The sequence below is a fragment of the Streptomyces sp. CA-106110 genome (assembly GCF_050936285.1).
Taxonomy (GTDB): domain Bacteria; phylum Actinomycetota; class Actinomycetes; order Streptomycetales; family Streptomycetaceae; genus Streptomyces.
The window spans coordinates 6,030,042-6,142,883 of record NZ_JBNJNB010000001.1 but is presented as its reverse complement, the minus strand read 5'-3'; the positions used below and the strand labels follow the sequence as shown (position 1 = coordinate 6,142,883).

Annotated in this window: 99 protein-coding genes and 5 pseudogenes (1 of these 104 cut by a window edge); 59 read left to right on the top strand and 45 right to left on the bottom strand. The window is 70.0% G+C overall.

All coding sequences use genetic code 11. The features are described 5' to 3' along the window. Positions 1-893, bottom strand: partial view of a hypothetical protein gene (locus ACQEXA_RS28295; protein ID WP_433131445.1) — the 5' portion only. 208 nt of this gene lie to the left of the window's left edge; only the first 893 of its 1,101 coding nucleotides appear in the window; it begins with the start codon at positions 891-893; its stop codon lies off the left edge, out of view. A gap of 233 nt (positions 894-1,126) precedes the next feature. On the opposite strand from ACQEXA_RS28295, the gene ACQEXA_RS28290 reads away from it, so the two are divergent. Then, positions 1,127-1,672, top strand: coding sequence for a helix-turn-helix transcriptional regulator (locus tag ACQEXA_RS28290; protein ID WP_433134638.1), 546 nt, complete (start codon positions 1,127-1,129; stop codon positions 1,670-1,672). Continuing rightward, positions 1,615-2,160, top strand: coding sequence for a bacterial proteasome activator family protein (locus ACQEXA_RS28285; protein WP_433131442.1), 546 nt, complete (start codon positions 1,615-1,617; stop codon positions 2,158-2,160). Before ACQEXA_RS28290 ends, ACQEXA_RS28285 begins: the two co-directional genes overlap by 58 nt. Before the next feature lie 66 nt (positions 2,161-2,226). Here the strand turns inward: ACQEXA_RS28285 and ACQEXA_RS28280 are convergent, their stop codons facing one another. Further along, positions 2,227-3,846 carry a protein kinase domain-containing protein gene (locus tag ACQEXA_RS28280; protein WP_433131440.1) on the bottom strand — a complete coding sequence of 540 codons (1,620 nt, stop codon included), beginning with the start codon at positions 3,844-3,846 and terminating at the stop codon, positions 2,227-2,229. A 375-nt stretch (positions 3,847-4,221) separates the two neighbouring features. Between ACQEXA_RS28280 and ACQEXA_RS28275 the strand changes: the two genes are divergently transcribed. Next, positions 4,222-5,790 (top strand): protein kinase domain-containing protein, encoded by a 1,569-nt coding sequence (locus tag ACQEXA_RS28275; RefSeq protein ID WP_432930251.1) that lies wholly within the window; start codon positions 4,222-4,224, stop codon positions 5,788-5,790. Positions 5,791-6,091: 301 nt separating this feature from the next. On the opposite strand, the gene ACQEXA_RS28270 is transcribed toward ACQEXA_RS28275, so the two are convergent. Beyond that, complete coding sequence (locus ACQEXA_RS28270) at positions 6,092-7,087, bottom strand: phosphotransferase (RefSeq protein WP_433131438.1); 996 nt, start codon at positions 7,085-7,087, stop codon at positions 6,092-6,094. A 513-nt stretch (positions 7,088-7,600) separates the two neighbouring features. Between ACQEXA_RS28270 and pdhA the strand changes: the two genes are divergently transcribed. The 3 genes from pdhA to ACQEXA_RS28255 are packed head-to-tail and all read left to right on the top strand — an operon-like array spanning position 7,601 to position 11,175. Continuing rightward, the gene (pdhA, locus tag ACQEXA_RS28265; protein ID WP_360991156.1) at positions 7,601-8,791 is read left to right on the top strand and encodes a pyruvate dehydrogenase (acetyl-transferring) E1 component subunit alpha; all 1,191 of its coding nucleotides are present in this window, start codon (positions 7,601-7,603) and stop codon (positions 8,789-8,791) included. Position 8,792: 1 nt separating this feature from the next. Beyond that, positions 8,793-9,770 carry an alpha-ketoacid dehydrogenase subunit beta gene (locus tag ACQEXA_RS28260; RefSeq protein WP_359390294.1) on the top strand — a complete coding sequence of 326 codons (978 nt, stop codon included), beginning with the start codon at positions 8,793-8,795 and terminating at the stop codon, positions 9,768-9,770. A 10-nt stretch (positions 9,771-9,780) separates the two neighbouring features. Then, the gene (locus ACQEXA_RS28255) at positions 9,781-11,175 is read left to right on the top strand and encodes a dihydrolipoamide acetyltransferase family protein (protein ID WP_432930254.1); all 1,395 of its coding nucleotides are present in this window, start codon (positions 9,781-9,783) and stop codon (positions 11,173-11,175) included. A 69-nt stretch (positions 11,176-11,244) separates the two neighbouring features. On the opposite strand, the gene ACQEXA_RS28250 is transcribed toward ACQEXA_RS28255, so the two are convergent. After that, positions 11,245-12,147 (bottom strand): D-alanyl-D-alanine carboxypeptidase family protein, encoded by a 903-nt coding sequence (locus ACQEXA_RS28250; protein ID WP_432930256.1) that lies wholly within the window; start codon positions 12,145-12,147, stop codon positions 11,245-11,247. Positions 12,148-12,352: 205 nt separating this feature from the next. Between ACQEXA_RS28250 and ACQEXA_RS28245 the strand changes: the two genes are divergently transcribed. Next, on the top strand, positions 12,353-13,036 hold the full coding sequence (locus tag ACQEXA_RS28245; protein ID WP_432930258.1) for a GntR family transcriptional regulator: 684 nt from the start codon (positions 12,353-12,355) through the stop codon (positions 13,034-13,036). Continuing rightward, positions 13,033-14,343 (top strand): MFS transporter, encoded by a 1,311-nt coding sequence (locus ACQEXA_RS28240; protein WP_433131435.1) that lies wholly within the window; start codon positions 13,033-13,035, stop codon positions 14,341-14,343. Before ACQEXA_RS28245 ends, ACQEXA_RS28240 begins: the two co-directional genes overlap by 4 nt. A gap of 37 nt (positions 14,344-14,380) precedes the next feature. On the opposite strand, the gene ACQEXA_RS28235 is transcribed toward ACQEXA_RS28240, so the two are convergent. After that, the gene (locus ACQEXA_RS28235) at positions 14,381-15,181 is read right to left on the bottom strand and encodes a carbon-nitrogen family hydrolase (RefSeq protein ID WP_432930262.1); all 801 of its coding nucleotides are present in this window, start codon (positions 15,179-15,181) and stop codon (positions 14,381-14,383) included. 178 nt (positions 15,182-15,359) lie between these two features. Here ACQEXA_RS28235 and ACQEXA_RS28230 point away from each other — a divergent pair, with 178 nt between their 5' ends. Continuing rightward, positions 15,360-16,184: a maleylpyruvate isomerase family mycothiol-dependent enzyme gene (locus ACQEXA_RS28230; RefSeq protein WP_432930264.1), complete on the top strand. Its 825-nt coding sequence runs from the start codon at positions 15,360-15,362 to the stop codon at positions 16,182-16,184. 301 nt (positions 16,185-16,485) lie between these two features. On the opposite strand, the gene ACQEXA_RS28225 is transcribed toward ACQEXA_RS28230, so the two are convergent. Both ACQEXA_RS28225 and ACQEXA_RS28220 read right to left on the bottom strand, forming a co-directional pair. After that, positions 16,486-16,980 carry an LURP-one-related/scramblase family protein gene (locus ACQEXA_RS28225; protein ID WP_432930265.1) on the bottom strand — a complete coding sequence of 165 codons (495 nt, stop codon included), beginning with the start codon at positions 16,978-16,980 and terminating at the stop codon, positions 16,486-16,488. Beyond that, positions 16,977-17,895: pseudogene (locus ACQEXA_RS28220) on the bottom strand (helix-turn-helix domain-containing protein). The gene ACQEXA_RS28225 and the pseudogene ACQEXA_RS28220 overlap by 4 nt, the downstream one beginning before the upstream one ends. 175 nt (positions 17,896-18,070) lie before the next feature. Here ACQEXA_RS28220 and ACQEXA_RS28215 point away from each other — a divergent pair. Together ACQEXA_RS28215 and ACQEXA_RS28210 are read left to right on the top strand one after the other, a co-directional pair. Next, a complete protein-coding gene (locus tag ACQEXA_RS28215; RefSeq protein ID WP_432939348.1) occupies positions 18,071-19,663 on the top strand; it encodes an IS200/IS605 family accessory protein TnpB-related protein in 1,593 nt (530 codons plus the stop codon). Between the two features lie 155 nt (positions 19,664-19,818). Then, entirely contained in the window at positions 19,819-20,232 is a 414-nt protein-coding gene (locus ACQEXA_RS28210) for a cupin domain-containing protein (RefSeq protein WP_432930267.1), read from the top strand. 274 nt (positions 20,233-20,506) lie between these two features. On the opposite strand, the gene ACQEXA_RS28205 is transcribed toward ACQEXA_RS28210, so the two are convergent. Further along, a complete protein-coding gene (locus tag ACQEXA_RS28205; protein WP_433131433.1) occupies positions 20,507-20,716 on the bottom strand; it encodes a hypothetical protein in 210 nt (69 codons plus the stop codon). A 150-nt stretch (positions 20,717-20,866) separates the two neighbouring features. Here ACQEXA_RS28205 and ACQEXA_RS28200 point away from each other — a divergent pair. Then, positions 20,867-21,004, top strand: a pseudogene (locus ACQEXA_RS28200) (thioredoxin-like domain-containing protein); the annotation flags it as partial. Positions 21,005-21,036: 32 nt separating this feature from the next. After that, positions 21,037-22,563 carry a recombinase family protein gene (locus ACQEXA_RS28195; protein WP_432930271.1) on the top strand — a complete coding sequence of 509 codons (1,527 nt, stop codon included), beginning with the start codon at positions 21,037-21,039 and terminating at the stop codon, positions 22,561-22,563. Between the two features lie 564 nt (positions 22,564-23,127). On the opposite strand, the gene ACQEXA_RS28190 is transcribed toward ACQEXA_RS28195, so the two are convergent. Beyond that, entirely contained in the window at positions 23,128-23,655 is a 528-nt protein-coding gene (locus tag ACQEXA_RS28190) for a hypothetical protein (RefSeq protein WP_433131431.1), read from the bottom strand. 537 nt (positions 23,656-24,192) lie between these two features. Between ACQEXA_RS28190 and ACQEXA_RS28185 the strand changes: the two genes are divergently transcribed. The 6 genes from ACQEXA_RS28185 (at position 24,193) to ACQEXA_RS28160 (ending at position 28,399) form a co-directional block, all read left to right on the top strand. Then, on the top strand, positions 24,193-25,191 hold the full coding sequence (locus tag ACQEXA_RS28185; RefSeq protein ID WP_433131429.1) for a hypothetical protein: 999 nt from the start codon (positions 24,193-24,195) through the stop codon (positions 25,189-25,191). 146 nt (positions 25,192-25,337) lie between these two features. Continuing rightward, a complete protein-coding gene (locus ACQEXA_RS28180; RefSeq protein ID WP_432930277.1) occupies positions 25,338-25,643 on the top strand; it encodes a hypothetical protein in 306 nt (101 codons plus the stop codon). A gap of 202 nt (positions 25,644-25,845) precedes the next feature. Continuing rightward, complete coding sequence (locus tag ACQEXA_RS28175) at positions 25,846-26,127, top strand: hypothetical protein (protein ID WP_432930279.1); 282 nt, start codon at positions 25,846-25,848, stop codon at positions 26,125-26,127. 36 nt (positions 26,128-26,163) lie between these two features. Beyond that, on the top strand, positions 26,164-26,919 hold the full coding sequence (locus ACQEXA_RS28170; protein ID WP_432930281.1) for a hypothetical protein: 756 nt from the start codon (positions 26,164-26,166) through the stop codon (positions 26,917-26,919). 157 nt (positions 26,920-27,076) lie between these two features. After that, entirely contained in the window at positions 27,077-27,814 is a 738-nt protein-coding gene (locus ACQEXA_RS28165; RefSeq protein WP_432930283.1) for a hypothetical protein, read from the top strand. A gap of 120 nt (positions 27,815-27,934) precedes the next feature. After that, positions 27,935-28,399, top strand: a complete 465-nt coding sequence (locus tag ACQEXA_RS28160; RefSeq protein WP_432930285.1) for a hypothetical protein — start codon at positions 27,935-27,937, stop codon at positions 28,397-28,399. Between the two features lie 71 nt (positions 28,400-28,470). On the opposite strand, the gene ACQEXA_RS28155 is transcribed toward ACQEXA_RS28160, so the two are convergent. Beyond that, on the bottom strand, positions 28,471-29,025 hold the full coding sequence (locus ACQEXA_RS28155) for a hypothetical protein (RefSeq protein WP_432930286.1): 555 nt from the start codon (positions 29,023-29,025) through the stop codon (positions 28,471-28,473). A 268-nt stretch (positions 29,026-29,293) separates the two neighbouring features. Beyond that, a complete protein-coding gene (locus tag ACQEXA_RS28150; protein WP_432930288.1) occupies positions 29,294-29,572 on the bottom strand; it encodes a hypothetical protein in 279 nt (92 codons plus the stop codon). A gap of 154 nt (positions 29,573-29,726) precedes the next feature. Here ACQEXA_RS28150 and ACQEXA_RS28145 point away from each other — a divergent pair, with 154 nt between their 5' ends. Beyond that, entirely contained in the window at positions 29,727-30,260 is a 534-nt protein-coding gene (locus ACQEXA_RS28145) for a hypothetical protein (protein ID WP_432930289.1), read from the top strand. 84 nt (positions 30,261-30,344) lie between these two features. Continuing rightward, positions 30,345-32,159: an NHL domain-containing thioredoxin family protein gene (locus ACQEXA_RS28140; protein ID WP_432930291.1), complete on the top strand. Its 1,815-nt coding sequence runs from the start codon at positions 30,345-30,347 to the stop codon at positions 32,157-32,159. Between the two features lie 653 nt (positions 32,160-32,812). Here ACQEXA_RS28140 and ACQEXA_RS28135 read toward each other — a convergent pair. The 3 genes from ACQEXA_RS28135 to ACQEXA_RS28125 all read right to left on the bottom strand — a co-directional run bounded on the left by ACQEXA_RS28135 (position 32,813) and on the right by ACQEXA_RS28125 (position 36,530). After that, positions 32,813-33,052: a DUF6458 family protein gene (locus ACQEXA_RS28135; protein WP_432930293.1), complete on the bottom strand. Its 240-nt coding sequence runs from the start codon at positions 33,050-33,052 to the stop codon at positions 32,813-32,815. 143 nt (positions 33,053-33,195) lie between these two features. Then, positions 33,196-34,545 carry a M18 family aminopeptidase gene (locus ACQEXA_RS28130; protein ID WP_432930295.1) on the bottom strand — a complete coding sequence of 450 codons (1,350 nt, stop codon included), beginning with the start codon at positions 34,543-34,545 and terminating at the stop codon, positions 33,196-33,198. Between the two features lie 158 nt (positions 34,546-34,703). Then, complete coding sequence (locus ACQEXA_RS28125) at positions 34,704-36,530, bottom strand: acyl-CoA dehydrogenase (protein ID WP_432930297.1); 1,827 nt, start codon at positions 36,528-36,530, stop codon at positions 34,704-34,706. Positions 36,531-36,672: 142 nt separating this feature from the next. On the opposite strand from ACQEXA_RS28125, the gene ACQEXA_RS28120 reads away from it, so the two are divergent. The 4 genes from ACQEXA_RS28120 (at position 36,673) to ACQEXA_RS28105 (ending at position 41,626) form a co-directional block, all read left to right on the top strand. Further along, positions 36,673-37,161, top strand: coding sequence for an SseB family protein (locus tag ACQEXA_RS28120; protein ID WP_359402944.1), 489 nt, complete (start codon positions 36,673-36,675; stop codon positions 37,159-37,161). Positions 37,162-37,402: 241 nt separating this feature from the next. Further along, positions 37,403-39,343 carry a YncE family protein gene (locus ACQEXA_RS28115; protein WP_433131427.1) on the top strand — a complete coding sequence of 647 codons (1,941 nt, stop codon included), beginning with the start codon at positions 37,403-37,405 and terminating at the stop codon, positions 39,341-39,343. Positions 39,344-39,465: 122 nt separating this feature from the next. Then, a complete protein-coding gene (locus tag ACQEXA_RS28110; protein ID WP_432930300.1) occupies positions 39,466-40,446 on the top strand; it encodes a pirin family protein in 981 nt (326 codons plus the stop codon). A 91-nt stretch (positions 40,447-40,537) separates the two neighbouring features. Further along, positions 40,538-41,626 carry an AI-2E family transporter gene (locus ACQEXA_RS28105; protein WP_432930302.1) on the top strand — a complete coding sequence of 363 codons (1,089 nt, stop codon included), beginning with the start codon at positions 40,538-40,540 and terminating at the stop codon, positions 41,624-41,626. Positions 41,627-41,919: 293 nt separating this feature from the next. Here ACQEXA_RS28105 and ACQEXA_RS28100 read toward each other — a convergent pair whose 3' ends face one another. Continuing rightward, complete coding sequence (locus ACQEXA_RS28100) at positions 41,920-44,088, bottom strand: SpoIIE family protein phosphatase (RefSeq protein ID WP_432930303.1); 2,169 nt, start codon at positions 44,086-44,088, stop codon at positions 41,920-41,922. A 284-nt stretch (positions 44,089-44,372) separates the two neighbouring features. Between ACQEXA_RS28100 and aspS the strand changes: the two genes are divergently transcribed. Beyond that, complete coding sequence (gene aspS, locus ACQEXA_RS28095; protein ID WP_432930305.1) at positions 44,373-46,136, top strand: aspartate--tRNA ligase; 1,764 nt, start codon at positions 44,373-44,375, stop codon at positions 46,134-46,136. 233 nt (positions 46,137-46,369) lie between these two features. Here the strand turns inward: aspS and metG are convergent, their stop codons facing one another. Together metG and ACQEXA_RS28085 are read right to left on the bottom strand one after the other, a co-directional pair. Continuing rightward, positions 46,370-48,085: a methionine--tRNA ligase gene (gene metG / locus ACQEXA_RS28090; RefSeq protein WP_432930307.1), complete on the bottom strand. Its 1,716-nt coding sequence runs from the start codon at positions 48,083-48,085 to the stop codon at positions 46,370-46,372. Between the two features lie 167 nt (positions 48,086-48,252). Beyond that, complete coding sequence (locus ACQEXA_RS28085) at positions 48,253-50,142, bottom strand: VWA domain-containing protein (protein ID WP_432930309.1); 1,890 nt, start codon at positions 50,140-50,142, stop codon at positions 48,253-48,255. 324 nt (positions 50,143-50,466) lie between these two features. Between ACQEXA_RS28085 and ACQEXA_RS28080 the strand changes: the two genes are divergently transcribed. Continuing rightward, positions 50,467-52,536 (top strand): PhoX family protein, encoded by a 2,070-nt coding sequence (locus ACQEXA_RS28080; RefSeq protein WP_432930311.1) that lies wholly within the window; start codon positions 50,467-50,469, stop codon positions 52,534-52,536. Between the two features lie 243 nt (positions 52,537-52,779). Here ACQEXA_RS28080 and ACQEXA_RS28075 read toward each other — a convergent pair whose 3' ends face one another. Beyond that, positions 52,780-52,953 (bottom strand): hypothetical protein, encoded by a 174-nt coding sequence (locus ACQEXA_RS28075; RefSeq protein ID WP_433131425.1) that lies wholly within the window; start codon positions 52,951-52,953, stop codon positions 52,780-52,782. A 627-nt stretch (positions 52,954-53,580) separates the two neighbouring features. Here ACQEXA_RS28075 and ACQEXA_RS28070 point away from each other — a divergent pair. Further along, on the top strand, positions 53,581-53,826 hold the full coding sequence (locus ACQEXA_RS28070) for a GntR family transcriptional regulator (RefSeq protein WP_359402916.1): 246 nt from the start codon (positions 53,581-53,583) through the stop codon (positions 53,824-53,826). 258 nt (positions 53,827-54,084) lie between these two features. On the opposite strand, the gene ACQEXA_RS28065 is transcribed toward ACQEXA_RS28070, so the two are convergent. The 4 genes from ACQEXA_RS28065 to ACQEXA_RS28050 all read right to left on the bottom strand — a co-directional run bounded on the left by ACQEXA_RS28065 (position 54,085) and on the right by ACQEXA_RS28050 (position 58,193). Beyond that, complete coding sequence (locus ACQEXA_RS28065) at positions 54,085-54,966, bottom strand: replication-relaxation family protein (protein ID WP_432930314.1); 882 nt, start codon at positions 54,964-54,966, stop codon at positions 54,085-54,087. A 789-nt stretch (positions 54,967-55,755) separates the two neighbouring features. Beyond that, on the bottom strand, positions 55,756-56,766 hold the full coding sequence (locus ACQEXA_RS28060; RefSeq protein WP_432930316.1) for an endonuclease/exonuclease/phosphatase family protein: 1,011 nt from the start codon (positions 56,764-56,766) through the stop codon (positions 55,756-55,758). 118 nt (positions 56,767-56,884) lie between these two features. Then, on the bottom strand, positions 56,885-57,307 hold the full coding sequence (locus tag ACQEXA_RS28055) for a DUF7144 family membrane protein (RefSeq protein ID WP_361828469.1): 423 nt from the start codon (positions 57,305-57,307) through the stop codon (positions 56,885-56,887). A gap of 106 nt (positions 57,308-57,413) precedes the next feature. Beyond that, the gene (locus tag ACQEXA_RS28050; protein ID WP_432930318.1) at positions 57,414-58,193 is read right to left on the bottom strand and encodes an alpha/beta fold hydrolase; all 780 of its coding nucleotides are present in this window, start codon (positions 58,191-58,193) and stop codon (positions 57,414-57,416) included. A 79-nt stretch (positions 58,194-58,272) separates the two neighbouring features. Here ACQEXA_RS28050 and ACQEXA_RS28045 point away from each other — a divergent pair, with 79 nt between their 5' ends. Beyond that, a complete protein-coding gene (locus tag ACQEXA_RS28045) occupies positions 58,273-59,613 on the top strand; it encodes a PLP-dependent aminotransferase family protein (protein ID WP_432930320.1) in 1,341 nt (446 codons plus the stop codon). On the opposite strand, the gene ACQEXA_RS28040 is transcribed toward ACQEXA_RS28045, so the two are convergent. Together ACQEXA_RS28040 and ACQEXA_RS28035 are read right to left on the bottom strand one after the other, a co-directional pair. Then, on the bottom strand, positions 59,528-60,427 hold the full coding sequence (locus ACQEXA_RS28040; RefSeq protein WP_432930322.1) for a hypothetical protein: 900 nt from the start codon (positions 60,425-60,427) through the stop codon (positions 59,528-59,530). The genes ACQEXA_RS28045 and ACQEXA_RS28040 overlap by 86 nt on opposite strands. Positions 60,428-60,741: 314 nt before the next feature. Beyond that, positions 60,742-61,215, bottom strand: a complete 474-nt coding sequence (locus tag ACQEXA_RS28035) for a hypothetical protein (RefSeq protein ID WP_432930324.1) — start codon at positions 61,213-61,215, stop codon at positions 60,742-60,744. A 103-nt stretch (positions 61,216-61,318) separates the two neighbouring features. Between ACQEXA_RS28035 and ACQEXA_RS28030 the strand changes: the two genes are divergently transcribed. The 3 genes from ACQEXA_RS28030 (at position 61,319) to ACQEXA_RS28020 (ending at position 64,549) form a co-directional block, all read left to right on the top strand. Then, complete coding sequence (locus ACQEXA_RS28030; protein ID WP_432930325.1) at positions 61,319-61,753, top strand: hypothetical protein; 435 nt, start codon at positions 61,319-61,321, stop codon at positions 61,751-61,753. A 455-nt stretch (positions 61,754-62,208) separates the two neighbouring features. After that, positions 62,209-63,312, top strand: coding sequence for a PP2C family protein-serine/threonine phosphatase (locus ACQEXA_RS28025; RefSeq protein ID WP_432939351.1), 1,104 nt, complete (start codon positions 62,209-62,211; stop codon positions 63,310-63,312). A 94-nt stretch (positions 63,313-63,406) separates the two neighbouring features. Continuing rightward, complete coding sequence (locus ACQEXA_RS28020; RefSeq protein WP_432930327.1) at positions 63,407-64,549, top strand: hypothetical protein; 1,143 nt, start codon at positions 63,407-63,409, stop codon at positions 64,547-64,549. Positions 64,550-64,612: 63 nt separating this feature from the next. On the opposite strand, the gene ACQEXA_RS28015 is transcribed toward ACQEXA_RS28020, so the two are convergent. Beyond that, positions 64,613-65,854 (bottom strand): amidohydrolase, encoded by a 1,242-nt coding sequence (locus ACQEXA_RS28015; RefSeq protein ID WP_432930329.1) that lies wholly within the window; start codon positions 65,852-65,854, stop codon positions 64,613-64,615. A 49-nt stretch (positions 65,855-65,903) separates the two neighbouring features. After that, the gene (locus ACQEXA_RS28010) at positions 65,904-66,071 is read right to left on the bottom strand and encodes a hypothetical protein (RefSeq protein WP_359402884.1); all 168 of its coding nucleotides are present in this window, start codon (positions 66,069-66,071) and stop codon (positions 65,904-65,906) included. Between the two features lie 175 nt (positions 66,072-66,246). Here ACQEXA_RS28010 and ACQEXA_RS28005 point away from each other — a divergent pair, with 175 nt between their 5' ends. Then, positions 66,247-67,590, top strand: a complete 1,344-nt coding sequence (locus ACQEXA_RS28005; protein WP_432930331.1) for a helix-turn-helix domain-containing protein — start codon at positions 66,247-66,249, stop codon at positions 67,588-67,590. 46 nt (positions 67,591-67,636) lie between these two features. Here ACQEXA_RS28005 and ACQEXA_RS28000 read toward each other — a convergent pair whose 3' ends face one another. Both ACQEXA_RS28000 and ACQEXA_RS27995 read right to left on the bottom strand, forming a co-directional pair. Next, positions 67,637-69,481 carry an alkyl/aryl-sulfatase gene (locus ACQEXA_RS28000; RefSeq protein WP_433131423.1) on the bottom strand — a complete coding sequence of 615 codons (1,845 nt, stop codon included), beginning with the start codon at positions 69,479-69,481 and terminating at the stop codon, positions 67,637-67,639. Positions 69,482-69,556: 75 nt separating this feature from the next. Beyond that, positions 69,557-70,501 (bottom strand): L,D-transpeptidase, encoded by a 945-nt coding sequence (locus tag ACQEXA_RS27995; RefSeq protein ID WP_432930335.1) that lies wholly within the window; start codon positions 70,499-70,501, stop codon positions 69,557-69,559. Between the two features lie 136 nt (positions 70,502-70,637). Here ACQEXA_RS27995 and ACQEXA_RS27990 point away from each other — a divergent pair, with 136 nt between their 5' ends. Together ACQEXA_RS27990 and ACQEXA_RS27985 are read left to right on the top strand one after the other, a co-directional pair. Next, positions 70,638-71,141, top strand: coding sequence for a SigE family RNA polymerase sigma factor (locus ACQEXA_RS27990; RefSeq protein WP_360991241.1), 504 nt, complete (start codon positions 70,638-70,640; stop codon positions 71,139-71,141). Further along, the gene (locus ACQEXA_RS27985; protein ID WP_433131421.1) at positions 71,131-71,871 is read left to right on the top strand and encodes a L,D-transpeptidase; all 741 of its coding nucleotides are present in this window, start codon (positions 71,131-71,133) and stop codon (positions 71,869-71,871) included. Before ACQEXA_RS27990 ends, ACQEXA_RS27985 begins: the two co-directional genes overlap by 11 nt. 131 nt (positions 71,872-72,002) lie before the next feature. Here ACQEXA_RS27985 and ACQEXA_RS27980 read toward each other — a convergent pair whose 3' ends face one another. Next, positions 72,003-72,425: a MarR family winged helix-turn-helix transcriptional regulator gene (locus ACQEXA_RS27980; RefSeq protein ID WP_432930339.1), complete on the bottom strand. Its 423-nt coding sequence runs from the start codon at positions 72,423-72,425 to the stop codon at positions 72,003-72,005. 62 nt (positions 72,426-72,487) lie between these two features. Between ACQEXA_RS27980 and ACQEXA_RS27975 the strand changes: the two genes are divergently transcribed. Both ACQEXA_RS27975 and ACQEXA_RS27970 read left to right on the top strand, forming a co-directional pair. Further along, on the top strand, positions 72,488-73,258 hold the full coding sequence (locus tag ACQEXA_RS27975; RefSeq protein ID WP_432930341.1) for an alpha/beta fold hydrolase: 771 nt from the start codon (positions 72,488-72,490) through the stop codon (positions 73,256-73,258). Between the two features lie 93 nt (positions 73,259-73,351). After that, positions 73,352-73,636, top strand: coding sequence for a ribosomal protein L7/L12 (locus tag ACQEXA_RS27970; RefSeq protein WP_432930343.1), 285 nt, complete (start codon positions 73,352-73,354; stop codon positions 73,634-73,636). Here the strand turns inward: ACQEXA_RS27970 and ACQEXA_RS27965 are convergent. Both ACQEXA_RS27965 and ACQEXA_RS27960 read right to left on the bottom strand, forming a co-directional pair. Further along, complete coding sequence (locus tag ACQEXA_RS27965; protein ID WP_433131419.1) at positions 73,633-74,649, bottom strand: sporulation protein; 1,017 nt, start codon at positions 74,647-74,649, stop codon at positions 73,633-73,635. The two genes, ACQEXA_RS27970 and ACQEXA_RS27965, sit on opposite strands and share 4 nt — an antisense overlap. Positions 74,650-74,862: 213 nt before the next feature. Then, positions 74,863-75,606 (bottom strand): DUF4142 domain-containing protein, encoded by a 744-nt coding sequence (locus ACQEXA_RS27960; protein WP_360991253.1) that lies wholly within the window; start codon positions 75,604-75,606, stop codon positions 74,863-74,865. A gap of 259 nt (positions 75,607-75,865) precedes the next feature. Here ACQEXA_RS27960 and ACQEXA_RS27955 point away from each other — a divergent pair, with 259 nt between their 5' ends. Together ACQEXA_RS27955 and ACQEXA_RS27950 are read left to right on the top strand one after the other, a co-directional pair. Continuing rightward, positions 75,866-76,900, top strand: a complete 1,035-nt coding sequence (locus ACQEXA_RS27955) for a permease (protein WP_433131417.1) — start codon at positions 75,866-75,868, stop codon at positions 76,898-76,900. Beyond that, positions 76,897-77,694 (top strand): TIGR03943 family putative permease subunit, encoded by a 798-nt coding sequence (locus tag ACQEXA_RS27950; RefSeq protein ID WP_432930348.1) that lies wholly within the window; start codon positions 76,897-76,899, stop codon positions 77,692-77,694. The genes ACQEXA_RS27955 and ACQEXA_RS27950 overlap by 4 nt, the downstream gene beginning before the upstream one ends. Positions 77,695-77,758: 64 nt before the next feature. Here ACQEXA_RS27950 and ACQEXA_RS27945 read toward each other — a convergent pair whose 3' ends face one another. From ACQEXA_RS27945 to tnpA, 4 genes are all read right to left on the bottom strand, one after another. Beyond that, complete coding sequence (locus tag ACQEXA_RS27945; protein ID WP_432930350.1) at positions 77,759-78,436, bottom strand: DUF6445 family protein; 678 nt, start codon at positions 78,434-78,436, stop codon at positions 77,759-77,761. A gap of 131 nt (positions 78,437-78,567) precedes the next feature. Next, positions 78,568-79,899, bottom strand: a complete 1,332-nt coding sequence (locus ACQEXA_RS27940; RefSeq protein ID WP_433134636.1) for a protein kinase domain-containing protein — start codon at positions 79,897-79,899, stop codon at positions 78,568-78,570. Between the two features lie 765 nt (positions 79,900-80,664). Further along, a complete protein-coding gene (locus ACQEXA_RS27935; protein ID WP_432930354.1) occupies positions 80,665-81,510 on the bottom strand; it encodes an SCO2400 family protein in 846 nt (281 codons plus the stop codon). Between the two features lie 563 nt (positions 81,511-82,073). After that, positions 82,074-82,505 carry an IS200/IS605 family transposase gene (gene tnpA / locus ACQEXA_RS27930; protein ID WP_432930356.1) on the bottom strand — a complete coding sequence of 144 codons (432 nt, stop codon included), beginning with the start codon at positions 82,503-82,505 and terminating at the stop codon, positions 82,074-82,076. A 26-nt stretch (positions 82,506-82,531) separates the two neighbouring features. Here tnpA and ACQEXA_RS27925 point away from each other — a divergent pair. Together ACQEXA_RS27925 and ACQEXA_RS27920 are read left to right on the top strand one after the other, a co-directional pair. Next, positions 82,532-83,851, top strand: a pseudogene (locus ACQEXA_RS27925) (RNA-guided endonuclease InsQ/TnpB family protein). A 493-nt stretch (positions 83,852-84,344) separates the two neighbouring features. Next, positions 84,345-84,914 (top strand): TetR/AcrR family transcriptional regulator, encoded by a 570-nt coding sequence (locus ACQEXA_RS27920; RefSeq protein WP_433131414.1) that lies wholly within the window; start codon positions 84,345-84,347, stop codon positions 84,912-84,914. A 186-nt stretch (positions 84,915-85,100) separates the two neighbouring features. On the opposite strand, the gene ACQEXA_RS27915 is transcribed toward ACQEXA_RS27920, so the two are convergent. The 4 genes from ACQEXA_RS27915 to ACQEXA_RS27900 form a co-directional block, all read right to left on the bottom strand. Then, a complete protein-coding gene (locus ACQEXA_RS27915) occupies positions 85,101-85,961 on the bottom strand; it encodes an alpha/beta fold hydrolase (RefSeq protein WP_432930364.1) in 861 nt (286 codons plus the stop codon). Positions 85,962-86,043: 82 nt separating this feature from the next. Further along, entirely contained in the window at positions 86,044-86,847 is an 804-nt protein-coding gene (locus ACQEXA_RS27910) for an alpha/beta hydrolase (RefSeq protein ID WP_433131411.1), read from the bottom strand. A 504-nt stretch (positions 86,848-87,351) separates the two neighbouring features. Further along, complete coding sequence (locus ACQEXA_RS27905) at positions 87,352-88,293, bottom strand: M56 family metallopeptidase (protein WP_359409033.1); 942 nt, start codon at positions 88,291-88,293, stop codon at positions 87,352-87,354. 14 nt (positions 88,294-88,307) lie between these two features. After that, positions 88,308-88,685 (bottom strand): BlaI/MecI/CopY family transcriptional regulator, encoded by a 378-nt coding sequence (locus ACQEXA_RS27900; RefSeq protein ID WP_432930368.1) that lies wholly within the window; start codon positions 88,683-88,685, stop codon positions 88,308-88,310. A gap of 133 nt (positions 88,686-88,818) precedes the next feature. Between ACQEXA_RS27900 and ACQEXA_RS27895 the strand changes: the two genes are divergently transcribed. The 3 genes from ACQEXA_RS27895 to ACQEXA_RS27885 all read left to right on the top strand — a co-directional run bounded on the left by ACQEXA_RS27895 (position 88,819) and on the right by ACQEXA_RS27885 (position 91,596). After that, positions 88,819-89,466: a DedA family protein gene (locus tag ACQEXA_RS27895; protein WP_432930370.1), complete on the top strand. Its 648-nt coding sequence runs from the start codon at positions 88,819-88,821 to the stop codon at positions 89,464-89,466. After that, positions 89,463-90,680: a glycosyltransferase family 4 protein gene (locus ACQEXA_RS27890; RefSeq protein WP_432930372.1), complete on the top strand. Its 1,218-nt coding sequence runs from the start codon at positions 89,463-89,465 to the stop codon at positions 90,678-90,680. Before ACQEXA_RS27895 ends, ACQEXA_RS27890 begins: the two co-directional genes overlap by 4 nt. Positions 90,681-90,759: 79 nt before the next feature. After that, positions 90,760-91,596, top strand: coding sequence for an undecaprenyl-diphosphate phosphatase (locus ACQEXA_RS27885; RefSeq protein ID WP_433131409.1), 837 nt, complete (start codon positions 90,760-90,762; stop codon positions 91,594-91,596). A 188-nt stretch (positions 91,597-91,784) separates the two neighbouring features. Here ACQEXA_RS27885 and ACQEXA_RS27880 read toward each other — a convergent pair whose 3' ends face one another. Further along, positions 91,785-92,111, bottom strand: coding sequence for a plasmid stabilization protein (locus ACQEXA_RS27880; RefSeq protein WP_432930374.1), 327 nt, complete (start codon positions 92,109-92,111; stop codon positions 91,785-91,787). Positions 92,112-92,183: 72 nt separating this feature from the next. Beyond that, complete coding sequence (locus ACQEXA_RS27875; RefSeq protein WP_432930376.1) at positions 92,184-92,372, bottom strand: hypothetical protein; 189 nt, start codon at positions 92,370-92,372, stop codon at positions 92,184-92,186. Positions 92,373-92,883: 511 nt separating this feature from the next. Here ACQEXA_RS27875 and ACQEXA_RS27870 point away from each other — a divergent pair. From ACQEXA_RS27870 to ACQEXA_RS27860, 3 genes and pseudogenes are all read left to right on the top strand, one after another. Next, complete coding sequence (locus ACQEXA_RS27870) at positions 92,884-93,360, top strand: SRPBCC family protein (RefSeq protein WP_360999828.1); 477 nt, start codon at positions 92,884-92,886, stop codon at positions 93,358-93,360. Between the two features lie 237 nt (positions 93,361-93,597). Continuing rightward, a pseudogene (locus tag ACQEXA_RS27865) lies at positions 93,598-95,715 on the top strand (catalase). Between the two features lie 247 nt (positions 95,716-95,962). Beyond that, positions 95,963-96,970, top strand: a complete 1,008-nt coding sequence (locus tag ACQEXA_RS27860; RefSeq protein ID WP_433131014.1) for an IS110 family transposase — start codon at positions 95,963-95,965, stop codon at positions 96,968-96,970. 506 nt (positions 96,971-97,476) lie between these two features. Here ACQEXA_RS27860 and ACQEXA_RS27855 read toward each other — a convergent pair. After that, positions 97,477-97,665, bottom strand: a complete 189-nt coding sequence (locus ACQEXA_RS27855) for a hypothetical protein (protein WP_432930382.1) — start codon at positions 97,663-97,665, stop codon at positions 97,477-97,479. Positions 97,666-98,495: 830 nt separating this feature from the next. On the opposite strand from ACQEXA_RS27855, the gene ACQEXA_RS27850 reads away from it, so the two are divergent. The 6 genes from ACQEXA_RS27850 (at position 98,496) to ACQEXA_RS27825 (ending at position 102,656) form a co-directional block, all read left to right on the top strand. Then, the gene (locus ACQEXA_RS27850; RefSeq protein WP_432929152.1) at positions 98,496-99,017 is read left to right on the top strand and encodes an RNA polymerase sigma factor; all 522 of its coding nucleotides are present in this window, start codon (positions 98,496-98,498) and stop codon (positions 99,015-99,017) included. A 10-nt stretch (positions 99,018-99,027) separates the two neighbouring features. Further along, the gene (locus ACQEXA_RS27845; RefSeq protein ID WP_433131407.1) at positions 99,028-99,819 is read left to right on the top strand and encodes a hypothetical protein; all 792 of its coding nucleotides are present in this window, start codon (positions 99,028-99,030) and stop codon (positions 99,817-99,819) included. A gap of 210 nt (positions 99,820-100,029) precedes the next feature. After that, positions 100,030-100,410, top strand: coding sequence for a GntR family transcriptional regulator (locus tag ACQEXA_RS27840; protein ID WP_432930386.1), 381 nt, complete (start codon positions 100,030-100,032; stop codon positions 100,408-100,410). Between the two features lie 14 nt (positions 100,411-100,424). Continuing rightward, entirely contained in the window at positions 100,425-101,348 is a 924-nt protein-coding gene (locus ACQEXA_RS27835) for an ABC transporter ATP-binding protein (protein ID WP_433134634.1), read from the top strand. Then, complete coding sequence (locus tag ACQEXA_RS27830) at positions 101,345-102,385, top strand: ABC transporter permease (protein WP_433131405.1); 1,041 nt, start codon at positions 101,345-101,347, stop codon at positions 102,383-102,385. The genes ACQEXA_RS27835 and ACQEXA_RS27830 overlap by 4 nt, the downstream gene beginning before the upstream one ends. 127 nt (positions 102,386-102,512) lie before the next feature. Beyond that, positions 102,513-102,656: a hypothetical protein gene (locus ACQEXA_RS27825; RefSeq protein ID WP_433131403.1), complete on the top strand. Its 144-nt coding sequence runs from the start codon at positions 102,513-102,515 to the stop codon at positions 102,654-102,656. A gap of 342 nt (positions 102,657-102,998) precedes the next feature. On the opposite strand, the pseudogene ACQEXA_RS27820 reads toward ACQEXA_RS27825, so the two are convergent. Together ACQEXA_RS27820 and ACQEXA_RS27815 are read right to left on the bottom strand one after the other, a co-directional pair. After that, positions 102,999-103,668, bottom strand: a pseudogene (locus tag ACQEXA_RS27820) (nucleotidyltransferase family protein). A 678-nt stretch (positions 103,669-104,346) separates the two neighbouring features. After that, positions 104,347-104,844, bottom strand: coding sequence for a hypothetical protein (locus ACQEXA_RS27815; protein WP_432930394.1), 498 nt, complete (start codon positions 104,842-104,844; stop codon positions 104,347-104,349). Between the two features lie 169 nt (positions 104,845-105,013). Here ACQEXA_RS27815 and ACQEXA_RS27810 point away from each other — a divergent pair, with 169 nt between their 5' ends. The 4 genes from ACQEXA_RS27810 to ACQEXA_RS27795 all read left to right on the top strand — a co-directional run bounded on the left by ACQEXA_RS27810 (position 105,014) and on the right by ACQEXA_RS27795 (position 109,636). Then, the gene (locus tag ACQEXA_RS27810) at positions 105,014-106,264 is read left to right on the top strand and encodes a histidine kinase (protein ID WP_433131401.1); all 1,251 of its coding nucleotides are present in this window, start codon (positions 105,014-105,016) and stop codon (positions 106,262-106,264) included. After that, positions 106,252-106,896: a response regulator gene (locus tag ACQEXA_RS27805; RefSeq protein WP_432930398.1), complete on the top strand. Its 645-nt coding sequence runs from the start codon at positions 106,252-106,254 to the stop codon at positions 106,894-106,896. The genes ACQEXA_RS27810 and ACQEXA_RS27805 overlap by 13 nt, the downstream gene beginning before the upstream one ends. Before the next feature lie 371 nt (positions 106,897-107,267). Further along, on the top strand, positions 107,268-108,230 hold the full coding sequence (locus ACQEXA_RS27800; RefSeq protein ID WP_432930400.1) for a DUF2332 domain-containing protein: 963 nt from the start codon (positions 107,268-107,270) through the stop codon (positions 108,228-108,230). A gap of 542 nt (positions 108,231-108,772) precedes the next feature. After that, positions 108,773-109,636 (top strand): hypothetical protein, encoded by an 864-nt coding sequence (locus ACQEXA_RS27795; protein WP_432930402.1) that lies wholly within the window; start codon positions 108,773-108,775, stop codon positions 109,634-109,636. A gap of 69 nt (positions 109,637-109,705) precedes the next feature. Here ACQEXA_RS27795 and ACQEXA_RS27790 read toward each other — a convergent pair whose 3' ends face one another. After that, positions 109,706-110,533 (bottom strand): alpha/beta fold hydrolase, encoded by an 828-nt coding sequence (locus ACQEXA_RS27790; RefSeq protein ID WP_432930404.1) that lies wholly within the window; start codon positions 110,531-110,533, stop codon positions 109,706-109,708. 78 nt (positions 110,534-110,611) lie between these two features. Between ACQEXA_RS27790 and ACQEXA_RS27785 the strand changes: the two genes are divergently transcribed. Both ACQEXA_RS27785 and ACQEXA_RS27780 read left to right on the top strand, forming a co-directional pair. Then, positions 110,612-111,211 (top strand): helix-turn-helix domain-containing protein, encoded by a 600-nt coding sequence (locus ACQEXA_RS27785; RefSeq protein WP_432930406.1) that lies wholly within the window; start codon positions 110,612-110,614, stop codon positions 111,209-111,211. Positions 111,212-111,645: 434 nt separating this feature from the next. Next, positions 111,646-112,113 carry a hypothetical protein gene (locus ACQEXA_RS27780; RefSeq protein WP_432930408.1) on the top strand — a complete coding sequence of 156 codons (468 nt, stop codon included), beginning with the start codon at positions 111,646-111,648 and terminating at the stop codon, positions 112,111-112,113. The last annotated feature ends 729 nt before the right edge of the window (positions 112,114-112,842 follow it).

The following is a 112,842-nucleotide window of genomic DNA, read 5'->3' as shown; positions in this document are numbered from 1 at the left end:
TGGGTGTCGTTCTCCGTCGGCTCCTGCAGTGCCGAGGGGTCCTCATCCGTGTACGTCGGCTCGTCCCCCTGGTCCTCCGGTGAGGAGTCCGTCCGCCCGGGCCGCAACCGTCCCACTCCGGGCAGGCTTCCGGCACGGGAGGGATCGGGCGAGGACACGGCGGAGGCCGCCAGTGCCGGCGCCGTCGAACGCCTGGCGGCGGGTGCGCCCGCGGGGGCGCGGGACGCCTTGAAGTCGAAGACCGCCATGCGGATGGATGCCGCCGGGGCCTTGGCCGCGAGGGACCTGCCGGTGGCTGACGTGGAAGTCCTGTGCGCGAGGGAAGTCGCGGCACGTGGAGCGGGGGCCGCCGCTTTGTGCTCCGTGGGGGCTGAGTGTGCGGTGGCGGATATCGCCTTGTGCTCCGCGTGGGCTGCATGAGCAGTGGCGCGTACCGCCTTGCCCCTTTCGGGAGCTGCGTGAGCGTTGGCCAGTGCCGCCTTGTGTCCCACGACGGTTGCGTGAGCGGTGGCGGCTGACGTCTCGTGTCCCGCGACCGCTGAGTGCGCGGCGAGGGCTGACGCCTTCTGTCCCCCGCGGTGTGGGGAGCCGGTCGTGGCCGTCGGCCTGTGCGCAACGGCGCTGGGGAAGCACGAGGCGTATGCCCCGTGCCCGGCGGCGTGCACGTGGGTCGCGGGCGGCGCCGTGGCGGGCCGCACGGAGTGTGCGGACCGGGTGGCGTAAGTCGACGAGGCGGCGACAGCGGAATACCGGGTGTTGTACGTGGGCTGAGCGGCGGACGACGCGGGCCGGGGGCCGGAGCGGGACCCGATCCCGTACTCGGGCGACATGCCGTACGCGGGGGATATGCCCAAGAGGGCCGTCGTCGTGAGGACGGACGGCAGAACGGACACGCGAAGCGTGCGGAACGTGGTCGGCGTACAGAGCCTTGGAGTCACGCGTGTGACCCCCTCCCGTGCTCGGGGCGGCAAGATCAACGGCTTCAGCCTCACACGGGCCCCCATATCCGGCATCTCGGCTCTGGGTCCGATGCGAGGCCCGCTTTCCGGCCGTCATTTCCCCACCCGACCCACCGCAAAGAGCGGCATGTCAATGCGCCACGCCGTGCCTACGCTGCTGAAACGCGATTTCTCGCGACGGTGCCCGGCTATGCACGGAGCCGGAGGCGCGGGCCCGGGCGGTGTGGGCGCCGGACGCCGGGAAGACGAGCGCGGTCCTGGCGCGGCTGGAGGAGGAAGGGCTGGTCAAGCAGGAGGAGCGGGGCGCGAGAAGGCACGCGTACGCACTCACCGAAGCAGGCCGTGACGAACTGCACGACGGGTACCTCCGTCCGCAGGACCGCTGCATCCGTCCGGTGGAACGCCCCGGTCCGCCGCGCAATGAACAGGCGGCCAAGCCGGCCGTGGCCGTCGACACACCCGAGGCCGCGCTCCATCGGCTCGACCCACTGCGAGGCCAAGCTGTCTTGACCCGCTGCGAGGCCATGCTGCGGTGCCTCGCAGCGCCGCCAGACGGAAGCGCCTGCCGAGCCCGGACAGGGCGTGTCGCAGGGTGGATCACCTCTCACCGAGGGCACATGACTGGTGTGATGCACCCGTGCGAGAGAATGGCGGCATGGAGATGCCGAGGAACGAAAGGTCGTCCGAGAACGCCCCGAGGATCCTGGTCGTAGGCCAGGACGGAATGGCACTCGGCGGCACTGGAGACGATGACTTCCGCGAGGTCCCGGTGACCGAACAGGTGGAGCAGCCCGCGAAGGTCATGCGTATCGGAAGCATGATCAAGCAGCTGCTGGAGGAGGTGCGTGCGGCTCCTCTGGACGAGGCGAGCCGACAGCGCCTGAAGGAGATCCACGCCAGTTCGGTGAAGGAGCTGGAGGACGGTCTCGCCCCCGAACTCGTCGAGGAACTGGAGCGGCTCTCCCTGCCCTTCACGGACCACGTCATTCCGAGCGACGCGGAACTGCGTATCGCGCAGGCACAGCTGGTGGGCTGGCTGGAAGGGCTGTTCCACGGCATCCAGACCACCCTGTTCGCCCAGCAGATGGCGGCGCGGGCTCAGCTGGAGCAGATGCGCCGGGCCCTGCCGCCGGGCGTCGGCTCCCCCGACGGCGAGGAGGACGGTCGCACGGGCGGCCGGGCCGGCGGACCGTACCTGTAGAACCCGGGAACGTTCGAGGGCCCGGCACCATTCGGTGCCGGGCCCTCGCGTTGCGTCAGGAGCCGCTTACGACGGGTTGCCCGTGGAGACGCTCAGTTCGATCTCCGGCATCTTCTTGGGATCGACGTCCGTGCCGGCGGACGGGAACTGATCCATCACCGTGCCCTCGCCGTAGGTGTTCTCGTCGACATGCTTGATCGACATCTGCCAACCCGCGGCCTGGAAGCACGATTTGACCGACATGATGTACTTGTAGGAGAAGTCCGGGATCCGGATCTTCTTCGGGTCGTTGTACGACTCCTCCGGCTCCGTGCACTTGGTCGTGTCGATCGTCTTCGTCGTGTCGGGGCCCTTGTGGCCCGCGACCCCACTCGAGGACGCGCTGGTGCTGCTGCCGCCACCGCCCGGGTTGTCGTCGCCGCCGGCATTCAGCGACAGGGCCGTGACGAGAGCGCCTATCGCGACCAGGGCGACCACGATCGAGCCGATGACCACGCCCCGGTTGCTCTTCCGCCCGCCCGAGCCGCCGTTGGCGGGCGTCGGGTACTGCGGGTTGATGGTGTACGGCGGCGGGGTGGAGGACTGCTGCGGCGCGTACGCGGCGGTCTGCGGCGTCTGGTAACCGCCCTGCTGGGGGTAGCCGTACGCGGGCGACTGCGCGGGCGCGCCGTAGGGGCCGGGGTAGGGCGTCTGGACGGCGCCCGGCGGGACGGGCCTCGCCTGGTCGATGGGCGGGAACACCGCGGAACTGACTCCGGCGCCGTCCGAGGTCCGCGCACCCGGCACGATGCTCGGCGGGGCCGTCGTGAGGGACGCGGCCACGCGCAGGCACTCGTCGCGCATCGCCTCGGCGCTGGGGAAGCGCTCGTTGGGATTCTTCTTCAGCGCGCGGGCGACCAGCGCGTCCACCGCGGGCGGCAGCGAGCGGTTGATCGAGGAAGGAGCCACCGGCTCCTCCTGTACATGCGCGTACGCGATCGCCAGCGGTGAGTCCGCCTCGAACGGCAGCCGTCCGGTGACCAGTTGGAACAGCATGATGCCGACCGAGTACAGATCGCTGCGCGCGTCCACGCCCCGGCCGAGGGCCTGCTCCGGCGACAGGTACTGCGGTGTGCCGACCACCATGCCGGTCTGCGTCATGGAGGTGACGCCGGACTGCATGGCGCGCGCGATGCCGAAGTCCATCACCTTGACGACGTTGCGCTTCGTCATCATCACGTTGCCCGGCTTGATGTCCCGGTGGACCAGGCCCATCTCGTGGCTGATCTCCAGCGCCGCCAGCACATCCGCGGTGATCTTCAGCGCCTTGTCGGCCGGCATCGCGCCGTACTGCCGAACGTCCGCGTCGAGGACGGAGCCGAGGGGCTTGCCCTCGATGTACTCCATGACGATGTACGGGGTGGTCATCCCGTCGAGCTGGTCCTCGCCGGTGTCGAAGACCGAGACGATGTTCGTGTGCGTGAGCTTCGCCACGGACTGCGCCTCACGCCGGAAGCGCTCGCGGAAGGCCTGTTCGCGGCCGAGCTCGGTGTGAAGTGTCTTGATCGCGACCTGGCGGTCGAGCACCGTGTCGTACGCGAGGTGCACCGAAGCCATTCCGCCTTCGCCGAGCAAGTCGCGCAGCTGGTAGCGGCCCCCGGCGACCGATCGCCCCGCATAACGGCCCTGTGCGCCGTCCTGGCTCATCTTCTGCGTCCCCCATCGGCGCGGCGGCGATCGCTCGTCGCGCCCCCGACCGTGATCGATATTCGAGTGTTCGGCGATCGACGCGATCGATCCGTGATCGACTGATCTATTCCCGGCCAAGTCTGCCCGAGGGCAGTGACACGTCAAGCTCGGTGCCCGTTCCGTGACCGTACGCGAAAGTAGCGTCGCGCAAGCGTTACAGGGGTCGTACGGGCGGTACACGGGATTTGCACACGGGACCCCCCGCAGGGTTTGATGGCCGGTCCTTCCCGGTTCCATCTCGGACCGGTGACTTGCACGGAGCCTGTAGCGTGGCCCGTCGGAGACCGTGACAACCACCGCGCAGACCGCGGGCAGAAACGACGGCGAGGACTGATGGCACAGACGCAGCGCGCCCAGGGCCCGTCCGACCCCGAGGCGACTGGCGGCGGGATGTCGGACGCGCCGGAGACGTGGGGCAACGGCGGGCTTGTCGGGGACGGCCGGTACCGGCTGACCCGCAGACTCGGCCGGGGCGGCATGGCCGAGGTGTTCGCGGCCGAGGACGTGCGCCTCGGCAGGACCGTCGCGGTCAAGCTGCTCCGCTCGGACCTCGCGGAGGACCCGGTCTCCAAGGCCCGCTTCACGCGCGAGGCCCAGTCGGTGGCCGGGCTCAACCACCATGCGATCGTCGCCGTGTACGACTCGGGCGAGGACTCGGTGGGCGGCCAGTCGGTGCCGTACATCGTGATGGAGATCGTCGAGGGCCGCACGATCCGCGACCTGCTGCTCAACGCGGAGGCCCCCGGCCCCGAACAGGCCCTGATCATCGTGTCGGGCGTCCTCGAGGCCCTCGCCTATTCGCACCAGCACGGCATCGTGCACCGCGACATCAAGCCGGCGAACGTCATCATCACCAACAACGGCGCGGTCAAGGTGATGGACTTCGGCATCGCGCGGGCCCTGCACGGGGCGTCCACGACGATGACGCAGACCGGCATGGTCATGGGCACCCCGCAGTACCTCTCCCCCGAGCAGGCGCTGGGCAAGGCCGTCGACCACCGGTCCGACCTGTATGCGACGGGCTGCCTGCTGTACGAACTGCTCGCGCTGCGACCCCCGTTCGTCGGCGAGACGCCGCTGTCCGTGGTCTACCAGCACGTCCAGGACATGCCGGTGCCGCCGTCCCAGATCTCCGAGGGCGCGGCGGCTCCGCCGGAGCTGGACGGGCTCGTCATGCGCTCCCTCGCGAAGGAGCCGGACGACCGGTTCCAGACCGCCGAGGAGATGCGCGGACTCGTCCAGTACGCGCTGCAGATGCTGTACGACCAGGGCGGCCACACCGGCACCTGGAACACCGGCCCGGTGGGCGCCCACGACGGCCGGCACACCCCGGCGGCGGGTTTCGCGGGCACGACCGTGATGCCTTATCCCGGCCAGTCCGGCACCACGCAGATCCCGCAGCCGATCCTGCCCGCGGGCTACGGCGGAGGGGACGACGGCGGCTTCGAGGGCCACGGCAACCAGGGCAGCGGCCGCGGCAAGCTGTGGATCCTCGCGGTGCTCGCGGTCGTCGCCATCGCGGCGGGTGTCGCGCTCGCGCTGAACAACGCGGCCGGAAGCGGCGGCGGGACCGACACGACGCAGTCGCCCGCCCCGACGAAGGCCCACCAGGACGACAAGTCCACGCCGACGCCGTCGGACGAGACGACCGACACGTCCACGAGCGACAGCTCGAACACGGGCAGCGGCTCGGACTTCACGCCCTCGTACACGCCGTCGCCGACGTACAGCCAGCAGCCGCCGGCCCAGCCGTCGACGACTCCGGACCAGCCCACCGACGAGCCCACCGATACGACGCCCACGGACGCGCCGACCGACACGCCCACCGATGGCGGCGGCGCCTCGGACCCGACGTCGACGGACGGCGGCGGAAACAGCGCGGGCGGTACGCAGGGGCCCTGACCTGCGAACGCCGACCCGGCCGGGTCGATCGGCCACCCGGGCCCGTGGCGGGAGCGCGGTGACCACCGAGTGACGGCGGCGTGGGCGGCGCCCGGCTCCACGCGCGCGTGGGCCCCGAGCACGACTGGACCTGGGAACAGGGGACGTGCGACGGCCTCCACGCGCGCGTGACGTCGTTCACGGATCCGCCCCGCCGCGTGGAGATTCCTCGGCGCCGCCGGTGTCCGGGCCCGTATCCGCACCCGACCGGACTCGCACCGCGCCTGCTCGCCCCGCAGGGATCACGGCCCGGTGCTCGCCCTCAGCGCGTGAACGCGTCGCACACCGTGTCGTACGTGTGCGTCCACCACACCGCCAGGGCCGAGGCCGCCGGGAACTGCGCGTCCGCGCGGCGGTCGCCGCGCTCGTAGTGCCAGCGCAGCATCCAGAAGTCGTTGAGCCGCTCCCACCACACGCGGTGCACGGCGGTGGCGAGTTCGCCGGGTCGCGCCCCCGCGGTACGGCGGTACGCGCGCGCATAGGCTCGCACTTTCGCCAGGTCGAGCGTGCCGACGGGCCGCAGGAAGAAGATCGCCGCGGCCCGTACCGCCTCCTCGGCGGGCGGCTCCACGCCGAGCCTGTCCCAGTCGACGATCGCGGCGGGCACATCTCCCCGGTAGAGCAGGTTGAACGGGTGGAAGTCGCCGTGCACCCACCCCACCGAGCCGCCGCTCGGCGGCCGCCGGTCCAGGTGCTGCTCCAGCAGTGCCCGCCGCTCCGTCAGGCGGTGCAGGGCGAGTTCGTCGAACGCGTCCCGGGGCCGGTGCCGGCGCACCCGGCGCAACAGGTCGTCGATGAGTTCGAAGGTGTCGGCGGGGTCGGCGCTCGTGGGGCGGGCGGCGGGCGCGGAGGTCATCACCCGCTCCAGGCTCGCGTGCACCGTCCCGAGGAGCGCGCCGAGCCGCCCGCACTGCTCCGTGGTGAGCTGTCCGCCGTGCCGGTGCCGCCCGTCGACCCACGGGTGCAGGGCGTAGGCGTGGCCGCCGACGACAGCGACCGTACGGCCGTCGCGTCCGGCCGGCGGCGGTGCCACGGGGACGCCTAGGTCCGCCAGACGCTGGGTGGCACGGTGCTGCCGCGCGATCGCAGCGGGATCGGCGGTCTCGGGGTCGAAGTGGTGCTTGAGGAAGTAGCGGCCGCGCGTCGTGCGGAGCCGGTAGCCGCGGTTGAGCAGTCCCTGGTCGACGGGGTCGCAGGTGAGCGCGGATCCGGCGGCGTACTGGCAGAGGAGGGCGCCCAGAGGGGGCGCATGCGACACCGGGGGCGATACAGATGAGCGCGGTACGCGCCAGATGTTAGGGCACCAACCGGACGCATGAGCTGGGCCTTGTCACAGACAGTCGCATTCGGTCACAAGGGGGTCGGCGCGTGATCGTCGGGGCGGAATGCGGATCGGTGTCCGCCGACAGGGAGGCGCGCGAGGGGCGCCGCTGAATTCACGTCTTCCCGTGCTCCAGGTGAGCGGGATAACGTGCCGTTGTTCCGGCCCCCTGCAAGGCTGTGACCAGCGCCTGTTCCCGACTTACTCGATTTACTTGGATATCCAAGCAAAATCCCAGGTCAGGAGGGGTTTCACAGAAATGTGGAGCACTGGGTAACGTGCCCTTTGCAGGGCGCTCGCCGGGGCACCTGTCACGTCTGTTTCGAACGAGCCGCACCCACCCCGTGCGTCCGTGCGCTGCAGGCGAGCCGCTCTCAGCGGCCCCACGCGGGCCGAGGGGACCCCCAGGCACCCGGCGAACCCGGGGGCCGGACCGACGGAGGAGCACACGTGACCGTGGAGAGCACTGCCGCGCGCAAGCCGCGACGCAGCGCTGGAAGCAAGGCCGGCACCACCGGCACCAAGCGCACCAGCCGCACCACGCCCAAGCAGGGCACTGACCCGGACCTCGTCCAGTTGCTGACGCCCGAGGGCACGCGGGTCGAGAACGCGGAGTACGACCAGTACGTCGAGGGCATCACGCCCGAACAGCTGCGCGGCCTGTACCGGGACATGGTGCTGACCCGCCGCTTCGACGCCGAGGCCACCTCCCTGCAGCGGCAGGGCGAGCTGGGTCTGTGGGCGTCGCTGCTCGGCCAGGAGGCCGCCCAGATCGGCTCCGGCCGGGCGCTGAACGACGACGACTACGTCTTCCCGACCTACCGCGAGCACGGCGTCGCCTGGTGCCGCGGGGTCGACCCCGCCAACCTGCTCGGCATGTTCCGCGGTGTGAACAACGGCGGCTGGGACCCGAACAGCAACAACTTCCATCTCTACACGATCGTCATCGGCTCGCAGACGCTGCACGCCACCGGCTACGCCATGGGCGTCGCCAAGGACGGCGCCGACTCGGCGGTGATCGCGTACTTCGGTGACGGCGCCTCCAGCCAGGGCGACGTGGCCGAGTCCTTCACCTTCTCCGCGGTCTACAACGCCCCGGTCGTGTTCTTCTGCCAGAACAACCAGTGGGCGATCTCCGAGCCCACCGAGAAGCAGACCCGTGTGCCGCTGTACCAGCGCGCGCAGGGCTACGGCTTCCCGGGCGTGCGGGTCGACGGCAACGACGTACTGGCCTGCCTGGCCGTCACCAAGTGGGCGCTGGAGCGGGCGCGCAACGGCGAGGGCCCGACCCTGGTCGAGGCGTTCACGTACCGCATGGGTGCGCACACGACCTCCGACGACCCGACCCGCTACCGCCACGACGACGAGCGGGCCGCCTGGGAGGCGAAGGACCCGATCGCGCGGCTGCGCACGTATCTCCTGGCCTCAAACCACGCGGACGAGGGATTCTTCGCGGAACTCGAGGCGGAGAGCGAGGCGTTGGGAAGGCGAGTACGCGAAGCGGTCCGTGCCATGCCGGACCCGGACCACTTCGCCATCTTCGAGAACGTGTACGCGGACGGGCACGCGCTCGTCGACGAGGAGCGAGCCCAGTTCGCCGCCTACCAGGCGTCGTTCGCGGACGCAGAAGGGGGACGGTGACATGGCCGAGAAGATGGCGCTCGCCAAGGCGATCAACGAGTCGCTGCGCAAGGCTCTGGAGTCGGACCCCAAGGTCCTGGTGATGGGCGAGGACGTCGGCAAGCTCGGCGGTGTCTTCCGGGTCACCGACGGACTGCAGAAGGACTTCGGCGAGGAGCGGGTCATCGACACCCCGCTCGCCGAGTCAGGCATCGTCGGCACCGCGATCGGCCTGGCGCTGCGCGGGTACCGGCCGGTGGTGGAGATCCAGTTCGACGGCTTCGTCTTCCCGGCGTACGACCAGATCGTCACCCAGCTGGCCAAGATGCACGCCCGCTCGCTGGGCAAGGTCAAGATGCCGGTCGTCGTCCGCATTCCGTACGGCGGCGGCATCGGCGCGGTCGAGCACCACAGCGAGTCCCCCGAGGCGCTGTTCGCGCACGTGGCCGGTCTGAAGATCGTCTCTCCGTCCAACGCGTCGGACGCGTACTGGATGATGCAGCAGGCCATCCAGAGCGACGACCCGGTGATCTTCTTCGAGCCGAAGCGGCGCTACTGGGACAAGGGCGAGGTCAACGCCGAGGCGATCCCCGGCCCCCTGCACAAGGCCCGCGTGGTGCGTGAGGGCACGGATCTGACGCTGGCCGCCTACGGCCCGATGGTGAAGGTCTGCCAGGAGGTGGCGGCCGCCGCCGAGGAGGAGGGCAAGTCCCTCGAGGTCCTGGACCTGCGTTCGGTCTCCCCGCTCGACTTCGACTCCATCCAGGCTTCGGTGGAGAAGACCCGCCGCCTGGTCGTGGTGCACGAGGCACCGGTGTTCTTCGGCTCGGGCGGGGAGATCGCCGCCCGGATCACGGAGCGGTGCTTCTACCACCTCGAGGCGCCCGTCCTGCGGGTCGGCGGCTACCACGCCCCGTACCCGCCGGCGCGGCTGGAGGAGGAGTACCTGCCAGGCCTCGACCGGGTGCTCGACGCCGTCGACCGCGCCCTGGCGTACTGAGGAGAAGGTCATGACGACGATGACTGACGCGTCCGTGCGAGAGTTCAAGATGCCCGACGTGGGCGAGGGACTCACCGAGGCCGAGATCCTCAAGTGGTACGTGCAGCCCGGTGACACGGTCACCGACGGACAGGTCGTCTGCGAGGTGGAGACGGCGAAGGCGGCCGTCGAACTGCCGATCCCGTACGACGGGGTCGTCCGGGAACTCCGCTTCCCCGAAGGCACCACGGTCGATGTCGGCACCGCCATCATCGCGGTCGACACCACCGGAGGGGCCCCGGCCGAGGAGGCCCCGGCGTCCGCCGAGGCCCCGGCCGCGCAGCCCGCGGCCGACGAGCCCAAGCAGGAGGGCCGCCAGCCGGTGCTCGTCGGGTACGGCGTCGCCGAGTCCTCGACCCGGCGCCGGCCCCGCAAGACGACCGCGACGGCCACCGAGGAGACCCTCCAAGCGGCCACGGCGCTCCAGGGCGAGCTGAACGGACACGGCGCGCAAGCCCCCCGTCCGCTCGCGAAGCCGCCGGTGCGCAAGCTCGCCAAGGACCTGGGTGTCGACCTGGCGAGGGTGCGGCCCTCGGGTCCGGACGGGATCATCACCCGCGAGGACGTGCACGCCGCGGTGGTGCCCGCACCGGCCCCCGCTCCCGCGGCTCCCGTCGCCCAGGCGCCTGCCGCCGTCCAGGCGCAAGCGGTGACGTACGACACCGCGCGGGAGACCCGTGTCCCCGTCAAGGGCGTCCGCAAGGTCACGGCGCAGGCGATGGTTGGCTCGGCGTTCACCGCGCCGCACGTCACGGAGTTCGTGACCGTCGACGTGACCCGCACGATGAAGCTGGTCGAGGAGCTCAAGCAGGACAGGGAGCTGCAGGGCCTGCGCGTGAACCCGCTGCTCCTCATCGCCAAGGCCCTGCTGGTGGCGATCAAGCGGAACCCGGACATCAACGCGTCCTGGGACGAGGCGAACCAGGAGATCGTGCGCAAGCACTATGTGAACCTGGGCATCGCGGCGGCCACTCCGCGCGGTCTGATCGTGCCGAACATCAAGGACGCGCACGACAAGACGCTTCCGCAGCTGGCGGAGGCGCTCGGCGAGCTGGTGGCCACGGCGCGCGACGGCAAGACGTCTCCGGCGGCAATGCAGGGCGGCACGGTCACCATCACGAACGTGGGCGTCTTCGGCGTCGACACGGGCACGCCGATCCTCAACCCGGGCGAGTCGGCGATCCTCGCGGTCGGCGCGATCAAGCTCCAGCCGTGGGTCCACAAGGGCAAGGTCAAGCCCCGCCAGGTCACCACCCTGGCGCTCAGCTTCGACCACCGTCTGGTCGACGGCGAGCTGGGCTCGAAGGTCCTTGCGGATGTGGCGGCCATCCTGGAGCAGCCGAAGCGGCTGATCACCTGGGGCTAGGGCCGAAAGCTGCTGCAGAAGGGGGCCTGCCGCACCAGCGGCAGGCCCCCTTCTGCGTGAGCGTGGGCGTCAGCCCAGCTTCGCGAAGCCGTAGTTCAGGAGCTTCGTCGCGTCCGTGGCGCGCTGCGCGTACGTGGACGAGGCCAGAACCGTGCCGATGACGGTCTTCCCGTTGCGGGTGGCCGCGAAGACGAGGCAGGCGCCGGCCTCGGGGCCGGAGCCGGTCTTCACACCGATCGCGCCGCTGTAGCTGCTGAGCAGCGTGTTGGTGTTGGTCCACGGCGCCATGGTCCGGGTGGTGCCCGACTTGGTGATGGTCTTCGCCGTGTACGACTTCGTTTTCACGATCGTGCGGAACGTGGAGTTCTTCATCGCGCTGCTCGCGATCTTCGTCAGGTCGCGCGGCGTCGAGTAGTTGCTTCCGTTACCGATGCCGTCGAACGAGTCGAAGTGCGTGTTCGTCAGGCCGAGGCTCTTGGCGGCGCTGTTCATCTTGCCGATGAACGACTTCACGCGGGCGGCACGCGTCGTGCCGGAACCGAACTTGTCCGCGAGCGCGTAGGCCGCGTCGCAGCCGGAGGGCAGCATCAGCCCGTACATCAACTGGCGGACGGTGACCTTGTCGCCGACGATCAGGTGGGCGGACGAGGCGTTGTTGGCAACGATGTAGTCGCTGTACGCCTTCTGGATCGTCACCTTGGCGTCAAGGTTGAGGTTCGACTGGGCGAGCACGACCTTCGCAGTCATGATCTTCGTGGTGGAGCCGGTGGAACGCCTGGTGTCCGCGGTCTTCGTGTACAGCGTCGAGCCGTTGGCGTTGTTCATCACGTAGCCGCCCTTGGCCACGATCGAGGGCGCTGTGACGGCCTGCGCGGGCGCCGCGGTGAGGGCTCCGGTGGTGAGCACGGCTCCGGTGGTGACCACTGCCGCGACTGCCCTGCGAACTCGCGTGCCCTTAATGCCGGTAATCAAGTTAAACGCTCCGATGCGTCTCTGATGCGCCTGAAAGCATCCAAATGCCCCTGGAGTGCGGCCAGATGGCAAGGCCGCCTTTCCCCTGAGACTCGTAAGTGGCAGAAATGGATGTGCGGTTGTCGGGGGAAATTTTGAGGCGGCCGTGCGGTCCGCATCGTGGACGTTCATCGGCATGCGTACGCGTTGTATCTATGATGTGCGCATGCCTTCACCGCCCTCGCCCGCCCCCGCTCCCGAGAAGCCGTCGGTCAAGCAGCCGCCTGCCGCCGACCGTGTGTACGCCCACGTCAAGCAGGGTGTCCTCGGACGCCGTTACGAAGGTGGGACGCTGCTCACCGAGGGTGAGCTGGCCGACGAGGTCGGCGTCTCCCGGACGCCGGTGCGCGAGGCGCTGCTGCGGCTGGAGGCCGAAGGGCTGATCCGGCTCTACCCGAAGAAGGGAGCGCTCGTCCTGCCCGTCTCCGCCCAGGAGATCGCGGACGTGGTCGAGACGCGTCAGCTCGTGGAGGAGTATGCGGCCCGCAAGGCGGTGCCCGCCCCGCAGGCCTTGATCTCCCGTCTCGAGGAGCTTCTCGCCCGGCAGAAGGAGCAGGCCGCGGCCGGGGACCTGGCCGGGGCGGCGGTCACCGACCGCACCTTCCACGCCGAGATCGTGCGCAGTGGCGGCAACGAGATCCTCTCCCGCCTCTACGACCAGCTCAGGGACCGGCAACTGCGGATGGGCGTCGCGGTCATGCACTCGCATCCCGACCGGATCGCCAAGACGCTCACCGAACACGCGGAGATCCTGCAGGCCCTGCGGTCCGGCGACGCCGAGGCGGCGGTCGAGATCGTCCACCGGCACGTCAGCTGGTTCTCGCACCTGGCGCGGGGTGAGGTGCGATGAGTGCCGAGGCCCGTTCCGTGTCCCTGCCCGGTGATCCGCCCGGCGGCCGTCGCGCCGTCGCCGTGTGGGCCGTCGGCGTCTCGGTCTACTTCGTCGCCGTCATCTTCCGGACGTCCCTGGGTGTCGCCGGACTCGACGCCGCGGACCGCTTCCACGTCGGCGCGTCGGCGCTGTCCACCTTCGCCATCCTCCAGCTCCTCGTGTACGCGGGCATGCAGATACCCGTCGGTCTGCTGGTGGACCGCCTCGGCACCAAGAAGGTGCTGGCCATCGGAGTGGTCCTTTTCACAGCGGGTCAGCTGGGGTTCGCCTTCGCCTCCTCGTACGGCACGGCGCTCGCCTCGCGTGCGCTGCTCGGCTGCGGTGACGCGATGACGTTCATCAGCGTGCTGCGGCTCGGCACCCGCTGGTTCCCGGCCCGGCGCAGCCCGCTGGTCGCCCAGCTCGCCGGTCTGGTGGGCATGGCCGGCAACCTGATCTCGACGCTCGTGCTGGCCCGGCTGCTGCACGGGGTCGGCTGGACCGCGGCGTTCGGCGGCAGCTCGCTCGCCGGTGTCGTCGTGTTGCTCCTGCTCCTGTTCTTCCTGAAGGACCACCCCGAGGGGCACGAGCCCGAGCCGTTCCCGCACCACGGAGCGGCCTATGTGCGGCGGCAGATCGTGGCGTCCTGGAAGGAGCCCGGGACGCGGCTCGGCATGTGGGTGCACTTCACCACACAGTTCCCGGCGATGGTGTTCCTGCTGCTGTGGGGGCTTCCGTTCCTGGTGCAGGGGCAGGGCCTGTCGCGGGCGACGGCCGGTGAGCTCCTCACGCTCGTGGTGCTGTCGAACATGGTCGTCGGCCTGGTGTACGGGCAGATCGTCGCCCGCCACCACGCGGCGCGGCTGCCGCTGGCGCTCGGCACGGTCACGGCCACGGCGGTGGTGTGGGCGGCCACGCTCGTCTACCCGGGCGTGCACGCGCCGATGTGGCTGCTGATCGTGCTGTGCACGGTGCTCGGCGCCTGCGGTCCGGCCTCGATGATCGGCTTCGACTTCGCGCGTCCGGCGAACCCGCCCGAGCGTCAGGGCACCGCCTCGGGCATCACCAACATGGGCGGTTTCGTCGCTTCCATGACGACACTGCTGGCGACCGGCGTGCTCCTGGACGCGACGGGAGACGACTACACCGTGGCGTTCTGCGCGGTGTTCGTACTCCAGGCGCTGGGGCTGAGCCAGATCCTGCGCCTGCGCGAGCAGGCGGCGCGCAGGGAGCGGGAGCGGCTGGTCGCGAGCCGGGTGGAGACGGTGCACGTGCCGGCGGCGTAGGTGCCGGCGCCGTGTCCCGTGGCTTCGCCGTCGCCGGTTACGGACGGCGGCGCGGCCGCTCCAGGCCCAGTACACGGTCCTTCAGCGCCGGGAACTGCTCCCGGGTGGCCGCGACCCTCGCCGGATCGAACTCCACCGTGAGGACCTCCTCGTCGGCGCCCGCCTCGGCGAGGACGTCGCCCCAGGGATCTACCACGATCGAGTGACCCGCCTGCGGAACCCCGGCGTGCGTCCCGGCCGTTCCACAGGCAAGGACGTACGCCTGGTTCTCGACCGCCCGCGCCTGGGCCAGCAGCGTCCAGTGCGACCGGCGGCGCTCCGGCCAGCCCGCCGGGATCACGATCGTCTCGGCCCCCGCGTCCACGAGCGAGCGGAAGAGCTCGGGGAAGCGGAGGTCGTAGCAGGTGGCCACGCCGACGGTCGTCTCCGGCAGAGGCACCGTCACCGGCTCGGTCCCCGCGCCCATCAGGACGGCCTCGCCCTTGTCGAAGCCGAAGCGGTGGATCTTGCGGTAGAAGGCGGCCAGTTCACCGGAGGGGGAGAAGATGAGAGACGTGTTGTAGATCGGGCCTTCGGGGTCACGCTCGGGGATCGACCCGGCGTGCAGCCACACGCCCGCGTCGCTCGCCGCCTTGGCCATGACCTCGTAGGTCGGCCCGTCGAGCGGCTCCGCCTCGGACCCGAACTGCTCGTAGGCGAACGCCCCGGTCGTCCAGAGCTCGGGCAGCACCACCAGATCGACTTCGGCTTGATCCCGTACCAGTGAGGCCGCCCGTCGGCGGCGTGAATCAACCGATTCGTTGTCTTCTACCCGGAATTGGATGAGGGAGGCGCGCACACTACCACCGTCCTGGCATTCGAGCCGTCTTTTCAGGCCTACGATCGTCACACGAAAGCCCTGCCGGGGTGCCTCAGAGCAGCGTAACTTAACGTTCCAAGACACCCGCGACAGTCGCCGCCCATCGCCACTGCCGTCACAACCGCCCGTGCACCGACCGCCCGAGGGGCCCCGTTCCGTGAGCCTGCATCCCACTCTTCAGCCCTACGCCGACGCCTGGACCCACTCCATCGAAGCGATATCCGAGCTGGTGCAGCCGCTCGCGGACAGCGAGTGGAACCGGCGCACGCCCTGCCCCGGCTGGTCGCTGCGCGACGTGGTGTCCCACGTCATCGGCATGGACTGCGAAATGCTCGGGGATCCCCGGCCGATCCACACGCTCCCGCGCGACCTGTTCCACGTCACGACCGAGCATCAGCGCTACATGGAGATGCAGGTCGACGTCCGCCGCCACCACACGGCGCCCGAGATGACGTCCGAGCTGGAGTACACGATCATCCGCCGCAACCGCCAGCTGCGGAACGAGTCGCGGGACCCGGGCACCAAGATCCGCGGCCCGCTCGGTACCGAGCAGACCCTCGAAGAGGCCATGCGGTACCGCGCGTTCGACGTGTGGGTGCACGAGCAGGACCTCCGCACGACGCTGCGTCGGCCGGGGAACCTGGACTCGCCCGGCGCGTACATCGCGCGGGACGAGCTGGTGGCCGCGCTGCCGAAGGTCGTCGCCGAGGACGCGAAGGCGCCCGCCGGTTCGGCGATCGTCTTCGACGTGCACGGCCCCGTCGAGTTCATGCGCACGGTGCGGGTCGACGCGGAGGGCCGCGGTTCGGTCGACGGCACGCCCTCGCTGGGCCCGAGGGTGACGCTCACACTCGACTGGGAGACCTATGTGGGTCTCGCCTGCGGCCGGATCACAGCGGACCTGGTCGCGGACCGCATCAAGGCGGAGGGCGACCCGGAGCTGACGGCGGCGATCCTGATGGCGTTCGCCGTGACGAAGTAGACCCGGGCCCACGGGAGCGGGCCGCCCGGCGTCGGCCGGGCACGGGGAGAGCTGGGAACAGCCAGGGCCGGGCACGGAAAGGGACGTGCCGGGCCCTGACAACGCACGGGCCGGTACACCGTGGTGGCCCGCACATCAGGCGGGGCCGGACTTTGTGTCGCCCGATCGCTGTGTGAGGGCCTGATCGCTGTGTGGGCCCGGATACAGCGTGGGCCCGATATAGCGTGGGCCCGGACGCCGTGTGGGCGCGGCTCCGGGCCATGGGAGATCACGTGAGCTCAGGCGCCCACGGCCGAGCGGCTCAGTCCTCCTCCCGCTCCTTCTCCGCCAGGTGGATCACGCACACCGCCACCGCGACCATCAGGGCCGGGTCGGCGTCGTCGCGCACGATGTCGAGGCCGTACGTCTCGCGGACGTGCAGCCAGCGACGGGAGATCTGCGCGAGCAGTTCCCCGTCGTAGTCGATGGCGAACTCGCGGTCGAGGATCTTGCCGCTGACGTCGAGCTCCGTCCCGTCCACCAGCGAGACGCGGTAATGGTTCCGCAGCAGGGACAGGCGCTTGCGCTTGATCGTGGCCAGCGGGTCGCCGTTGCGTTCGATGATCATCGTGTCGCGCAGGGCGAACATCTTCTGATGGATGTCGATCAGGACCCGCCCCTGCGTGTCCTTGAGCTCGAAGGTGTCCCGCAGCCGCATCGCCTTGCCGTCGACCAGGAACACCTTGTTGCCGTGCTGATCCTCGATCCAGTAGTCGTCACCGAAGCCGAGGAGCCGGTCGCGTACCAGGAGTCTCATACGAGGAAAGGTTCCCCCGTGGCGGGCCCGAAACGCCGTCGGTAGGCCGATGGGCTGAGCCCGGTCTCGCGCCGCAGCCGTGCCCGCAGGTTGGCGGCCGTGCCGAGGCCACTGCGCGCGGCGACCACATCCAGCCGCTCCTCCCCGCGCTCGATCAGCCGGCACGCCAGAGCGACCCTCTCTCCGGTCGCCAGGCCAGCGGGGCGGTGCCCAGTTGCGCACGGAAGCGCCGGTGCAGGGTGGCGGGGCTCACCGCGGCGCGCGCCGCGAGGCCCGCGACGCTGAGCGGCTCACCCAGGCGCTCCTGCGCCCAGGCGAGCAACGGGGCGAGCGACTCGTCCGGCACCTCGGGCACCGGCCGCTCCACGAACTGCCGCTGCCCCCGTCGCGATGCGCCGCGAAGACCAGCCGCCGGGAGACGGCGTTCGCGATCTCGGCGCCGTGGTCGCGACGCACGACGTGCAGCCCGAGGTCGAGCGCCGAGGCGCTCCCGGAGTCGGTCAGGATGTCGCCGTCGTCCACGAACAGCACATCAGGCTCGAGCCTCACCTGCGGAAACCGCACCCGGAACGCATCCGCCCACATCCAGTGGCAGGCCGCCCTGCGTCCGTCGAGCAGCCCGGCCTCCGCGATGGTGAACGCCCCGGAACAGAAACCGATGAGCCGTGCGCCCCGCGCGTGCGCCCGGCGAACGGCGTCGAGGACCTCCGGGGAGCGCAGGGTGTCGGTGTCCGGCCGGTTCGGCACGATCAGGGTGTCCGCCTCCTCCACCGCGTCCAGCCCGGCGACATCGGTGAGCGTGAAGGAGCCGTCCCGCATCCGGGTCATGGGCGCGGCCGTGCACAGCCGGAAGTCGTACAGAGCGCGGCCCAGTTCGGGCCGGTCTAGCCCGAAGACCTCGATGGCGCAGCTCATTTCGAAGGGGTCGTGAGCTGCTGCTCGGTGAGGTCGTTTGGGTGGGTGCAAGCACGTATGAGTGAACACGTTTTTGGTCTCGGATCGGGTTGTCAGTGGAGACCGCTAGGTTCGTGGTGTTGGTGACCCACGGGATCGGCGAGGCAAAGGGGGGTGTCTGGTGCGTCAGCAGGGATTGCGCTTGATCGATCCGCCGTTCGTCGCCCCTGGCCCTGCCGGCGTGGCGGTCCGTACCCGGCTCAAGGACCTCACCGCGCAGGACGAGAAGGTGCTCACGTTGGTGGGCGCGCACCTGGGTTCGCTGGCTTCGAAGGATCTCAGGACGCGCTGCGCGGATGGTCTTCAGCACTCCACCGACACGTGGGCGGCTCGCAAGCGGGAGCTGACGGCGGTGTCGTCGTCGCGGTGGGCCGGGGCGATCGCGAAAGCGTCGCACGATCAATGGGCCCTGGCCCGGCGCGGTCAGGCTGCGCACATCCACAACCTCGAAGCCGGTGTCCGCACCATCACGCACCGGCTGTCCCTCCCCGTCGGGGAGAAGGGGAGCAAGGGGGCACCGGGCGGCTACCGCAGCAAGCGGGAGTGGTTCGCCAAGACGCGCCGCCTGCACCTGCTGCAGGACCGGCTGGATGCGGCGCGGTCCGACCGCGAGGCGGGGCGTGTGCGGGTGGCACGCGGCGGTCAACGCCTCCTCACCACCCGCCACAACCTTGACCGGACCCAGCTCACCGAGACCCAGTGGCGTCGGCGCTGGGAAGCACAACGCTGGTTCCTCGCCGCCGACGGCGAGGCCGGTAAACGGTACGGGAACGAGACCATCCGGGTCGCCCCGGGCGGCGAGGTGAGTATCAAGCTCCCCGTCCCGCTCGCCTGCCTGGCCAATGCTGAGCATGGCCGCTACGTCCTCGCCGCTCGTGTCGGGTTTGCGCACCGGGGGACCGAGTGGGCCGACCGGGTGGAGGTGAACCGGGCTGTGGCCTACCGCATTCACCTGGACGTGGACCGTGAACGCTGGTACTTGACCGCCTCGTGGCAGTATCCGCCCGCTCGGGCGATCCCGATCCAGGCCGCCCTCGCACACGGTGTGATCGGTGTCGACACGAACGCCGACCACCTGGCCGCCTGGCGCCTGGACACCCACGGCAACCCCATCGGCAATCCCCGCCGCTTCTTCTTCGACCTGTCCGGCACCGCTCAGCACCGGGACGCTCAAGTGCGGCACGCCCTCACGCGGCTGCTGAACTGGGCCAAGACCTGTGGCGTCAAAGCGGTCGCGGTCGAGGACCTGGACTTCAGCGCGGACAAGACCCGCGAGAAACACGGACGCAAGCGCCGATTCCGCCAGTTGATCTCCGGCATGCCCACCGGCAAACTCCGCGCCCGCCTCACCTCCATGGCCGACGCCACCGGCATCAGCATCATCGCCGTCGACCCGGCCTACACCAGTCGGTGGGGTGCCCAGCACTGGCAAAAACCCCTCACCGCGAACCACAGGAAGACCACCCGTCACGATGCCGCGAGCATCGCGATCGGACGACGCGCCCAAGGGCACCCGATCCGGCGACGGACGACACCGCCCCCGCACGACCAGAGTGATCGTGCGGGGCATCGGACCGTCCAGGCCGGACCGGGGGCCCTTGGGCGTGAGGAACCCCGCCCACCCACCACGGACCGGACACCACGAGTGCCGTCGCCGAGAGGGACGCGAACGCGGGAGACCAGCCGGGCATCCAAGACCGTTCGGGATGCCCGCAGTGACCAGGTATGAGTCCACGACCCACTCCTGCTCACTTAATTGGAACGGTTGGAGTTCTCGTCCACGACGAGGACGACACGGTGCACCGACGACACCTGAGAGGATCCTTGCGGCATATGTGATTTCTAGCACTCGTGCGGTGGTCGGGGTATCCGCACGATGGAGGCATGGAACCCAAGGAACCGATGGAAGCCCATGAACCCGTCTCCCTCCCCGCGGCCCTCGCCTCCTTCTCCGAGCTGTGGAGCCCGCGCATCGTCACCGCCGTCAACGACTATGACGTCCGCGTCGCCAAGGTCCGCGGCGAGCACCTCTGGCACACGCACGACCACACCGACGAGTTCTTCCTCGTTCTGGACGGCGAGCTGCGGATCGCGCTGCGTGAGGCGGCCGGCGAACGCACGGTCACGCTGACCAAGGGCTCGGTCTTCACGGTCCCGCGTGGCACGGAGCACAAGCCGTCCGCCCCCACCGGAGCGTCGATCCTGCTGTTCGAACTCACCGGCACCATGACGGTCGGCGACCGCCACGAGGACGTCCCGGACCACGTGGACGCGACGACGGGACATGCGCTGACCTGAGTGGGGCCGCGTCCGGGACCGGGGCTGGAGCCAAAGACCAGGGGCCAAGGCCCGGGTGGGGAAGGCGAACTGCTTTCGGGGCCCGGAACGCGTACAAACCCGGGAACGGGGCGGGGCCCAGGACGCATAAGGCCCCGGGAACGCGAGACGCGCCCGGAAGCGGCCTGCCGGGCGCCGAGAGTGGACGAGTGAGTCCCCCGCCGGAGCGGCGGGGGACTCGTGTGCGGGCCACTGTGGGGCCGCTGACGGTCCGCCGAGGGACCGGGGGCCGGGTCTACCGGTAGCCCTCCTGCATGTCGTCCTCGTCGTCGTCCCACGACGCGCGCCGGTCGTTGCGGTCACGGCGCATGTCGGGGTCCGACAGGTGGGACCCGTTCATCTCGGGGTCGCGCCGGTCCCGGTTGCGCTTCTCCTCGCCGGAGATCTCACCGTGCTCGCGTTCACGGTCGCGGCGGTGCGTCTGGTCGTCGGTGTCTCGTGGCATGGAACTGCTCCCTTGCAGTGGCCCCCCTGTATGCGTCGAGCATCTCTCGGTGATGGCGCGAACGCATCCCGTGATCCTGTGGCCACCGTACGTCACCGGAGTTATCCACAGGCTCCGCGGCTTAACCGGCGCGGATGGCACTCTTGACGCATGAACGACTCCACACCGCGTCGCGTCCGTGTCCGCGCCCCCGAGCTGATCGGCAAGGGTGGCTGGCTGAACACGGGCGGTGAACAGTACAGCCTCGCCGACCTGCGAGGACGCATCGTCATCCTCGATTTCTGGACGTCCATAACGGAGTAACGACCTAGGATGTCCGAATGCACCATCACACGTTGGCCGACCTCTACCTCCGGCTCTCGCTCGACCGGGACGGGAAGACGGCCATCGAGCGCCAGGAAGCCGACTGCCGAGCTTGGGCCGAACGGAACGGCCTCGAAGTCCGCAAGGTCCACATCGACCGGGGCGTGTCCGGCTACAAGAAGGTCGAGCGCAGGGGGTTCGAAGCCGCCCTAGCCGCCGTGACCTCCGGTGTCGTCGGAACGCTGATCGTTTGGAAGCTCGACCGACTCTCGCGTAAAGGCATGGCTGAGGTCGGCAACGCCCTCGAAGCCATCACCGCCGCCAAGGGCCGCCTCGTGTCCGTCATGGATGGGATGGACACCTCTAACGACAGCGCCCGGCTCGTCATCGCGATGCTGTCCGAACTCGCATACACGGAGTCGAAGAATCTCGGCACTCGCGTCGGTCACGCCAAGCAGTACCTCCGTGCACGCGGGCAGTGGGTCGGCGGACAGCCGCCGTTCGGCCTTGTGATCGAACCCGCCACCAAGAAACTTGTCCACGACCCCGAGGACGCCGTCTACGCCCGGCTCATCGCCGACGAAGCCCTCGACGGCAAGCCCATGGCGAAGATCGCCCGACTGCTCAACGAGCACGAAATCTTGTCCCCGCGCGGTGGCCAGTGGAACGCGGCTACGGTCATGCATCTGCTGCGATCGCCCGCGTTCGCCGGGCTCATGCCGGAGACCATCAAGAACAAAGAGACCGGCCGTTACACGTCCAAGGTCATCCCGTACCGGCACCCCGACACCGGCGACGTCGTCGAGGTCGGCGAAGGCATCATCACGGTCGCCGAACGGGAGAAGATCATCGCTCAGCTGGAGTCGCGTACGTTCCAGCACGCCGGTCGCCGACACCCGAAGCCGATCGGTACAGCTCTGCTAACGTCCATCGCTCGCTGCGCGCACGACGGCTGTGGCAAGGCCATGGCTATCTCGGGGAACTCGTACCGGTGCCTCGGCGCGCTGCAAGGCAACACATGCCCCGGTGCGTCAGCGATGGCTATCCGTGTCGACGAGTACGTGACCTTCCAGTTCCTCGCTCGGCTGCCGATGTTGGAGCCGGGAGACCCGCTGCTGGACGCCGTCGCGGATCGATGGATACACAAGGCCGACCCGGAACTGTTCGCGCAGCGAGACGCGATAACCGCCGAACTCGCCGACGCTGAAGCACGAATGGCCGACCTGGAAGACGCGCGCTACGTTCGCGGTGAGTTCACTGGCGCCGAAGCGATCGAGCGGTACAGCCGGCTCGCTGACCGGCTGCGTGGTCGCATCGACGGGCTGCGGTACGACCTTGCCAAGCTGCCGACGCCGGAGGCCGACATTTCCACTCTCCTCGACGGCGAGTTGCTGGCGGAGGCGTGGGAAGCCGCCGAGGTGCTGGAGCGGCGCGAGCTGCTGAAGCTGGCCATCGACCGCGTCGAGGTCACCAAGGGCCGACATGGCGCGCGGTTCGTCGCTGAAGACCGCGTCCGGATCGTGTGGGCGGGCAGCGGCGAATAGCGCCACCACTGACGGCCGACGGGCGGCGTCTCGGGCGATGACCCCGGGGCGCCGCCCTCGTGCGTTTACACGCCCAGCAGTGGCGTTGTGGCTGAGGTCACTATTTTGGCCTCCACTATATGGGACAATGCCGAGCCATTTCCGAGGTGCTGGCCCACTTAGTACATGTGGCGCGGCACTTCGGTGCTGCGGTGGGTGCCTGGGCATGGCACGGGTAACGACGGACTCGGAGCCGCCTTCGCGGGTGACGCGGGGTGCGACCTCGGGGCCGTCGGCATATCCGGCTAGGTGATGGAGTGACGAAGCGAATCGTCACTCTGACCAGCTGGAATACGTGGAGTGGAGCGAGGGCTTGGCCACGCCGGGCACGGCGCGGGGGATGACTGGGCCCTGCCCCATCCAAGGTGCCAAATCGCGTAGCAATGACGGCTGTAACCTCACTTACTTATTTCTTGTAGTAGTTGACGTCGTCGCTACTAACACGAATAAGTAAGTGGCCCGAAGAACGTCAGCGCTACGCGAAATGGCACCTTACCCAGCACCCCAAGGGCTTCCAACGTCAGCCTATATGTCGGTCACGAACCACTGCTTGGCCGACGAACCGCGTAGATACAGATGTCGTCCCCGTCCAACGGGGCGGGCGTACTGCTTGAGCGGTGCGCCGTCGGGGCGGGTGAGCTGCGCTTCTTCGGCCAGTAGGACTTCGTGCCCGGTCATGCGGCAGCGGTGGAGCCGGTCGGCCTGCCGGTTCCCGCCGAGCATCATGATTTCCTCCCCATGCACGGCCATTCCTCGGGGAGCGACCACGGGCGAAGTTCGGACGCAGGTCCGCCCGTTCGTGCGGACCTCCAGCAGCGGGAAGGTCGGGTAATAGCTGGCCCAGGCCACACCGTCGTCGACGTTCAGGGCGTAGACCGTATCGATGTATTCGATGCCCTCGGGAGCCGAGTACCGCCATTCCTGGCGGCCTCCACTGTCCCAGCGCACCAGGCCAGCGGCGCTGATGGGGTCGGCATAGACGCCTTCGTCGAAGTAGGCGCTCCAGACATGGTTCCGTCGGTCCGCCATCATGAACTCGATGGCATCCCCCATCTGGAATGCGCATCGGCGTCGGCCGTCTCGGCCGTATATCTGGGCGTTGCGCTCTCCCCGGGTCCACGTCCTTGCAGCAGGATGAACCGCCCGTTGGGCAGCGCGTCGACGTGACTGACCCACACGCTCACCTCGTGCAGGGTCTGTTCGTGTACGGTGCCGCCGTCGTCGGTGACGAGAAGCGCTTCATAGGGGTAGTTGCGGGGTCTGGGATACGGGCTTCCGTGCGATTGCGGTTTGAGTTCCGCATCGGGACAGATCAGCCAGAGAGCCCTGTCCCAGGCATCCACCGTGGTCGCTAGGACCCTCCGGTGGTCGTACTGCCGAGGCAACAGTGCGTGGGGACGCAGTGCCACCTTTCTCAAAGGATCACCTCACGGGCGAACGAACATGGCGCACCCATGTTCGCAGACACCCAGATCCATCATGTGCCGCCACCAGTTTCACGGTCCGCGGAGGTGAAAACTCAAGCTGAGCACACCTGCCGCACCTGGCCCACTTCATGTACGTCACCGCAAGGACGTAGGAGGTACCCCGATGAAGGCTCCCGCCTCATCGTCATCATCACCCGAGGTGGCCCACGCGGTCGCCGCCCTCGCCGCGCTCCGCGACGGTGGCCGCGCTACGAACGTCGCCACCCGCCGCCCCGTCCGAATGAAGCTGGACGCCGGGACATACGACGGGCTGTCCGTTGAGCTCCCCGGCCCGGACGTACTCGCCGAGGTGTGGGCCGCGCCGTTCTTGTCCGCGTCGCACAACGTGTTCAGCAGCGGCGCAGCCCTCCTGACGCGCCCAGCCGGCTCGGACGCCACGCCCTCGCCGGCGCCGGTGGCCGCGATGGTCGCCGTCCTCCGCGATGGGCTCGCCGCCCTGCCAGACCGCTCCGACGCGGGACGCCCGTATACCGACCTGCGACTGTTCGTCACCGTGGCCGACCCCGCGAACGTGTCGGGGTACCTGGTCGATGTCGTCCGCCGCGTCCGCATGGCTGCGCCGAAGTGGTCACCACCCAAGGCCGACCGGCTGCCCGCTAAGGCAGCCGCCGAACGTGCTGCCGACTCCCGCGCCAGCCGCAAGGCCCGCGAGGACGAGTCATCACGCACCTGGCTGCGATCGCTGTACGACGAAGACGCCGAGCTCGACATCGGCCCGGGTGACCGCGTCCCGGCGACCGAGCTCTACGCTCACGCGTCGGGCGGCATCGGCTCATGGGTCGAGTGGTACGAGGACGATCCGGAGGACTGGGCCGAGGAGGCCGAAGCCGAAGGTCTGCCCACCCGTCCGCGCATCCCGTCGACCCACACGTTCTACAGCGCCGCCGACGACGTCCTCGGACCCCGGCGACGCGTGCAAGGCATACGCACGTACACGATCCCGGAGGAGCCGTTGAACCTCAGCGAAACGAGCCGTGCGATCCTCGAGCGCGCTGCCGAGATGGTCGCCGACGAACTGTGCCTGCAGCTCGCTGCCGCAGCGACCAAGCCCAAGGTCACCTCCCGGCGCGACAACGTGATCCCACTCCGGCGGACCGCGTGACGACGTCCCCCGCCACGGCCCGCACGTCACCAGGACGCCACTGCTGACCCACCGACGGCCGAACGCGCCGCCACCGACCCAACCCCCGAACCGCCGCCCCGCCTCGTGCCAGGTGGCGGTTCTTTTCATGCCCTGGAGGAGGCCCCATGGCCGCACCCACGACCGTCTACACGACCGCCGAACTCGCGGCCGTGCTGGCGAACCCCCACTGCCCGCCGGTGCTGCGCTCGAACTGGGACCGACTCACCACAACCGCCGCGAATCACGCCGACGCCGTCCGGCGCTACGCCGACCCGTCCTGGCACGTCGGCGACGACGCCGAAGACGTCGACTACTGGTTCGCCCAGAACGTCGCCGCTCTCCGCCAACTGGACGGCACGCTCACGCACTTCGCCGCGCTCCTCCCGGCGCTCATTGCAGGTGCCGACCCGTACGCGTTCATAGCCGTCTGATCCCCGAGGACCGCCCATGCCCTCCATGACCCGCGCCGACCTGATCGCCATGTGCCGCTGGATCGCTGGCTCGTCGCTACTGCTGTACGTCGCCCTCGTCCTGCTGGCCATCTGACGCACATCGACAACCGAATACGCCCAACCACCCCGGGGCCGTGCTGCAACGCCGCAGTGCGGCCCCTGGCCATGCCTGGAGCCACCCATGCACCGTTCACACCTGCTCCCCCAAGACGTCCCGCACGCCGAGATGATCGCTGCCGCCGCTGCCCTCGTGTTGGCACCCGCCAAGGGCGAAACCGTCTTGCTCCTCGACGTCGCTCACGCCATTTCCGCCGAGGTCCGGCGCTCTGGCGGCGACAGCAGCGCATACCACCTCGGCACGGTCAAGCGCGTGCTGGAGGAGGCGGGCATCCGCACCCGCCGCGCCCCTGACTACATCGCCGGGGCGGTCTACCTCGACGGCGTACGCCTGTTGACCGTCTGACCCCGTTTACACGCACCCCGCAAGGAAGCCACCCCAATGTCTGAGATCTACGCCGACACCATGTCCGTCCCGCCTCGCGCCTTCCTGCCCAAGCCCGTTCACAAGTTCCTCGACGCCCGCGACGCGGCGTATGAACGGTTCGTCGACTACGAGTCGGAGCACGCCGAGCTGCTGATGTCCAACTGGGAGGCCGTCGCGATCGCCCGCGACGAGGCCGCCGGTGCTGCCGCCATGGCCGACGGCCGCAACCCCCTCGACGAGCCGTCGCACCTGGAGGCTGCCCAGCGGCAGCGTCCGCGTGTGCTCGGCGCCCTGCGCACGCTCGCCGCCGAGGTCCGCAAGGCCGACGCCGCGCTCAAGGCGGCTGTCCGCCGCGAGCTTCCCGCGATCGAGCAGCTGATCGAAGCCGACGTGTCCAAGGTCGCGAGCACGTACATCGACGCTCAGGCGGCCGCTGACGCCGCCCGGCAGGTGTACGGCGCTGCGCTCACCCGTCGTGCGTGGGTCACGAACTGGGCCAAGCTCGGCCTGTACACCGAATGCCCGGACGTCACCGAGGCCGCGCCGGTCACCGCGTCGGAGGGTCCCGCTGTCGACGTCTACGGCCGTCCGATCGATCGTGGCGCCGCCGAGGTCCGCGCTATCGACGAGTCGTACGGCCACATCCAGCCCAAGCCGACGCGAGCGATCCGCAGCCGGGTGAACGGGGCCGAGCTGGAGATCGACGCGCACCACGCCGCCGCGCTGGTCGGCAAGGGCCAGGCCGAGTACGTCGACGAGGTGGCCGCGTGACGCCGGAAGAGCTGGTCGAGCACTGGCAGGGCCAGCACGGGACACCGGTCGGCCAGACGCCACCGGCTGATCCGGCGGACGACGACGTGACCGAGTAACGACAGCCGGCTCGGGGCGGGTCCACTGTGGCTCGCCCCCGCCGGTTTCAAGGAGGACCGTGGACAACCCGATCTCCAAGCTGGCCAAGTACCTTCACGTACCGCGCGACTCCGAGAAGTTCGACGCAGCATCCCGCATCATCAGCGCTCGCGCGTCCGGCGACGAGCCCGCCGTCGTCGACCTGGTCATGTTCGACAAGCCCACCGACATCGTCGCTGCGATCGTGTCGTACCTCCGCGTCCCGCCGTCCGTCGGTATAGCCCCCTTCCGAGGCGAGCTCGCCGCAGTCCGTGCGCTGGCGTTCGGCGAACAGACCGCGTACGAGGCACCGCCGGTGATCGTGCCGACGGCTGCCGTCGCCCCGAACGCCGACGAGGGCGCATGCAACGAGTGCGACGAAGAGCCCCTCGCGGGACGGCGGTACGGCGTGTGCAGCACCCCCGGGTGCGGATGCCGGATCAACACGACACCCCGGGGTGACAACCGGTGTAAGGGCTGCCGGAGGGTAGCCCGTGCCAAGCGGGCCGACAAGGAGCGGCGCACCGGCCACGCCGACACCGAGTGGCGTGCGTTCTCAGCGCGCTACCTCGTGGGCAAGACGTGTGAGTGCGATGACTGCTTGCTGATGCCTTCGGTCATGCGTCCGGCCGCGACCGTGCTCAACCATCGCGACGGCCTCGGCCCGAATGGTCCGAAGGGCTACCTGCCGTCGAACCTCCAGCCGATGACAGCCGCGCATCACAACAAGCTGACCGCTCGCGAGCAGCCAGGCGGATGGAACGACCGCGAGGCGTGAGCCCTACCTGGGGGATGCCCCTTCGGACCGTGGGGACAGCAGGCGCGGGGGAGGGGCTTCCCAGGTGCGCCCAGTCCTAAAAACCCGATCGCTCACCGCATGTAACAGAAGGAGTGCCCCATGGTCAGAGGAGGCCCGCGTAGCCGCTCCGGTCCGGCGCCGTCGAGCACCGGCCGGTCGCACAAGGCCAAGGCCGAGCAGCAGGGGTGGACCACGCTCCCGGCTGCGGGTCGCGCCGGCGACGCTCCCGAGTTCCCGCTCGTGAGCCCGTCCGACCGCGAGTACGAGCTGTGGGAAGCGCTGTGGTCGCTCCCCCAGGCCGTCGCATGGGAAGCCGCGCGGCTGGAGTGGGAGGTGGCGGCGTACGTCCGCATCCTGGCTCGCGCCGAACAGCCCCAGTCGTCGTCGATGCTGTGGGCGCAGGTGAAGCAGGTCGGCGAGTCGCTGGGGCTCACGGCTTCGGGCATGGCCCGGAACCGATGGGTGATCGGTGAGGCCGAGGCCGACGACGAGCCGGCTGTCGCCGCGCCGGTCGCCGGTGTCGCGTCGTTGACCGACCGCCTCAAGACGGTCGGCCTTGACTGACACCTCCCGCACACGGGCACACAGCGGCCGCATAGTCAGAGGCCGTGTCACCGGCAGCGATCAGGAGATGCCTAGCGGGGCAGGCGGCCCAACACGGCACGGAACCTCTCCCGCCCGGCCGTGACGCTCGCGTCCCACAGGCCTGAGGCGTCACCGCTCAGCGAGAGGGACTGGAGCCGTTGTTCCTCGGCGAGAAAGCCGGCGCCCGCCACGTTTTGGTCCAGCATCCCCATCGCGGTGAGCGCGGCGTGGCCGCAGGACACCGCGTCATCAACGTCTCCCGGACCGTGAGCTAGCAGGGCATACCGCAGGCAGAGGACAGCGAAGAAGGCGTAGGTGTCGGCGACATCAGTGATCCCCTCCTCGTCCGGCTGAAGCTCCGGGAACCGCTCCAGCAGACGTACGCGCTCGGCGGCGTCGGCGAGGGGCCGGTCGATATACCAAAGATCGCGTACGGACTCCGCATAGAAGTCCAGGTCGGCTTCCCGCCCCGGCGCGCCCGCCCGCAGGCCCATGAACAGTGGCGCCATGCGTTCGGTGCAGGCGGAGACATACAGGCGAATCACCTCGCTGCCCCCGTCGCGACGAAGCGCATTCGCGACGGCCTCCTCCACCAACGTCTCCACTCTCACCCTCATCCCGTTCGAACAGATCGACAGGCTACACAGTGGGCTGACGACCGCAGCTTGACGAGTTAGGACCCTGAGGTGTCGGGATAGCCCCGTCACCGGGCTGAGCCCTCGCCTGTTCAGCGAGCTGGCTTCCGTACTGCGGTGCGGACGCGGTTCGCAAGGGCCACCGGCCGCACTCCCCCGCTGCGCATGCTGCAAGTCGAACTTGCCATCGGGCAGCGCCGCGCGTAGTGCGTCCAGGCTGGCCGGGTGGACGAATCCGTTAGGCCAGCTCCCATGTCGCGAAGATGTGTAGCGCCGCCTCAATCTGCGCCTTCGTGCGGTCGTCGGATACTCCTACGAATCGGACAAAGGCCACGGACGACCCTGGGTCCGCTGCGACGAATATCGTCAGCGGTACCCGGCCCAACAGCGGGTAGTCGTACCAGTCGGACTGTTCGACGTCTGTCGTCGGCAGAGCGGTTTCGATGGCCTGCCAGTCCGAGTCGCTGAACTCCGCCGCCCGCGCACTGAGCGAAGCCCTCCTGGGCGCGAACCACATCTGACCACTCTCCGAAGCGCCCCGTAGCCCTGACCGGCTGCGGGGCGTTTCTGCGTTTCCGCAGTTCACAGCCTTGAGATCGCTGGGAGCAGCGTCTGATCATCGACCCCGGCACCGCAACAGAGCGGAGCCGACCGACTGCGGAGGGGAACCGATGAACACGAACCACCAGCACCGCACGATGGGCAAGGGCGCGGCTGTGCACGTCGTCCTGGCTTCCGGATGGACCGCTTGCGGCAAGCAGGGCGTGTACGGGGAGCCGGTCGCCACCGGTGCCACGTGCGGAAATTGCGCACGCCGCGCACCTGAGCTCACGGCGCCGATCGCTCCCGCGCCGGTCCCGGCTGCGAAGCCCAAGGCCAAGCGGAAGGCCCCGAAGGGCCGCAAGCCCCGCGCCACGAAGGCGGCGGGTACGACGAAGCTGTTCGCCTCCGACAAGAACGTCGACGCCGCCTCGATCCCCGGCGCTCGCTGGGCGGCGGTCGTCCGTTCGACCGGTGCGCTCACGGCGTCCGTGAACTGCGCCGAGTACCGGCTCATCGACGCCGTCGACAAGTGGATGGCGCTCTGCGTGACCCACGACGAGCACGACTTCCACCCGACCCACCGCGACGCGTGGGAGGCCCGGCGTCGTCCGCAGGACTGGTGCGGTGGCTGCGCCGCGATCGTGGCGGGCGACGACGCCTGACGGCCCCACTTGAACGCGAACGCCCTTGCCCTCGATGGTGGGGGCGCTTTCGTCGTTTACGGGCACCAGTGCGACGCTGGACGAATGACGAAGCGCGTACGCGTCCGAGCCCCTGAGCTGGTCGGTAAGGGCGGATGGATTAACACCGGCGGGAAGAACCTCACCCTGGCGGACCTCCGAGGTCGTCTAGTCGTGGTAGATTTTTGGACGTTCTGCTGCATCAACTGCCTGCACGTCCTGGACGAGCTGCGCGAGCTGGAGGAGAAGCACCGTGACACGGTGGTGATCATCGGCGTGCACTCACCGAAGTTCGTCCACGAGGCGGAACACCAGGCGGTGGTGGACGCGGTCGAGCGGTACGGGGTCGAGCACCCGGTGCTCGACGACCCGGAGCTCGCCACCTGGAAGCAGTACGCCGTCCGTGCCTGGCCGACGCTCGTGGTCATCGACCCGGAGGGGTATGTGGTCGCCCAGCACGCGGGCGAGGGTCACGCGCACGCGATAGCGCGGCTCGTGGAGGAACTGGAGGAGGAGCACTCCGCGAAGGGCACCCTGCGCCGCGGCGACGGCCCCTACGTGGCGCCGGAGCCCGAGCCCACGACCCTCCGGTTCCCGGGCAAGGCGCTCCTGCTGCCGTCCGGGACCTTTCTGGTCAGCGACACCACCCGGCACCAGCTGGTGGAACTGGCGGCGGACGGCGAGACGGTCGTGCGCCGGATCGGTTCCGGTGTGCGGGGCTTCGCGGACGGCCCGGCGGACGCGGCGAGCTTCAGCGAGCCGCAGGGCCTGGCGCTGCTGGAGGAGGGCGCGGTGGTCGTGGCCGACACCGTGAACCACGCGATGCGCCGCCTGGACCTGGCGACCGGCGAGGTCACCACGCTCGCGGGCACCGGCAAGCAGTGGTGGCAGGGCTCGCCGACTTCCGGTCCCGCCCGGGAGGTGGATCTGTCCTCGCCGTGGGACGTGGCGGTCTTCGGGGACCAGGTATGGATCGCCATGGCGGGGGTGCACCAGCTGTGGACGTACGACCCGCGGACGGCCACGGTCGCGGTGGCGGCGGGCACCACCAACGAGGGGCTGGTGGACGGTCCCGGTGCCGAGGCCTGGTTCGCGCAGCCTTCGGGACTCGCGGCGTCCGTCGACGGGGAGCGCCTCTGGCTGGCCGACTCCGAGACGAGCGCCCTGCGCTGGGTGGACCGGGACGGCGCGGTGCACACGGCCGTCGGCACGGGGCTGTTCGACTTCGGGCACCGCGACGGCGCGGCCGGACAGGCGTTGCTCCAGCACCCGCTGGGTGTGACCGCCCTGCCGGACGGTTCGGTGGCGGTCAGCGACACCTACAACCACGCGCTGCGCCGCTACGATCCGGCGACGGGAGAGGTGAGCACGCTGGCGACGGATCTGCGGGAGCCGTCGGACGCCGTGCTGGTCGGCGAGGACATCGTGGTCGTGGAGTCGGCCCGCCACCGGCTGACCCGGCTGCGACTGCCCGAGGAGGCGGTCCAGGTCGCATCGGTGGCCCACCGCACCCAGCGCGCGGCGACCGAAGTCGCGCCCGGCAAGCTCCGGTTGGACGTGATCTTCCAGGCGCCGGCCGGTCAGAAGCTGGACACCCGCTACGGCCCCTCGACCCGCCTGCTGGTCTCCTCGACCCCGCCCGAGCTGCTGCTGAAGGGCGAGGGCGCGGACACGGACCTCGGGCGCGACCTCGAACTGGACCCGTCCATACCGGAGGGTGTCCTGCACATCTCGGCGATGGCCGCGTCCTGCGACGACGACCCGGCCAACGAGTACCCGGCGTGCCACGTCCACCAGCAGGACTGGGGCGTCCCGGTCCGCCTCACGGAAGGCGGGGCGACCCGGCTCCCGCTGGTGCTGGCGGGCATGGACGAGGAGTAGGCCGCGGGCGCACCCGGTTCAGGCCCCGCCGAGAACCGGGGTAGGCCGCCGGTACCCGCTACGGCCCCGCCGCGACGTGGCGCGGGCCAGCCGATACGCGGGGCCGGCCCGCCGGGACGGGCGGGCCGTCAACACGAGGGGCAGGCTCGCTGAAAAGTGGCCCGGGCCACCGACATGCAGGACTGAGCCGCCGGGATGTGGCACAGCCCGCCAACGCGCGGGGTTGGCCCGTCCGGACGCGGCGCAGTCCGTCGGCGCACCGGGTTCACGCCTGGCTGGGAAGTGGTGCAGGCCGCCGACATGCGGGTCTGGTGCCGACCGCCGACTGCGGGTCTGGCGCCCGCACGCGCTGCGGGCCGCCAACGCGGGGGCTGGCCCGCCCGGACGCGGCGTAGTCCGTCGGCGTACCGGGTTCACGCCTGGCTGGGAAGTGGTGCAGGCCGCCGACATGCGGGTCTGGCGCCGACCGCCGACTGCGGGTCTGGCACCCGCACGCGATGCGGGCCGCCAACACGCGGGGCCGGCCCGCCGGGACGTGGCGCAGGTCGCCAACACGTGCGGCGGGCCCGCCGGGACGTGGCGCAGGTCGCCAACACGTGCGGCGGGCCCGCCGGGAAGCGGCGCAGGCCGGGTGGGGCCGGCCTGGTCCGGGACTAGATTCCGTACCCGTCGCCGTACTCCCGGCGGTGCCGTTCCTCCTCGACCACCGGTGGGGACGGCACCACCACCCGCCGACGGCGGTAGATGCTGCTGAAGGTGGCGACTCCGATCAGTCCGGCGATCATGAAGATGACGCCGACCAGATGCAGATTGACCCCGTTCATGTGCCAGTCGGTCGCGAACGCGAGGATGGCCCCCACGGCGATCAGGATGATGCATCCGCCCAGGCCCATGAGTCCTGCCCTCCCTGTGGGTCCGGTCCTTCCGTCCCCGCACCCGGGTACCCGGGCGAGTGGAAGGCATGCCGGACCGATCGCTCGGGCGTGCGAGGGCCATCACCCGGAGTCCGGGCCGGGGCCGGGGTGGCTGCGGGGTGTCAGCCCTCCAGGAACGCCACCAGCGCGTTCGCGAGCAGGAACGGGTCGTCGGTGGCACACAGTTCGCGGGCGCTGTGCATCGAGATGATCGCCGCGCCGATGTCGACCGTCTTGATGCCGTGGCGGGCCGCCGTGATGGGGCCGATGGTCGTGCCGCAGGGCATCGAGTTGTTCGAGACGAACGACTGGAAGGGGACGCCGGCCTTGTCGCAGGCCGCGGCGAAGATGGCGCGTCCCGAACCGTCCGTGGCGTAGCGGTTGTTGACGTTCACCTTGAGGATGGGGCCGCCGCCCGCCCGCGGATGGTGCGTCGGGTCGTGCCGTTCCGCGTAGTTGGGGTGGACGGCGTGCCCGGTGTCGGAGGACAGACAGATCGAGCCGGCGAAGGCGCGCGCCCGGTCCTCGAACGAGCCGCCCCGGGCGAACACCGAGCGTTCCAGCACGGATCCGAGCAGCGGGCCGTCGGCGCCGGTGTCCGACTGGGAGCCGTTCTCCTCGTGGTCGAAGGCGACGAGGACCGGGATGTACGAGAGGGCGACGTCGGAGGTGGCGACGGCCGCCAGCGCCGCGGCGGCCGCGTGCACGGACAGCAGGTTGTCCATCCGCGGGCCGGCCACCAGCTCCTTGTCGCGGCCCAGGTAGGACGGCGGTTCCACGGAGTGGGTCATCAGGTCCCAGCCCGCCACCTCGCCGGCGGCGAGGCCGAGTTCCTCCTCCAGGAAGGCGATCAGATCGCCGTCCCGTACGTCGTCGCCCAGGCCCCAGATGGGCTGGAGGTGGCGCTGCTTGTCGAGCTTCAGGCCCTCGGTGGAGACCGAGCGGTCCAGATGGACGGCCAGCTGTGGTACGCGCAGCAGCGGTCTGTCGATGTTCACCAGGCGGGTCGAGCCGTCGCGCAGCGACAGCCGGCCCGCGAGGCCCAGGTCACGGTCCAGCCAGGAGTTGAGCAGCGGGCCGCCGTAGATCTCCACCGCGACCTGCCGCCAGCCGTGCGCGCCGCTGTCCGGTCGGGGCTTGACCCGCAGGTTCGGGGAGTCGGTGTGGGCGCCCAGGATCCGGAAGGGGGTGTGCGGGTCGGCGCCCTCGGGGACGTACCAGGCGACGATCGCGCCCCCGCGAAGCACGTATTTGCCGCCGCTGGTCCCGTCCCAGGCGTCCGTCTCGGCGACCTGCCGGAAGCCGGCCTTCTCCAGCCGCTCGGCGGTGTTCGCCACGGCGTGGTAGGGCGAGGGGCTCGCGGCCAGGAAGGACATGAGGTCGTCGGTGTGGGCGCGATCGAAGGTGAGAGATGCGCGAGAAGCGCCATGCGCCGGGGTGGCGGCGGGCGACGGGCGGGAGCTGCTACTCATGTCTTCACCTTAACGACGGACGAGGGCCCGCTCCCGGTGATCGGGAGCGGGCCCTCGTAAGGAGGATGTGGAGGGCCGGGACTGACCGGACGGTCAGTGTCCGGTCAGTTCCTCACCGGACGTCGGCGGTGCGGGGATCCGCGGCCGGCGGATGCGTCCTAGAACGCGGCCTCGTCCAGCTCCATCAGGTCCAGGTCGACGCCCTCGGCCACCTTGCGGGCCAGGGTGACGCCCGGCAGGACGTTGGCCGCGAAGAACTTCGCCGCCGCGATCTTGCCGGTGTAGAACGTCTTGTCCTTGGCGGAGGCCGTCCCGAGCTTCTCGGCGGCGACCGCGGCACCCTTCAGCAGCAGGTAGCCGACGACGACGTCACCGGAGGCCAGCAGCAGGCGGGTGGTGTTCAGACCGACCTTGTAGATGTTCTTGACGTCCTGCTCGGTGGCCGCGAGGTCGGTCAGCATCAGGCCGACGATGGCCTCCAGCTCGACGGCCGCCTTGGCGAGGTGCTCGCGCGCCGTGGCCAGCTCCTCGCCGCCGGTGCCGATCGCCAGGAACTTCTTGATGTCCTCGGCGAGCGAGTTCAGCGCGGCGCCCTGGTTGCGGACGATCTTCCGGAAGAAGAAGTCCTGGCCCTGGATCGCGGTGGTGCCCTCGTACAGGGTGTCGATCTTGGCGTCGCGGATGTACTGCTCGATCGGGTACTCCTGCAGGAAGCCGGAGCCGCCGAAGGTCTGGAGCGACTGGGCGAGCTGCTCGTAGCCCTTCTCGGAGCCGTAGCCCTTGACGATCGGCAGGAGCAGGTCGTTCAGGGCGTGCTCGGTGGCGGCGTCCTCGCCGTTCGCCTCCTTGACCGCGATCGCGTCCTGGACGGAGGCGGTGTAGAGGACGAGGGCGCGCATGCCCTCGGCGTACGCCTTCTGCGTCATCAGCGAGCGGCGGACGTCGGGGTGGTGCGTGATGGAGACCTTGGGGGCGGCCTTGTCCATGAAGTTGGCCAGATCCGGACCCTGGACGCGCTCCTTGGCGTACTCCAGCGCGTTCAGGTAGCCGGTGGACAGGGTGGAGATCGCCTTCGTGCCGACCATCATGCGGGCGAACTCGATGATGCGGAACATCTGGCGGATGCCGTCGTGCTTGTCGCCGATCAGCCAGCCCTTGGCGGGGTGGCGGTCGCCGAAGGTCATCTCGCAGGTGTTGGAGGCCTTCAGGCCCATCTTGTGCTCGACGTTGGTGGCGTAGACGCCGTTGCGCTCGCCCAGCTCGCCGGTCTCGAAGTCGAAGAGGTACTTCGGGACGAGGAAGAGGGACAGGCCCTTGGTGCCGGGGCCGGCGCCCTCGGGGCGGGCGAGGACGTAGTGGAGGATGTTCTCCTCCATGTCGTGCTCACCGGAGGTGATGAAGCGCTTCACGCCCTCGATGTGCCAGGAGCCGTCCTCCTGCTGGATCGCCTTGGTGCGCCCGGCGCCGACGTCCGAGCCGGCGTCCGGCTCGGTGAGCACCATGGTGGAGCCCCAGGTCTTCTCGACGGCTATCGACGCGACCTTCTTCTGGGCCTCGGTGCCCTCCTCGAAGAGGATGCGGGCGAACGCCGGGCCGGAGGAGTACATCCAGATCGCCGGGTTCGAGCCGAGGATCAGCTCCGCGTACGACCAGATCAGGGACGGCGGGGCGGTGGTGCCGCCGATCTCCTCCGGCAGGCCGAGGCGCCAGTACTCGGAGTCCATGAAGGCCTTGTAGCTCTTCTTGAAGGACGCGGGGACCGGGGCGGTGTTCGTCTCGGGGTCGAAGACGGGCGGGTTGCGGTCGGCGTCCGCGAAGGACTCCGCCAGCTCGTTCTCCGACAGGCGGGTGAGCTCCTCGAGGATGCTCTTCGCGGTGTCCGTGTCCATCTCGGCGAACGGGCCGGTGCCGTACAGCTTGTCGCGCCCGAGTACTTCGAAGAGGTTGAACTCGATGTCGCGGAGATTCGGCTTGTAGTGCCCCATGGCGACGGCTCCGTAGAGGGATCGGCGAGGCACTTGATCCTCGCATCTTGTTCACGTACCAACTAGTAGCACCGATGATGCTACCCGTCGGTAATAAGAATCAACCCCCGACGGCCTTATGTGGCCCACTACTCTTTGGGGCATGTACGGCTATCAGAACGCGGGTCAGCAGCAGTACGCTCCGCCGCAGCAGCAGATGCCCGGGCAGCAGATGCCGGGCGGGCAGATGCCCGGCGGATACGGCCAGCAGCCGCCGCTGTATCCGGAGCCGTCGCCGCCGTCGCTCGCGGACGCGGTCCGGGCGTTCACCACGGGGTCGATGGCCGCCGAGGACTTCCAGCAGATCTTCGCGACGTCCAAGGTGTACTGCCCGCGCGGTGACAACCCGGGATTCCTGGCGCTGCACAACACCCAGCAGCCCGTGATCCCGATGTTCACCACGCTCAAGGAGCTGCGCCGGTACGCGGGCAAGGAGTCCAAGTACTTCGTGATCACCGGCGCCGAGGTCATCGACCTGCTGCCGACCGGATACGGGTTCGTCCTCGACATGGAGGGGGAGCACCGGATGGTCTTCGACGCGAAGGCGGTCGAGCAGATGGTGGAGTTCGCGATGCGGCGCATGTACGGCTAGACGCTGCTATTGCTGCGCGGACCGCTTGGATGCCGCTACTGAGCAGACGTCCGCGCCGGGCCGAGCGGCTCGGGGCTCCCGATAATCCCCTCGGCGCTTGTCACAGCCATGCCATAGAGTTCCCTCCGGCAGCCGCGCCCCGCACGCCACCGCCCTCATGCGGTTACGTCCGGGTGCCGCGCGGCGCTCTCATCTCCCGGCGACCCCGGGATTTCATGTGGGGGGTTCCATCACTGTGCGTATGCGCAGCACCTCGGCCGCGACGGCGCTCGCGGTCCTCTTCAGCTCGGTAGCGCTGAGCGCTGTCGCGGCGGGCTCCGCCTCGGCCGCCGCCGCCACCGTCTCCTCGCCCGGCGGGATCGTCGTGGACGGAGCCCTCGGCCGGGTCTTCGTCGGCGACAGCGCGTCCGGGACCGTCGTGGCCGCCGACTTCTCCGGGACCGCCGTCGACTCGGTGAACGGCCTCGGCACGGTCTCCGATCTGGCGGTGTCTGACGACGGCGCCACCTTGTATGCGGCGGTGCCGAGCAGCCACGAGATCGTGGCCCTCGACGCGGCCACCCTCGACGTCAAGGCGCGGTACACCGTCGCCACCGACACGGGCCCGCGCCATGTCGCCTTCGCCGGCGGCAAGGTCTGGTTCACCTACGGCGACCAGTGGGACGGCGACCTCGGCTCGGTCGACCCGGCGGTGGACCCGGCGAGCGGAACGGACCCGGTGACGCTCGGGCAGTTCCCGCAGCCCTACCCCGGGGTCTGGGGCCAGGCACTCCTCGACACCGACCCGAACACGCCCGGGCTGCTGGCCGTCGGAGAGACCGGCCTCTCCACCGACTCGATGGCCGTCGTCGACGTCTCCGGCGGCACACCGCAGCTGACCGCCTGGTACCAGGGCGACTACACCTTGAACGACGGCATCGGGGACATCGACCTCGTTCCTGGCGCCCCGCAGGTGCTGGTCAACGGCACGCAGCGGGACGCCTACGCCGACGGGAAGTTCACCGCCGCCGGCGCTTACCCCTCGGGGCAGCGCGCCGATGTCTCCACGAGCGGCCTGGTTGCCCAGGTCGCCGGTGACAAGGTGGCGGTCTACCGCGCCAACGCCGCCCAGTCGGTGCGCACTTACAGCACCAGCAGCTCCGGCACGGCCGACCTTGCATGGGCCCCGGACTCCTCACGGATCTTCGCGCTCGTGGGGACGGGCAGCGGCTACAGCCTCAAGGTGCTCACCCAGCCGATGGTGAACAACCCGACGCTGACGGTGAACGCCCCGTCCACGGCGACCCGTGCCAAGCAGCTCACCGTGACCGGCAAGCTGTCGGCGACGGTGCCGCTGCCGAGCGGCGTGAAGCTCGCGGTGACCCGCACCGATCTGGAGAGCCCCAGCGGCAAGGCGCTCACGCCCGTCGCGGTGAAGGCGGACGGTACCTACTCCTTCACCGACACCCCGCCGGCCGGCGGCACCGTCACGTACAAGGTCACCTACGCGGGCGACGCCGAGCACTTCTCGGTCACGGCCTCCGACAAGGTCGCGGTCTCCCGTGCCACGCCGACGCTGACCCTGAACAACAACGGCAAGCTCTACAACTACGGCACCGACGTCACCTTCACCGCGCACCTCGGTTCGACGTACAAGAACCGCACGGTCGAGATCTGGGCCGACCCCTTCGGCGGCGACAAGCCGAAGAAGCTGCTGAAGACCGGCAAGGTCAACTCCAGCGGCAACATCTCGGCGATCGTGGACATGACGCGCGACACGGCCGTCACCGCGGTGTTCAAGGGTGATGCCCGCTTCGCGCCCAGGACGGTGAAGTCCACGGGGTACGCCAGGGTCAGGATCTCCACCGCCGTCTCCCGGCACTACAAGACGGCCAAGATCGGCTCGACGACGTACTACTGGTTCCACAAGAGCACCGACCCGCTGCTCACGACGACCATGACCTACTACCCGGGTCGCAAGCAGCGCTTCGACCTGCAGGTCTACTACCAGGGCTGGTGGTACTCGGCCGACTCCGAGTACTTCCCCCTCGGCACGAGCGGCAAGTCGGCCGTGCGGCTGGGGGCGCCCGGCGAGTCCGGGATCAGGGCGCGGATGCGGTCGGTGTACGTCAACGGCTCGTCCGGTGACACCGTGAACTCCACGACGTACGGCGCCTGGAAGTACCTGTACTTCAGCAACTGAAGCGACTGACGCACTCGCGTGACGACGGGAGCCCGGAGGGAATGCCCTCCGGGCTTTCGGCGTTGCGGGGTGGCAGAAAGTTCAATCGTCAACTAAAGTGGAAGCACAAAGGAGGTACCGACATGCCTGCAGTGACCGTCGAGAACCCGCTGACCCTGCCCCGTGTGGTCACGCCCGCCGACGCGGTGTCCCGTCCCGTGCTCGGTGTCACGACCGCGCCCAGCGGCTTCGAGGGCGAGGGTTTCCCGGTTCGCCGGGCGTTCGCCGGAATCCACTACCGCCACCTCGACCCCTTCATCATGATGGACCAGATGGGCGAGGTGGAGTACGCGCCCGGCGAGCCCAAGGGCACGCCGTGGCACCCCCACCGCGGCTTCGAAACCGTCACGTACATCATCGACGGAATCTTCGACCACCAGGACTCCCAAGGCGGTGGCGGCACCATCACCAACGGTGACACCCAGTGGATGACAGCCGGCTCCGGCCTCCTGCACATCGAAGCCCCGCCGGAGTCGCTCGTCGTGTCCGGCGGCCTGTTCCACGGCATCCAGCTCTGGGTCAACCTGCCCGCCAAGGACAAGATGATGGCCCCGCGCTACCAGGACATCCGTGGCGGCCAGGTCCAGTTGCTGACGACTCCCGACGGCGGCGCCCTCCTGCGCGTCATCGCCGGTGAGCTGGACGGTCACCAGGGCCCCGGTATCACGCACACGCCGATCAGCCTGATCCACGCGACCGTGGCGCCCGGCGCCGAGGTCACGCTGCCCTGGCGCGAGGACTTCAACGGCCTCGCGTACGTCCTGGCCGGACGCGGCAGCGTGGGCACCGAGCGGCGGCCGATCCACGTCGGGCAGACCGCCGTGTTCGGCGCGGGTTCCTCGATCACCGTCCGCGCGGACGAGAAGCAGGACTCCAACACGCCGGACCTCGAGGTCCTCCTGCTGGGCGGACAGCCGATCCGTGAGCCGATGGCGCACTACGGGCCGTTCGTGATGAACACCCGTGAGGAGCTCCAGCAGGCGTTCGAGGACTTCCAGAAGGGGCGCCTCGGCACGATCCCGGCGGTGCACGGGATGGACGAGAAGGGGCCGCAGGGCGCCTGACCTCTCCTACCCCCACTGGCCCTGACGTCGCGTCACCCGGGCGGGCCGTCCGCACAGGACAGCCCGCCCGTGCGCGTGGTCGGCTGGTGGGGTGCAGCTTCTCCCCGAGCCCGTACGCCGGCTGGCCGCCTGGTGCGCCGTCCTTCTGCTGGTCGCCGGGGTCGGCTGGGTCGTGATCAGGCTGTGCGGGGAGTTCCGTACGGCTGTCGTGCCCGTGCTGCTCGCGCTGCTCGGGACCGCGCTCCTCGGGCCGCTGCACCGGCAGCTCGTGCGGGTCGGCGTGCACCGGTCCCTGGCCGCCGTGATCACCTGCGTCGCCGTGGTGGCCGTGGTCGGCGGCGCGGTCTACATCGTCGTCACCGCGCTCATCGACACCGGCGGCCAGATCGTCGCCTCGCTCAAACGGGCCGGGAAGTCGGTCGCGCAGTACTTCGGAGCCGCCGGGACTTCGCTGGACGACCTGGCCTCCCACTCCAAGGAACTGCTGACCAAGTTCGGCGGGACCGCCGCCTCCAACGTCCTCAGCGGGGTCAGCGTGGTCGGCGAGGCCATCGCCATGGCCGTCCTCGCCCTGCTGCTCGTCTTCTTCTTCCTGCGCGACGGCCACCGGGCCGCCGGACTGCTGCGCTCGCTGACCCCGCGGGACGCCGGGGACACCGTCGAGGCGATGGCGCGGCGCGCCTACGAGGCGGTCGAGGGATTCATGCGCGGGACCACGCTCATCGCACTCATCGACGCCTTCTGCATCACCGTGGGGCTGCTGATCCTCCAAGTGCCCGGCGCGATCGGGCTGGGCGCGCTCGTCTTCGTCGGTGCGTACGTCCCGTATCTCGGCGCCTTTCTGTCCGGCGCCGTGGCGATCCTGGTCGCCCTCGCCGACCGCGGGTTCGTCATCGCACTGTGGGCGCTCGGCGTGGTCATCGCCGTGCAGATGCTGGAGGGACATGTGCTCCAGCCGGCGATCCAGAGCCGGACGGTGCAGATGCACCCTGCGGCGGTACTGCTGGCGATCACCGCGGGGGCCTCGGTCGCGGGGATCCTGGGGATGCTGCTCGCGGTGCCGCTGACGGCGGCGGCCTTCGGCGTGGCACACGAGCTGCGGACGCGGTACGGGCACGAGGAGACGGCCGTCGTGCCGCCGGAACCAGAGGGTGGAGAGGAACGGCCGCCGGCGACTTGACGCGAACGGGGTGCTTGGCGGCGGCGATGGTCCGGGGCCTCGACGCCTGCCGAGACCTGCGTGCCCCGGGGAGCGGCGGCCGGGGCCGGGCGCCGACCGCCGAGCTGCTGAGCCGACGGCCGGGTCGCCGCGCCCGTTGGGTCGCTGGGCCAGGGCCGACTCGCCGGGCCGCTGGGCCAGGGGCCGACCGCCGGGTCGCCGCGCCCAAGCCCAGCCCCGCGCCAAACCTTCGTCAGCGCACCCCGCCCGTCACCGCATTCACGTCACCGCATCCGCGCCCCCGTAGCCGCCGCCTAGACCTTGGCGGCGTCCTTCGTCGGCTCCTCGTGCAGTTCGAACCAGATGCTCTTGCCTTCGCCCCGGGGATCCACCCCCCAGGCGTCGGCGAGCAGTCCGACCAGGACCAGGCCGCGGCCTGAGGAGGCGAGCTCGCCGGGGCGGCGTTTGTGGGGAAGGTCGTCGCTGGCGTCCGTGACCTCGACGCGGACCCGGCGTCCGCTGCCGCCGTTCAGGCCGTCCCCGTCCTGGAAGACCTCGGCGACGAGGAGCGCGTCCGTGTCGGTGTGCACGAGGACGTTCGTCAGCACCTCGGAGACCAGGAGCACCGCCGAGTCCACCTGGTCCTCGGATGACCAGTCGTGCAGCAGTTCGCGCAGCTGGTGCCGGGCGCTCGCGATCCGCTCCGGTTCTGCCTGCGCGATCGTCAGCATCATGCGGCGCACGGGCTGCCGTATCTCTGTGGCCGGTTCGCAGCCGCACCCCGGGGCCACCCGGCACAGCAACACCACGGCTATGTCGTCCTCGCGCCGGTCGGTCAGCGGCCCGGTGGCGTGGTGGGAGGAGGGCCCGTGCACGGCCTGGACCAGCGCGTCGGCCAGCCCCTCCATGTCGCCTTGGTGCTCCTCGAGGATCCGCCGGATCCTCCGCCAGCCGGTGTCCAGGTCGTGCCCGCCGGTCTCGATCAGCCCGTCCGTGCAGAGCAGCAGGGTCTCGCCGGGTTCCAGGACGAGCCGGGTGGTCGGGTAGTCCGCGTCCGGGTCGATGCCGAGCGGCAGTCCGCCCGCCGTCGGCCGCATCAGCACGGTCCCGTCGGCCATGCGGATCGCCGGGTCGGGATGGCCGGCGCGGGCGAACTCCAGCGTGCCCGTCGCGGGGTCCACCTCGACGTACAGGCAGGTCGCGAAGCGCAGGTCGGCGCCGTCCTCGCCGTGGGTCATCCCGTGCAGGAAGCGCGAGGCGCGGGAGAGGACGGCGTCCGGACGATGGCCCTCGGCGGCATAGGCGCGCAGCGCTATCCGCAGCTGGCCCATGAGGCCCGCGGCGCGTACGTCGTGGCCCTGGACGTCGCCGATGGTCAGCGCGAACCGGCCTCCTGAGGAGTTCGTCCCGGAGGTGCCCCCGGGCAACTGGATCAGGTCGTACCAGTCGCCGCCCACCTGGAGCCCGCCGCCGGTCGGCACATAGCGCGCGGCCACCGTCATGCCGGGTATCCGGGGGCCCAGCGTGGGCAGCATCGAACGCTGCAGCCCGTCCGTGAGCTCCCGCTCCGTCTCGGCGGCGCCCGCGCGGAACAGTGCCTGGGCGAGCATGCGGGCGACCGTGGTGAGCACAGCGCGCTCGTCGGGCGTGAAGGTGACCGGGTGCTTGAACGCCGCCATCCAGGCGCCCATCGTCCGCCCCGACACGGTCAGCGGCAGGAACGCCCACGACTGGCGTCCGAAGTGAGCGGCGAGCGGCCAGGAGACGGGGTAGCGGGCCTTGTACTCCTCGGGTGAGGACAGATAGACGGCGCGGCCGGTACGGACGACCTCGGCGGCCGGGTAGTCCGTGTCCAGCAGCATCTGTGTGAAGGGGCCCTCGGCCCCCGGCTTGTGCCCGTGGTGCCCGACGACGGTCAGCCGGTCGCCCTCGACCCCGAACACGGCGAGCCCGTCCGGGGAGAAACCGGGCATGGCCAGCCCCGCCGCGACCCGCAGCACCTCCTCCGTCGACCGCGCCTCGGCCAGGGCGCGTCCCGCGTCCAGCAGGAACGCCTCGCGCGAGCGGCGCCAGTCGCCGGTGACGGGGGAACGCACGGCGCTCGGGGAGGGATCCGTGACCTCCTGGAGGGTGCCCACCAGTTCGTACGCACCTGTGTGCGGGTCGATCGAGGGCTTCGAGCGGCTGCGGACGGTGCGCACCACGCGTCCGTGCGCGTCCATGATGCGCATCCGCATCTCGGCGATGGTGCCCTCGGCCAGCGCGAGCTGGACGATTCCGTCGACCTCGTTCCAGTCGACGGGGTGGAAACGGGCACGGATACCGGCCTCGGTGAGGATCGCCGGCTCGGCGGGCAGCCCGACCAGCCGCGCGGCCTCCGCGTCCAGGGTGACGAGCCCCCCGGCGGCGTCGTAGCGCCATAGACCGGTCGCGAGAGCGGCCAGGACATCCCCCACGGCGGGCAGGGGCTCACCAGTACGCATTGCCCCACTGTAAGAAGCGGGGATCGACGGATGCCACCGAACGCGGGAACAGGGGATCTTGAAATGATTCGTGGTGATCTCCGACAGGTTCCATGCCCTCAAACTGGTTCGACGTGGTTCTGCGCGTCCGGACGCATCCGCGCCCCCGATCAGGGCGCGCCCGTAATCAAGGGGAGGCGATCTTGAGGCGGCCGGTACCCTTGGAAGGTCCCGGGCCGTGCCCGCCCGGAGGCGCCGGGGCGGCGGCCCCGGAAAGTCCCCGATCCGCGAAGACTGGATGAACGATGCATCGGTACAGGTCCCACACCTGCGGCGAGCTCCGCGCTTCTGACGTCGGCAGCGACGTCCGGCTGAGCGGCTGGCTGCACAATCGGCGCGACCTGGGCGGCATCCTCTTCATCGATCTGCGCGACCACTACGGCATCACGCAGCTCGTCGCCCGCCCCGGCACGCCCGCGTACGAGGCGCTCGACAAGCTCTCCAAGGAGACGGTCGTCCGCGCCGACGGCAAGGTCGTCTCCCGCGGCGCGGAGAACGTGAACCCGGACCTGCCGACCGGCGAGATCGAGATCGAGGTCGGCGAGGTGGAGGTGCTGGGCGAGGCCGCCCCGCTGCCCTTCACGATCAACACCGAGGACGGTGTGAACGAGGAGCGGCGCCTGGAGTACCGCTTCCTGGACCTGCGCCGCGAGCGCATGCACCGCAACATCATGCTGCGCACCGCGGTCATCTCCGCCATGCGCCAGAAGATGTCGGCGATGGGCTTCAACGAGATGGCGACGCCGATCCTCAGCGCTACCTCCCCCGAGGGCGCCCGCGACTACGTGGTCCCCTCGCGTGTGCACCCGGGTCGGTTCTATGCGCTGCCGCAGGCCCCGCAGCAGTTCAAGCAGCTGCTGATGATCTCCGGCTTCGACCGCTACTTCCAGATCGCGCCCTGCTTCCGTGACGAGGACGCCCGCGCGGACCGCTCGCCGGGCGAGTTCTACCAGCTCGACGTCGAGATGAGCTTCGTCGAGCAGGAGGACGTCTTCCAGCCGATCGAGAAGCTCATGACGGAGCTCTTCGAGGAGTTCGGCGGCGGGCGTCACGTCACCTCGCCCTTCCCCCGGATCCCGTTCCGCGAGGCGATGCTGAAGTACGGCTCCGACAAGCCGGACCTGCGCGCCAAGCTGGAGCTGGTGGACATCACCGATGTCTTCGAGGGCTCCGAGTTCAAGGCTTTTGCGGGCCGGCACGTGCGCGCGCTGCCGGTGCCGGACGTCTCCGCGCAGCCGCGGAAGTTCTTCGACCAGCTCGGTGAGTTCGCGGTCTCGCTGGGCGCCAAGGGCCTGGCCTGGGTGCGCGTCGCCGAGGACGGCTCGCTGACCGGCCCGATCGCGAAGTTCCTGACCGAGGGGAACGTCGCCGAGCTGACGAAGCGGCTGTCCCTGGCCTCCGGCCACGCGGTGTTCTTCGGCGCCGGCGACTTCGACGAGGTCTCGAAGATCATGGGCGCGGTGCGGGTGGAAGCCGCCAAGCGTGCCAGCCACTTCGAGGACGGCGTCTTCCGCTTCTGCTGGATCGTCGACTTCCCGATGTACGAGAAGGACGAGGAGACCGGCGCGATCGACTTCTCGCACAACCCGTTCTCGATGCCGCAGGGCGGCCTCGAGGCGCTTCAGACGCAGGACCCGCTGGACATCCTGGGCTGGCAGTACGACATCGTCTGCAACGGCGTCGAGCTGTCCTCCGGCGCGATCCGGAACCACGAGCCGGACATCATGCTCAAGGCCTTCGAGATCGCGGGCTACGACCGGGAGACCGTCGAGGAGAAGTTCGCGGGCATGCTCCGTGCCTTCCGCTTCGGCGCCCCGCCGCACGGCGGCATCGCCCCCGGCGTCGACCGCATCGTGATGCTGCTGGCCGACGAGCCGAACATCCGCGAGACGATCTCCTTCCCGCTCAACGGCAACGCCCAGGACCTGATGATGGGCGCGCCGACGGAGCTGGACGAGCCGCGGCTGCGCGAGCTGCACCTCTCCATCCGCAAGCCGCAGCCGAAGTAAGGCGCGACACGAGAGCGGGCCCGGAACCCCCGAGAAGGGGTTCCGGGCCCGTCCGTCTTTCCCGCGGGCATCCCCCGCGGACACGGCGTCAGGACAGGGCCTCGTACCCGCCCCGACCGGTCGCGATCTTCACCTGCGCGGCGAACGACCGCTTTGTTCACCGGGGATCTCGGAAATGCCGCGGGGCCCCGGGAACGCATCGTTCCCGGGGCCCCGCGGAGCGGCCGACGTGCTTACGCCGTCTCGCCGCCGAAGCGCTCCTTGTAGTTCTCCAGGTCCTCTTCCGTGAGCTTGGCGAAGAGGACCGGCGGGACGGTGAAGGGCGTGCCGGGGGCGACGGTGGCGAGGGACTTGGCCTCCTCCTGCGTGACCCAGATCGCCGTGTCGTCCTTCAGGTCGAAGGCGCCGCGCATGGCCGCGGACGACGTCGGGATGAACGGCTCCGAGATCACCGCGTACAGGTGGATCAGGTTCATCGCCGTGCGCAGGGTGAGGGCCGCGCCCTCCTTGTTCGTCTTGATCTCCAGCCAGGGGGCCTTCTCCTCCAGGTAGGAGTTGCCGGCCGACCACAGGGCGCGCAGCGAGGCCGCCGCCTTGCGGAACTGGATGGCCTCCATGTGCTCCTCGTACTCCGCGAGGAGGCGCCCGATCTCCTCGCCGAGCTTCGCCTCGGCCTCGCCCGGCTCACCGCCCTCCGGGACCGCGTCGCCGAAGCGCTTGCGGGAGAAGGACAGCACCCGGTTGACGAAGTTGCCGAGCGTGTCCGCCAGGTCCTTGTTCACCGTGGCCGTGAAGTGCTCCCAGGTGAAGGAGGAGTCGTCGGACTCCGGCGCGTTCGCCATCATGAAGTAGCGCCAGTAGTCGGCGGGCAGGATCTCCAGCGCGTCATGGGTGAAGACGCCGCGCTTCTGCGAGGTGGAGAACTTGCCGCCGTAGTAGTTGAGCCAGTTGAAGGCCTTGATGACGTCGACCTTCTTCCACGGCGAGCGGGTGCCCAGCAGGGTCGCCGGGAACATCACGCTGTGGAAGGGCACATTGTCCTTGCCCATGAACTGCGTGTAGTGGACGTCCGCGTCCGACTCCCACCACCACGAGCGCCAGTCCCGGTTCTCCGGGTCCTGGTCCGCCCACTCCTTTGTGGCGCCGATGTACTCGATCGGGGCGTCGAACCACACGTAGAAGACCTTGCCCTCGAGGGCCAGGTCCGGCCAGGTGTCGGCCGGTACCGGCACGCCCCAGTCCAGGTCACGGGTGATCGCACGGTCGTGCAGGCCCTCGGTGAGCCACTTGCGGGCGATCGAGGAGGCCAGGATCGGCCAGTTGTCGGCGCGCTCGTCGACCCACGCCTCGACCTCTCCGGCCAGTGCGGACTGGAGGAGGAAGAGGTGCTTGGTCTCGCGGACCTCCAGGTCGCTGCTGCCGCTGATCGCCGACCGCGGGTCGATCAGGTCCGTGGGGTCGAGGACACGCGTGCAGTTCTCGCACTGGTCGCCGCGGGCCTTGTCGTAGCCGCAGTGCGGGCAGGTGCCGATGATGTACCGGTCGGGCAGGAAGCGGCCGTCGGTGTTCGAGTACACCTGGCGGATGGCTCGCTCCTCGATGAACCCGTTCGCCTTCAGCTCGCGGGCGATCTCCTGGGTGATGTCCCGGTTCTGCGTGGAAGAGCTGCGGCCGAAGTAGTCGAAGGCCAGGTTGAAGCCGTCGTACACGGCCTTCTGCGCGTCATGGGCCTGGGCGCAGAACTCGTCGACCGGCAGGCCCAGCTCCTTCGCCGCCAGCTCGGCGGGGGTGCCGTGCTCGTCCGTGGCGCAGATGTAGAGCACGTCGTGGCCGCGCTGGCGCAGATACCGGGAGTACACGTCCGCCGGGAGCATGGACCCCACCATGTTGCCCAGGTGCTTGATCCCGTTGATGTACGGAAGGGCGCTGGTGATGAGGTGTCGAGCCATCGCGGGCTGCTCCCAAATTGTTGCGTGGAGTGACGGGCGTCGGCTTTTCGGGCCGTCTGCGTCGTCTGCGAACCTTGAAATCGTAGCCGAAACAGGCGGGCCGCCCGCTTCCCGTTTTATGACGTGGGAAGGGGCGGCCGGATGCCGTTGCGCCGGTCGGGCGTACCTTACGGGCGCCAGGCCGCCAGTACGCCCTCGTAGACCTCCGTGTCCGTGAGCTCGCGGGGGGTCTCGCCGGCCAGGAAGTGGGCGGTGTTGTCCGTCTTGAGCTTGCGGAGGTAGTCGAAGGCCTTGTTCTCCGGGTCGCCGAAGGCGATGAAGGAGAAGAAGAGGCCGGGGTGGCTCTTCGCGGCGTTCGTGAGGGACTGGGTGGCGGGGGTCTTGGCGTCCGGGGCGCCGTCCGTCTGGAAGATCACCAGGCCCGGCAGAGCGGGGTCCGAGGACTTCTCGTGCTGGGCGATCACCGCTTCCACGGCCGCGTGGTAGCTCGTGCGGCCCATGCGGCCGAGGCCCGCGTGGAGGTCGTCGATCCGGTTCTCGTGGTCGGCGAGGGTGATTTCGCCGGTGCCGTCCAGTTCCGTGGAGAAGAAGACGACGTGCACCGTCGCCTCGGAGTCCAGGTGGGCGGCGAGGGCGAGGGCCTGCTCGCCGAGGGCCTGGGCGGAACCGTCCTTGTAGTACGGGCGCATGGAGGCCGAGCGGTCGAGCACCAGGTAGACCTTGGCGCGGGTGCCGGTGAGGTCGAACTTCTCGAGGGAGGTCGCCGCGGCCTTGTAGGCGGTGGCCAGGCCGGGGGCGAGGGAGGTGAGCCCGTCGAGGGTCAGCGCGGGCAGGGCAGCCTGCGGCTCGGCCGCTTCGACCTGCGGCTCGGGCGTCTCGGCCTGCTCCTCGGGTGCTTCAGCCTGGGGCTCGGTTGCTTCGGCCTGGGGTTCGGGCGCTTCGGCCTGCGGTTCGGCCGTCTCGGCGGTGTCGTTCCCGTTCTGGGCTGCCTCGCTGTCGGCGGCCACGGGCTCGGAAGCGGGGGCTGCCTCCGGCTCCGGCTCCGATTCGGCTTCGGGGGTCGCTTCGGCGGCGGGCTCGCGCTCGGGGGTGGCTTCGGGCTCCGGCTCTGCCGTGACCTCGGCCGTCGGCTCCGGTTCGGGGGCCGCCTCCGGCTCCGGTTCGGCCTCGGGGGTGGCTTCGGCGGCGGGCTCCGGCTCGGGCTGCGCCTCTGCCGCGACCTCTTCGGCCGGTTCCGGCTCCGGTGCGACTTCCGCGGCAGGCTCCGGCGCCGTCTCGGCCTCCGGTCCTTCCGTCACCTCGGCGGCCTCGGCCTCCGGCTCCGCCGCAACTTCAGCCTCGGCCTCGGCGGCCTCGGCTTGGGCAACCTCAGCCTCCGCGTCGGGCGTCGCCGTGGGCTCCGCCTCTGCCTCGGCCGGCGTCTCGGCCTGAACCGGCTCCTCGGTCTCTCCCTCGGCCGACGTCTCCGTCTCTACCTCGGCGGGCGTCTCCGCTTCCGCCTCGGCCTGAACTGGCTCCTCGGCCTCGACCTCGGTCATCGCCGCAGCGTCAGTCTCCGCGTCGGGCGTCGCCGTAGGCTCGGCCTCCGCCTCAGCGGGCGCCTCTGCCTCGGCCGACGTCTCCGCCGTCGCCTCAGCCTCCGCCTGCACCAGCGTCTCCGCCTCCGCCTGCACCAGCGTCTTCGCCTCGGGCTGCACCGACGCCTCCGCAGGCGCGGAAGCCTCCTGTAGCGCGGAACCCTCCGCCGGCGCCGTAGCCTCCGCCAGCGCCGAAGCCTCCGGCTCCTCCGTCGGAGTCGCCTGCCTCGGGACCGTCACGTTGTCGAACGCGGCCGAGACCAGTTCGTGTTCGTCCACCCAGTCCGACGACTGCTGGGCCGGGATCCCGGGTGTCGCGGCCGGCGCGGTGGTCTCCGTGGCGGACGGTTCCGGCTGTGTCGCCGGTGCCGAAACCGCCGGTTCCGTGGGCGTCGCCGTCTCCCGCGAGGGCTCCTCCTCGGCGGAGCGACCCTTGCGTGAGCGGCCGAACGCGTTCCGCAGGAGAGTGAGAATGCCCATGTGCGCAACCCTTCGCATGAGTTGATGCCCGTCAATCCCTGGCCAGGACGGACACGTAAGGTTAGCGGTCACAGGTGGCGATCTTGGGCAGGGTCCGGCCATCGGAAGCGCCCGGTGTCAACGGCGCGATCCCGCCATCGCCTGCCGTCCGGCCAGGCGGTCTGACCGCCGTGCCCCCCCGCGCGGACCGCGCCTTGCCGACCGCTGCTCCAACCCCCGTACGGCTCCCACTGATTCACCCATCGTTCATCAGTCCGCCTGAATCTCGCACATCCACCCCCCTAAGGTCACGCCCACACCAAGAGATCGCATGGGGAGAGTAAAGTGCGCAAACCGCTGCCGCTGATCGGAACGCCGTCCGGCTCGCACCCCGGCGGCCGGTCCGCCCTGACCTGCCGTTTCCGGTGTGGTGACGCCTGTTTCCACGAGGTGCCCAACACCACCACCAACGAGTACGTCGGCGACGTCATCGCCGGAGCCCTCAGCCGCCGTTCCGCCCTGCGCGCCGCCGCCGTCGTCACGGTCGCCGCCGGCGCGGGAACGGCAGCCGTCGCCAAGGCCCCGCAGGCCTCGGCCGCCACCGACGCCCGGGGCAACGCCGCGAGCACCGCCGGCGGGGCCCGCGGTCTGCGGTTCGCGTCCGTCGCCCCCAACACCACCGACGCCGTGGTCGTGCCGGAGGGCTACCGGCAGAACGTGGTCATCCACTGGGGCGACCCGATCCTCCGTGGTGCCCCCGCCTTCGACCCGGAGAACCAGACCGCCGCCGCCCAGGCCGGCCAGTTCGGGTACAACAACGACTTCCTCGCCCTTCTGCCCCTCCCGGGCGAGTGCGACCGTCAGCTCCTCGTGGCGAACCACGAGTACACCGACGAAGTGATCATGTTCCGCGGGTACGACCCGGCGAACCCCACCCGGCAGCAGGTGGAGGTGGCCTGGGCCGCCCACGGGCTCGCCGCCGTGGTCGTCGAGGAGGACAAGAAGACGGGCCGCCTCACCGCGGTGCCCCGCCACCACCTCAACCGCCGTGTCACCGCCACCAGCGAGTTCCGTCTCACCGGCCCCGCCGCCGGATCGGACCTCCTGAAGACCTCCGCCGACCCGACCGGCCGCACGGTCCTCGGCACGCTCAACAACTGCTCCGGCGGCACCACCCCGTGGGGCACCACCCTGCACGGCGAGGAGAACTTCAACCAGTACTTCGCCAACGGGTCCAGCGCCACGGACAAGCGGTACGGCATCGGCACCTCCGCCACCGAGCGCAAGTGGGAGCGGTTCGACAAGCGCTTCGATTTGGCCCAGGAGCCCAACGAGGTCAACCGCTTCGGGTACGTCGTCGAGTTCGACCCGTACGACCCGACGTCCACGCCCCGCAAGCGCACCGCGCTCGGCCGCTTCAAGCACGAGGCCGCGACCGTGCGGCTGACCGAGGACGGGCGGCCCGTCGTCTACTCCGGTGACGACGAGCGGTTCGACTACTTCTACAAGTTCGTCAGCAGCAAGCGGATGCGGCACGGGAACTCCCGGTCCGCGCGTGAGCACAACCTCACGCTCCTCGACGAGGGGACGCTCTACGTCGCCAAGCTGACCGGCGACTCCCCGGCCGCCGACATCGACGGCAGCGGCAAGCTCCCGGGCGACGGGGAGTTCGACGGTTCCGGCACCTGGATCCCGCTCGCCACCGCCACCGCCGACGGCGCCGTGTCCCACGTCGAGGGCATGAGCGCTGACGAGGTCTTCGTGTTCACCCGGCTCGCCGGGGACAAGGCCGGTGCGACCAAGATGGACCGGCCCGAGGACATCCAGCCGTCCCCGCACACCGGCAAGGTGTACGTCGTCCTCACCAATAACACCAACCGAGGCAAGACCGGATCGCCGGCCGCCGACGAGGCCAACCCGCGCAACGGCAACAAGCACGGGCACATCCTGGAGCTGACCGAGGGCCGCAACCGGCCCGAGAGCACCGTGTTCGCCTGGTCGGTCTTCCTCGTCGCGGGTGACCCCGCCGACTCCTCCACGTACTTCGCCGGCTTCCCGAAGGACCGGGTCAGCCCGATCTCCTGCCCGGACAACGTGGCCTTCGACCCGCACGGCAACCTGTGGATCTCCACCGACGGCAACCAGCTCGGCTCCCACGACGGGCTCTTCGGCGTCGCCGTGCGCGGTGAGCGGCGCGGTGAGCTCAAGCAGTTCCTGACCGTGCCGAACGGCGCCGAGACCTGCGGCCCGATCGTTCAGAACCGGCGCGTGATCGTGGCCGTGCAGCACCCGGGCGAGATCGACGGTGCGAGCGTCGAGAAGCCGGCCAGCACCTGGCCCGACGGGCCGGGGAAGATCGTCCGCCCCGCCGTCGTGGCGGTGTGGCGCGCGGACGGCCGTGACGTAGGGGTCTGACCCTCGGGTCGGACCCCTGACGGGGGACGAGGGGGCGGCGCCCGGCTGGCACCGCCCCCTTTGCCGCGAGTGACGGGATGCCCTAGGGCAGCGACAGCTCCACCAGCGATTCCCTGTTGCCGCCGACCACTGGAGGCCACTCGCTGTGCTCTGGTGGCTTTCACCGCGCTCCCGCCACAGGTGTGGAAGCAGACCTGGGCCGGCCACTCGCCCTCAGCCGCACACCACATCCGTGGACGTGAGCTAGGCGCGGCGCGTGGCCACCGAGAGCACGTCCTCCAGCGCGTCAGTGACCGGCCGCAGGAACACAGCTAACTCATCGGCCGTGGGCTCGGTCTCGCTGTCCAGGACGGCCCGCACGAGGACCAACAGCGCAGCGACGGTTTCCAGCGAGGAAAGGTCGGTCGGCCTGTTCATGAGGTTGCGGTGGTTCGGCCGTGCGGATGCCTGCGAATCGTCCGCGCTGCGTCGAATCTTGCCCACGCTTTTCCGGCTCGCTTGGCGGCGGCCAGCGCGATGGACGCTTCTTCGCACGTTGCGCAACCGGCGATGGGACGCGCTTCGTACAGCCAATCGTCTAGGGGTAGCTCAACCGGCGCTTGCGGGTAGCGAGTCGGCTCGATCATGCAGCACCCCTGGCGTAGGTCTGGCCCATCCTCGCCAGTAAGGCCGCCCGTCGCCTCCCGCGCTGTCGACGCCGTTCTTGCTCCCGCTCCCATGCGATCACGTACGGCCAGATAACCGCAGCCTCTTCGCCCACCAGCTGGGCTGACTCATGGAGCCTGCGGCAGCGGATGGGTACGGATTCCAGCTGCCGAGTCTCCCGAATCGGTTCGCGCCGGTGCTTTCGGGCGGGCATGACCAATGCGAGGCGCAGCGCAAATAGAGTGCGCGTAGCGGAACCTCCTATGTTCCGTTAGCCCCTGGGAAGCGGCCCTTGCCCGGCCGTCCTGGGGGCGCTTTCTTTCCTTGGCCAACAGTACTCGTGGTTGTCCGCAGTTATCTACGGATGCATGGAAACCTGCGGTCACCCACGCTCGGATCATGGAACTTGATCGCACGCGCCCGCTGTGGAGGCAGATTGCGGCGGAGATCATCCGACGCATTGAAAGTGGCACTTATCCGCCCGGCAGTCGAGTACCCAGCACGCTGGAAATCGCACAAGAGTTCGGTGTAGTCAATGCCACAGCGGCCAAGGCCATGCGGCACGTGCGGGAGCAGGGGTACACGCGCGGGGAAGTCGGGTTGGGCACCTTCGTCGCTGACTCGCTGCCGACCGGCGGCAGCTGACCACATCAGATTTGCGAAACCCTGACAGCACGAGCATCGGTGGTAACTCGAGCCTCAACTTCGCAAGGGGTTTCGGCTGTTCATACCTGCCTCACTGCTTCTGGCTTGCGTCCGTCCTGCGCAATCCCGTGGCGGCGACTGCGCAGGACGGGGCGGTGGCTGCGCAATGCCTGCCCCCTGCGTACTTTGGGTGCGCAACGCCGTGACCTGCTGTGGTCGGGCCCATGGTCGGGTGTGCGCAGCCGCTGCGTGGGCTGGCTACTGCATCCAGCCGGCTCTCTGGTCGGGGTCCTGGACGGGGCGCCATACGGGCGCTGACGGGCCGTGTTGGAGGAGATCGGTTAGTGGTGCCGCCAGGGCGGGGACCTCGCGGAGGAAGGCAGACACCGCCCATTTCGCGGCGGCCGCGCGCAGGGCCCTGATGCGGGTCTCGACACCAGCGGGGCCGGTGCCGTCCAGGACGAACAGCAGCCGTGGGAAGAGCGGGTAGTGCCGCCGCCATTCCTCCTGCAGCGGCTCCGCAGGCTGGCGCCGTCCGAGGGGCGCGGGCGTGTAGCGGTGGAGGCGGGCGTAGGCAGCGAGCTTCGCAGCCAGGCGCTCCGGGCCCATGGTCGCCCGGTCCACCTCCACGAATGCCCGCAGCATTGCACCGTCGCCGCCTTCACTGCCGCGCCGGTAGAACAACAGTGCGTCGGGGATGACGGCCTCGCCGCTTCCGAGCGGGTGGTAGACCTCGGGCATCCAGTCCAGCGGTCGGCACACCTCGTCGTGGCGGCGGGCGTCCTGGACAAAGGAGAGCCCGGTCTCGGTCACCACGAGCGCGTGTGCGAGCCGCAACCGCGCGGCGGTTCGATCGGACACCGTCTTCGGCGGCCGCCGCCCTCGCAGCTCCGGCCACTCGGAGGCGACCTGCACGCCGTACTGGGTGGAGAACCACACTCTCAGCCGTCCGGCTCGCGGCAGCGTGATGCGGTCGACCAGCCCCTCGGCACACAGCTTGGCCAGCCGCCGCCGGGTCTGCTCGATGCGCACCTCGGGGGCGAGTATCCGGTGCATCTGCTCAGTGGTGGCCATCCGGTACTGCGTCAGCACCGCCAGCGCCAACCGGTCACCACTGCCCACATCCACGTTCGTCATCATCGGCTGCTCTACCTCCTCTACGGTGCGACGCCGTCCTGCCTGGCGCCGCGCGTACCGGATAGAGCAGCAGTCAGCCCCGACCAGACCACCGACCCGGAAGCCCCGACCACGGTCACAATGCGACAACAGCGCACCCGACCGGGCTGACATCCCGCCCGACAACCTCGCCGAGTGCCGCCCGCACCGTGCAGCGCCTGGGTTGCGAAGCCGCAGATCACCATGTCTGTCGGGCCATGGTCGGGAGCCCGACAACCCTCTTCCCTCTCCCCTTGCCTGTCTGTCTGTCTGTTGTGTGGGTGGGGGCGGCATGTGTGGCAGGGGAGCCGCGAGGGTTGGGGCGGCCGCATGTCGTGTTGCGCGTCGGCGTGGCCTCCGCGCTTCGCACCGGACGGCACCGGCGCGGCCCGACGAGCGCACGAAAGCCGTCGGTGCCGTCTCGGCTGCGTCCGGCTTGGGCCTGCCCTTCGGAAGAACGGCCTCACCGAATCCTCTCCCCGGCAACTGTCCTGCAGGTTCCGCGAGGACCTCGCTAAGGAAGCGGGCCCGCTACTTGGAGACTGTCGCCATGCTCACCCAGGGCCACCGAGCTCGCCGACGGGGACAGGCCGCCCGGATCAACTGCGGCGCACGCCTACACGATCCGCGACCGCGGCGCGAGGGCCTGCGGCATCGAGGAGGGTTTCCCACCGCTGTAGTACCTGCCGCTCGTTACCCGACAACAACAACTCGGCCCACTTCGGCTTCGGACACCCCATGACCCCATCAGGGACGAATCACGAACTCAGGACACTAGGCCGTGCGCCGGCGGAGGGTGATGTCCACGATCAGCGCCCGGTGGTCGGTGTCGGCGATGTCCAGGAAGCGGGCCGAGTTCACGGAGAAGTCCCGCGAGAGGAGGACATGGTCGATCTGGGCGCCGAACGGCGGGGCGGTCCTGGCGGGCCAGGAGGGGATGCGCGCGTCGTCGGCGAGACGGGCTCCGTCGTGCAGGCCTGTGCCGAGGATGCGGCGGAAGGCGGCGTGGTCCTGGGAGGCGTTGAAGTCTCCGGCCACGATGGTGGGTGTGTCGCCGCCGGCCGCCGCGTAGGCGCGCAGCTTTCCCAGTTCGTGGCGCCAGAGGGAGACCTGGCCGGGGAGCGGGGGCATGGGGTGGGCGAGCTGGACGCGTACAGCGCGGCCGTGCACGTCGGCGACGGCTCCGGGCATGCCCATGGTGCCGGGCACGCCGGGCGCGGCCTTCAGCGGGAACCGGCTGAGGATGAGCGACCCGTCCGAACCGGCGCCCTCCACGGCCTGCCGGTAGGGGTAGGGGCCGGCCGGGCCGCCGAAGGCGTGCTGCAGGGTGGCGGAGCAGCGGTACTCGCACTCCTCGACGAACACGAGGTCGGGGCGCTCGCGGCGGATGGCGGGCGCGAGGGAGTCGGTGCCGCGGCCGAACTCGACGTTGGAGGTCAGCACCCGCAGTTCGGCGAGCGGGGTGCCGGAGGACTCGTCCGCCCTGCCGTACGGCTCGCTGTACCAGGCGAGCGCGGCGAGGACGAGGACGGCCCAGAGCATGCCGGTGCGCCAGCGGGCGAGCAGCGCGAGCAGGAGGGCCAGGGCGGTGGGGGCGAGCAGCCAGGGCAGAAAGGCGAGCAGTTGCGGTACGGGCGTGACCGCGTCGGTGTCGGCGGCCCGGCAGCCGACCACGACGCTCACTCCGGCGAGGAGCAGTCCGGCCGCCCAGAATCCCGCGCCCCGTCCTCGGGACCGGTGCGGGACCTCGGTCTGCCCGATCCGCCTCGCGGTCGCAGTCTCCACGTACCGCCGCCTTCCCCTCGGTGGACCCCGGTGCCCGAATCCTCCCTCGAAGACGGGGGTGGCGTGGAGAGGGTCGCCGGTACGCCGCCGAAGGGGGGCGGCTGCGGCCCCGAACGGGCTACGGTGCCGGCTCGGCGCGGTCTCCCGTCACCAGGGACCAGATCACGAACCCGCCGATCGCGATGGCGATGAACGACCAGACCGGGGCGTACGGCAGGAACATGAAGTAAAGGATCATGTAGAGGGCGGCCAGGCCCACGCCCGTCCAGCGCGCCCATTCCATGCCCTGGAGCACTCCCCAGCCCGTGATCATGAGTAGGGCCCCGACGACCAGGTGGATCCAGCCCCAGGTGGTGAGGCTGAACTGGTAGACGTAGTTGCCGACGCGGACGTAGACGTTGTTGGTGGCGATGCCCGCGATGCCGTTCAGCACGCCCACCACTCCTCCGACCATCATCAGGACCCCGGCGAACGCCGTGCCGCCGGTCGCCCACGCCGTACGCTTCGGGGGCGGCGCGGTGCGTGTGGTGTGCTGGACCATGGGGTCGCCTCCTCGGGGACGGGACGTTCATCCGCAGGTTCGCCCGGGCGGAGGAGCCGCGCAGGGGGAACGGGGCCGAACGGGTGACGGCCGGCGCCCCGGTGCGTCAGGTGTCCACGCGCTTCAGGAACTCCTCCAGGGCCTGGTTGAACTCGGCCGGCCGTTCCAGGTTGGGCAGGTGCGCAGCGCCGGCGACCACCCGGAGCGTCGCGTCGGGGAGGGCCGCGTGCAGGGCGCGTGCGTCCGGGACGGGCGTGTAGGTGTCCTCCTCGCCGACCACCACCAGGGCCGGGACCGTGACCGTGGGGAGCAGGGGACGGTAGTCGGGGCGCAGCGCCCTGCCGCGCAGGGCCGCGGCCGCGCCCTCGGGGGGCGTCGACGTCATCATGCGGTGGACGTGCGCCACCGCCTCCGGGTCCGCGGACGGCGCGACCATCCGGTACAGCACCTCGTCGGCGTACCCGCGCATGCCCTCGCGCAGCAGCCGGTCGGCCATGTCGGACCGGGCCCGCCTGCCTTCCTCGGTCTCCGCCGCCGGGTAGGTGTCCGCGAACACGAGACCGGCGATCCGCTCCGGGAACCGCGACCAGCACTCCATGGCGATCTGGCCGCCCATGGACAGTCCGGCGAGCACGAAGCGGTCGACGCCCAGTGCGTCGAGGAGGTCCGCGAGGTCGTCGGCGAACACCGGCAACGGGGTCACACCGGGGACGACCGGGGAGGCGCCGTAGCCCCGCAGATCCGGCACGATGACGCGGCGCGTACGGGGGAACTCCGCAAGCTGCGGTGCCCACATCGTGCGGTCGAAGGGGTGGCCGTGGACGAGGACGAGCGGCATCCGGTCGGTACCGGCGCCTTTGTCCTCGTATGCGAGGAAGGGTGCCATGGCTCCGACCCTAGGGGCCGCCAACTTCTCGGTGCAATAAGGTCTTTGCTCTCGGTGCAATCGAAGGGGGAGCGGAATCGTGCAGGACTACCGGCGCATAGCCGACCGGATCGCCGCGGACATCGCCGCGGGACGGCTGCGACCCGGTCAACGTCTGCCTCCGCAACGGGCGTTCGCACGCCGGCACGGGTTGGCCCCGTCGACGGCGGGGCGGGTGTACGGCGAACTCGTACGGCGCGGCCTCGTGGTCGGCGAGGTCGGCCGGGGCACCTTCGTACGGGCCTCGCCGGTGCCGACGGGCCGCGCGCTCGCCGAGCCGGCGACCACGGCACCCGTCAACCTGGAGCTCAACTACCCTTCCGCGCCCGGCCAGTCGGAGCTGCTGTCGGCCGGGCTCGCACCGCTGCTGCGGCCGGACGTCCTCGCCGAGGCCACCCGCACGGCGGCCGCCGCCGGAACACCCGAGGCGCGCGAGGCCGCCGCGGGCCTCCTCGCCACCGCGAGCTGGCGTCCGGACCCGGACCGGCTGCTGTTCGCCGGCAACGCGCGGCAGGCCGTCGCGGGCGCCCTCGCCGCCCTGGTACCGCCCGGTGGCCGGGTCGGTGTGGAACGGCTGACGTATCCGCTGGTCAAGGAGATCGCGGCGCGCCTCGGCATCGTTCTGGTGCCGATCGCCACCGACGAGGAGGGCCTGCGCCCGGACGCGCTCGCGGCCGCGCACCGCTCGCTGCCCCTGTCCGCGGTGTACGTGCAACCGACCCTGCACAATCCGACGTCGGTCACGGCGGGACGGGAGCGGAGGGGACTGCTCGCCGGCGTCCTGCGCGAGGCGGGCCTTCCGGTCGTCGAGGACCGCATCTGGTCCTTCCTGTGCGGGGACGAGGGCGGCGAGCCGCTCGCGGCATACGCGCCCGAACGCACGTACGTCGTCGACGGGCTGTCCAAGCGCGTCGCGCCCGGCCTCACCGCCGGGTTCCTGGTGGTGCCCGAAGGCCACGGCGAGAAGGCGGCCGGGGCGCTGCGCTCGGGCGGGTGGACGGCCGGGCGGTTCGCGCTGGAGGCGGCGGTGTGGTGGATCGGGAACGGAACCGTGGCGCGGCTGGTGGCCGCCAAGCGCGAAGACGCCCGGGCGCGTCAGCGGCTGGTCGCCGAGCACCTCGACGGCTTCGCCGTACGGGCCGATCCGCGTGCGTACTTCGCCTGGTGGGAACTGCCGCGGCCGTGGCGCGCCGATGTCTTCACGGCCGCCGCGGCGCAGCGCGGGATAGCGGTGACACCGGGACCCGCCTTCGCGGTCGGCCGGAGCGGGTCGGAGGGCGAGGCCGCGGACTGCGTCAGGCTCGGACTTGCGTCGGTTCCTCCGTCGCTGCTTGCGGGGGCGCTTCGGACGCTCGCCGGCGTCGCGCGTACAGGCCTGTGAGCCAGGCGGCCAGCGCGACCGTGAGACCGAGCGCCATCAGCACCCAGGCGGCCATGCGCAGAGTCTCGGTGAGCGCGTCGTAGACCGCGCCCGCCGCCGGGTGGGAGACATCCGCGGGAAGGTCCCTCAGCGTCATCCGGCGGCCCACCGCGATCGCGATGGCGAGCAGTGCCGCACCCAGTGCCGTGCCGAGCCCGGTCGCCAGCACGGCGCGGCGGCGGCACACCGAGACCAGGATGCCGGCCACCGCGGAGACGACCGCCGCGACGGGCAGCCAGAAACCGGTGATCTCGAGCACGTGGAACCCCTTCCGGAGGTTCGTCAGGTCCTTCGACTGCAGCAGGGTGATCTCCGTGTGTGCGACCGGGATGCGGCCCGCGAACGGCACGTGCTGGTCGGCGAGTTGCCGCTTCATGCGCTCGGTGGCGGGTGCGAGGTCGATGGTGACTGGCATGTCGCCGTCGTCGCGCAGGGCGCGCATCACGGCGTCGTGGGCGGTGAGGTTCGCGGTGTCCCAGGCGGTGCGGAAGGCCTCGGTGGAGGTGAACGAGCGGACCGCGTCATGGACGAAGGAGTGGACCGAACCCTGAAGGGGCGGGCCGACGTGGACCTCGCGCATGATGCCTTCGGTGACGGCGGCGGCGATGGCGTCCTGCACCTGGGCGTCCGAGGCGAGCGGCGCGGTGGTGGCGGCGTAGCGGACGCCGTCCTCGATGCCGTACTTCGCCCACGTGGCAAGTACGCCCAGCGGCACGAGCAGGCACGCGAGGCCGACCAGGACGGCGGAGAGCACGCTCCGGGCATGTCGGGACACGTCACCAGAGAAGCGTGTCCTTCGGCGATCGGCGAGCGGCTTGCCTGCAAATGGGTGGATATGACAATCCGATGGGTGAATGCAGGGCGCTCCGAGTGGGTCGGGTCCGCGATCTTGTGATCGCGCCCTCCGGTGGAGGGTTCACCCGAAGGGGTGTTATCTGGTGGTGGTGGGGAGAGACGACTCGGGCTCCTCGACCGGCTCCCGGGAGCACATCCCGGGTGACGGGTGAGTGAGGGAGACGCATGAGGCCCCGGTGTCGGCGTGTGCCGACGGCCGGGGCCTCGTGCGCCGGAACGGGAGCCGGCCGGCGGTCAGACGGCCGGCCAGGGCTCTCTCACCTGTTCCTCGTGCGTGTAGTACCGGTAGTAGTCGAACACGAACGCCGCCACGGCGACCGCCAGCGAGATCCCGATGCTGCGCAGCACGGTGTGATCGGTCTGGCTGTACAGGAAGCCGAACGCGACGCCCGAGAACACCGCCCACAGCAGCGCCCGTGCCTCGCGCCGCAGATGGGGCGCCACCGTCAGAACGCCGATGCACAGCGCCGCGAACACGATCACGGACACGAAGCCGAACAGCACGTTCCATCCGGTGATCGGGCCCCCGTCGCGTCTGATCGCAGCGGCCCAGTAGCCGTAGATGAGTCCGACCGCGACGGGCCCCAGGATCCGCGCGATCCCGTGCGCACGCCTGTCGAGGACATCGGGCGGACGAGGGGCCGTCACCGGCCCCTCGGGCCTGGTGGCGGGTATGCGCCCGGTAGCCGGTATGGGTCCAACAGCCATGGGAACGCTCCTCTCTCCTCGCCCCGCATTCCAGCGCACACCTGGCCAGGACGGCTGGCAAGTCGGGATGCGCGGCCCACGGGGCCGTGTTTCGCTGGGGCTCATGAGGATCGTGCTGTTCGGGGCGACAGGGCTGGTGGGCACCCGGGTCACAGCCGTCAGCCGGTCCGGGCAGGCGCCCTTGCCCGCGGTGACCGCCACAGTGGCCGACGCCTCGGACCCGAGTGCGCACTTCCATGCCGTCAACCGCTCGCTCCGGCACGGCGCGTGTGAGGTCCGGACGGGTGCGGGCCGCCCGACGGCGCGCAGGCAGGAGCTGTGCGACCAGGCCGGATTCCCCGAGGCGTGCGCGCACCGGGGGGCGCCGGAGCGCCACCGCACGGTCGCCGCCCTCGGCCGGACGCGCAACTCCCCGGCCGCCGAGGTCGCCCCGGCCGACGGCTCAGGCCGGATCAGGGCCGAGGGCCACACCGTGGCGTCTCCCGACGAACGGGACCAGGGCATGCACGTGCGCGTCCGCATGCCGGCCGGGCACTGACCGGGAGACGGGCGGCGGCGCCGGTGCCCACCAGGCCATCACCCCAGAACCGGACCCGGCAGGGCCGGGAGGAGGACGGCGGAGCCGTCCGCCGGTGGTGGCGCGGCATCTCACGGCCCGGTATCCCCCGTACCGGCCCCGACCACGGGCACACCGCCCTCGGCGCCTCGCCCACGGGCCCCTCGGTCGCCGAGGAGTCCCCGCCGGCGGGCCCCGTCCGGGACAGATCCGCGCCGGCCGGTCGTTACGGTCCCGCCAAGAGTGCGGCTCCCCCTTCCGTCAGAGACGGGTCCGCCGGCCCGGAGGTGAAGGGATCCGGCCCCGCCGTCCGGGCCGAGCCCGCCGGACCCCTGGGCGGTGGACTCGCGCGACCCGAGCGCGGCCAGCCCGCCGGGCCCGAGCGCGACCAGCTCCTTCACCCCGGCGTCTCCGGTGCCCGGACCCCCAGGCAGTCGCTGCTGCGCGTGCGCGGGCGCAGTGTCGCCTGGGTGCCGCCGCTCGTGCTGCTCATCGCCATCGCCGGGATCGACTGGGCGACGAGCGGCGATTTCCGCACCATCTCCTGGGTCGTCCTGGTCCCCGGTATCGCGGCAGCGATCTGCGGGCTGCGGGGCACGGCCGTCGTCGCCGTGCTGGCCGTCATCACCTACGAGCTCGAGGACCACGCCTGGCCCCACCAGTACCGGACCGGGCTGCCCGATTTCATCCTGGTCGTCATGGGCAGCGCGCTCGCGGTGCTGGCCTGCGTGGTCAGGCTGCGCGGGGAACGGCTCATGCTGCACATGCAGGACGTCGCCGACACCACCCGACGGGCGGTGCTGCGCCCGCTGCCGGCCGCCTGGGGCGGTCTCGACCACGCCGCGATCTACCTCGCCGCGGACAGCGTCGCCCGGGTCGGCGGCGACTTCTACGACATCCAGCCCGGCCCGCAGGGCACCCGGGTCCTGCTCGGCGACGTCCAGGGCAAGGGACTGGGCGCGGTCGAGGCGGCGTCCGCCCTGCTCGGCACGTTCCGCGAGGCGGCGTACCACGATCCCCTGCTCACCACGGTCGCCGAGCGGCTGGAGACCCGGATGCAGCGGCATGTGCGCTATCGCATCGTGATCGGGCGGCACGACGACACCGAGCGTTTCGCCACGGCCCTGCTGGTCGGCTTCCCGCCGACCAACTCCCACTACGTGGACATCGTCAACTTCGGGCACGAACCGCCACTGGTCGTCGCCCTCGGCGGCGTACGGTCGCTGCCGCCGGGTCAGCAGCTGCCGCTCGGCCTCGCCGAGCTGGGCGCGGGACCGCCGGTGGCGCAGCGCGTGCCGCTCGCGGACGACGAGACATTGCTGCTGGTCACCGACGGGGTGAGCGAGGCGCGTGACGCCGAAGGGGAGTTCTTCCCGCTGCGGGACCAGGTGGCCCGCGCAGTCGCCGAGGACCCGCGTGTCGCCGACCCCGGGCGGCTGGTGAACTTCGTCAGGGACGGCACGCTGCGCCACAGCGGCGGGCACCTGGACGACGACACGACGATCTTCGCGGTGCGGCGGCGTCCGGTCGGCGCCGACTGAGCCCGAGCACCGGGGTGTTGGATCTCCTCCGTCGCACCTTTGCAGGCGCAGCGGTTACGGTGCTGACGTGGCTGATCGATCGGGGGAGGGAACCATGCCCGGAACCGCGCTGCTGATCGCGGCGTCACCGGCGGGCAAAGGGTGTCTGGTGGACGCGGCCTCCGTGCTTCCGGTGCTCGCGGCCGTCGCCCCACCGGTGCTGTCGGGCACGGACACGGCGAACGTGGTCGAACTCGCCGACCCCGTCGAGCCGCAGGCCGTCCTCACCCGGCTGCGGGCCGCGGCGGCCGCCACCGGCCCGCTGACGGTGTTCCTCACCGGGCAGCTCCAGCTCGACCGCCGCCAGCGCCTGCCCCACTTCGCGCTGGCGCGCACCACCCCGGCCACGGTCCGCTACACCGGTTTCCCCTGGCACTGGATCCGCGAGGAACTGCGGCTGCGCCCGCCGGGGACGACAGCGGTCTTCGCGGACCTGCACGCGGACCCGGAGATGTGGCGGCACCTGCCCACAGGGCCCCTCGACTGCGGCCCCGCCGTCTCCCTCTACGGCCGCGTGGCCCCGCCGCCGGGACGCCGGGCGCCAGCGTCCCCGGCGTACATGAAGGCCCTGGCGACCCTGCTGCGCAGCGGCCACCGCCCCGATCCGGCGGCCCTGCACGAGCAGGCGCTGACCCGGGCGCACACGGAAGCGGGTGCAGCGGGGGACGTCGTCCTGACGCCCGGGCAGCCCACGCACCACCGGATGTGGCTCACGCCTCCACCCTTCACTCCCGTACCGCCCCCGGCCGCCGCCCCGGCGCCCCCGGACCCGCACGCCGCGCTCACCGCCGCCGTCCAGGACGGCCGGCACGCGCAGGCGGACGCCCTCGCCGCGCAGTGGGAGCAGGCCGCCCTGCGGGAACACGGACCGGGTTCGGAGGAGGCGCTGCACTGGATGGAGGTCCGCGCGGACCTCGCGATGCTCGCGGGCGACGCAGGCCGTAGCTGCGAGACCTGGCTGGCGGTCGCCACCGCCCGGCTGTCGGCCGGCCGGAGCCCCGGGGATCCGGCGGTGGAGGCCGCCGTGGACCGCGCCCACCACCAGTGGGGCCGCATGCGGGACGCGGGCCGGGCCCGCGAGCTGGGACCGGCCCTGGCCGCGTTGCGCGAACGGGTGCCGGGACGGCGCGCAGGCGCCCTCGACCACGTCCGCGAACACCTTCGCCACCTTCAGCGTCAGCTTCAGAGCCAGCCGTGAGGGTGCGGGGCCGGGCGGGGCCTCAGCCCGTGTGCCGCGTGGAGTGAGCGGTCGCCGGCCAGGTCATGCCACGGACAGATGCGCCAGGGCACCCGACACGAGCGTCCGTACGCCGGGGACGAGCGTGGACGTGTCGGGCGCGAAGCGGGGGCTGTGGTTGCTCGGGACCGCCGTGAACTTCTCCATCAGGTCGGCGCCCGGAGCCGCCTCCCAGACGTCGGCCGGGGTGCTCGTCACGAACCAGTACGTGTACGGGACGCCGTCCGGCGCCAGGTGCGGGAAGTCCTCGCTGCCCATGGCCGGACCGGGGTCGAAGACCGCGCCCGCGCCGAACACCTCGCCGTGCACGGCGGCGACGCGGCGGTCGGTGCCGGCGTCGTTCACGGTGGCCGGGAAGTCGGCGCCGACGATCACCTCGGGCTCGCGCGGGCAGCCGGCGGCCAGGCACTCACCGGCCGCGATACGCCAGATCGCGGCGATCATGCGGTCGCGGACGGCCATCGACTGCGTGCGCAGGTTGAGGGCGATGCGGGCTTCGGAGGGGATGACGTTGTGCCGGGTGCCCGCCTCGATCCTGCCCACGGTCAGCACCGCGGAGTCGCGCGGGGCGACCTCCCGGCTGACGACGGTCTGCAGCCGGGTGACCAGGTAGGCGGCCGTGACCACGGGGTCCACGGTCGACTCGGGACGTGAGCCGTGGCCGCCCTGGCCGTGCACGACGATGTCCACGTCCGTCGACGCGGACAGGATCAGGCCGGGGGAGTGCGCGTAGAGCCCGGCCGGACCTGGTGCCGCGTGCTGGCCGAGCAGAACGTCGGGGCGCGGGAAGCGCTCGTAGAGCCCGTCCGTGACCATGGCCTGCGCGCCCTGCCCGGTCTCCTCGGCGGGCTGGCCCACCATCAGCAGGGTGCCCGACCAGGCGTCGCGCCCGGCGGCCAGCGCCCCGGCGGCGCCCGCCAGCCAGGCGACATGCAGATCGTGTCCGCAGGCGTGCATGACGCCCGGCACCTCGGAGGCGTACGGCAGACCCGTCTCCTCGGCGACCGGAAGGGCGTCCATGTCGGCGCGCAGCAGGACGGTGGGACCGTCGCCGTTGCGCAGCACCCCGACGACCCCGGTGCCGCCGACGCCCTCGACGGTCTCGTACCCGGCCTTGCGCAGCTGCTCCGCGAGCTTCCCGGCGGTCCGGTGCTCACGGAGGGAGAGTTCCGGATGGCGGTGCAGATCCCGGTAGCAGTCCTCCAGGCCGGCGACCCGGAGGTCGGCGGTGAGGTCCAGCGCGGTACGTGCGGCGGAGGAGGTCACGGGCCCAGAGTAGGCGCAGGGACCGCCCACCGGTACGGCGCCGCTCGGCTCAGCGCGGGGTGTGCGCGACGTGCTCGGCGGGCAGGGGTGTCGCCGCCCGGGCCGGTCCCGCGTTGGCCGCCGTGACCAGGGCGGCCACAGCGACGACCGCGGCGGCGAAGCCTCTGGCGTAACGCGGCGATATGCGTCCGTGGCGTACGGAAGGGCGTACGAGCACTGCAACCGACCTCGCAATTACAGCGATGGATTAAGCACGCTTAATGCGCTTCTAACGTAGGGGGTGAAGCGGCCTGACGGGAAGGCCGTCAGGGAAACTTCAGGCCCTGAAGGCAAAGATTGACGAAGGGTCAGGAGGGCAGCTTCATTACTGTGCTTACTGGCATGATTAATCCATGGCGGAGCGAGATGATCCGGAGACCATCGGGCGCAGGGTGCAGCAGTTGCGGCGCCAGCGGGGCATGACCCAGAAGCAGTTGGCCGAGCCCGCGTACACGCCTGCCTACATCTCCACCCTGGAGGCCGGACGCGTCCGGCCCTCCGACGACGCTCTGCGCCATCTCTCCGAGCGGCTCGGTGTCGCCTTCGACGAGCTGGCCACCGGGCGGCCCGCCCACCTCGGCACCGCTCTGCGGCTCAGACTGACCGACGCCCAGCGCACCCTGGCCACCGGTGAGGCCGAGGCCGCGGCCGAACAGTACGGCGCGCTGCTCGCCGAGGCCGAGGCGAACGAGCTCGGCGCCGAGGAGGCCGCCGCGCTGCTCGGGCTCGGCGAGTGCGCCCTGGACGTCGGCGATCTGGCGACGGCACGGCGCTACTTCGAACGGGCCGAGAAGCGTCTGGCCGACGCCCCGCTGCCCAGCCGGGCCCCGGCGCTGCGCGGCCGTGCCGTCTCCCACTACCTGGCCGGCGAACTCCGTTACGCCTGCTACCTGCTGGAGTCCACGCTCGACGAGCTCAACCGCTCCGGACTGCACGACCCCGACGCCCTGCTGCTGCTCTACGCGAGTGCCATAGGCCCGTACATGGACATGGGCGCGCACGTGCGGGCGGCGCAGGCGGCCGAGTTCGCCCTGGCCCTCGCACCCCAGGTCCAGGATCCCGCCCTGGTGGCCCGTATGCACCGGTCCGTGGCCCGCACGCTCCTCGCCGAGGGCCGTGTCGCCGAGGCGGACGCCTCCCTCGCCAAGGCCGCCGAGCTCTACCGCCAGCTGCAGATCCGCACCGAGCTGGCCAACTGCCACTGGATGCGCGGCTACCTCTACGCCCAGAACGGCGAACTGGGGCGGGCGGAGGGCGAGTTGCGCGAAGCCCTCGCCATGCTCTCGGAGAAGCGGGCCGCCCTCTACAGCAGCCAGGTCGCGGTGGAACTCGCGGACGTGCTGCACCGGCGCGGGAAGTCCGCCGAGGCCGCGGAACTGCTGCACGGTGTCCTCGGCGACATCGGCCCGGAGCGCGGCGCGGTGCACTCGGCCGCCGCGCACCGCCTGCTCGGCATCATCGCGGAGGACGCCCGTGACACGGAGGCCGCGGAGGAGCACTACGTGCGTGCGCTCAGCCTGCTGGAGCGGGCGGGCGCGGCGGGCGACCTCGCGGACCTGTGCCGGCTGCTCGGCGATCTGCTGCGCCGCACCGGCCGGGTGGAGGCGGCTCTGGACGCCTACCGCACGGGCCTCGGCCACCGCACCGCCCCGGGCACCACGACCCTGGGCCCGGCACCCGCCCAGCCGCCCCTCTGACCTGTGAACCGGCGGGCCGGGGAGCCCTCGGACCCCGCGGAACCCGTCAGGGCGTGACGACCGGGAACCGCCGGTCCGGCTGCGTCACATACGAGAACAGCCGCTTCAGCAGCCCCCGGTCGCCGTCCGTCTCGATGCCCGCGAGCCCCCGGCCCGCGAGCAGGCCGAGCAGTTCGGGACGGGTGAGCGTGAGCGTCAGGCCCGCATGCGGCTTCGGTGTGCGGTGCAGCGGCAGACTGCGGTGGGTGAGCGCGCCGTGCTCCAGGTTGATCCGGTACCGGCGCTCCTCGTCGATGATGATCAGATCGATGATCAGCCGCGGCTCGCGCGCCGCACGCGGCCCGTCGATGCGCACCGCGAGGGAGCCGAGCAGCATGCCGACGCCGAGCGCGGACGTGATGCCGGCCGTGTCCGTGGCGACGGCGGGGCCTCCCGCGTCGCCGACCAGCTCCCGGGCTCCGGTCAGGTAGATGTTCCGCCAGGTCCCGTTCTCGGCGCCGTGCCCGAGCTGCTTGTACACGACCGCGAGCGTACGTTTGGCCTCCTCGTCGTCCGGGTCGGCGAAGACAAGGTGGTTGAGGAGGGTCGCGGCGAAGCGCAGGTCCCCGGCGTCGGCGTACCGGCGCGCCGCCGCGAGCATCGGGTCGCGGCCGCCCGCGACCTCCACGTACCGCTCGGCGAGCTGGACCGGCGGGTGTTCCCACAGATGGGCGGGATTGCCGTCGTACCAGCCCAGGTAGCGCTGGTAGACCGCCTTGGCGTTGTGGCTGAGGGACCCGAAGTAACCGCGTGCGTGCCAGGCGCCCTCCAGCGCGGGCGGCAGCCGCAGCTCCTCGGCGATCTCCGCTCCCGTCAGACCGCTGTTCAGCAGGCGCAGGGTCTGGTCGTGCAGATAGGCGTACAGGTCCCGCTGCTCCGCTAGCAGCCGGACGACGTTCTCGTGCCCCCAGGTCGGCCAGTGGTGCGAGGCGAACGCCACGTCGTAGGCGTCGCCGAAGAAGTCGATGGCCTCGTCGAGGTAGCGGGACCAGACGCGGGCGTCGCGGACCAGGGCACCGCGCAGGGTCAGGATGTTGTGCAGGGTGTGGGTGGCGTTGTCGGCCAGGCACAGCGCGCGCCGATGGGTGACCAGGAAGTTCATCTCGGCCGGTGCCTCGGTGCCCGGTGTCAGCTGGAACAGGATCCGTACCCCGTCCACGATCTCCGTCTGCCCGCTGTGCGTGACGTCGACGGTCGGCGGGACGAGGCTGACCGTGCCGGTGGACATGGTCGTGCCGAGGCCGGTGCCGATCTGTGCGTCCGGCGCCTTCGGCAGCCGGGTGCCGTGCATGAACCCGGCGCGGCGGGCGACCGCGGGCCCGGCGAACACGTTCTCGCTGACCGCGTGCTCCAGGAACCCGACCGGTGCGATGACCGGCACGCCCGCCTCCGCCTCGCGCGGCAGCACACCGCGGGCACCACCGAAGTGGTCGACGTGGGAGTGGGTGTAGACCAGTCCGGTGACGGGCCGTTCCCCGCGGTGCCGCCGGTACAGGGCGAGGGCGGCCGCGGCGCACTCCGCGGAGATGAGCGGGTCGACGACGACCACCCCCCGGTCGCCCTCCAGGAGAGTCATGTTCGCCAGATCGAGCCCGCGCACCTGGTAGACGCCCTCGGTCACCTCGTACAGCCCCTGCCGTGCGCACAGTTGCGACTGCCGCCACAGACCGGGATGCGCGCTGTCGGGGCAGTCCCCGGCGAGAAAGGCGTACGCGTCCCCGTCCCACACCACCCGCCCGTCCCCGGCCGTCACCACGGCGGGCACGAGGGCGGCGACGAACCCTCGGTCGGCGTTCTCGAAGTCGGTCCGGTCCTCGAAGGGGGGAAGACCGTCGCGGGGCGCGGCGTCCATGGGGCCAGCCTCGGGGCAGGGGACACCGCGGGCCAGCGGTGGGGGCCGTTCGAGGACCGGGAACCGCGCCGCTGATCAGCCGGACGCGGACGCGAGGGCGCTGCCCGCTCGCCAGTCGGCCCAGCCGACGTTCCAGTCGCCGTAGCCGTTGCCCGGCGCGACCGTCTCCCGGGAGCCGACGACCGTCACCACGTCACCGGGGACGACCTCGTCGTAGAACCGCTTCGCGGTGCCGTCCGTGGCGAGTCCCACGCAGCCGTGGGTGACGTTCTGGTGGCCCGCGTATGTGTCCGCCTTCGGGTTCTGGTGCAGATACGTGCCCGAGGCGGTGAGGTGCACGGCGTAGAAGTAGTAGCCCGCGTAGGCGTCGCCGTAGCCGACCGTGCGCGAGTTCATGAAGACCCTGCGGGCCTTGTCGGACACGACCATCGTGCCGTTCCAGGTGTCCATGCCGGGCGCGCCCGCGGTGATCGGCACGGTCCGGGTGGAGCCGTCCGTGACGACCTTCATGGTGTGCGTGCGCACGTTCACCGTGGCCACGAGTGAGCGGCCGACGCTGAAGTGCCGGGTGATGCCGGAGCCCGCGTGCACGGTCACCCGCGTCCCGGGCAGCCAGTAGGTGCGCGGCCTGAAGTCGACGCGCTGACCGTCGAGCAGATTCCGGTCCCTGACCCAGCTCCAGGAGCCCTCCACCTGTGCGACGACCTTCAACTGCCGCTCTGTCTCGGCGCGTTGGTCCCGTGGTACGGGACGGCTGAAGGTGACGGATATCGGCATGCCGACGCCGACGGTCTGCCCGTCGGCGATGTTGATGTGCGCGCCGTGCAGTCGCTTCAGCGGCTTCGGCGTGGGCTTGGGCGTCGGGTCCGCCGTCGTGCCAGGCTGCCCCGTCGCCGCGTGCACCTGGGCGCCCGCGTGCGGTGCGGCCGTCTGCGCGCAGCCCGCGAGCGCCGCCAGCGCGCACACGGCAGCGGCCGTCCGGGAAAGCCCGCGGCGCCCGCTCCTGGTTCTGCTGCTCATCGTGTCCCCCTGTGGTGTGTTTCGATGTGCGGCGTACGGGACGTGTACGCACGGGGGAGACGACCGGGTTGCGAGCCGACTCCGGGAAAGACGCGAGACGTTGTGGCGGGGCGATGAGGGAGCACGTGGCGGGGGCATGACGGAGGAAGAGTTCGACGCGTTCTACGCCACCGCGTTCCCCAGGCTGACCGGGCAGCTCTACGCGTTCACCGGGGACCACGGCGAGGCGCAGGACGTGGTGCAGGAGGCGTTCGTACGCGCCTGGGACCGGCGTCGGGAGTTCCTCGCCGACGGGGCGCCCGAGGCCTGGGTGCGGACCGTGGCGATGCGGCTCGCGGTCAGCCGCTGGCGGCGGGCGCGACGCTGGGTGGAACTGGTGCGCCGTACTCCGCCGCCCGAGCACACACCGGGTCCGGACCCGGAACGGGCCGCGCTGGTGGCCGCGTTGCGCAAACTGCCCGAGCCGCAGCGGATGGCCCTGGTTCTGCACCATCTGTGCGACCTGAGTGTGGAGCAGGTAGCCTCCGAGACCGGCGCTCCGGTGGGGACGGTCAAGGCACGGCTGTCCCGGGGCCGGGCGGCCCTGGCGCGAGAACTGGCCGTCGGCGACGAGGAGAGGGAGGACGACCGTGTCCGATGACCTCGCCGCGGGGCTGCGCGAACTGGCCGCTTCCGGGCAGGCCCCGCCGTCCGTCCCCGGCCCCGAGATCCGCCTCCGGGCGGGCGCGCGCCGACGCCGCCGCCGTACGGTCGCCGCGGTCACCGGCGCCTCTGCCGCCGCGGCTCTGGGTGCCGTGCTGCTGCTGGGTCTCACCGGCCCGGGCACGGACGACCGCACCTCCCCGGCCGCGACCCCGGCGAGCGTGCCGAGCACCCGGGCGGCGGCCGTCGCGACGGTGGACCTCAGCCGGCGGATGCTCATCGTCGGCTCCCGCGCCGTGCCGGTCTCCGCGGGCGCACGGCGCACTCCCACGCCGACCGGACGGATGACGGTCACCGCCCTTTCGGACATCAGGACGCTGTCCGGCAAGGAGGTCGGCCTCACGGGCGCCTACGGCATCAAGGTGCCCTGGGTGGTCGAACTCAGCGCGGACGACGGCACGACAACCTACTTCGGCGGTCTGGCGTACGACGCCAAGGCGCCCGGTCGCTACGACACGACGAGCGGCTGGATCGGCCTGGGCCTCAGTGACGCGAAGTGGCTCTACAAGCGGTTGAGCGTGGGCGACGTGGTCGACATCGAGAGCGGCGAGGTCTCGCCCTCACCGGCAGGGACGTCCAAGGCGGCCGACCGCTCCTTTGCGGGAACGACGGCGACGGGACCCTCGTCCCCGCCGGCCGGGACGGGGGCCGGTACCGGCCGGCGCTAGGCGCGTCCGCCGTCTCGACACGCCCGGTTCCCGGCCACGGCGGATGCGGTGGCCGGGAAGGGCAGGAGCCGGGGCGTCCCCGCCGACGCGGGACGCGGGCCCGGAGTGGAAGGCCACCGCCGTGACTGGCCTTAATCGTCCTCCGGTTCCTCGGTCAGGCGGCGGAGCAGGGCGAGCAGGGCCGTCCGCTCGGATTCGGACAGCGGGGCGAAGCACTCCGCGAGGACCTCGTCGGCCACCCGGTGACCCGCCCGCAGCGTCTTCTCTCCGGCCGGTGTCAGGTGGTGCTCGAGGCGCCGGCCGTGACCCGGCCGCCGCTCGACCAGGCCCTGGCTCACCAGCCGGCCGGCGAGTGTGCCGAAGGCCTGCTCGCTCTGGAACGTCGCGGCGGCCAGCGATCTCGCGGTCGCCCCCGGCGAGCGGCTGATCGCCCGCAGTGCGTCCCACTGGGCGAGTGTCGTCCCGACGGCCGAGAGCCGGCTGTCCAGCGCCCGGTGCTGTCGGTACTGGACCTGTTTCACGGCTCTTCCGAGGATCTGCAGTTCAGCGGCCATGAGTGCAGGCTAGCACCTGACTAAGCTTGCTTATATAAAGATGTTTAGTTAGCGTGATGGCCATGACGACATCGCCGGCACTCGCCCAGCCCGAGCCCGTCCTCACCTTCACCGAGTCCGGTACGGGGCGACCCGTACTGATCCTGCACGGCGGCGGAGGCCCCGCCACGGTCGCCGGACTCGCCGCCCATATGGCGCGGAACGCCCACACCCTCGTCCCCACCCATCCCGGCTGGAACGGCACCCCGCGCCCCGACTGGTTCACCGGCGTCGACGATCTGGCCCTGACCTATCTGCACTTCCTCCAGGACAGGCGACTGCGCGACGTGCTCGTCGTCGGCTCCTCGCTCGGCGGCTGGATCGGCGCGGAGATGGCCGTGCGCGACCAGGCCGGAATCATCACCGGGCTCGTCCTGATCGACGCCGTCGGAGTCGTGGTCGAGGGAGAGCCGATCACGGACTTCTTCGCCCTGGACGCCCGCGGTGTCGCCCAGCACGCCTACCACGACCCCGACCGCTACTACGTCGACCCGGCCGACGTGCCCGAGACGCAACGCGTACTGCGTCAGGGCGACTTGGCGGCCCTGCGCACCTTCGCGGGCGACCCGTACATGCACGACCCGAAGCTCTCGCGCCGCCTCGGGCGCCTTCGTCTTCCCGCCCTTCTGCTGTGGGGCGAGAGCGACCGCATCGTCACGCCCGCCTACGGTGCCGCGTACGCCGCCGCGTTCGGCAACGGCCGCCTCGAGATCATCCCGGAGGCGGGCCATCTGCCCCAGATCGAGCGGCCGGAGGCCACGTTCGCCCTGATCGACGCCTTTCTCAAGGAGTGAGCCGCGGCGGGCCAAAGGGGTGATCAACCGCACGCGCACGGCCGGGCGCGCCGGACCGGGTCCGGACGGGACGCGCCCCTAGGATCGCCGCCCATGAACATATGGGGTCTTCTCGTCGTCTACGCCCTGCTCCTGGTCGGGTACACCGGTGTCGAAGCGAAGCTCAGGCGCAGCGACCGCCGAATCGACCGGGTCGAGCGGAAACTCGACCTGATTCTCGACCACTTGGGGCTCCGCCACGGCGACCCGGATCTGGCCCGGGTCGCCGCCCTGCTGAACGACGGCAAGAAGATCGCGGCGATCAAGGCGTACCGCGAGATCACGGATGCCGACCTGAAGGAGGCGAAGGAGGCCGTCGAGCGGATGGCTCAGCCCTAGTCCTCGTCGCCTTCGAAGAAGTCGCCGATCTCGTCCACCACCTCCGCCGCGACCAGCCCGCCGACGACTCCCATGGCCAGTCCCGCCGCACCCGCGGCGACCGCCGTGCCGAGGCCGGGGCCGGGGCGATGGCCGTCGTGGTGGTCGTCATGGTGCGGACCGTGGTGGCCGTGACCGGCGTACGGGTCATGTCCCGCGTAGTGGCCGTGTTCCGCATGAGCCCACTGCGTTCCGTACGCGGCCCGGTGCTCGACCAGCTGTCCGACCCAGCCCTCGACGGTGGCGTTCCAGTCGCGGGTCGGGACCTCGTGGTGGGTGGCCGTGAAGCGGGCGAGTGCGTCATGGCCCGACGAGAAGAGGCCGCCGCGCTTGTCGGCCTCCAGGACGACGTCGACGCCGTCGGGGGCGGCGAGGAAGGTCAGCTCGATTTCGTTGACCGCGTGCGCGTACTGCGGGGCCGGGGTCAGCTCGATCTCCTGGTAGAAGGGCAACAGCTGTCCCGTACCGCCGATGCGGCCGTACTCGAGGTCGGCCGAGCGGAAGCCGAAACCGAGTTGGCCGAGGGCTTCGAGGACGGCCTCCTGCACCGGTAGCGGCCTGACCGACAGCGGGTCCAGGTCGCCCTTGTCCTTCGCGCCGGCCACCGCGAGCTCGGTGCGCACGCCGAGCAGGACGCCCAGCTGCTGCCTGTACAGCTCGGTGATCGGTGTCTCCCACGGCAACGTCACCGCGAACGGCACGCTGAGCTGTTCCTCCACGTCCAGCCTGAAGCCGCCGCCGACCGTGAACCGGGCGAAGGTCGCCGTCCCGTGGCTCTCCCCCTCCCCGTGCTCCGCCTCCACGCGTGCGACCAGTTCGAGCCCGATGTGCTCGATCTCCACGGGTGAGTCGCCGCCGTGCAGGTGCACCTGGCCGGAGAGGGTGCCGCCGGGCAGTGCCACGACGGTGTCGAGGACCGTGTCCACCGAGGGGCCGCCTACGCCCATGGCCCCGAGCAGCCGTTTGAACACCATGCCGGTGTCGCTCCTTCACTGATCGCACTCGCCGTCCGTCCCCACGGTCGGCGACCGCCGGCACCGTACGCCGGTCCGATGCCAGTTGAACCGGCCGAAGCGGCGGCGGAGTTCCCGAGCAGCGAAGTCATGACGCAAGCCACCCGTACGGACGACGAATTCCCGCCGATGGCCGGAGCGCGGTGGCTCGTGAAGCCGTCCTGCTCCGCGGGATCAGCCCGTGGTCGGTACCGGTGAGGGAGTCGTCGAGGGCGGCGGGGTGAAGCCCGGCGGCGGGGAGAGGATCACGGTCGGCTCGCCGGGCGCGGGGGCCGGCGGAGTCATGCTGCTCTTGGGGAGCTTCGGCGGGGTCGTCTCCTGGAACAGCACCGAGTCGAAGTTCACCAGACCCGTCTGCTCCATCACCGTGATGTGGTCGAGCACCGTGTCGTTGGCCTGGTCGGCCAGCTGGCGGACCAGGGTGTTCTGCGTGGTGGCGCGGATGTTGGCGATGACCGGGAAGATCTGGCCGTGGGTCACGCGGAGGATGTTCGCGAGGTCGTGGTCGAACTGCTTGCCCTGGTCCGCGGTCAGCGTCGCCACGAACCCCTGCTGCTGTGGGCTCGGCTGGTTCGGCAGCGCGATGCCCAGCTGCGCGGCCACCTTCCGGCACGTCGCGTCGAGATTGGCGTGCCCGTTGATGAGGTGCTGTCCCGCGGTGCGTACGGCCGGGGTCGTGCCCTTCTTCACGGCCAGCTCACCGGAGGGGAACTCCCACAGACCGGCCGCCCGCACCTTGACGACGAAGTCGCGGTCCGCCTCGGTCAGCGGTCCGGACGAGGTGTTGGCGATCACGCGCGTCGGAGCGCTCGACACGGTCTGCACGCCCAGCATCGAGGGATAGACAAGAGCCGTCAGAGTCAGCGTCAGAGCGCCGGCCACGAAGAGGGTTCCCGCCGCGTTCCGTGATATGCGCATGGCACCTCCTGGTTGTTCCTACGCCCAGGGATACGGGTGTGGCGGAGCTCGGCACCTTTTCGAGAGGCAAAATCGGCGGGGCCCGCACTGTGGCGGCCGTCACACAGTGAGCCGCGTCGGCCGAGGGGACGGCGGCGGGCCGGGGGAAACGCTCCAGGAAAACGGCTGTCGCTTCGGAAAAGTGAGCGCGTGGCGGTGGTGGGGAGCATGGTGGGGCGCCAGTTATGTTCGATCCGAACATCCGACATTCGGAGCCGGCATGCAGAAGACAGAAGAACTGGCCGAGGAGGCGAAGTCGGCCGTCGCGGTGCCCGCGGCGACCGTCGACGCCCCCGCCCGCGGCCGGCCCCTGCCCCTGCCGATCCTGTTCGCGGCGGCCATACTGACCGGCCCGATGCTCCTGCTCCTCGACCAGTGGCTCGACCAGCCGGTCATGCAGGCCTGGCGGACCGTCTGTCTCGCCATCACCGTCCAAGCGCTGCCCTTTCTGCTGCTCGGTACGGCGCTGTCCGGCGCCATCAACGCCTTCGTGCCGGCCCAGGTGTTCAGCCGGGTGCTGCCCCGCCGGCCCGTGCTCGCCGTTCCGGTCGCCGGAGTCGCCGGGGTCGTGCTGCCCGGCTGCGAATGCGCTTCGGTCCCCGTCGCGAACAGCCTGATCGGTCGGGGGGTCACTCCGGCCGCGGCCTTCGCGTTCCTGCTGTCGGCGCCCGCGGTCAATCCGGTGGTGCTGACCGCCACGGCGATCGCCTTTCCCGGCAACCCCGCCATGGTCGTGGCCCGGCTGCTGGCCTCGCTCGCGACAGCCGCCCTGATGGGCTGGCTGTGGCTCTGGCTGGGCCGCGAGGAATGGCTCCGGCCGACCGTACGGCACGCCGGTCACGAGCCGGGGCGCAGCCGCTGGCAGGAGTTCCGGCTCGGCTTCCAGCACGACTTCCTGCACGCGGGCGGTTTCCTGGTCCTGGGCGCCATGGCGGCGGCCACCTTCAACGTGGCCGTCCCCCGCTCCGTGCTCGACGTTTTCTCCGGCTCGCCCTGGCTCTCGGTGCTGTTCATGGCCGGGCTGGCGGTCCTCCTCGCGGTCTGCTCCGAGGCCGACGCGTTCGTGGCGGCCTCGCTCACCGGTTTCTCGCCGCTCGCCCGGCTGGTGTTCATGGTGGTCGGGCCGATGGTGGACCTGAAGCTGATCACCCTTCAGGCGGGGACGTTCGGCCGGGCCTTCGCGGCCCGCTTCTCCGCCGCCACGACGGTCGTCGCCGTGCTGTGCGGTGCGCTGATCGGAGGGGCGCTGCTGTGAAACGGCCCTTCCAGGCCATCCTGCTCGTCCTCGGCGGACTCGGTCTGCTGAACGCCTCGCTCTTCGGCGACCTGTACCTCAGATACGTCAAGCAGGGACTGCGTCCGCTGCTGATCGTCTCGGGCGTGCTGCTGCTCCTGCTGGGAGTCGCGGAAGTCGTGTCGCAGGTGCGCGGGCACGCGGGACGTCCCGAGCACGGCGGTCAGGACCACGACGACGTCCACGTCCATGACGACGACCGGGGCGCTCACGAGGGCGGCGGCCACGGTCACCATCACTCCGGCGCGCCCCGCGCGGCCTGGCTGCTGTTCCTGCCCGTGCTGAGCCTGCTCTTCTACGCACCGCCGGCCCTCGGCGCGTACACCGCCTCCCGCCAGCCGCCCAAGTCCGTGACGGAGCAGCAGGACTTCGAGCCGCTGCCCGCGACCTCGCCCCTCCCGATGACCCTCTCGGACTTCACCAGCCGTGTGCAGCAGGACCGGAAGCGGACCATCAAGGGACGCAGTATCCAGATGACCGGTTTCGTCACGCCCGACGAACGCAGCGGCAGCTGGTATCTGACCCGGATCATCTTCTCGTGCTGCGCGGCGGACGCCCAGACCGTGAAGGTGCGGATGTACGGGTTCCCGGCTCTCAGGGCCAACACCTGGGTGGCGGTCACCGGAACCTGGCACCCCGGCGGGATCCTGGGCACGGAGTCCGCTCCGGTGGCGCTCGACGCCCATGCCGTCGAGCGGATCACCCGCCCGGTGAACGCGTACACGGACGACCTTCCGCTCGCTCCTTCGCGCTGACGGGGTGTGCCTCTACGTCCAGGTGAACCGGCGCCCGGGCAAGGGCCGTTCGCGTAACCGGGAGTCAGGCCATCCAGAAGAAGACGGCCGTCATGCGCTTCTCCTCGAGGTCGCTGCCCCAGTAGCCGGTGGCGCTGTGCATGATGTTCGCCTTGTAGAGGAGCAGCCGGTTGTAGCGCTGCGGTACGCGGACGTCCTCGGTGAACGCGTCGGGAGTGACGTACCGGGTGCCCAGCGCCTCGACCAGGTTGTTGTGCGGGGCCTGCACCATGTTGCCGCCGAGGACCCCGCCCGGCAGGTTCTGGCGGTAGAAGCTCGTGCCGCAGTCCTTGGGGACGTTCGGGCTGAGGTAGAGCACCGCGGCGTAGCGGCACAGGGCCCGCGAGTCGGTGTGCGGGCGGGGTTCGCCCTCGTCCTTGCCGACGACCTGGACGCAGTTGTGGTTGAGGGTGCCGCCGCCGGGCGCGGTCTGCTGCCACAGCTTCTGCGCACCGGTCTCCTTGCGCACCAGCCCCTCGATCCGGTCGAGTTCGTCCGGTTCGAGCCCCGGCATCGTGCGCAGCCCCGGCCAGCTCTCCTGCGTGTACGGGAACCCCTTGGCCCAGTCGCCCTCGTCCTTGGCCAGACAACGGGACCGGACCTCGTCCACGTTCGGCAGGACGTCGTCCAGGACCCAGTAGTCCCGTCCCCTGGTCGGCTTGCGGTACGGGAGCACGGGCAGGCGTGGGGGCTGTGGGGGCATGCCGGTGAACATACAGTCGGCCGCCACCACTGTTCTCTTTTCGATCGGTCAACGTTTCGTCAACTCAATCGCCTGCTGCAGCAGGGAAGTTGAGCGGCTGACAGCCCAAATGCGCCGTGCCTGCCCGGCAATCAGGGTGTCGGCGTAGCAGGACCCGACTGTGTGCCCCCAGGTGTCTCCGCCGAGCTGCTGTCGGGCGAGAACACCGCCATACCCACGAACATCGCGATCAGGAACAGCGCCGCCGCTGCGATCAGCCCCACCGCGCGCGGCCGGCGGGTGAAGTGCACCCACAGCGACCGCAGGTCCCGAAGGCCCCCGCCCTGCGCCCGTTCACGGCGGGCCGCGGCCGGCGGACGCTCACGCCGGCCGCCCGCCGCGGGACGGTCCCGGTGGCTGCCCGCCGCGGGACGGTCCCGGTGGCTTCCCTGCACCGGTCGTTCGCGGTGACTTCCGGTCGCGGGCCGCTCGCGGTGTGCGGCAGCCGACGGCCACTGCCGGTTGGCCGCCCGATGGCCCGGGACACTGGGTGCGGACGGGAGTTTGTACGTCGTCGACGGGCCCGTCCCCGCGCGGGGGAGCGCCGGCGGTTCCATCGTCCTCGCCGGGGCATGACCGGGTTCCGGGGCTGCGGCCGGAAGCGGTTCGGGGTGGCCTCGCCAGGCGCCCGAGGCGAACCAGTCGGCGGTCTGCTGTGCGGTGGGCCGGTCCTCCGGCCGCTTGGCGAGCAGGCCGAGGAGGTAGTTCTCGAAGGCGGGCGGCAGACCGATGCCCAGCTCGCGCGGCGGCACCGGGGCGCTGTCGAGGTGGTGGTGGAGGATCGCGATCGGGGAGTCGGCGCGGAACGGCGGCTGGCCGGCGAGGAGCTGGTAGAGCACGCAGCCGAGCGAGTACACGTCGCTGGCCGGTCCGGCGGGCTTGCCCAGAGCGCGCTCGGGGGCGATGTACAGGCTCGTACCGACGATCTGCCCGGTCGCCGTGAGCGCGGCCGAGGGGTCGTCCATGAAGCGGGCGATACCGAAGTCGCCGATCTTGAGGGCACCGCTCGCGTCGAGGAGCAGGTTGCCCGGTTTGATGTCCCGGTGCACGATGCCCTGTTCGTGCGCCACCGCGAGCCCGGCAGCGGCCTGTGCCGCGATGTCCGCGACCCGCTCGGCCGGGAGCGGCCCCTCGTCGGACAGCACCCGGGCGAGGCTGTCGCCCTCCACCAGTTCCATCACCAGGAAGAGCTGGCCCTCGTGCTCGCCGAAGTCGAGGACGCCGACCACATGAGGGTGGTGCAGCCGTCCCGCGGTCTGGGCCTCCAGGCGGAAACGGGAGTCGGCGGTGGGATCGCTGTTCTGCGCGAGCAGGACCTTGACGGCGACGGGCAGGCCGAGCATCTGGTCGTGCGCGCGCCACACCTCTCCCATCGCGCCACGTCCGATGGTGGTGTTCAGCTGGTACCGGCCCGCGATCAGCACCTGTTGTTTCATCCTCATGCCGTGAGACGAAAAGCGGTGCGACGGCTCGACCGCCGCCGGCCGTGACTTCGCCAGGGCGAATGACGGTGGGGTGCCGCAGCGGGGCCCACCTTACTGGCACGGACATTAGAATCGATCACGAACTCCCCCCTGTGGTGGGTGAGGCGTGATGATCCGGCCGCACAATCCTCGCGTGTCCGACACTCCTGTCCCGAGGTTCTCCGCCACCTGGGCCGGTCGGCCGGTCGGCGGGCGAGGGGTGCTGCTCGGTGTGGCCCGTCACCTCACTGATCCAGGTGATGACGTGTGCGGCGTCCTCGTCGGCTCCGTGGCCGACGTCCCAGGAGCGCTCGATGTCGACGCCGTCGCCGAGGTTCTCCGGGCGTGCGGCGAGGTTGGACCCGACCGTCGGCGAGGTAGCCGTGCAGAATCAGGCGCTCAGGTGCCGCGTCGCGCACCGGGCCGGGGGTCGGGCGAGCACGTTGCTGATGCACCGCGTCGCCAGAGCCGTACGGCGCGCGGTGAATGGGTGCATGGACACGCTCGGGCGGCTCCGCGCGCTTGGAAGACGCGCGCGCGTGCCGATCAGCGCGATCGTGATCGGCGGCCGGCGAACGAGGAGAAGCCCGGCCCCTTGGTCACGACGAACCGGCGTGTGGGCCGCGTGGTGGTGTCGTACGACAGGGGCGGCCGCCGGACAAGATGTGGCGGCCCATGCCCACCGCGGTGCGGGTGCGGTGGGCTACACCATGACTCGGGTGGTAATCAGCCGAGGCACAGCACGAGCAGGCAGAGATGCGACGGCGATGTCGCCGTAGGCGCGGGCGTCGGCTGCGTCGCTCCCGAGCCCGTCCCGTGGGCGGGCGCCGTGGTGGTGGGCGTGCTCTGCGGCGCGGGGGTGTGGTCGGGGAGCGTGACCGTGGAACCCGAGGACTGCGACTGGGTGGTGGGCAGGGACGAGGGTGCCATCGTCGGCGTCGCCAGGATCGTACGAGGAACGGCGGCGGCGTCCGGCCGGATCCCCTGCGCCGTGGTGACGGGCTGGGGAGCCGCGGACCGATGAGCGGCGAGCCCGGCGGCGGGCGACGAGTGTGCGGGGGAGGTGGGCGCGGACCGGCGGGGCTCCACCTGGGTGGACGGCAGCTGCGCGCCGTCCGTCGCCTGTCCGTCCGTGCCGCCCATGCTCGTGACGTCCGGTGCCGGGGCGGCCTGGGCCCGGTCGCCGGAGTGCCGGTCCATCGAGGCGAGGGTCAGACCGCCCCCGACGAGCGCCACGGCGGTCGCGACCACGGCGCGGCGCTGGTTCTTCTTCCAGCGGGCCCGCTGGCGACGGCGCGCCGCCCGTCCCTGCGGCGCGCCCGTGTAACCGCCGTCCGCGGCGTCGTCCGGGGCGGCCTCGGACGCGTCCTCCTCATGAGGGTGCTCCCCGTACCCCGTCTCCAGGGCGGAGAGATCCCAGTTCACGGCTGGGGCTGCAGGCGCGGTGGTGGCTCGGGCGGGAACGGGGCGGTCGTAGCGGGTGACGGGCGCGATGTCCGGTGCGTAGGCACCGCATCCGGGACACACCAGGGCGCCATTGAGATGCCGACGACACGAGGAGCAGTAGTCCATCTGCGGTCTTCCTGGGTGCTGGGGTGATATGCCGTCGCCGCGGGGGCGGCGGCTGATCCCGTTCGCACGTGGGACCGAGCGGCCGCAACGCTAACGGGGCCATCGAAAGACTGTGTGCAGTCCGTGTGACACTCCTGGGCGGATTCTCCGAGGGCCTTGCGCGAGTGCGTACAGAAGGGCGCCGACCGACCCCGGACGCGCGTCCGCGGTCCTCGCCCGGGGATGCGATCCGCCTCCGGGCACGGCACCCGGCTCGGTCCGGGCGGGTCGGCACTTCGCTGTGGGTCCGGCGGGGCCGTCAGACGCATCAAGAGCGAGTGTGGCGCACGTCATGGGAAGCCGGTGTTAAAGGTGCCGGACAGCTCATTGAGGTGAGCACTCATATGCGTACCCGGGTACGGGCCGGGGATTCGAGCGCGTTCGCTGAGCTCTTCGACAGCTACGTCCGCGCGGTCTACCTCTAATCTTGCGCAGTGCGCCGCCGACACCCTTCAGGGCGGTGGTGAAGCGCATCTCAAGACTGCTCTGACCTCGGCTGTGGGCACGGGTCCGCGGTGTTGACCTCAGCTTACGGGGCGCTGCTGCCGCTCGATGTACTTCTTCACGACGGTGAGCGGCGCCCCTCCACATGAGCCTGCGAAGTAGGACCCGGACCAGAAGTGCCCGCCCCACAGGTACCGGCGGACGTGCGTGTCGTACTCCTTGCGCAGCAGCCGGGCGGAGACGCCCTTGAGGCTGTTGACCAGCTTGGAGAGCTGGACCTTCGGAGGGTAGTGCACCAGCAGGTGGACGTGATCGTGCTCGCCGTTGAACTGCTTCAACTCGGCCTCGAAGTCCTCGCACACCTCCCGCATGATCTCCTCGCACCTGTTCAACATGGCGTCGGTGAACACGCCGCGCCGGTACTTCGTGAGGAACACCAAATGGACATGCAGGTTGTAGACAACGTGACGGCCGGTGCGGACGTCGGGATTCGGATTCCATCGCGGCGACATAAACCAACTGTAGTATGGTGATCGCTATGAGTGAAAACACCCTGGTGAAGCGGCAGTTCGGGCACCGTGCCCGGCTTGCACTGTCGCCTGCCGAGGTGTCGAACGCCGATGCCCAGGCGCACGCGGCCCGCACGATGTGGAACCTGCTGCACGCCTGGTGGCAGATGATGCCGAAGGACAAGCGCACGCCTGCAAACGCCGATGCCGCGATACGGCAGGCCCGCAAGGACCTCGATTTCCTTGCCGTCCTGCCCGCGCAGGCCGCGCAGGCGGTGCTGAAGACGTACGTCCAGGCATGGAAGAACTGCTGGGAGGGCCGGGCCAACGCACCGAACTTCAAGGGCCGCTTCCGGTCCGCGATGAGCGTGGACGTCCCGCAGGGCCGCGACCTGAACATCAAGGGGGTGCACCGCGGTTGGGGCATGGTCAACCTGCCCAAGATCGGCCGGGTCCGATTCCGCTGGACCAAAAACCTCCCCGTCGGCAAGCACGCCACCACCGATAACCGGATCACCGGGGCCCGGCTCATCAAAGACGCGCTCGGCTGGCACATCGCCTTCCGTGTCATGACCCAGGAGTCCGCACCCGCGCCCCACACCGGCCCCGAGGTCGGTATCGACGTGGGCGTCACGGTGCCCCTCGCTCTCTCCGACGGCAACCATCAAGACCACGGCCGCCCCGCCAGACTCCCGGACGGCACCGCTGACCGGGACAAGTGGCTCACCCCGAAGGAGAAAGCCAAGCTGCTACGCCTGGAACGCGAAGCAGCGCACCGAAAAGGCTTCCGCAAACGCGGTGAGAAGACGTCCCGCCGCTTGCAGCACACGTACGACCAGATCAAGCAGCTCCGCGCAAAAGCCACGCGCCGCGCCCTTGACTGGCAGCATCAGACCACCACCTACCTCGCCCGCACGTACGGCACGGTTGTGGTCGAAGCACTCACCATCACGAACATGGTCTAGTCCGCGAAGGGCACTGTCGAAGAGCCAGGCAAGAACGTCAAGCAGAAGGCCGGTCTCAACCGCTCCATCAGCCAGGAGGCATGGGGGCGCACGGTCACGATGCTGGCGTACAAGGCCGCCCAGTACGGCGCCACACTGGTCAAAGTTCCAGCCCCCGGCACCTCCCAGCGCTGCTCTGCATGTGGCTTCACTACGCCAGGCAGCCGCAAGGACCAGGCCACGTTCGTATGCAAGAACCCGGACTGCGGCTTCGCGGCGAACGCCGACTGGAACGCAGCCCGGAACATCTTGCACCTGTACCGGATCGGCCTCGTGGCGATCCCGGCTGCCGGAAGGTGCAGTCGTCAGGCGCCAAAACGCGTCAAGCCCGCCGCCGCAAGGTAGGCAGGAATCTCCTTCCTGAGCTTGCGAAGGGAGGAGAGCACTTCAATCGGCACTGTTCAAGGCCGCCGAGAAGATCCGGTGTCGTCGTACGGGACGCGGTGGACGCGGTGGGCCGGCACGGGGTGGCGGTGGCCCAGCTCGACGAGACCGGCGGCCGGCGCAGGAATGGATCTTCGACCGGAAGACCCATGTCTTCCTCGGCCAGCGCAGCGTCCAGGTCCGGGAGACCAGCGGCGAGGACGCCCTGATCAAGCCCGGCACGGTGTTGTACACCAGCGCCATCATGAAGCGGGCCATCGTCGACGGCATGAAGCAGACCCGGTCGCAGACCGGCTGACGGGCCCGTACACCTCCGTCGCACCAGCCCTGTTCCGCCCGCCCGGGCGGAGCAGGGCCCCTGCCGTTCGAGGGGCAGTGCGCCGGACGTCCCACGAGCGCTCGGGCGGATGGAAGGAACGTTCTATATACTCGAGGTGTGTCGAACGTGATGGGTATGCCTGAGGCGGGTCGCCGTTCCGAGGCCCGTGAGCGGTTGCTGGGTACGGCGGGCAAGCTTTTCTACGCGGAGGGTATCCGTGCGGTCGGCGTGGACCGGGTCATGGCGGAAGCGGATGTCGCCCGGGGCACCTTCTACCGGCACTTCGCGGGCAAGGACGACCTTGTGCGCGCCTACCTCGAGGCGACGGACCAGCGCATCCGCGGGGAGATGACCTCGGCGCGGCAGGCGATCGGTGACACGTCCGCCTTCCTCGGGGCTGTGGCGCACGGCATCGGACAGGAGATGTGCGGACCGGGTTTCCGTGGATGCCCGTTCATCAACGCGGCCGCGGAGTATCCGGACCCGGACAGCGTGATCCACCAGGCGGTGCTGACACACCGGGACTGGTTCCACGGCGTCATCCAGGATGCGTTCCGGGAGGTCGGTGCCGCCGACCCCGCGCGCTCGGCGGATGTGATGGTGGCCTTGCGTGACGGTGCGATGGTCGCCGGGTACCTGGGCGATGCGCAGACCGCGAGCGCCACGCTGGCGCATGGGGTAGCCGCACTTCTCGCGGCCGAGTGAACCGACGGACGCTCCGCGCCTTCTTGATCCCTCGTGGCCTGCTTGCCCCCTCTTGCGGCCGGTTCCCGCCCCTGTTCGGGGCTCGTTCGATGTTCTCGGGTGTGCTGGGCGCACGCACCTTCCTCTGCTGGGGAAACGCGTCGGCCTCCGCCCGTTCAGGTGGGGCGGAGGCCGACGGCGGGCTGACTAGCGGTGGGTGGCGGCCCGTTCGATGAGCTTCGTGACTGCGCCCGGGTCGATCAGCTGGACGGCGTGCGGCGCGTTGACCTCGACCGTGTGCGAGTGTGCGCGCGCTGCCATGAACTTCTCGGCGGCCGGAGCTATGGCGTGGTCGTCGTGGGCGACGAGGTACCAGGAGGGGATGGTCTTCCAGGCCGGGGTGCCGGAGGGCTCGCCGAAGGTCTGCGCGGCGAGGGGGCGCTGGGTGGCCGCGAGTTCCGCGGCGGTGGCGCTGTTGAGCCGCCCGCTGAGGAAGATGTCCCGGTACTTGTCGGGCTTGATGTACAGGTCGATGTCGGTGTGGCCGTCGGGCTGGGTGAAGGGGACGGCGTTGAGCGCGGTGGGGATGGGGGCCTTCGGGTCGTCGCTGAGGTGGCTGCCGGGGAACTTGGCGGTGATGCCCGCGAGCGTTTCGTCCTTGTCGGGGGCGAAGGCGGCGACGTAGACGAGTGCCTTGACGTTGGGGTTGCCGGTGGCGGCGTTGGTGATGACACCGCCGCCGTAGGAGTGGCCCACCAGGATGACGGGGCCCTGGATCGTCTTGAGGTAGTCGGCCAGGTAGGTGGAGTCGCCGCTGAGGCTGCGCAGGGGGGTGGCCGGGGCGGTGACCCGGTAGCCGTCCGCCTGGAGGCGCTTGATGACGCCGCTCCAGCTGGCCGAGTCGGACCAGGCGCCGTGTACCAGTACGACGGTCGGCTTGACGGCGTGGGCCTTTTCACCGGGGACAGCCGATGCGTTCGTGGCGAGGCCGGCGGCGAGGGCGAGGCCTGCCGCTCCGACGACGGCGAGGCCGACTCGGCCGCGCGTGACGTGGCGGTGCTTGGACATCTGTTTTCTCCTTGTGAGTCGGCGGGACGGAATGGGTTACTCCGTCCGCGCGGAAAGGGGGTATGGGGGGCGTGGGGCCGCGTCAGCCGCGGCCGTACGCGTGATGAGCCGCCCACTCGAGTGCGTAGTCGGCGACTTCCTGCCGACCGTCCTGGCCGACGATGAAGTGGGAGCGGCCCGGAAACTCCCGGTACTTGGTGACGGCCGGAGAGTTGCGGTAGAGCCGCCGGTTGGCTCTGTTCAACGTCGGCGGCACGATGTGGTCGGCCCCGCCGGCGATGAAGAGCAGCGGAGCCCGCCGCCCGTTGCGGACGTCGACCTTGGTGGCGGCGCGGGGGTTGAAGTTGGCGAAGGCGCTCTGGAAGAGCACGCGCGCCGATCCGGGAACGTGGTAGCGCTCGTAGACGGCGGCGGACTCCTCTTCGCTGAGCGTGTTGGTGAAGCCGTAGTGGAACTGCCGCGGCGTCAGTGGGACGGCCTTGTTCCTCCTGGTGGGGTGGCCCGGCACCGGGAAGGCCGACTTGAGGGTGGAGTACGGCAGCGGCAGCACGCCCTTGACGGGGGCCGAGTCGATGGCGACGCCCGCACGGCCGAGACCGCGGTCCAGCAGGACCTGGGTGACGGCGCCGCCGAAGGAGTGCCCCATGATGACGGGCGCCTCGTCGAGATCCCGGATGGCCTCCTCGTAGCGGGCGATCACCTCGCGCAGACCCACTCCCGCTGTCCGTGACGGGTTGCGCCTGGTGTCTTCCACTTCTTCGTCGATCCCCGGCCAGGCAGGGGCGATGACCCTGTAGCCCTGCGCCCGGTAGCGCTCGGCCCACCCTTCCCAGCTGCGCGGCGTCATCCACAGCCCGTGGATGAGCACGACGGTGCCGCGGGACATCGGACCTCCGGTGAATAGAACGTTCTATCTTGTTGCAACGTAATGCCCCATCGATGGCCGAAGCAACCAGGTGTTCCGTGGCGTGCTTCACAGGCGAGGGCGGTACGTCTCGGCGGGGCAGGCGAGTCACCGCGGCGCGGCAGCGGGAGGAAGCGCGGTGACGTACGGATGGAGCGCAGCCCCGAGTGATCACCGCGGACAGCGGAAAGGCCCAGGTCTCCTGCCTGGGCCCCTCTTCGTGGAGCGGGTGACGAGAATCGAACTCGCGCTCCCGGCCTGGGAGGCGACTCGGCGCTTGCGCGCACCGAGGTGTCGGCGCCGTCCCCGGCGCTTGTGGCGGAAGCCACAGGACCTCGCCCGGACGCTGTACGCACCGATGCCGTCATGGGGCGCGCAGTCGTCGACCGGCACGCAAGGAACCCGCCGGGCCCGGCAGCTGACCTCCCCGAGCAAGGCCGGACGCACGCAAGCCCCAGGCGCTGACCTGGGGCTTGTCCGCCGGATCTACCGGGCGCCGATGGTTTCCAGCAGGCGGTGCAGGTCGTGGGCGGCTTCGGCGGTGGCGAGCGCTGAGGCCGTGACCACGGCTGCCGTCGCTGCGGTCAGGACCGGGTGGCGGCCCAGCGGCGGGGCGAGGAGTGCGGCCACGCGGCGGGGGACGGGACCGGCTGTGGCCAGGGGGCCGCGGCGGCCGAGGATGCCGAGGGCGGCGCCCGTGGCGCGGGCGAGGGCTGGGGCGCGATGGGTGGCGAGGGCGGCCTTGCCGACCGTGCGGGCGACACGGGTGCGGTCACCGGTGGCGGTGGCGGCGTTCTCGTCGGCCCAGCGTTCGATGGTGTAGTTCACGGCGGTGGCGAGCGGGCGCAGGAGCGGGTTGGCGGCGGCGCCGAGTTGGGCGAGGGCCACGAAGGCGTAGTGGTGGGCCCTCAGGTGCGCGCGTTCGTGGGCGAGCAGGATGTCGTGCTCGGCCTTGTCGAGCGTGTGCAGCATGCCGGTGGAGACGACGATGCGGCCGGGCAGTCCCGGAAGTGCGTACGCGTCCGGGGCGTCGTCCTCCACCACGACCAGGCCGTCGCGCGCGGGCATGCAGGCGGCCTCCAGCGCGGCGGCGGCCAGGGTGCGGGCGCGCCGCCAGAGCATGCGGGCGGCGGTGATCGCGGCGCCGCCGAGCAGCAGGCCGGCGACCAGGGCGACGGAGAGCCGGGCGGGGTCGTCGTGCTGGGCGGTCTGGGCCGACCAGTGGCCGAGGACGGCGAGTTGCGGGATGCGGATCAGGCCGGTGACGGCCAGCAGGCCCAAGGAGATGGTGCTCGCCGCGCCCAGGACCAGGGACGACGCTGCCAGCAGCCAGGTGGCCAGGCGCGGTTCGCAGCGCTCGGACAGCGGGCGCGCACCGAGCGGCGCGAGCAGCGAGAGCAGCAGCGGCAGGTAGACGGCAATGCGCATCCGGGCGGTCCCTTCTACTGTTCGGGGCCGAGCAGCTGGCGCAGTAGGTCGGCGTCCGCGTCGGACAAACTGTCGGCGAAGCGGGCCAGCACGGCCTCGCGGTCGGCGCGCTCTTCCAGGACGGTGCGCATGCGGCGGGCGGCGAAGCCGGCTTCGTCGGTGACGGGGGCGTAGGCGTAGGCTCGGCCGCGCGCGGTGCGGGTGAGCAGTTGTTTGGTGTGCATGCGGGTGAGGATCGTCACTACGCTGCTGTACGTCAGCTCGCTGCCGAGGCGCTCGGTGACCTCGCCCGGTGTCAGGGCGACGTCCGCCTGCTGCAGGAGCTGGAGGATTTCGGCCTCGCGTACGCCGTTGGCCCGCTTGGGGCCGCGCCCGTGGGTGTCGGCTGCCATGGAGTTTGTCGTTCTCCCGCTCGTCTTCTACAGTCGTGTAGAACTTTTACGGCCGTGTAAAAGCTGTCGTGCTCAGAGTCTGCCATGCGCCCGCGCCCGAAGAACACCGCGCGGAGCGGGAAAGGACCTCGCGGTGCCCCAGGCCGTCAATCCACTGGACGCCACGTCCCTGCTGACCGCGTTCGGCAGCGCGGGCATCTTCCTCGTGCTGTTCGCCGAGACCGGACTCCTGGTCGGCTTCTTCCTGCCCGGCGACTCGCTGCTCTTCACCGCGGGGCTGCTGTGCACCGGCACCGGCAGCGTACGCCTCGCCCTCCCCGGGGTGCTGATCTCGGCCGTGGCCGGGGCACTGCTCGGCGCACAGGCCGGCTATCTGATCGGCCGCCGCGCCGGCCGGTCTCTGCTGGCCCGCACCCGCAACCGGCACCTGGCCGAGGGCGTGGTCCGGGCCGAGGAACTGCTCGCACGCTACGGCCACGGAAAGGCCATCGTGCTCGCCCGGTTCATCCCGGTCGTGCGCACCGTGCTCAACCCGATCGCCGGGATCGCGCAGGTGCCGGCCCGCACGTTCACGCTCTGGCAGGCCGTCGGCGGGCTGGTGTGGACGGTCGGACTGGTGCTCGGCGGCTACGGCCTGGGCGCGAGCATCCCGAACGTCGACCACTATCTGCTGCCCCTGGTCGGCCTGATCGTCGCCGTCTCCCTGCTGCCGCTGGCCCTGGAAGTGCTGCGTGCCCGTCGCCGTGGGGCGGCCGGACCGAACCCGGAGACCCCCGCGTGAAGATCACCTTCTTGATCCATGACATCTACGGGATCGGCGGCACCAACCGCACCACCCTCAACCTGGCCGCCTCGCTCGCCGATCGCCACCAGGTGACGGTCGTCTCCGTCCGCCGCCACCGCACCAGCCCCCGCTTCGCCATCGATCCCCGGGTGGCCGTGGTGCCCCTGGTCGATGTGCGCAAGGACTCGGCCGATCTGGCCGATCCGCAGCTGCAGCAGCCGTCGCGGGCCTTCCCCGCAGCCGAGAAGCGGTCCCACCAGTACAGCCTCCTCACCGACCGGCGGGCCGAGGAGTATCTGCGTGACTGCGACGCGGACGTGATCATCGGCACCCGGCCGGGCCTCAACGTCTACCTGGCTCGCTTCGCCTCGACCCGCGCGGTGCGCATCGCCCAGGAACACCTCACCCACGACACCCACAGCAGGAAACTGCGAGCCCAGCTCGCCCGCCACTACCGCGACCTGGACGCCGTGGTCACCACGACCGAGGCGGATGCCGCCGTCTACCGGACCCGGATGCGGCTGCCGGGAGTCAGGGTCCTGGCCGTCCCCAACGGGGTGCCCGACCCCGGCCTCCCACCGTCCGACGGCACGTCCAAGACCATCGCCGCGGCCGGGCGCCTGGCCCGCACCAAGCGGTTCGACCTGCTCATCGAAGCCTTCACCGACGTCGCCGCCCGGCATCCGGACTGGACTCTTCGCATCTACGGCGCCGGCACCGAAAAGGAACGGCTGCAGGAACAGATCGACAAACAGGGCCTGGCCGGCCGGGCGGTGCTGATGGGCGTCGTCTCGCCGATCGAGCCCGAGTTCGCCCGCGCGGCGATCGTCGCCTCCGCCTCCGACGCCGAGTCCTTCGGCATGACCATCGTCGAAGCGATGCGCTGCGGCGTGCCGGTGGTCGCCACCGACTGCCCGCTCGGTCCCGCCGAGATCATCCACGACGGCGTCGACGGACGCCTGGTCCCCATGGGCGACCGCCAGGCGCTGGCCACCGCCCTGCTCGACCTCATCGCGGACGAGCCCGGCCGCCGCCGCATGGGCGAGACGGCCTTGATCGCCGCTCGCCGCTTCGATCCGGACCGCATTGCCGGCACCTACGAGGACCTGTTCGACGAACTCGCCGCCGCCCGGCACACACGCGACCGGCCGCACGGCACGGCCCGGTGGGGCGGCAGTGTCCGCCGCACCCTGAGCAGACTGCGCCCCTGAACCAGGCCCGCTTCGACACCGCCCGGTTGCACCGCAGCGCGTGCAGCCCTCACACCCGCCCACCGCAGAGATGGATCCCATGAGCGCTATCAGTATCGGCCAGTCCGTAGTCCTCGGAGTCGTCGAGGGGTTGACCGAGTTCCTGCCCGTCTCCTCCACCGGCCATCTGAAGATCACCGAGGGGCTGATGGGCATCCCCGTCGACAACACATCCGTGGTCGGCTTCACCGCCGTCATCCAGGTCGGCGCGATCGCCGCCGTACTCCTGTACTTCTTCAAGGACATCGTGCGGATCGTCTCCGCCTGGGGCCGAGGACTGGTCGACAAGAACGAGCGCTACCACCACGACTACAAGTTCGCCTGGTGGGTCATCTACGCCACGATCCCGATCGTGGCCGTCGGCCTGGTGGCCAAGCCGCTCATCGAGGGGCCGCTGGCCTCGCTGTGGGTGGTGGCAGCTTCGCTGATCGTCGGCTCCGGTGTGATGTGGGCGGCCGACCAGATGGGCCGGCACAAGCGCGGGGAGGACGACACCACATTCAAGGACGCGATGCTGGTGGGCAGTTCGCAGATCCTCGCGCTGCTCTTCCCCGGCTTCTCACGCTCCGGCGCCACCATGTCCACCGCGCTGGTCCTGGACCTGGACCGGGTCGCCGCCACCCGCCTCTCCTTCTTCCTCGGCATCCCGGCCCTCACCGGCGCGGGCCTGTACGAACTGAAGGACGCCGTCGGCACCGGGGTCGGCGCCGTACCGCTCGCCGTCGGCACCGCCGTCTCGTTCGTGGTCGCCTACGCCTCCATCGCCTGGCTGCTCAAGTTCGTCGCCAGGCACTCCTTCAACGCCTTCGTGATCTACCGCCTCATCATCGGCGTGGGACTCCTCGGACTGCTGGCCACGGGAGCGCTGACCGCCTGAGGACGGGGTCCAGGATGAGCCGCGAGGGGCTGGTGGACGCACTCGCCCGGGCCGGACGTCGCCGTAAGAAGAGCGCCACCTGACCACGCCCCCGGCTCACGCAGGACGTGGCAGGCGGCGCTCTCGCTCAGCACCGAGTGCGCTCCAGCGGATCACCAGAGAGGCGGCCGGCAGCCGTCTTGATGCGGTCAGCGGCCGAGGGCGTTCTCCAACTGCTCCTTGGTCATCGAGGAGCGACCGTGGATGTTGCGCTTCTTGGCCTCCTCGTACAACTGGTCCCTGGTGGGTCCTTCCGCGCCGCTGTGGGAGCGCTGCCCACCGCGCTCGGACGCCGACTTCGGGTCACGGGTGGAGGTCCTGCTGGCGGTATCCGACTCACCGGACCTGGCCCGCTCCTTGTCCACCGTCCGCGCGGCGATCTCCTTGGCCCGCTCCGACGACTCGCCGCGGTCCTCGGCGCTCTTCTTGATGTGCTCGTATTGCCGCTCGCGCTTGGAACTCGATCCGGCCGGCATGGCGCCTTTCCTTTCCTGCGTACTGAGGTGACGTTCAAGGTCCCTCTACGGCAGTGGGTGCTCGGTCCGGGCTCACGGATGCTCGGGCTGCTGATCCGGCGGCACACTGCCGCCCTCTCCTCCGCCCCTGTCGCCCTTGTCCGTGCCGTGGGGCTGTCCGCCTTTCGCCTGGGCCTCCCGCGCCGTGCGCTCGACGGCCGGCTGCGGTGTGGCGCCGCCCTTGCCACTGCCCCGCTGCTCGGGATGCTGTGGAGCGGACATCTGAGGAACCCCGCTCGTCCTCGTATCGGTGTTCGTTCGGACGACGAGTTCCCTGGAGCAGTCGTCCGACGCACATGTCAGGCGTCCATCACCCGTCCGGACGGCCCGGGGCACGCTGCCCGCGACCCGGATACCCCGCGACACCTGATTTCCCGGGCACGCAATGGCTCCCGCCCCGACGCTCATGGCGGGTGCGCCGCCGGGACGTCCCCCTGACCACGGCACTTGTCGACGGCATGCTCCGGCGAGACTCGGCCGACCGGCGTCCGGACTTCGTGCCGCGCTCCACCCGGGGAGCCCATCCGAGTGTGATCCGGGCGACGAGTGGTACCCGAGGCCAGTCCGCGCCGGGGACATGAGGCCCGGAGCCACCACCGGCCCCACAGGCACGGGCGAACACCGCCCGTCAGGCGCTGGAGAAGGTCTTCGTGCTGCCCCCTTGGGTCATCCCGTGCCGCGCAGACGTGCAAGGGGTGGCCCGGCGCCGTCGAACGCCAGCAAGGAGGAAGAGATGAGCACGGTCAAGGAATCAGTGGATGTCGAGGTCCCGGTCCGCATGGCGTACAACCAGTGGACCCAGTTCGCGGAGTTCCCGAACTTCATGGAAGGCGTCGAGGAAGTCCGGCAGCTCGACGCCCGGCACAACCACTGGATCACCAGCATGGGCGGGGCGCGGCGCGAGTTCGACACCGAGATCGTCGACCAGCTACCGGACGACAGGATCACCTGGCGGACCATCGGCGGCGACACCCGGCAACGGGGATCGGTCCGCTTCCAGCGCCTGGACGACGCACACACCCGGGTGGAACTCACCATGGACGTCGACCCCACCGGTGTCGCCGAGAAGGGCGCCGACATGCTGGGCGTGATCGACCGGCGGGTCAAGGGGGATCTGCACCGCTTCAAGGACTTCATCGAACGTCGCGGTGGCGAGAGCGGAGCCTGGCGCGGCCGCATCCGGCCCGAAGACCCCGGCTCTCTCGCCTGAGCGGTCGAGAAGCGACGTGTCCACGGGCACCGGTCGGTGTGCCCTCCGGCCAGTGCCCGCAACCGAGGACCGTGATCATCCACCCGCATCCCGCAACGACGGGCTCGCCCATGCCGCTGTGGGCCACCGGGCCCTTGGCGTTCCTGGTGGTCCGGACGAAGGACGTCCCGGTCGGCCACGACGTCGCAGGCCCGAGGCGAAGGTGCGGACGCTTGCCGACAGCGAAGGACATCAGTCATGACTTCCGGAACTCCACATCCCGAGCGGCGTGACCAGGACGAGAAGGACAGGCAGCTCGACCGCTTCCGCGCGGCACCCGAGTCCGACGCACTCACCACCGACCAGGGAGTACGGGTCGACGACACGGACAACGCACTACGCGTCGGTGAGCGCGGTCCGACCCTGCTGGAGGACTTCCACAACAGGGAGAAGCTCACCCATTTCGACCATGAACGCATTCCGGAACGCGTGGTGCACGCGCGTGGCGCGGGCGCGTACGGCTACTTCGAGCCGTACAACTCGCTGGCCGAGTACACCTGTGCGGACTTCCTCCAGGAGCCGGGGCGGCGCACCCCGGTGTTCGTACGCTTCTCCACGGTGCAGGGGCCGCGAGGCTCGGCGGACACCGTGCGTGACGTGCGCGGCTTCGCGACGAAGTTCTACACCCGCGAGGGCAACTACGACCTCGTGGGCAACAACTTCCCGGTGTTCTTCATCCAGGACGCCATCAAGTTCCCCGACTTCGTGCACGCGGTGAAGATGGAACCGCACAACGAGATGCCCACGGGCGCCTCGGCGCACGACACCTTCTGGGACTTCTGTTCGCTGCAGCCGGAGTCCACCCACATGCTGATGTGGTTGATGTCCGACCGGGCCATTCCGCGCAGTTTCCGGATGATGCAGGGCTTCGGCGTGCACACCTTCCGGTTCGTCGACGCCGCCGAACGCGGGACTTTCGTCAAGTTCCACTGGAAGCCTGTGCTCGGGGTGAACTCCCTAGTGTGGGACGAGGCGCAGATCGCCGCCGGCCGGGACCCCGACTTCAACCGCCGGGATCTGTGGGAAGCCATCGAGTCGGGCAACTACCCGCAGTACGAGCTGGGCGTGCAGTTGGTGGCCGAGGAGGACGAAGACGCCTTCGACTTCGATCTCCTGGACGCGACCAAGATCATCCCGGAGGAGCAGGTTCCCGTGCAGCCCATAGGGCGCATGGTCCTCGACCGCAACCCGCAGAACTTCTTCGCCGAGACCGAGCAGGTCGCCTTCCACACCGCCAACATCGTCCCCGGCATCGACTTCACCAACGACCCTCTGCTCCAAGGCCGCAACTTCTCATATCTGGACACCTAGTTGATCCGTCTGGGCGGGCCCAACTTCGCCCAACTGCCGGTCAACCGGCCCATCGCCGACGTCAACACGAACCACCGTGACGGCTATGGCCAGCAGGTCATACAGCCGGGCAACAGCTACTTCCCGAACTCGCTGAGCGGCGGCTGCCCGGCACACGCCGGCGCAGGGGTCGACAGCGGGGTGTTCCGTCACTACCAGGAACGGGTGGCGGGCGAAAAGATCCGGGTGCGCAGCGAGAGCTTCCGCGACCACTACAGCCAGGCCACGTTGTTCTGGAACAGCATGTCGGACTGGGAGAAGGCGCACATCGTCGAAGCGTTCCGCTTCGAACTCGGCAAGGTCGGTTCGGCCGAGGTACGCGAACGCATGGTGGCCAATCTGGCCAACGTCCACGGCGATCTGTGCGGCGCCGTGGCAGCGGGCCTCGGGCTGCCCGCGCCGCAGACAGCCTCCGGCATCGCCTCCACCTCGTCGCCGGCACTGGGCCAGGAGAACCTCGGCGGCAGCACCATCAGCACCCGCAAGGTCGCCGTACTGGCGGCCGACGGCACCGATGTCGAGCACGTCGAAGCGGTGCGCGGCAGGCTGACCGGGGACGGTGCCGTGGTCGAGGTACTCGCGGCCGGCGAGGGCACCGTGCGCGGCGCCGACAGCGCGGCACTCGACGTGGACCGAGCCCTGCCGACGATGGGGGCCGTGCTGTACGACGCCCTTCTGGTGCCCGGCGGCAAGCAAGCCGCGCAGACCCTGCTGGACGACCCGGCCGCGGTGCGTTTCGTGGAGGAGAGCTACCGCCACGGCAAGCCGATCGCCGTTCAGGGGGAAGGCGAGCAGCTGCTCGCCGCGGCCAGGCTGCCGGCCGAGGTGCTGAACGGCTCCGGGACGGAGCAGGGCGTGATCAGCGGCAACGGTGCCGATGACATCGCCGACGCCTTCGTGGCCGCGATCGAACAGCACCGCTTCATGCGTCGTCCCGGATTGCTCAATCCGGGGTCCATCGACTGAGTCTGCGCCTCGCGATGGGGCGCACGCCGATCGGCCTGGACAACAAAGAACCCCCGGGTCTCTGACCTGGGGGTTTGCACTGGAGCGGGTGACGAGAATCGAACTCGCGCTCTCAGCTTGGGAAGCTGAGAGGACCTAGGGCTCGTTGTGAGGCTGGCCTGACTCTATGAGGGCCGGGCCCCCTTCCCTGCACAGCCCGGTGGATTCTGGATCCGGGTCCCATACGTGCTCGGAAAGGAGGCCCTCAATGTCGGTCTACGTCGGCATCGACGTGCACCGCAAGCGCTCACAGATCGCGGTCGTTGATCACGATGGCGCGGTGCAGGTGAATCGGAACGTGCCCAACGGGGTCGAGACGGTGCTCTCGGTGATCGGGGATCTTCCGATCGGAGCCCCGGTGGCCTTCGAGGCCGCTTACGGCTGGGGCTGGCTGGTGGAACTGCTGGAGGACTACGGCTTCGAGCCGCACCTGGTGCACCCGCTGCGGTGCAAGGCCATCGCCTCCGCGCGGCTGAAGAACGACAAGGTCGACGCGGCGACCCTTGCCCAACTGCTCCGTGCGGATCTGCTGCCGGAGGCGTGGATCGCCCCGCTGGATGTGCGCCAGCAACGGGCTCTGCTGCGTCACCGCTGCCAGCTGGTGCGTCTGCGCACGCTGCTACGCAACCGTGTCCATGCCGTCCTGGCGGACTACGGCTGCGACCGCTCTGGCAGCTACTTCACCGCTCCGGGACGGGTCTGGCTCGACGGCTTGGACCTGCCGGACGCCTCGCACCGCGTGGTCGACGATCTTCTGGTCCTGATGGACGCGCTCAAAGAGCCGATCGACGCCCTGGACCAGCAGCTGGTCGCGCACGCCCGTGGTGATCCGCGGGTCAAATCCCTCACCCAGCTGCCGGGGGTGGGTACGCTCACCGCCCTGATCATCGTTGCCGAGATCGGTGACATCAGCCGTTTCCCCTCCGCCCGCAAGCTCACCGCGTGGGCGGGGCTCACCCCGACGGTCCGCGGCTCGGACATGACTGTCCGGCACGGCCACATCTCCAAACAGGGTTCGGACTGGCTGCGGTGGATCTTGTGTGAAGCCGCCCAGACCGCCAAGCGGTCGCCGGAGTTCGCCGCCTCCTACCAGCGCCTCGCCCGGCGCCGGGGCAAGAAGATCGCCACCACCGCGATCGCCCGCCGCCTGTTGGCCCGCGCCTACCATCTGCTGCGCGCAGTCCAGGCCCCACCCGACCGGCAGAGGACTCGATGACACCAGCCGACGACAACCGCCAGGGGCGGTCGCAGACCCCGGGTGAGCTCGCATTTGCCCATGAGACGGGCTGTCGCCCGTGCTCGATGACCTGACTGAGCAGCCCGGATCCCCCGAACCACGGTCATGGCGCCGGCCCGCCCGGCCAGACGCCGAATGGGTGGATGTGAGCTCACTCCGCCAAGGCCATCAGCGCATCGGGGGCGTCACGACCAAATCTCTGAATATTGGTGACGCTACCTCGCCTCCCGACTCAGGGCTCTGCACGGCAGCCGCCTGCCAGACGAGCACGAGGAAGACCCACAAGGAAAGCGCCTCGGCGAAGAACAAAAAGCCGCAGGCCGGGGCCACTTCTATGCTTGACAGGCCCGGCCCTCATGGGTGGGCGAATGGTCTACAGGGAGCCTTGGCAGACGATGCTGCTTTCCCCGTGGTTCCCCGCTGTTCCCCGCCCGATCTGGTGCGGCTGTGGTGCGCGCATTCGTCGTCGGCGCTCCAGGGGCGCCCTATCGCCTCTGCGCCCTGTAGCGCTTCATCAGCGCAGTGATCCGTGCGTGGTCCGCCTTGCCGTTGAGTTCGGCCACAAGATCGTCAGGGCACAACTCGTAGAGATCGCCCCACCATCGACGGCCTAGGTTGTCCCAGATTCGGTAACCACCCGGCACGCCCCTGGCAACGTAGCGTCTCCTGCTCACGGTCCTCCTGTTCCTGGCGTCGTTCGTGCCGTCCTTCGGCGAGTCGCCCCGACGCGTGACCATACGCGGGCTGCGGTCGACCGGAGAGGCAGTATGCAACTGTCGGCTCGCTCGCTTTCGAGTTCTGTTCCTGCTCGTCAGGGCAGCGTTCGGCCTTGTCCACGCTCGTTCACCACCGCGCTTCACTCGGCAGGCTCGTACGCCTGTGAACGGCTCTGGGCAGAGATGAATGAGACCAAAACTGAGACCACTTCCCGCGGGGCTTCGCGGCACGCCGGCGTCGTTCTCGGCTGGCTCACCGCGGAACGCGCACCGCCCGCTGCCCTGCGGGCCACCCCCAGCGCTCACCTGGGGGCGCGTGTAGGTAAGAGACATCAGCGAGCTTGTGCCCTTGGGCTGTACGTGTCGTGCCGGAGGGGAGCAGTCGCACAATCGGGCACGGATGCGGTACGGGCACTTTCTGATCCGTAGCTCTACATGCGACATCGCCGATGGTGCTGCCCGGTCGTCCCCAGGGGCCGTCTACCGGTCTCCCGGAAGCCCGCTAGGTGTGGGTCCCCACCCAGCATGGACCGCGCCTCCGGAACACCTTCGTGATCACGCGGCCGTAGGTGATCTCCGCCGAGAACAGGCGAGGCTCGTCGAGACCGGTCACAAGCCTTGCGCTGCCACACGCGGCGACGCGGTGACCTGCGATGACCTCTGTCGTTCGACACCTGCCGCGTACCCTGTCCGAGCTGCTGGGGGGCCGGCACAAAAATTCTTCGAACTCTCGCGTTGCACCGTCACGGGTGGTGGACACGTAGGGACGGAAGCAGCGAGAGGAAGCCATGGCCATCGACAGCGAGGACGAGTTCACCGATGTCTACCGCGCTCACTACGAGGACGTGCTGCGGTTCGTCCGCCGGCGTGCTCACCCGATGAACGTGGACGACATCGTCGGTGAGACGTTCCTCGCCGCGTGGCGTCGTCGCAGCGAGCTGCCGGAGGACCCACGTCCGTGGCTCTTCGGCACCGCGCGTAACGCGATGCTCAACGCCCACCGCGGGCAGCGCCGTCAGACGGCTGTCGCGGTGCGTGTCATGGAGAACGGTGGCGACGACAGCTACGACGGTTTGACCCAGGCCGAGGAGCGGATGGACCTGGTGGCCGCCTGGCGGCGGTTGTCGGCCGCCGACCAGGAAGTACTGGCGCTCCATGTCTGGGAGGGCCTCACGGACCGGGACGCTGCCACCGTGCTCGGCTGCTCACGCGCGGCCTACACGATGCGGCTTTCCCGCTCCAAACGTCGTTTGGCCAAGCTGTTCGGCCCGACCGGTCGAACCGTCCCCGCTCCGGCTCCGGCGCACTGAAGGAAGAGACGTGAACGATCACGAGAAGAACCTCCCCCGGTTGCTGGCCGCTCTGGACGCTGCTCCCGTCCGCGAGCTGACCGAAGCCGAAAGCAACCGTAAGGAACATCTGTTGCGTACCGTGATGAACAGTGCGGTGTCCACCTCGCAGCCTGCCTCCCCGCCTCGTCGTCGTCGCCCGTTGCTCTGGGTGGCGGCCGGAGCCGTCACCGCCACCGCGGTCGTGGCCGTCGTGAGTCAGGCCTCGCACAGCGCGTCCGGTTCGGGTGTGCTGCCCGCGGCGGAACTCGCGAGCTGGACCGGCACCCCGAGTCGTCTGCCGGCTGCCTCGCCCGTCGCCATCGCCGCCGAGAAGTGGTGTGTCAAGGCTCTGGGCAGCGACTACTCCGGCACGTCGGTCTCGTACGCCAACCTGGACGTGCGCGGTTCGATCACCTCTGTGGTCGTCACCGACGGGAAGACCATCTCCTACTGCCTCACCGACAAGGTCGGCCACGGCATGGCCGAGGTGATCGGCCCGGTGAAGAAGCTCGCGAGCAACGCGGTCGAGGTGGACTCGGCCGGCGGTCACGGTGAAGGGAGCACCGGCCTCAACTACATGGAGGGCTCGGTGGGATCCGATGTCAGGGCCGTGACCCTGCACGACGGCGACCGCACCATCGAGGCCACCATCCAGAACGGCCGGTTCACCGCCTGGTGGCCGTCCGCCGAACCGACCGGCAGCGCCGGCAAGGTCGACATCACCCTCAAGAACGGTTCCACCCGGACCGTCTCCGGCGACTCCATCTTCCCGAAGGACTGAGAAGCCGACACAGCCGGCCGCTCCGACCTCACGGAGCGGCCGCCCGGTTGAGCCCCGGAAGTCCTACCGCTCCGTCACCCGCATCGCCCAGTCCACCGGCCGCCACGTCATCCGGCTGCACGCTGCCCAGTACGGCACGGGCACGCTCCTCACGGCGGCAGAGGTCACGCCCCGGCTCGTGATGGAGATCCTTGGGCGTCGCGGCCGTCAGTGCCCGACCCGTCCGGAGGACACGCTCTGCGGCTCGGACTACTGATGCCCGGGGACCAGTTGCCGACGGCCCGCGAGGTCGTCTCCGTCAGTGCGGTCGCCGCGAACACAGTGCTCAAGACATACCGGGAATTGGAGCGTGAAGGACTGGTCACGCCGCCGCCCAGGCGGGGCACATTCGTCCAGCCCTCGGTCCTCACCCGCGCGCGTCTCATCCCGAGCGCCGCGCTCGTCCGCGATCTAGACGCATGGATGGACCGGGCGGCCACAGCCGGCCTCGAACGCGAGGAGGTCACCGCGCTGGCCGCCGTGCCGGTTCACGCACGCTTCTCGCGGGTGGCCGTCGACGCACACGCCATGAACCACAAGGAGATCAGTTGAACCAGGTCATCGACATGCCCCAGGACGCGGGCCCCCCCGCGCTCCTCGCCACCGGGCTCGGCCGCAAATACCGGCGCGGCTGGGCGCTGCGGGACTGCACCTTCCGCATCCCCGCGGGCACCGTGTGCGCCCTGGTGGGACCCAACGGTGCCGGGAAGACGACCTTGATGTCCATGGTCGCGGACCTGCTGTCCCCGACCACTGGCCAGGTAGCTGTCTCCGGGCGAACACCGCGGCAAGCCGCCGCCGAAGGACGCGTCGCTTTCCTCGCCCAGGACAAGCCCCTCTACCCGCGCTTTACGGTCGCGGAGATGCTGCGCATGGGGCGCGAGCTGAATCCGGGCTGGGACCAGGCCGGCGCCGAGCAGATCGTCGCGGCCGGTGACATTCCGCTGCCCGCGCGCGTCAACAGTCTCTCCGGAGGCCAGCGCACCCGGGTCGCGCTCGCCATGGCCTTCGGCAAACGGCCAGACCTACTGCTCCTGGACGAGCCGATGTCCGATCTCGACCCCCTGGTGCGCCACGAGATGATGCGCATGCTGTCGACCGAGGCGGCCGAACGCGGCACCACCGTGCTCATGTCCTCGCACATGGTCGCCGAGATGGAAGGCGTCTGCGACTGGGTCCTGACCATCACCGGCGGGCGGGTACGCCTGGCCGGTAAGGCGGACGAACTCATCGCCGCCCACGCCTACGCCATCGCCGCTCACGCTGGTGACGGCCCCTCCGACGAACTCGCCGCGCACACGGTAGTGGAGGCACGCACCGTCGGTCGTCAACTCACCGCGCTCATACGCCCCGAGGGCCCGCTGCCGCCGCATTGGAACGTGCGCCGGCCCACCCTGGAAGAGATGATCTTGTCGTATCTACGCTGTCCCGAAGCGCCACCGCTGCTGACCGCGGACGCCTGTGGCGGTCCCAAGGTGGTGGCCTCGTGAGCACTACCACCACCGCTCCCTCTCCGAAGCGCACCGCGGCCGCCGGCGGAGCACGGCAGCGGGGCATCCTGCACGGCGTCACATGGTTGGTGTGGCGCCAGCACCGAATCCCGATCATCGCCGGCGCCGTGCTCCTCGTGGCCGTCGCAGCCGCCGTGGCCGAGCAGCACTCGGGGATGGTCACCTTCATCCGGACCAACCACCTGGCCGGCTGTACGGCCTCCGACAGCTCCCCGCACTGTGCCGCGGTGGCCGCCAAGATCAGAGAGTTCAGCGGGCTCTACGAGAGCAACTTCAACCACGCCTCGGTCCTCGCTGGGCAGATCCCGCTGGTCATCGGCGTCTTCTTCGGTGCTCCGTTGCTCGCTCGCGAGTTGGAGAGCGGCACCTACCGCCTCGTCTGGACACAGTCGGTCACTCGCACTCGCTGGGTGCTGGCCAAGCTCTGCTTCCCTATGGCCTTGATCGCGATCGCCACGGCCACCCTCAGCCTTCTGTGGGACTGGTGGTGGCGCGCCGAGGGCTCCCTGTTCAACACGGTCCTCTGGCAGGACGGCGTCCCCTTCGACCTCATCGGAGCGGCACCCGTCGCGCTCTCCCTCCTGGCGCTGACAGTGGGGGCCGCGCTCGGCCTGCTCCTGCGCCGCACCGTGACCGCCATGCTCGGCACGTTCGTCACCACCGGCCTTCTGGAATTCGCCATCAGTCAACTCCGGCCCTACCTCGGGCCGACCTCCATGGCCGTATCCCGCAACCCGCTCGTCGCGCCCGAAACCAGCGCCAGTGCGTGGGTGACCCAGAGCGGCTACGTCACGAGTTCCGGAGCCTCCCTGCCCGACAGCACCTGCTCATTCCAGGGTGAAAAGGCACCGACCGGCTGTTATCAGGCACACGACATCACCGGACAGTTCGTCCGCTTCCATCCGGCCGGTCAGATGTGGTCGCTCAACTGGGCCGAAGCCGGAGTGTGCCTTGCGGCGGCCGCCGCGCTGGCGGCCTGGATGGTCTGGCGAGTCTCTCGCCGTCCCCTGGTGTGACCACGACGCTCCGTAGAGCCCCGGCGCTTGGCGGTGCCGGGCTGCCGGATCTCCCGAACGACCACCCCTGAGACATCAACGACGCAGTCCGGCAAGGCCGGCTGCCCCTCACAGCAAGGAGTTCGCCGTGAACACCCTTCCGTCCGCCCCGTTCCTTCTCGCCGTACAAGAGCAGCGGATCCCGCCCGTGCTGCTCGTCGTAGGCGCCCTCGTCATCGTCACAGCCGTCATCGCCGTCATCCGCGTGGTGAAACGTCAGCGCCAGCGGTAGAGGGCATGCCGGTCGGCACAGCGGGCCCGGACGTGGCTTAACGGTGGCCAGGACCGCGCGTCAGCCGCAGCGGACGAGCCGAGATCGCAAACGACCTTGAAAACCGTCGTGGCGCGAGTCACCGTGGGTTCAAATCCCACACCCACCGCGCAGGTGAGCGGCCCCTGATCAGGCAAGACGGTCAGGGGTCGTTGCGTTGTGCGGTGCCCGCTCGACACCGTGATTCCCCGCGGTTCCCCGTGCGATCGGGCACGGATGGGGCACGGGCACCTTCTGATCCGTAGCTCTATGTGGCTCGGTCGCTGACGGTCGTACCGGTCGCACCAAGGGCCTTCGAGGTCGCTACCAGACGGGATCGGTTCTTGTGGTTGCGGTATTTCGTTGCTGTACGCCTTCGGCGGCGACCGTGGCACTGCTTGTGGCCGGCCAGTCCATCACTCAGCTCTGGCCACTGCTCGCGCCATCGCGCTGCCTTCGTCTCATAGACCGACCGAGGGGCAAGTGCCGGGTTCGGGCGGAGGACGAGGTTGAACATGTCCGAAAGCCCGTGTGGTACATAGACGCGCCAACGGCCGTCCGTCTCCACACGAACTTCCAGACAGCACGTCGTTGCAGCGAAACTGTCGATCGCTGCCTCGCTGGAGTCGTACGGCGGACACGGCACTCCGAACTTGTCCTCATACCAGAGGTGGACCCGCGCCTCGTTCCTGATCTCAACGTCCGCAGGCAGATCGGCGAAGACCTCGCGTCCGGTCTTGATTACTGCGCCCTCTGCTTCCCAAGACAGCTCTCTGTCGTCGAAGTAGATGACGTCGTAGTCCTTGATGCCGCGGGCCGGAGGCCTCTCCGTGACTACGTTCCATACGGTCTGGAATAGACACCAGGCCGCCACATACCACCCAGGAAGGCCCAACGTCGCAGTTCGCGCCAACACTTCCGTCAACACCTTGTTACGCGAAAGCACCTCATGCAGAGAATCAAGTTGCTGGTCGAGAGGGAGTCGGCTGATCACCAGCCCTGCCTACCACAAGTCACCTGTGCCAGACCGGCTCTGCTTCTACAGGGCGGCCATACTTACGCACTACTATGCGAGGCTCGTCGGGGCAACCGTCGCGTCGCTCCCTCGTCGAGTGCGATCAGTAGCCGGTGTACTGATCACCGGTCTCGCTGACCAGCGGGACTGAAGAAGCCCACGGCTCTGACCAGCTCAGACGCCGTGGGCTTCTGTCGTTGTCGGTCGGCCTCGGTTTGCCTCGCACGGCCCACAGACGGCCCAGCGATCGGCCGCTAGAGAGGCCTGGCCTTGCCCAGTGAGTGACCCAGCATGCTGATCACCCGGGCCAGTCGTTCGTTGACCTCCCCAGGCAGGGCTGGGATGGGCGCGCCAGCAGCGAGGTGTCGGCACCTCGCCCATCCGAGGCTGTCGTTACTGTCGCGCTATCCGCTGCTCTACTGGATCAGCACTTGCCGGATCGTTGGACGAATCCCTGTCGTACACGGGTGTGCGAGGCCGCGTTGAGCGAACCGCCGGGACGGCGGCCCCCAACACCGCAGCCCCCGTGCGCGATGGGTCCTGGGTCTTCATGCTGTTCCTCACCGAAGACGGCAGCAGCCCGATCGCCTGCACCGGCGTGCGGCAGGCACGTGATCGATGACGGCCCATCGGTTCACCTCTGCGCCAGCAGCCGACTCAACAGACGCTCAAGACCATCAGCTTGGGAACAGGCGGCCCGTCCACCGCGGGGCTGGTGTGCGCGGGGCGGGCGTGCCCCCTTGCCGCCAGCACGCCGCACATCACCGCTAGCGGCAGCTCCGCGCAGAACGCCATCACCAGCGCGGAGACCCGATCCGCGCCCGGTGCCGCCGTCATCGTGTCGAACCAGGCATCGACCACCAGCAGTGTGGCGGCGGCGGTGGCCGTGAGCGGGTGCAGGTGGTGGCCACGTTTGGCCAGCAGCCCCGTGGCGATCAGGCCCAGGGCCTCCAAGGTGTCTAGGCCGATCCAGACAATGTGCCAGTTCCCGGTGATGGCAGTACCGGGCAGGTCGTTGGTCAACACGACCAGCCAGGGCACCAGGGCCAGCCCGCAGATGATCAGGATGTGCTCCATCCGGTACCAGCAGCGAGCCCCGCTGCCGGCCGACCGGTACGCGGCATCATGTGGTCGACGGTCACTCGGCACGCTCATCGGATCGGTCTCCTCACGTTTCGGGCTTTCCCTCACAGCCTCCAGCCTTCATCGCACTGCGATCACAGTCAGTAACGCGAGTGTCCGTTCCGGGGTGGCACTAGTTGCACCCCCAGGTCGGACACCTACGCCATGGATGGCCCCTGACCTCGACGCCTACCGTCTTCCCATGCATACAACTGCCCGCCTGCGGCGCGTAATCCTGCAGCCGTTCCAAGGAGTCGGACGCTCGGTCGCGTTTCTCGGCACGGGTGTCCTGATCCAGCTCGGCGTCCTGTTCGTCATGGCACTGCCCTGGATGCTCTTCGTGCCGGTCGCGATGTGGGCCATTCTTCTCGCGGTTCTCGTCCCGTTGGCCGCCGTCGTGCTAGCCGGGCCGCTGGTGACCGCGGCGCAGCACGGCCGCTTCCGTACCCGGCTCGGTGTGGACATTCCCTCGCCCTACGCGCGGCGGCGCCCCGGGCCGCGTGAATGGATGCGGACCCCGACGGGACGGCGGCAACTCACATACCACCTGCTGTACGGGCCGCTCCTGGCCCTCGCGGCGGCCCTCGTCCTCCTGATGTGGCTCGCCGCCGGCGCGGCCGTCTCGGTCTACGGGTGGCTCTGGCTGGTGCCCCTCGACTGGCGCGTCGATCACCCCGGGTACACCACCTGGGCGGCGTACGTCACCGCTTCCGGCATCGCCCTGCTCTATGAGGCGGCGTGGTTGTCCGGCGTCCTGTCCCGGCTCGACATCCGCATGGCGACTGTCCTGCTCGGGCCGAGCCGCGAGGAGCAGTTGGCGCGCCGGGTCGATGACCTGACCGAGAGCAGGGCGGGCTTGGTGGACGCCGTCGACGCCGAACGGCGGCGCATCGAGCGGGACCTGCACGACGGCGCTCAGCAGCGGCTGGTCTCCTTGGCGGTCAACCTCGGACTGGCCAAGGCGACGCTCGGCGACCTGCCCGAGGACGCCCGCCGCGTGATCGACGAGGCGCACCGGGAGGCGAAGGAGGCGATAGAAGAGCTGAGCGGTCTGGTGCGCGGGCTGCACCCGGCCGTTCTGGAGGACCGTGGCCTCGACGCCGCGATCTCGGGTGTCGCGGCCAGGGCACCCATTCCGGTACGGGTGAGGGTGGACCTGCCGTCACGGCCGTCGCCCACGATCGAGGCCGTCGCCTATTTCGTCGTGTCCGAAGCACTGACGAATGTGGTGAAGCACGCCGAGGCGTCCAGGGCCGAGGTCACCGTGGAGCGTTTCGGTCCGACCCTGCTGGTGGTCATCAGCGATGACGGTGTGGGCGGCGCCGATCCCGCCCGTGGCACCGGGCTGGTCGGGCTGGCCAAGCGGGTGGCTTCGGTGGATGGCACTCTGTCGGTCGACAGCCCCGTCGGGGGGCCGACCTTGATGACTGTGGAGTTGCCGTGCGTGCCGTGATCGCCGAGGATTCCGTGTTGCTCCGGATCGGCGTGGTCAAGGTCCTGGAGATGGCCGGGTTCGAAGTGGTCGCCGAAGCCGGTAACGCCGAGACGCTCTTGTCGGTGGTGGAGGAGCACCGTCCGGACATCGCGGTGGTAGACGTCCGCATGCCTCCCGGCTTCACGGACGAGGGGGTGCGGGCCGCGCTGGTCATCAAGCGGCAGTCGCCGAAGACGGCGGTCCTGCTCCTCTCGCAGTACGTGGAGGAGCGGTACGCGGCAGATCTGCTGTCCGCCCACACGTCAGGGATCGGCTATCTCCTCAAGCAACGGGTCGCGGACGTCGAGGAGTTCGCCGACGCCCTGCGGCGGGTGGCGGCGGGCGGCACCGTACTGGACCCACAGGTTGTCTCCCAGCTGCTGGTGCGCCGCCACAGCGATCCGCTGGACCGGCTCACCGCTCGGGAACGCGAGGTATTGGAGTCGATGGCGGGCGGCCGGTCCAACGCCGGGATAGCCGAACAGCTCGTGATCAGCGAGAGCGCGGTGGCCAAACACATCAACAGCATCTTCGCCAAGCTCGACCTGCCGAAGGCGGACGCGGACCACCGCCGGGTCCTTGCCGTACTGCGTTTCCTCGGCGTGTCCTGAGAAGCCGGGCCGGCGTTGCGGTGCGGGCGCCTTGACGTACTTGGCGCACACCGTCGTGCGACCGCCGCCTTACAAGTTCGATCCGCGACCGTTCGCGCTGCGGCCAGCTACGAGCACAGCGGTCATCCCTGGTGGCTCAGGTCTGCTGAAGTCCGCTGTCGTTGATGTCAGGTGTGGATGTCATCCGTCCACCAGATCCGGGTCGGGGCAGAATTCCAACGGGGCGGTCGGACGGTCGACCCACTTCCATCAGACGTGTTGGTTGGAGCAGCCCCAGACCATGCGGCAGGTTCGGCGGTCGCCCTCCTCTGGGAGTTGATCGAGCCACACCTGCCGCCGGAAGTGTTCGGACCGGCCCATATGATCGCGCCATGGCGATGACGGGCTTGGACGACCGGGTGACGACGGCGGAGAACTACCGCCGCTTCGCCGAGCACGAGGCGGCGGGACGATCCCCCGCCTACGAGACGCTGGCCCTCGCGGTGGCGTCCGACCCGGACGTGCTGGGTTTCCTGGGCACCCTGCCCGCCGACAAGCGCCAGCCGAACCTGCTGTTCGCCGCGGCCCGCCACATGCTGCGCACGGCGCCCGACGCGGACGCGCTGCGGGAGCTGGCTACCACGCGGGCCGGGGAGCTGCGGGCGATGATGCTGTCCCGGCGCACCCAGACCAACGAGCCGGGCCGCTGTGCAACGCTCCTGCCCGCGCTGGCTGCGCTCGATGGGCCGCTCGCCCTGATCGAGGTCGGCGCGAGCGCCGGACTGTGCCTGCACGTCGACCGGTACTCCTACGACTACGGCCACACGCACCTGACCGGCCGTGACCCACAGGCGCCGACACTCCGGTGCCGGGCGGAGGGACCGCACCCGGAACTGCGGATGCCTGAAGTGGCATGGGCGGCCGGCATCGACCTCAACCCGCTCGATCCGTCGGATCCCGAGGACCGGTCCTGGCTCGAGTGCCTGGTGTGGCCAGGGCAGACGGCCCGCCGCGAACGCCTCGTCTGCGCATTGGCAACCGCGCAGCGCCATCCGGTGCCTGTGCACGAGGGCGACCTGCTCGAAGCGCTGCCGGCCCTCGTCGGGCAGGCGCCCCGGGACGCGCGTGTTGTGGTGTTCCACTCGGCGGTGCTGGCATACGTCGAGCCGCAGCTCCGCGCCGACTTCGCCGGGCTGGCCCGCGAGCTTGACGTCGTATGGATCGCGAACGAGGCGCCGGGCGTGGTCGCCGACGTCACGCCGCCCCGGTTCGAGACCTCGCCGTTCGTCCTCACCGTCGACGGCGCACCTGCCGCCTTCACCCACCCGCACGGCGACTGGATCCGCTGGATGTAACACGTGCAGCCGGCATCGCGCATTCTCGCCTCCCGGTTTCCGGTCCCCGGTGTCCCGACATCCTGCTGCTCCGCTCTCTGGGGCCCGGATCGCCCCCACTAGGCACAACGAACACCCGACCGATCGCAGCTGGGGTTCGCTTGCTGTTCAGGGAAGGTGGGTGCAGCATCGGCAACGGCTGAATTCACCCGCTGTCGAGACGCAGACGGATTCGAACCTGCGACACCCGCTTTAGGAGCGAAGTGGGGCGATCGCCGGCCTGACCTGTGGATTCCCCATCTTGGATGGAGTGGGCGGCGTGCACCCCTGCGCACCGCGATTCTCCTTGGCTCCCCGCCCGTTCTGGCACGAGAGTGGCACGAGCTCCGTGCTGGTGACCTCTCGATGCGAAATATGGGCGCCACGGTCGCTGAATCTGCCGGGCACCTCGGCCGGTCGTTAAGTCAGTTGCCCGGAGTTCCCCGCGGGATGCCGCTGGCGCCGCATGGTTCGCCAACGGCTGGCCAGTGGCCCGACGGCCACGAACACTCACCAGGGTCGGCATGCTCGTCGATGACCGACCGTCCTCACTGGACCGGGCTTTCGACCGACAACTGCACAGCGGCGCTCCCGCAATCCGCGCCGATGCCGAGGACTGGCTCCGCCAACTGCTCAGCGGAACGCGCCGAAGTCACCCGCGCAGCCGCGAGACCGTCGGCGAATACCTGCGCACCGCAGCCCCGCTGCTCAGGGCTTGGTTCAGCTCCCACGATCACCTGGCAGAGCTACCCGCTGGCAGCGCGCGAACACAGGCGCTGATCTCGCTGCGCTCCCTGTTCCGCTACCTGCGCTCGCAACGGCAAATCTTCCGAAACCCCACCACCCGTCTCGCCCCAGGCAGTGTCTCTCTACCGGCGATCCTTCCGCTCTCGGAAACTGACTACCAGCAAGTCGTCGCCGCGGCGACCACACCCGAGCACCGTATGGCGCTCGCCCTGTCCGCAGTGCGCGCTGCTCGCCCCGGCGACATCCGCCGGCTGCAACTCGACGACGTGGACCTCGGCGACCGGCGCGTCACCATCGCCGGCCACGTCCGCCGGCTCGACGACCTATCCCTCAAGGTCATCAAGGAGTACCTCGTCCACCGCAGAGCACGCTGGCCGTCCACCGCCAACCCCCACCTGCTCGTCTCCAAACGCACCGTCTACGACACCCGGCCGGTCACCAGCTACTACATCAACAACCTGTTCCGCGGCCACAAGGCCACCCTCGACCGGCTCCGCGTGGACCGCTGGCTGGAGGAAGCCCTCAACCGCGGCCCCGATCCGCTGCACCTTGCTGCCGTCTTCGGCATCAGCACCGCCAGCGCCATCCGATACGCGCAAGCAGCCCGCCAGATCCTCGAAGACGACACGACACCACCATGAGCAACTTCCAATTCGGCTGACGGCCGGTCGCCAGAAGGGCGCCCGATATCCAGCCGCGGAAGGAGGTCTTTATCCCAGGAATGCCGCAGTGGTCGCCACGAACTGGTCGGCGTCGTCGAGCCAGGGGTAGTGGCCCGCTCCCGGCTGAACCACGAGCGTGGCATCGGAGAACAGCGCCGCGAACTCGGCCGCCGACTGAGGCGGGCTGTTCAAGTCGAACTCTCCGGCGAGCAGCAGCACGGGGGCCTCGCAGGCGGCGAGCGCCGCACGAGTGGTCTCCGGGTTGAAGGCGCCCTCGGCCGCGAAGAGAGCGACAGCTTCCTTGTTTTTCGGCTGGCTGGACGCATGGTGGTTCTGTGCCGCGGCGTCCCAGCGGCCCCAGAAGAAGGGAGCGAGGGCTTCCCAGTCGCTTCCCGTGCCCTCCGTGATCGCCTCCAGAGCGGCGAACGCCTTTGGGAACCACGGCTCGTTCTCACGAAGCTGCGCGAGCTCGCGTCGCATCTCCGCACTGATCGCGATGCCAACAGCTCGGGGACTGGGACCGATCAGGGCGAGCTTGCTGACGTTCTTCGGGTACCGGGCCACGTATTGCGTCGCAACGTTCGTGCCAGCGGAGTGGCCGAGCAAGTCCATCCGAGGGAGCGCGAAATGTTCACGCAGCGCCTCGACGTCGTTGACCAAGTGATCGCAGCGGTAGGAAGAGGTGTCTTCGGGAATCGCAGATCGGCCGGTGCCGCGAAGATCCAAAATGATCAGCTGACGGTGTACGGACAGGCCCCCCAGGTCGCCGAGGTAGAGGGAGTCCGTGGGACCTCCCGGGAGGCAGACGACCGGGTCGCCGTCTCCGATCACACGGTAGGCGAGCTGGGTTCCATCGGGTGCGGAGAAGGTAGGCATGACGCGGATCATGCCAGCTATAACCAGGTTATACAACCTGGTTATAGTGGCGGGATCGCTCGGGTATATAACCGAGCTATGGCAGGCGAAAAGGACACACACCAGAGCCCCGAGACGCTAACCGAGGAACAGGCCGAGCGGATGCTCGCCGGCATGAACGAGGTCATCCGCGCGGGCGAGGAGATGCGAAAGCTGCGCGCCGAAATGATCAAGCTGTTCGCCGACTTCGGTTGGACCCAGGACAGGATCGCCCAGCTCACCGACATGAGTCAGCCCGCCGTATCCAAGCAGGTGACGAAGTACAAGACGGGCGACCCACTACCCCCGACGAAGCTCTCCCTCGGCCAGCTCGATGTGCCCTGGCTCGAAGGACGCCTCTGGGGCCTGTCTGAGGAAATCTCCGAGAACTACGACACCGCCCGCTGCACGCGCTACGTCCACGCCATTGCCAGAGGGAAGAAGCGCTTCACACCTCAGAACGTCGACGAGCTGCGGCGCCTCGTCGAAGAGGACCTGATGCTGCACCAGGCAGAGATGCCCAGCAGCTACCGGAACGCATACGACGAGATCAGTCGCGGTCTCGACATCCCCGCGAAGGTCACCACCAACGCATCAGCCTCTGTGCGTCGTGCCCTCGCTTACCAGATCCAGCGCGACCAGCTCAGGGGCGACTCTTGAGCGGTTGTCACTACAACCGGAGCTCCACACATTGCACCCACCCCACAACGCCAACCTGCCCAACACAGCCACCCGCCGGCCCCGAATACGCCCTGCCCGCTTCCACCCGCCACTGCAGGCCGGAGGAACCGACGAACTTCCTCACCTATCCCCCGCCAGGCCCCACCACCGTCCGCAGTTCGCTGTGAAGAGACTTCAGTTCGCCTGAACCCCGGGCCCTCTTGGGACTGGTGGTGGTCGGGGTCGGTCGCGGGGCGCGGCGGTTGCTGTACATCGCTGCTGTACGCAATCAGCGACGAGGCATGCCGACAGCAGACACGTGCCTGGTGAGGACCTACACTCTCGCTGCACTGATCGGCGCAAGCATGGCGGACTCGTTGACCAGGCCGAGCGGGGGATGAGGCTGCGGCAGGTTGGACGGACAAGGAGTTGCGGTGGCAACGACCGGCGGGGCAACGACCCGATCCTGGCGCTGGTATGGCGCGGCCGCCCTGACCTCAACCGTGTTCTCTGCCGTGTTCGTGCAGGCGACTCTCCTCGCAAACTGGTACGTGGAACACCCGGTGATCGTCCCCGGTGACGATTCACCTGGCATCGCCGCAAACGCAGGGAACCTGATTGCCGTGCCGATTTTCGCCGTTGCTGCGATCGCCTGCCTGCTGTTCCCTCTGCTCTGGGGGATCGCGGCGTTCCGCAAGTGGACGGGCGCGGCAGTAAAGGGTCTGCCGGTGATTTCCACCGTTCTGCAGGGGGTCGCCTTGCTGGTGGCCCTTCCGGTCGCCACGACCCTGCCCTACAACTGGGCAGACGTCACAACTCTAGTCGCCGCAATCCTGATCGCACTGTGGGCCTCGTCCCGAGACCGCTCTGGGCGCGCCGGAGAGGCCCTGGGGTCGGCGTAGCGACTTTGGCCGGGAGTTTCAACGACCGAGTCAAGCCCGCCGCGCTCGGATCCTGGAGCACCAGTTTGGAAGACGGCGTATGCGGATCGGGGCTGACCTGCCAAGTCTCTGACCTTGGACAGAGCGCAGCCGGGCCCGGCGTTCCCCGTGGCTCCCCGCTGCGTCCCCTCGGAACGGGCACGCAGCGGGCACGGTGAGCCCCTCGATGCGAACTACGGGCGCGATGGTCGCTGAGGTTTGCTGGGCTGGCCAGACAGCCGCGTACGCGCAGGAATGGCCGACTGCGGTCGTGCCGGTTGCTGTACTTCGCTGCTGTACGGCAACCGGCTCCACCTCATCGGTCCTGCCGCCGTCGCCTACGACGCAACCCCTTGGCGCCGGCGACGGCGACGCAGAAAGTGCCGCCCACTGTCATAGGGAGGTTAGAAGCGAAGGGTCTCAGAGGAGGGTGTTCAAGGAAGGCTCGGTCGAACGCAATTCCGATCAGGGCGGCTGTCAGTCCGAACGCCCACAAGAGCAGTACCAGCAGCCATGTGCTCCGGGTGCTCAGCCAAGAAGTCATTGGATCACCATGCACCCGACATGCCGCTCGACCACAGTCCCCCTCGCTTCTACTACCCAGCTGCGCGAGGGCGACTGCCCGTTGATTCCGCTCAATCGGGCATACGGTGGATGCGACGGAGTCGCCAGGCGCGAATCTCGCCGTAGAGCACGGCTGCCGCAAGTATG

Coding starts and splice junctions, on each gene's coding strand:
- ACQEXA_RS28100 (WP_432930303.1), bottom strand. CDS start 44,088: ATGCGTACTGGTGAGCCCCTGCCCGCCGTGGGGGATGTCCTGGCCGCT.
- ACQEXA_RS27935 (WP_432930354.1), bottom strand. CDS start 81,510: ATGGACTACTGCTCCTCGTGTCGTCGGCATCTCAATGGCGCCCTGGTG.
- ACQEXA_RS27850 (WP_432929152.1), top strand. CDS start 98,496: ATGGCCATCGACAGCGAGGACGAGTTCACCGATGTCTACCGCGCTCAC.
- ACQEXA_RS28245 (WP_432930258.1), top strand. CDS start 12,353: ATGCCTTCACCGCCCTCGCCCGCCCCCGCTCCCGAGAAGCCGTCGGTC.
- ACQEXA_RS28130 (WP_432930295.1), bottom strand. CDS start 34,545: ATGAGTAGCAGCTCCCGCCCGTCGCCCGCCGCCACCCCGGCGCATGGC.
- ACQEXA_RS28260 (WP_359390294.1), top strand. CDS start 8,793: ATGGCCGAGAAGATGGCGCTCGCCAAGGCGATCAACGAGTCGCTGCGC.
- ACQEXA_RS28070 (WP_359402916.1), top strand. CDS start 53,581: ATGGAACTTGATCGCACGCGCCCGCTGTGGAGGCAGATTGCGGCGGAG.
- ACQEXA_RS28085 (WP_432930309.1), bottom strand. CDS start 50,142: ATGGGCATTCTCACTCTCCTGCGGAACGCGTTCGGCCGCTCACGCAAG.
- ACQEXA_RS28115 (WP_433131427.1), top strand. CDS start 37,403: ATGCGCAGCACCTCGGCCGCGACGGCGCTCGCGGTCCTCTTCAGCTCG.
- ACQEXA_RS28000 (WP_433131423.1), bottom strand. CDS start 69,481: ATGGACGCCGCGCCCCGCGACGGTCTTCCCCCCTTCGAGGACCGGACC.
- ACQEXA_RS27795 (WP_432930402.1), top strand. CDS start 108,773: ATGCTCGTCGATGACCGACCGTCCTCACTGGACCGGGCTTTCGACCGA.
- ACQEXA_RS27995 (WP_432930335.1), bottom strand. CDS start 70,501: ATGAGCAGCAGAACCAGGAGCGGGCGCCGCGGGCTTTCCCGGACGGCC.
- ACQEXA_RS28120 (WP_359402944.1), top strand. CDS start 36,673: ATGTACGGCTATCAGAACGCGGGTCAGCAGCAGTACGCTCCGCCGCAG.
- ACQEXA_RS27915 (WP_432930364.1), bottom strand. CDS start 85,961: ATGTCCAAGCACCGCCACGTCACGCGCGGCCGAGTCGGCCTCGCCGTC.
- ACQEXA_RS28110 (WP_432930300.1), top strand. CDS start 39,466: ATGCCTGCAGTGACCGTCGAGAACCCGCTGACCCTGCCCCGTGTGGTC.
- ACQEXA_RS27920 (WP_433131414.1), top strand. CDS start 84,345: ATGCCTGAGGCGGGTCGCCGTTCCGAGGCCCGTGAGCGGTTGCTGGGT.
- ACQEXA_RS28255 (WP_432930254.1), top strand. CDS start 9,781: ATGACGACGATGACTGACGCGTCCGTGCGAGAGTTCAAGATGCCCGAC.
- ACQEXA_RS27785 (WP_432930406.1), top strand. CDS start 110,612: ATGGCAGGCGAAAAGGACACACACCAGAGCCCCGAGACGCTAACCGAG.
- ACQEXA_RS28035 (WP_432930324.1), bottom strand. CDS start 61,215: ATGGCTGTTGGACCCATACCGGCTACCGGGCGCATACCCGCCACCAGG.
- ACQEXA_RS28160 (WP_432930285.1), top strand. CDS start 27,935: ATGGTCAGAGGAGGCCCGCGTAGCCGCTCCGGTCCGGCGCCGTCGAGC.
- ACQEXA_RS28135 (WP_432930293.1), bottom strand. CDS start 33,052: ATGGGCCTGGGCGGATGCATCATCCTGATCGCCGTGGGGGCCATCCTC.
- ACQEXA_RS28240 (WP_433131435.1), top strand. CDS start 13,033: ATGAGTGCCGAGGCCCGTTCCGTGTCCCTGCCCGGTGATCCGCCCGGC.
- ACQEXA_RS27875 (WP_432930376.1), bottom strand. CDS start 92,372: ATGTCCGCTCCACAGCATCCCGAGCAGCGGGGCAGTGGCAAGGGCGGC.
- ACQEXA_RS27955 (WP_433131417.1), top strand. CDS start 75,866: ATGCAGAAGACAGAAGAACTGGCCGAGGAGGCGAAGTCGGCCGTCGCG.
- ACQEXA_RS27800 (WP_432930400.1), top strand. CDS start 107,268: ATGGCGATGACGGGCTTGGACGACCGGGTGACGACGGCGGAGAACTAC.
- ACQEXA_RS28150 (WP_432930288.1), bottom strand. CDS start 29,572: ATGTGGTTCGCGCCCAGGAGGGCTTCGCTCAGTGCGCGGGCGGCGGAG.
- ACQEXA_RS28140 (WP_432930291.1), top strand. CDS start 30,345: ATGACGAAGCGCGTACGCGTCCGAGCCCCTGAGCTGGTCGGTAAGGGC.
- ACQEXA_RS27975 (WP_432930341.1), top strand. CDS start 72,488: ATGACGACATCGCCGGCACTCGCCCAGCCCGAGCCCGTCCTCACCTTC.
- ACQEXA_RS28065 (WP_432930314.1), bottom strand. CDS start 54,966: ATGATGACGAACGTGGATGTGGGCAGTGGTGACCGGTTGGCGCTGGCG.
- ACQEXA_RS27835 (WP_433134634.1), top strand. CDS start 100,425: ATGCCCCAGGACGCGGGCCCCCCCGCGCTCCTCGCCACCGGGCTCGGC.
- ACQEXA_RS28195 (WP_432930271.1), top strand. CDS start 21,037: ATGCACCATCACACGTTGGCCGACCTCTACCTCCGGCTCTCGCTCGAC.
- ACQEXA_RS28285 (WP_433131442.1), top strand. CDS start 1,615: ATGGAGATGCCGAGGAACGAAAGGTCGTCCGAGAACGCCCCGAGGATC.
- ACQEXA_RS28170 (WP_432930281.1), top strand. CDS start 26,164: ATGTCTGAGATCTACGCCGACACCATGTCCGTCCCGCCTCGCGCCTTC.
- aspS (WP_432930305.1), top strand. CDS start 44,373: ATGCATCGGTACAGGTCCCACACCTGCGGCGAGCTCCGCGCTTCTGAC.
- ACQEXA_RS28280 (WP_433131440.1), bottom strand. CDS start 3,846: ATGAGCCAGGACGGCGCACAGGGCCGTTATGCGGGGCGATCGGTCGCC.
- ACQEXA_RS28125 (WP_432930297.1), bottom strand. CDS start 36,530: ATGGGGCACTACAAGCCGAATCTCCGCGACATCGAGTTCAACCTCTTC.
- ACQEXA_RS27965 (WP_433131419.1), bottom strand. CDS start 74,649: ATGGTGTTCAAACGGCTGCTCGGGGCCATGGGCGTAGGCGGCCCCTCG.
- ACQEXA_RS28225 (WP_432930265.1), bottom strand. CDS start 16,980: ATGAGACTCCTGGTACGCGACCGGCTCCTCGGCTTCGGTGACGACTAC.
- ACQEXA_RS28030 (WP_432930325.1), top strand. CDS start 61,319: ATGAGGATCGTGCTGTTCGGGGCGACAGGGCTGGTGGGCACCCGGGTC.
- ACQEXA_RS28190 (WP_433131431.1), bottom strand. CDS start 23,655: ATGGGGGATGCCATCGAGTTCATGATGGCGGACCGACGGAACCATGTC.
- ACQEXA_RS28205 (WP_433131433.1), bottom strand. CDS start 20,716: ATGCCACGAGACACCGACGACCAGACGCACCGCCGCGACCGTGAACGC.
- ACQEXA_RS28180 (WP_432930277.1), top strand. CDS start 25,338: ATGGCCGCACCCACGACCGTCTACACGACCGCCGAACTCGCGGCCGTG.
- ACQEXA_RS27860 (WP_433131014.1), top strand. CDS start 95,963: ATGTCGGTCTACGTCGGCATCGACGTGCACCGCAAGCGCTCACAGATC.
- ACQEXA_RS27790 (WP_432930404.1), bottom strand. CDS start 110,533: ATGCCTACCTTCTCCGCACCCGATGGAACCCAGCTCGCCTACCGTGTG.
- ACQEXA_RS28275 (WP_432930251.1), top strand. CDS start 4,222: ATGGCACAGACGCAGCGCGCCCAGGGCCCGTCCGACCCCGAGGCGACT.
- ACQEXA_RS27990 (WP_360991241.1), top strand. CDS start 70,638: ATGACGGAGGAAGAGTTCGACGCGTTCTACGCCACCGCGTTCCCCAGG.
- ACQEXA_RS27905 (WP_359409033.1), bottom strand. CDS start 88,293: ATGCGCATTGCCGTCTACCTGCCGCTGCTGCTCTCGCTGCTCGCGCCG.
- metG (WP_432930307.1), bottom strand. CDS start 48,085: ATGGCTCGACACCTCATCACCAGCGCCCTTCCGTACATCAACGGGATC.
- ACQEXA_RS28050 (WP_432930318.1), bottom strand. CDS start 58,193: ATGGCACCCTTCCTCGCATACGAGGACAAAGGCGCCGGTACCGACCGG.
- ACQEXA_RS27980 (WP_432930339.1), bottom strand. CDS start 72,425: ATGGCCGCTGAACTGCAGATCCTCGGAAGAGCCGTGAAACAGGTCCAG.
- ACQEXA_RS28210 (WP_432930267.1), top strand. CDS start 19,819: ATGGAACCCAAGGAACCGATGGAAGCCCATGAACCCGTCTCCCTCCCC.
- ACQEXA_RS27945 (WP_432930350.1), bottom strand. CDS start 78,436: ATGCCCCCACAGCCCCCACGCCTGCCCGTGCTCCCGTACCGCAAGCCG.
- ACQEXA_RS27910 (WP_433131411.1), bottom strand. CDS start 86,847: ATGTCCCGCGGCACCGTCGTGCTCATCCACGGGCTGTGGATGACGCCG.
- ACQEXA_RS27970 (WP_432930343.1), top strand. CDS start 73,352: ATGAACATATGGGGTCTTCTCGTCGTCTACGCCCTGCTCCTGGTCGGG.
- ACQEXA_RS28175 (WP_432930279.1), top strand. CDS start 25,846: ATGCACCGTTCACACCTGCTCCCCCAAGACGTCCCGCACGCCGAGATG.
- ACQEXA_RS27810 (WP_433131401.1), top strand. CDS start 105,014: ATGCATACAACTGCCCGCCTGCGGCGCGTAATCCTGCAGCCGTTCCAA.
- ACQEXA_RS27960 (WP_360991253.1), bottom strand. CDS start 75,606: ATGCGCATATCACGGAACGCGGCGGGAACCCTCTTCGTGGCCGGCGCT.
- ACQEXA_RS28185 (WP_433131429.1), top strand. CDS start 24,193: ATGAAGGCTCCCGCCTCATCGTCATCATCACCCGAGGTGGCCCACGCG.
- ACQEXA_RS28145 (WP_432930289.1), top strand. CDS start 29,727: ATGAACACGAACCACCAGCACCGCACGATGGGCAAGGGCGCGGCTGTG.
- ACQEXA_RS27880 (WP_432930374.1), bottom strand. CDS start 92,111: ATGCCGGCCGGATCGAGTTCCAAGCGCGAGCGGCAATACGAGCACATC.
- ACQEXA_RS28075 (WP_433131425.1), bottom strand. CDS start 52,953: ATGAACAGGCCGACCGACCTTTCCTCGCTGGAAACCGTCGCTGCGCTG.
- ACQEXA_RS27900 (WP_432930368.1), bottom strand. CDS start 88,685: ATGGCAGCCGACACCCACGGGCGCGGCCCCAAGCGGGCCAACGGCGTA.
- ACQEXA_RS27815 (WP_432930394.1), bottom strand. CDS start 104,844: ATGAGCGTGCCGAGTGACCGTCGACCACATGATGCCGCGTACCGGTCG.
- ACQEXA_RS28020 (WP_432930327.1), top strand. CDS start 63,407: ATGCCCGGAACCGCGCTGCTGATCGCGGCGTCACCGGCGGGCAAAGGG.
- ACQEXA_RS27870 (WP_360999828.1), top strand. CDS start 92,884: ATGAGCACGGTCAAGGAATCAGTGGATGTCGAGGTCCCGGTCCGCATG.
- ACQEXA_RS28055 (WP_361828469.1), bottom strand. CDS start 57,307: ATGGTCCAGCACACCACACGCACCGCGCCGCCCCCGAAGCGTACGGCG.
- ACQEXA_RS28005 (WP_432930331.1), top strand. CDS start 66,247: ATGGCGGAGCGAGATGATCCGGAGACCATCGGGCGCAGGGTGCAGCAG.
- ACQEXA_RS27885 (WP_433131409.1), top strand. CDS start 90,760: ATGAGCGCTATCAGTATCGGCCAGTCCGTAGTCCTCGGAGTCGTCGAG.
- tnpA (WP_432930356.1), bottom strand. CDS start 82,505: ATGTCGCCGCGATGGAATCCGAATCCCGACGTCCGCACCGGCCGTCAC.